119 protein-coding genes (2 of these 119 only partly in view) are annotated in these 114,667 nt (G+C 46.7%); 76 read left to right on the top strand and 43 right to left on the bottom strand.

Translation table 11 applies throughout. The annotated features are described in order from the left end of the window. The 3 genes from IRJ16_RS08325 to spt form a co-directional block, all read right to left on the bottom strand. Positions 1 to 144, bottom strand: the 5' end (the start) of a protein-coding gene (locus IRJ16_RS08325; RefSeq protein WP_194111095.1) for an NAD-dependent epimerase/dehydratase family protein. It extends 840 nt beyond the left edge of the window; only the first 144 of its 984 coding nucleotides appear in the window; its start codon is at positions 142 to 144; its stop codon lies off the left edge, out of view. Then, on the bottom strand, positions 141 to 1,259 hold the full coding sequence (locus IRJ16_RS08320) for a GNAT family N-acetyltransferase (RefSeq protein WP_194111094.1): 1,119 nt from the start codon (positions 1,257 to 1,259) through the stop codon (positions 141 to 143). The genes IRJ16_RS08325 and IRJ16_RS08320 overlap by 4 nt, the downstream gene beginning before the upstream one ends. 98 nt (positions 1,260 to 1,357) lie before the next feature. Beyond that, positions 1,358 to 2,563, bottom strand: coding sequence for a serine palmitoyltransferase (gene spt, locus IRJ16_RS08315; RefSeq protein ID WP_194111093.1), 1,206 nt, complete (start codon positions 2,561 to 2,563; stop codon positions 1,358 to 1,360). 335 nt (positions 2,564 to 2,898) lie between these two features. On the opposite strand from spt, the gene IRJ16_RS08310 reads away from it, so the two are divergent. The 5 genes from IRJ16_RS08310 (at position 2,899) to IRJ16_RS08290 (ending at position 10,297) form a co-directional block, all read left to right on the top strand. After that, entirely contained in the window at positions 2,899 to 4,251 is a 1,353-nt protein-coding gene (locus IRJ16_RS08310) for a TolC family protein (RefSeq protein ID WP_194111092.1), read from the top strand. 40 nt (positions 4,252 to 4,291) lie between these two features. Further along, positions 4,292 to 5,425, top strand: coding sequence for an efflux RND transporter periplasmic adaptor subunit (locus tag IRJ16_RS08305; protein ID WP_194111091.1), 1,134 nt, complete (start codon positions 4,292 to 4,294; stop codon positions 5,423 to 5,425). A gap of 29 nt (positions 5,426 to 5,454) precedes the next feature. Next, a complete protein-coding gene (locus IRJ16_RS08300) occupies positions 5,455 to 8,628 on the top strand; it encodes an efflux RND transporter permease subunit (RefSeq protein WP_194111090.1) in 3,174 nt (1,057 codons plus the stop codon). Between the two features lie 447 nt (positions 8,629 to 9,075). Further along, positions 9,076 to 9,594 (top strand): hypothetical protein, encoded by a 519-nt coding sequence (locus tag IRJ16_RS08295; protein ID WP_194111089.1) that lies wholly within the window; start codon positions 9,076 to 9,078, stop codon positions 9,592 to 9,594. Between the two features lie 151 nt (positions 9,595 to 9,745). Continuing rightward, positions 9,746 to 10,297, top strand: coding sequence for a hypothetical protein (locus IRJ16_RS08290; protein WP_194111088.1), 552 nt, complete (start codon positions 9,746 to 9,748; stop codon positions 10,295 to 10,297). A 140-nt stretch (positions 10,298 to 10,437) separates the two neighbouring features. Here the strand turns inward: IRJ16_RS08290 and IRJ16_RS08285 are convergent, their stop codons facing one another. Beyond that, positions 10,438 to 11,157: an RluA family pseudouridine synthase gene (locus IRJ16_RS08285; protein WP_194111087.1), complete on the bottom strand. Its 720-nt coding sequence runs from the start codon at positions 11,155 to 11,157 to the stop codon at positions 10,438 to 10,440. A 174-nt stretch (positions 11,158 to 11,331) separates the two neighbouring features. On the opposite strand from IRJ16_RS08285, the gene IRJ16_RS08280 reads away from it, so the two are divergent. Beyond that, complete coding sequence (locus tag IRJ16_RS08280; protein ID WP_194111086.1) at positions 11,332 to 11,970, top strand: hypothetical protein; 639 nt, start codon at positions 11,332 to 11,334, stop codon at positions 11,968 to 11,970. A 666-nt stretch (positions 11,971 to 12,636) separates the two neighbouring features. Beyond that, positions 12,637 to 15,357: an alanine--tRNA ligase gene (gene alaS / locus IRJ16_RS08275; RefSeq protein ID WP_194111621.1), complete on the top strand. Its 2,721-nt coding sequence runs from the start codon at positions 12,637 to 12,639 to the stop codon at positions 15,355 to 15,357. Between the two features lie 314 nt (positions 15,358 to 15,671). On the opposite strand, the gene IRJ16_RS08270 is transcribed toward alaS, so the two are convergent. The 3 genes from IRJ16_RS08270 to IRJ16_RS08260 are packed head-to-tail and all read right to left on the bottom strand — an operon-like array spanning position 15,672 to position 18,024. Further along, the gene (locus IRJ16_RS08270) at positions 15,672 to 15,929 is read right to left on the bottom strand and encodes a DUF7660 family protein (protein WP_194111085.1); all 258 of its coding nucleotides are present in this window, start codon (positions 15,927 to 15,929) and stop codon (positions 15,672 to 15,674) included. A 23-nt stretch (positions 15,930 to 15,952) separates the two neighbouring features. Next, positions 15,953 to 17,317, bottom strand: coding sequence for an MFS transporter (locus tag IRJ16_RS08265; RefSeq protein ID WP_194111084.1), 1,365 nt, complete (start codon positions 17,315 to 17,317; stop codon positions 15,953 to 15,955). 44 nt (positions 17,318 to 17,361) lie between these two features. Further along, on the bottom strand, positions 17,362 to 18,024 hold the full coding sequence (locus tag IRJ16_RS08260) for a bifunctional 4-hydroxy-2-oxoglutarate aldolase/2-dehydro-3-deoxy-phosphogluconate aldolase (protein WP_194111083.1): 663 nt from the start codon (positions 18,022 to 18,024) through the stop codon (positions 17,362 to 17,364). Between the two features lie 210 nt (positions 18,025 to 18,234). Between IRJ16_RS08260 and IRJ16_RS08255 the strand changes: the two genes are divergently transcribed. The 3 genes from IRJ16_RS08255 to IRJ16_RS08245 all read left to right on the top strand — a co-directional run bounded on the left by IRJ16_RS08255 (position 18,235) and on the right by IRJ16_RS08245 (position 20,890). Further along, a complete protein-coding gene (locus IRJ16_RS08255; RefSeq protein WP_194111082.1) occupies positions 18,235 to 19,251 on the top strand; it encodes a sugar kinase in 1,017 nt (338 codons plus the stop codon). Positions 19,252 to 19,395: 144 nt separating this feature from the next. Continuing rightward, entirely contained in the window at positions 19,396 to 19,839 is a 444-nt protein-coding gene (locus tag IRJ16_RS08250) for a YhcH/YjgK/YiaL family protein (protein WP_194111081.1), read from the top strand. A 553-nt stretch (positions 19,840 to 20,392) separates the two neighbouring features. Next, positions 20,393 to 20,890 carry a DUF3347 domain-containing protein gene (locus tag IRJ16_RS08245; RefSeq protein ID WP_194111080.1) on the top strand — a complete coding sequence of 166 codons (498 nt, stop codon included), beginning with the start codon at positions 20,393 to 20,395 and terminating at the stop codon, positions 20,888 to 20,890. 75 nt (positions 20,891 to 20,965) lie between these two features. Here IRJ16_RS08245 and IRJ16_RS08240 read toward each other — a convergent pair whose 3' ends face one another. Both IRJ16_RS08240 and IRJ16_RS08235 read right to left on the bottom strand, forming a co-directional pair. After that, complete coding sequence (locus tag IRJ16_RS08240) at positions 20,966 to 22,258, bottom strand: hypothetical protein (protein WP_194111079.1); 1,293 nt, start codon at positions 22,256 to 22,258, stop codon at positions 20,966 to 20,968. A gap of 59 nt (positions 22,259 to 22,317) precedes the next feature. Beyond that, positions 22,318 to 22,839: an NADPH-dependent FMN reductase gene (locus IRJ16_RS08235; protein ID WP_194111078.1), complete on the bottom strand. Its 522-nt coding sequence runs from the start codon at positions 22,837 to 22,839 to the stop codon at positions 22,318 to 22,320. 338 nt (positions 22,840 to 23,177) lie between these two features. Here IRJ16_RS08235 and IRJ16_RS08230 point away from each other — a divergent pair, with 338 nt between their 5' ends. From IRJ16_RS08230 to IRJ16_RS08190, 9 genes are all read left to right on the top strand, one after another. Continuing rightward, positions 23,178 to 23,981 carry a ParA family protein gene (locus IRJ16_RS08230; RefSeq protein ID WP_194111077.1) on the top strand — a complete coding sequence of 268 codons (804 nt, stop codon included), beginning with the start codon at positions 23,178 to 23,180 and terminating at the stop codon, positions 23,979 to 23,981. A gap of 5 nt (positions 23,982 to 23,986) precedes the next feature. After that, positions 23,987 to 24,919 carry a ParB/RepB/Spo0J family partition protein gene (locus IRJ16_RS08225; RefSeq protein WP_194111076.1) on the top strand — a complete coding sequence of 311 codons (933 nt, stop codon included), beginning with the start codon at positions 23,987 to 23,989 and terminating at the stop codon, positions 24,917 to 24,919. Between the two features lies 1 nt (position 24,920). Next, positions 24,921 to 25,631 (top strand): DUF5683 domain-containing protein, encoded by a 711-nt coding sequence (locus IRJ16_RS08220; protein ID WP_194111075.1) that lies wholly within the window; start codon positions 24,921 to 24,923, stop codon positions 25,629 to 25,631. A gap of 1 nt (position 25,632) precedes the next feature. After that, positions 25,633 to 26,379 (top strand): 4-hydroxy-tetrahydrodipicolinate reductase, encoded by a 747-nt coding sequence (gene dapB, locus IRJ16_RS08215; protein ID WP_194111074.1) that lies wholly within the window; start codon positions 25,633 to 25,635, stop codon positions 26,377 to 26,379. Between the two features lie 30 nt (positions 26,380 to 26,409). After that, positions 26,410 to 27,837: a signal peptidase I gene (lepB, locus tag IRJ16_RS08210; RefSeq protein WP_290246133.1), complete on the top strand. Its 1,428-nt coding sequence runs from the start codon at positions 26,410 to 26,412 to the stop codon at positions 27,835 to 27,837. 190 nt (positions 27,838 to 28,027) lie between these two features. Beyond that, positions 28,028 to 28,765, top strand: coding sequence for a tRNA pseudouridine(55) synthase TruB (gene truB / locus IRJ16_RS08205; protein WP_194111073.1), 738 nt, complete (start codon positions 28,028 to 28,030; stop codon positions 28,763 to 28,765). Between the two features lie 116 nt (positions 28,766 to 28,881). Then, the gene (locus IRJ16_RS08200) at positions 28,882 to 29,808 is read left to right on the top strand and encodes a bifunctional riboflavin kinase/FAD synthetase (protein WP_194111072.1); all 927 of its coding nucleotides are present in this window, start codon (positions 28,882 to 28,884) and stop codon (positions 29,806 to 29,808) included. Between the two features lie 33 nt (positions 29,809 to 29,841). Continuing rightward, entirely contained in the window at positions 29,842 to 31,956 is a 2,115-nt protein-coding gene (locus IRJ16_RS08195; protein ID WP_194111071.1) for a ComEC/Rec2 family competence protein, read from the top strand. Positions 31,957 to 32,016: 60 nt separating this feature from the next. After that, positions 32,017 to 32,658, top strand: a complete 642-nt coding sequence (locus IRJ16_RS08190) for a hypothetical protein (protein WP_194111070.1) — start codon at positions 32,017 to 32,019, stop codon at positions 32,656 to 32,658. Between the two features lie 175 nt (positions 32,659 to 32,833). Here IRJ16_RS08190 and IRJ16_RS08185 read toward each other — a convergent pair whose 3' ends face one another. From IRJ16_RS08185 to IRJ16_RS08170, 4 genes are all read right to left on the bottom strand, one after another. Then, entirely contained in the window at positions 32,834 to 33,451 is a 618-nt protein-coding gene (locus IRJ16_RS08185) for a hypothetical protein (protein WP_194111069.1), read from the bottom strand. 106 nt (positions 33,452 to 33,557) lie between these two features. After that, the gene (gene bioA / locus IRJ16_RS08180) at positions 33,558 to 34,829 is read right to left on the bottom strand and encodes an adenosylmethionine--8-amino-7-oxononanoate transaminase (protein WP_194111068.1); all 1,272 of its coding nucleotides are present in this window, start codon (positions 34,827 to 34,829) and stop codon (positions 33,558 to 33,560) included. A 308-nt stretch (positions 34,830 to 35,137) separates the two neighbouring features. Beyond that, positions 35,138 to 35,581: an NUDIX domain-containing protein gene (locus IRJ16_RS08175; RefSeq protein WP_194111618.1), complete on the bottom strand. Its 444-nt coding sequence runs from the start codon at positions 35,579 to 35,581 to the stop codon at positions 35,138 to 35,140. Continuing rightward, positions 35,574 to 36,599, bottom strand: coding sequence for a cation diffusion facilitator family transporter (locus IRJ16_RS08170; RefSeq protein ID WP_194111067.1), 1,026 nt, complete (start codon positions 36,597 to 36,599; stop codon positions 35,574 to 35,576). Before IRJ16_RS08170 ends, IRJ16_RS08175 begins: the two co-directional genes overlap by 8 nt. Positions 36,600 to 37,158: 559 nt before the next feature. Between IRJ16_RS08170 and IRJ16_RS08165 the strand changes: the two genes are divergently transcribed. Continuing rightward, positions 37,159 to 38,352, top strand: a complete 1,194-nt coding sequence (locus IRJ16_RS08165; RefSeq protein WP_194111066.1) for a pyridoxal phosphate-dependent aminotransferase — start codon at positions 37,159 to 37,161, stop codon at positions 38,350 to 38,352. 201 nt (positions 38,353 to 38,553) lie between these two features. Here IRJ16_RS08165 and IRJ16_RS08160 read toward each other — a convergent pair whose 3' ends face one another. The 5 genes from IRJ16_RS08160 to IRJ16_RS08140 form a co-directional block, all read right to left on the bottom strand. Continuing rightward, a complete protein-coding gene (locus IRJ16_RS08160; protein ID WP_194111065.1) occupies positions 38,554 to 38,943 on the bottom strand; it encodes a hypothetical protein in 390 nt (129 codons plus the stop codon). A gap of 26 nt (positions 38,944 to 38,969) precedes the next feature. Then, positions 38,970 to 39,917: a TlpA family protein disulfide reductase gene (locus IRJ16_RS08155; protein ID WP_194111064.1), complete on the bottom strand. Its 948-nt coding sequence runs from the start codon at positions 39,915 to 39,917 to the stop codon at positions 38,970 to 38,972. Positions 39,918 to 39,956: 39 nt separating this feature from the next. Beyond that, on the bottom strand, positions 39,957 to 40,340 hold the full coding sequence (locus IRJ16_RS08150; RefSeq protein WP_194111063.1) for a DUF1573 domain-containing protein: 384 nt from the start codon (positions 40,338 to 40,340) through the stop codon (positions 39,957 to 39,959). Between the two features lie 11 nt (positions 40,341 to 40,351). Next, a complete protein-coding gene (locus IRJ16_RS08145; protein ID WP_194111062.1) occupies positions 40,352 to 41,008 on the bottom strand; it encodes a bacteriocin fulvocin C-related protein in 657 nt (218 codons plus the stop codon). Positions 41,009 to 41,221: 213 nt separating this feature from the next. Further along, positions 41,222 to 42,082, bottom strand: a complete 861-nt coding sequence (locus IRJ16_RS08140; protein ID WP_107826388.1) for a sigma-70 family RNA polymerase sigma factor — start codon at positions 42,080 to 42,082, stop codon at positions 41,222 to 41,224. A 249-nt stretch (positions 42,083 to 42,331) separates the two neighbouring features. Here IRJ16_RS08140 and IRJ16_RS08135 point away from each other — a divergent pair, with 249 nt between their 5' ends. Genes IRJ16_RS08135 through IRJ16_RS08105 form a run of 7 tightly spaced genes read left to right on the top strand, consistent with a single transcriptional unit; the run spans position 42,332 to position 46,715 of the window. Further along, positions 42,332 to 42,946 carry a hypothetical protein gene (locus IRJ16_RS08135; protein ID WP_194111061.1) on the top strand — a complete coding sequence of 205 codons (615 nt, stop codon included), beginning with the start codon at positions 42,332 to 42,334 and terminating at the stop codon, positions 42,944 to 42,946. 18 nt (positions 42,947 to 42,964) lie between these two features. After that, a complete protein-coding gene (locus IRJ16_RS08130; RefSeq protein WP_194111060.1) occupies positions 42,965 to 43,204 on the top strand; it encodes a hypothetical protein in 240 nt (79 codons plus the stop codon). Between the two features lie 42 nt (positions 43,205 to 43,246). Beyond that, the gene (locus IRJ16_RS08125; protein ID WP_194111059.1) at positions 43,247 to 43,867 is read left to right on the top strand and encodes a hypothetical protein; all 621 of its coding nucleotides are present in this window, start codon (positions 43,247 to 43,249) and stop codon (positions 43,865 to 43,867) included. 17 nt (positions 43,868 to 43,884) lie between these two features. Next, on the top strand, positions 43,885 to 44,502 hold the full coding sequence (locus IRJ16_RS08120) for a hypothetical protein (protein WP_194111058.1): 618 nt from the start codon (positions 43,885 to 43,887) through the stop codon (positions 44,500 to 44,502). Positions 44,503 to 44,504: 2 nt separating this feature from the next. Further along, positions 44,505 to 44,729, top strand: a complete 225-nt coding sequence (locus tag IRJ16_RS08115) for a helix-turn-helix domain-containing protein (protein WP_194111057.1) — start codon at positions 44,505 to 44,507, stop codon at positions 44,727 to 44,729. Between the two features lie 38 nt (positions 44,730 to 44,767). Next, the gene (locus IRJ16_RS08110) at positions 44,768 to 45,955 is read left to right on the top strand and encodes a TlpA family protein disulfide reductase (protein ID WP_194111056.1); all 1,188 of its coding nucleotides are present in this window, start codon (positions 44,768 to 44,770) and stop codon (positions 45,953 to 45,955) included. A gap of 28 nt (positions 45,956 to 45,983) precedes the next feature. Next, a complete protein-coding gene (locus tag IRJ16_RS08105) occupies positions 45,984 to 46,715 on the top strand; it encodes a CPBP family glutamic-type intramembrane protease (protein WP_194111055.1) in 732 nt (243 codons plus the stop codon). 184 nt (positions 46,716 to 46,899) lie between these two features. On the opposite strand, the gene IRJ16_RS08100 is transcribed toward IRJ16_RS08105, so the two are convergent. After that, on the bottom strand, positions 46,900 to 47,739 hold the full coding sequence (locus tag IRJ16_RS08100; protein WP_194111054.1) for an MBL fold metallo-hydrolase: 840 nt from the start codon (positions 47,737 to 47,739) through the stop codon (positions 46,900 to 46,902). A 162-nt stretch (positions 47,740 to 47,901) separates the two neighbouring features. On the opposite strand from IRJ16_RS08100, the gene IRJ16_RS08095 reads away from it, so the two are divergent. The 11 genes from IRJ16_RS08095 to IRJ16_RS08045 all read left to right on the top strand — a co-directional run bounded on the left by IRJ16_RS08095 (position 47,902) and on the right by IRJ16_RS08045 (position 56,498). Then, a complete protein-coding gene (locus tag IRJ16_RS08095) occupies positions 47,902 to 48,612 on the top strand; it encodes a CoA transferase subunit A (protein WP_194111053.1) in 711 nt (236 codons plus the stop codon). A 129-nt stretch (positions 48,613 to 48,741) separates the two neighbouring features. Beyond that, positions 48,742 to 49,473 (top strand): bifunctional demethylmenaquinone methyltransferase/2-methoxy-6-polyprenyl-1,4-benzoquinol methylase UbiE, encoded by a 732-nt coding sequence (gene ubiE, locus IRJ16_RS08090; protein ID WP_194111052.1) that lies wholly within the window; start codon positions 48,742 to 48,744, stop codon positions 49,471 to 49,473. Next, positions 49,470 to 50,240, top strand: a complete 771-nt coding sequence (gene porT / locus IRJ16_RS08085; RefSeq protein WP_194111051.1) for a type IX secretion/gliding motility protein PorT/SprT — start codon at positions 49,470 to 49,472, stop codon at positions 50,238 to 50,240. The genes ubiE and porT overlap by 4 nt, the downstream gene beginning before the upstream one ends. A 7-nt stretch (positions 50,241 to 50,247) precedes the next feature. Beyond that, positions 50,248 to 50,427: a hypothetical protein gene (locus IRJ16_RS08080; protein ID WP_194111050.1), complete on the top strand. Its 180-nt coding sequence runs from the start codon at positions 50,248 to 50,250 to the stop codon at positions 50,425 to 50,427. 123 nt (positions 50,428 to 50,550) lie between these two features. Continuing rightward, positions 50,551 to 51,312: an SDR family NAD(P)-dependent oxidoreductase gene (locus IRJ16_RS08075; protein WP_194111049.1), complete on the top strand. Its 762-nt coding sequence runs from the start codon at positions 50,551 to 50,553 to the stop codon at positions 51,310 to 51,312. A 132-nt stretch (positions 51,313 to 51,444) separates the two neighbouring features. Further along, the gene (locus tag IRJ16_RS08070; RefSeq protein WP_194111048.1) at positions 51,445 to 51,894 is read left to right on the top strand and encodes a GatB/YqeY domain-containing protein; all 450 of its coding nucleotides are present in this window, start codon (positions 51,445 to 51,447) and stop codon (positions 51,892 to 51,894) included. 116 nt (positions 51,895 to 52,010) lie between these two features. Further along, positions 52,011 to 52,772, top strand: a complete 762-nt coding sequence (locus IRJ16_RS08065) for an alpha/beta fold hydrolase (RefSeq protein ID WP_194111047.1) — start codon at positions 52,011 to 52,013, stop codon at positions 52,770 to 52,772. 4 nt (positions 52,773 to 52,776) lie between these two features. Beyond that, positions 52,777 to 53,439 (top strand): CBS domain-containing protein, encoded by a 663-nt coding sequence (locus tag IRJ16_RS08060; RefSeq protein WP_194111046.1) that lies wholly within the window; start codon positions 52,777 to 52,779, stop codon positions 53,437 to 53,439. A gap of 8 nt (positions 53,440 to 53,447) precedes the next feature. After that, positions 53,448 to 54,326: an NAD kinase gene (locus tag IRJ16_RS08055; protein ID WP_194111045.1), complete on the top strand. Its 879-nt coding sequence runs from the start codon at positions 53,448 to 53,450 to the stop codon at positions 54,324 to 54,326. Between the two features lie 51 nt (positions 54,327 to 54,377). Beyond that, complete coding sequence (gene porG, locus IRJ16_RS08050; protein ID WP_194111044.1) at positions 54,378 to 55,211, top strand: type IX secretion system protein PorG; 834 nt, start codon at positions 54,378 to 54,380, stop codon at positions 55,209 to 55,211. Between the two features lie 765 nt (positions 55,212 to 55,976). After that, the gene (locus tag IRJ16_RS08045; RefSeq protein ID WP_194111043.1) at positions 55,977 to 56,498 is read left to right on the top strand and encodes an ExbD/TolR family protein; all 522 of its coding nucleotides are present in this window, start codon (positions 55,977 to 55,979) and stop codon (positions 56,496 to 56,498) included. A gap of 2 nt (positions 56,499 to 56,500) precedes the next feature. Here the strand turns inward: IRJ16_RS08045 and IRJ16_RS08040 are convergent, their stop codons facing one another. After that, a complete protein-coding gene (locus IRJ16_RS08040; protein WP_194111042.1) occupies positions 56,501 to 56,647 on the bottom strand; it encodes a hypothetical protein in 147 nt (48 codons plus the stop codon). Between the two features lie 261 nt (positions 56,648 to 56,908). Between IRJ16_RS08040 and IRJ16_RS08035 the strand changes: the two genes are divergently transcribed. The 7 genes from IRJ16_RS08035 to IRJ16_RS08005 all read left to right on the top strand — a co-directional run bounded on the left by IRJ16_RS08035 (position 56,909) and on the right by IRJ16_RS08005 (position 63,532). Further along, the gene (locus tag IRJ16_RS08035) at positions 56,909 to 57,649 is read left to right on the top strand and encodes an isoprenyl transferase (RefSeq protein WP_194111041.1); all 741 of its coding nucleotides are present in this window, start codon (positions 56,909 to 56,911) and stop codon (positions 57,647 to 57,649) included. A 60-nt stretch (positions 57,650 to 57,709) separates the two neighbouring features. Continuing rightward, positions 57,710 to 60,277, top strand: coding sequence for an outer membrane protein assembly factor BamA (gene bamA, locus IRJ16_RS08030; RefSeq protein WP_194111040.1), 2,568 nt, complete (start codon positions 57,710 to 57,712; stop codon positions 60,275 to 60,277). Between the two features lie 20 nt (positions 60,278 to 60,297). Next, positions 60,298 to 60,828, top strand: coding sequence for an OmpH family outer membrane protein (locus IRJ16_RS08025; RefSeq protein WP_194111039.1), 531 nt, complete (start codon positions 60,298 to 60,300; stop codon positions 60,826 to 60,828). Between the two features lie 51 nt (positions 60,829 to 60,879). After that, a complete protein-coding gene (locus IRJ16_RS08020) occupies positions 60,880 to 61,425 on the top strand; it encodes an OmpH family outer membrane protein (protein WP_194111038.1) in 546 nt (181 codons plus the stop codon). 66 nt (positions 61,426 to 61,491) lie between these two features. Then, complete coding sequence (murI, locus tag IRJ16_RS08015; protein WP_194111037.1) at positions 61,492 to 62,325, top strand: glutamate racemase; 834 nt, start codon at positions 61,492 to 61,494, stop codon at positions 62,323 to 62,325. Between the two features lie 203 nt (positions 62,326 to 62,528). After that, positions 62,529 to 62,888, top strand: a complete 360-nt coding sequence (locus IRJ16_RS08010; RefSeq protein ID WP_194111036.1) for a hypothetical protein — start codon at positions 62,529 to 62,531, stop codon at positions 62,886 to 62,888. Between the two features lie 113 nt (positions 62,889 to 63,001). Next, positions 63,002 to 63,532, top strand: coding sequence for a ferritin (locus IRJ16_RS08005; RefSeq protein WP_194111035.1), 531 nt, complete (start codon positions 63,002 to 63,004; stop codon positions 63,530 to 63,532). 4 nt (positions 63,533 to 63,536) lie between these two features. Here the strand turns inward: IRJ16_RS08005 and IRJ16_RS08000 are convergent, their stop codons facing one another. The 6 genes from IRJ16_RS08000 to IRJ16_RS07975 form a co-directional block, all read right to left on the bottom strand. Beyond that, positions 63,537 to 63,806: a (2Fe-2S) ferredoxin domain-containing protein gene (locus IRJ16_RS08000; RefSeq protein ID WP_194111034.1), complete on the bottom strand. Its 270-nt coding sequence runs from the start codon at positions 63,804 to 63,806 to the stop codon at positions 63,537 to 63,539. A gap of 49 nt (positions 63,807 to 63,855) precedes the next feature. Continuing rightward, a complete protein-coding gene (locus IRJ16_RS07995; RefSeq protein ID WP_194111033.1) occupies positions 63,856 to 64,176 on the bottom strand; it encodes a DUF6686 family protein in 321 nt (106 codons plus the stop codon). A gap of 327 nt (positions 64,177 to 64,503) precedes the next feature. Further along, complete coding sequence (locus IRJ16_RS07990; RefSeq protein ID WP_194111032.1) at positions 64,504 to 65,508, bottom strand: hypothetical protein; 1,005 nt, start codon at positions 65,506 to 65,508, stop codon at positions 64,504 to 64,506. Further along, the gene (locus tag IRJ16_RS07985; protein WP_194111031.1) at positions 65,457 to 66,431 is read right to left on the bottom strand and encodes a carboxypeptidase-like regulatory domain-containing protein; all 975 of its coding nucleotides are present in this window, start codon (positions 66,429 to 66,431) and stop codon (positions 65,457 to 65,459) included. Before IRJ16_RS07985 ends, IRJ16_RS07990 begins: the two co-directional genes overlap by 52 nt. A 41-nt stretch (positions 66,432 to 66,472) precedes the next feature. Then, entirely contained in the window at positions 66,473 to 67,366 is an 894-nt protein-coding gene (locus IRJ16_RS07980; protein ID WP_194111030.1) for a hypothetical protein, read from the bottom strand. 7 nt (positions 67,367 to 67,373) lie between these two features. Beyond that, the gene (locus tag IRJ16_RS07975) at positions 67,374 to 68,369 is read right to left on the bottom strand and encodes a carboxypeptidase-like regulatory domain-containing protein (RefSeq protein WP_194111029.1); all 996 of its coding nucleotides are present in this window, start codon (positions 68,367 to 68,369) and stop codon (positions 67,374 to 67,376) included. Positions 68,370 to 68,491: 122 nt separating this feature from the next. Between IRJ16_RS07975 and IRJ16_RS07970 the strand changes: the two genes are divergently transcribed. From IRJ16_RS07970 to IRJ16_RS07915, 12 genes are all read left to right on the top strand, one after another. Beyond that, positions 68,492 to 68,770, top strand: a complete 279-nt coding sequence (locus tag IRJ16_RS07970) for a hypothetical protein (RefSeq protein ID WP_194111028.1) — start codon at positions 68,492 to 68,494, stop codon at positions 68,768 to 68,770. Positions 68,771 to 68,831: 61 nt separating this feature from the next. Beyond that, positions 68,832 to 71,015, top strand: coding sequence for a TonB-dependent receptor (locus tag IRJ16_RS07965; RefSeq protein WP_194111027.1), 2,184 nt, complete (start codon positions 68,832 to 68,834; stop codon positions 71,013 to 71,015). A gap of 64 nt (positions 71,016 to 71,079) precedes the next feature. After that, positions 71,080 to 72,201: a thioredoxin-like domain-containing protein gene (locus tag IRJ16_RS07960; protein ID WP_194111026.1), complete on the top strand. Its 1,122-nt coding sequence runs from the start codon at positions 71,080 to 71,082 to the stop codon at positions 72,199 to 72,201. Between the two features lie 234 nt (positions 72,202 to 72,435). Then, positions 72,436 to 73,257, top strand: a complete 822-nt coding sequence (locus IRJ16_RS07955; protein WP_194111025.1) for a sterol desaturase family protein — start codon at positions 72,436 to 72,438, stop codon at positions 73,255 to 73,257. A 163-nt stretch (positions 73,258 to 73,420) separates the two neighbouring features. Then, entirely contained in the window at positions 73,421 to 74,143 is a 723-nt protein-coding gene (locus IRJ16_RS07950; protein WP_194111024.1) for an SDR family NAD(P)-dependent oxidoreductase, read from the top strand. Then, on the top strand, positions 74,143 to 74,697 hold the full coding sequence (locus IRJ16_RS07945; protein ID WP_194111023.1) for a hypothetical protein: 555 nt from the start codon (positions 74,143 to 74,145) through the stop codon (positions 74,695 to 74,697). Before IRJ16_RS07950 ends, IRJ16_RS07945 begins: the two co-directional genes overlap by 1 nt. Positions 74,698 to 74,701: 4 nt before the next feature. Next, the gene (locus IRJ16_RS07940; RefSeq protein ID WP_194111022.1) at positions 74,702 to 74,959 is read left to right on the top strand and encodes an acyl carrier protein; all 258 of its coding nucleotides are present in this window, start codon (positions 74,702 to 74,704) and stop codon (positions 74,957 to 74,959) included. Between the two features lie 10 nt (positions 74,960 to 74,969). After that, positions 74,970 to 76,316 (top strand): beta-ketoacyl-[acyl-carrier-protein] synthase family protein, encoded by a 1,347-nt coding sequence (locus IRJ16_RS07935; RefSeq protein WP_194111021.1) that lies wholly within the window; start codon positions 74,970 to 74,972, stop codon positions 76,314 to 76,316. 3 nt (positions 76,317 to 76,319) lie between these two features. After that, positions 76,320 to 77,132 carry an enoyl-ACP reductase FabI gene (locus tag IRJ16_RS07930; RefSeq protein WP_194111020.1) on the top strand — a complete coding sequence of 271 codons (813 nt, stop codon included), beginning with the start codon at positions 76,320 to 76,322 and terminating at the stop codon, positions 77,130 to 77,132. A gap of 1 nt (position 77,133) precedes the next feature. After that, positions 77,134 to 77,523 carry a holo-ACP synthase gene (locus IRJ16_RS07925; protein WP_194111019.1) on the top strand — a complete coding sequence of 130 codons (390 nt, stop codon included), beginning with the start codon at positions 77,134 to 77,136 and terminating at the stop codon, positions 77,521 to 77,523. Between the two features lie 3 nt (positions 77,524 to 77,526). Next, a complete protein-coding gene (locus IRJ16_RS07920) occupies positions 77,527 to 78,348 on the top strand; it encodes an alpha/beta fold hydrolase (protein WP_194111018.1) in 822 nt (273 codons plus the stop codon). Then, positions 78,345 to 79,001: a 1-acyl-sn-glycerol-3-phosphate acyltransferase gene (locus tag IRJ16_RS07915; protein WP_194111017.1), complete on the top strand. Its 657-nt coding sequence runs from the start codon at positions 78,345 to 78,347 to the stop codon at positions 78,999 to 79,001. The genes IRJ16_RS07920 and IRJ16_RS07915 overlap by 4 nt, the downstream gene beginning before the upstream one ends. Positions 79,002 to 79,194: 193 nt before the next feature. Here the strand turns inward: IRJ16_RS07915 and IRJ16_RS07910 are convergent, their stop codons facing one another. Further along, entirely contained in the window at positions 79,195 to 80,679 is a 1,485-nt protein-coding gene (locus tag IRJ16_RS07910) for a tetratricopeptide repeat protein (RefSeq protein WP_194111016.1), read from the bottom strand. A 215-nt stretch (positions 80,680 to 80,894) separates the two neighbouring features. On the opposite strand from IRJ16_RS07910, the gene IRJ16_RS07905 reads away from it, so the two are divergent. The 10 genes from IRJ16_RS07905 (at position 80,895) to IRJ16_RS07860 (ending at position 91,485) form a co-directional block, all read left to right on the top strand. Continuing rightward, complete coding sequence (locus IRJ16_RS07905; protein WP_194111015.1) at positions 80,895 to 81,938, top strand: NAD(P)-dependent alcohol dehydrogenase; 1,044 nt, start codon at positions 80,895 to 80,897, stop codon at positions 81,936 to 81,938. Positions 81,939 to 82,057: 119 nt separating this feature from the next. Further along, a complete protein-coding gene (locus IRJ16_RS07900) occupies positions 82,058 to 82,285 on the top strand; it encodes a hypothetical protein (protein ID WP_194111014.1) in 228 nt (75 codons plus the stop codon). A gap of 93 nt (positions 82,286 to 82,378) precedes the next feature. Continuing rightward, positions 82,379 to 83,854 (top strand): gluconokinase, encoded by a 1,476-nt coding sequence (locus IRJ16_RS07895; RefSeq protein ID WP_194111013.1) that lies wholly within the window; start codon positions 82,379 to 82,381, stop codon positions 83,852 to 83,854. Between the two features lie 15 nt (positions 83,855 to 83,869). Then, positions 83,870 to 85,165, top strand: coding sequence for a GntT/GntP/DsdX family permease (locus IRJ16_RS07890; protein ID WP_194111012.1), 1,296 nt, complete (start codon positions 83,870 to 83,872; stop codon positions 85,163 to 85,165). Next, entirely contained in the window at positions 85,165 to 86,289 is a 1,125-nt protein-coding gene (locus IRJ16_RS07885; protein ID WP_194111011.1) for a helix-turn-helix domain-containing protein, read from the top strand. The genes IRJ16_RS07890 and IRJ16_RS07885 overlap by 1 nt, the downstream gene beginning before the upstream one ends. Before the next feature lie 95 nt (positions 86,290 to 86,384). Further along, positions 86,385 to 86,897: a hypothetical protein gene (locus IRJ16_RS07880; protein WP_194111010.1), complete on the top strand. Its 513-nt coding sequence runs from the start codon at positions 86,385 to 86,387 to the stop codon at positions 86,895 to 86,897. Between the two features lie 20 nt (positions 86,898 to 86,917). Then, on the top strand, positions 86,918 to 87,466 hold the full coding sequence (locus IRJ16_RS07875) for a YceI family protein (RefSeq protein ID WP_194111009.1): 549 nt from the start codon (positions 86,918 to 86,920) through the stop codon (positions 87,464 to 87,466). 95 nt (positions 87,467 to 87,561) lie between these two features. Beyond that, on the top strand, positions 87,562 to 88,629 hold the full coding sequence (gene lpxK / locus IRJ16_RS07870) for a tetraacyldisaccharide 4'-kinase (RefSeq protein ID WP_194111008.1): 1,068 nt from the start codon (positions 87,562 to 87,564) through the stop codon (positions 88,627 to 88,629). Beyond that, the gene (locus IRJ16_RS07865; protein ID WP_194111007.1) at positions 88,592 to 89,407 is read left to right on the top strand and encodes a purine-nucleoside phosphorylase; all 816 of its coding nucleotides are present in this window, start codon (positions 88,592 to 88,594) and stop codon (positions 89,405 to 89,407) included. Before lpxK ends, IRJ16_RS07865 begins: the two co-directional genes overlap by 38 nt. 110 nt (positions 89,408 to 89,517) lie before the next feature. Continuing rightward, positions 89,518 to 91,485 carry a putative porin gene (locus tag IRJ16_RS07860; RefSeq protein WP_194111006.1) on the top strand — a complete coding sequence of 656 codons (1,968 nt, stop codon included), beginning with the start codon at positions 89,518 to 89,520 and terminating at the stop codon, positions 91,483 to 91,485. Positions 91,486 to 91,583: 98 nt separating this feature from the next. On the opposite strand, the gene IRJ16_RS07855 is transcribed toward IRJ16_RS07860, so the two are convergent. From IRJ16_RS07855 to IRJ16_RS07845, 3 genes are all read right to left on the bottom strand, one after another. Further along, the gene (locus tag IRJ16_RS07855; protein WP_194111005.1) at positions 91,584 to 92,168 is read right to left on the bottom strand and encodes a hypothetical protein; all 585 of its coding nucleotides are present in this window, start codon (positions 92,166 to 92,168) and stop codon (positions 91,584 to 91,586) included. A 147-nt stretch (positions 92,169 to 92,315) separates the two neighbouring features. Further along, on the bottom strand, positions 92,316 to 93,584 hold the full coding sequence (locus tag IRJ16_RS07850; RefSeq protein WP_194111004.1) for an asparagine synthetase B: 1,269 nt from the start codon (positions 93,582 to 93,584) through the stop codon (positions 92,316 to 92,318). A 322-nt stretch (positions 93,585 to 93,906) separates the two neighbouring features. Beyond that, entirely contained in the window at positions 93,907 to 94,902 is a 996-nt protein-coding gene (locus IRJ16_RS07845) for a fumarylacetoacetate hydrolase family protein (RefSeq protein WP_194111003.1), read from the bottom strand. 619 nt (positions 94,903 to 95,521) lie between these two features. Here IRJ16_RS07845 and IRJ16_RS07840 point away from each other — a divergent pair. Continuing rightward, entirely contained in the window at positions 95,522 to 96,679 is a 1,158-nt protein-coding gene (locus IRJ16_RS07840) for a homogentisate 1,2-dioxygenase (protein WP_194111002.1), read from the top strand. A 323-nt stretch (positions 96,680 to 97,002) separates the two neighbouring features. Then, positions 97,003 to 98,133 (top strand): 4-hydroxyphenylpyruvate dioxygenase, encoded by a 1,131-nt coding sequence (gene hppD, locus IRJ16_RS07835; protein ID WP_194111001.1) that lies wholly within the window; start codon positions 97,003 to 97,005, stop codon positions 98,131 to 98,133. 206 nt (positions 98,134 to 98,339) lie between these two features. Here the strand turns inward: hppD and IRJ16_RS07830 are convergent, their stop codons facing one another. Then, a complete protein-coding gene (locus IRJ16_RS07830; RefSeq protein ID WP_194111000.1) occupies positions 98,340 to 98,732 on the bottom strand; it encodes a VOC family protein in 393 nt (130 codons plus the stop codon). Between the two features lie 52 nt (positions 98,733 to 98,784). Continuing rightward, the gene (locus IRJ16_RS07825) at positions 98,785 to 99,231 is read right to left on the bottom strand and encodes an RrF2 family transcriptional regulator (RefSeq protein ID WP_194110999.1); all 447 of its coding nucleotides are present in this window, start codon (positions 99,229 to 99,231) and stop codon (positions 98,785 to 98,787) included. Positions 99,232 to 99,693: 462 nt separating this feature from the next. On the opposite strand from IRJ16_RS07825, the gene IRJ16_RS07820 reads away from it, so the two are divergent. Both IRJ16_RS07820 and IRJ16_RS07815 read left to right on the top strand, forming a co-directional pair. Continuing rightward, positions 99,694 to 100,191, top strand: coding sequence for a TspO/MBR family protein (locus tag IRJ16_RS07820; protein WP_194110998.1), 498 nt, complete (start codon positions 99,694 to 99,696; stop codon positions 100,189 to 100,191). 41 nt (positions 100,192 to 100,232) lie between these two features. After that, positions 100,233 to 100,766 carry a hypothetical protein gene (locus tag IRJ16_RS07815; protein WP_194110997.1) on the top strand — a complete coding sequence of 178 codons (534 nt, stop codon included), beginning with the start codon at positions 100,233 to 100,235 and terminating at the stop codon, positions 100,764 to 100,766. A gap of 49 nt (positions 100,767 to 100,815) precedes the next feature. On the opposite strand, the gene IRJ16_RS07810 is transcribed toward IRJ16_RS07815, so the two are convergent. Further along, a complete protein-coding gene (locus IRJ16_RS07810; protein ID WP_228079950.1) occupies positions 100,816 to 101,349 on the bottom strand; it encodes a DUF1304 domain-containing protein in 534 nt (177 codons plus the stop codon). Between the two features lie 93 nt (positions 101,350 to 101,442). Here IRJ16_RS07810 and IRJ16_RS07805 point away from each other — a divergent pair, with 93 nt between their 5' ends. Both IRJ16_RS07805 and IRJ16_RS07800 read left to right on the top strand, forming a co-directional pair. Beyond that, entirely contained in the window at positions 101,443 to 102,129 is a 687-nt protein-coding gene (locus IRJ16_RS07805) for a class I SAM-dependent methyltransferase (RefSeq protein WP_194110996.1), read from the top strand. Positions 102,130 to 102,146: 17 nt separating this feature from the next. Continuing rightward, the gene (locus IRJ16_RS07800) at positions 102,147 to 102,566 is read left to right on the top strand and encodes a hypothetical protein (RefSeq protein ID WP_194110995.1); all 420 of its coding nucleotides are present in this window, start codon (positions 102,147 to 102,149) and stop codon (positions 102,564 to 102,566) included. Positions 102,567 to 102,740: 174 nt separating this feature from the next. Here IRJ16_RS07800 and IRJ16_RS07795 read toward each other — a convergent pair whose 3' ends face one another. From IRJ16_RS07795 to IRJ16_RS07765, 7 genes are all read right to left on the bottom strand, one after another. Continuing rightward, positions 102,741 to 103,997 carry a sulfate adenylyltransferase subunit 1 gene (locus tag IRJ16_RS07795; RefSeq protein ID WP_194110994.1) on the bottom strand — a complete coding sequence of 419 codons (1,257 nt, stop codon included), beginning with the start codon at positions 103,995 to 103,997 and terminating at the stop codon, positions 102,741 to 102,743. Between the two features lies 1 nt (position 103,998). Beyond that, positions 103,999 to 104,901, bottom strand: coding sequence for a sulfate adenylyltransferase subunit CysD (gene cysD, locus IRJ16_RS07790; protein ID WP_194110993.1), 903 nt, complete (start codon positions 104,899 to 104,901; stop codon positions 103,999 to 104,001). A gap of 284 nt (positions 104,902 to 105,185) precedes the next feature. After that, positions 105,186 to 105,935: a phosphoadenylyl-sulfate reductase gene (locus tag IRJ16_RS07785; RefSeq protein ID WP_194110992.1), complete on the bottom strand. Its 750-nt coding sequence runs from the start codon at positions 105,933 to 105,935 to the stop codon at positions 105,186 to 105,188. A gap of 1 nt (position 105,936) precedes the next feature. Then, positions 105,937 to 107,448, bottom strand: a complete 1,512-nt coding sequence (locus IRJ16_RS07780; protein ID WP_194110991.1) for a TSUP family transporter — start codon at positions 107,446 to 107,448, stop codon at positions 105,937 to 105,939. Next, complete coding sequence (gene cobA, locus IRJ16_RS07775) at positions 107,426 to 108,199, bottom strand: uroporphyrinogen-III C-methyltransferase (RefSeq protein WP_194110990.1); 774 nt, start codon at positions 108,197 to 108,199, stop codon at positions 107,426 to 107,428. The genes IRJ16_RS07780 and cobA overlap by 23 nt, the downstream gene beginning before the upstream one ends. Next, on the bottom strand, positions 108,196 to 110,283 hold the full coding sequence (locus IRJ16_RS07770; RefSeq protein ID WP_194110989.1) for a HEPN domain-containing protein: 2,088 nt from the start codon (positions 110,281 to 110,283) through the stop codon (positions 108,196 to 108,198). Before IRJ16_RS07770 ends, cobA begins: the two co-directional genes overlap by 4 nt. Positions 110,284 to 110,629: 346 nt before the next feature. Then, the gene (locus IRJ16_RS07765) at positions 110,630 to 111,088 is read right to left on the bottom strand and encodes a GNAT family N-acetyltransferase (RefSeq protein ID WP_194110988.1); all 459 of its coding nucleotides are present in this window, start codon (positions 111,086 to 111,088) and stop codon (positions 110,630 to 110,632) included. A 69-nt stretch (positions 111,089 to 111,157) separates the two neighbouring features. On the opposite strand from IRJ16_RS07765, the gene IRJ16_RS07760 reads away from it, so the two are divergent. Together IRJ16_RS07760 and IRJ16_RS07755 are read left to right on the top strand one after the other, a co-directional pair. Then, positions 111,158 to 111,364, top strand: a complete 207-nt coding sequence (locus tag IRJ16_RS07760; RefSeq protein ID WP_194110987.1) for a hypothetical protein — start codon at positions 111,158 to 111,160, stop codon at positions 111,362 to 111,364. After that, complete coding sequence (locus IRJ16_RS07755) at positions 111,354 to 111,680, top strand: type II toxin-antitoxin system RelE/ParE family toxin (RefSeq protein WP_194110986.1); 327 nt, start codon at positions 111,354 to 111,356, stop codon at positions 111,678 to 111,680. The genes IRJ16_RS07760 and IRJ16_RS07755 overlap by 11 nt, the downstream gene beginning before the upstream one ends. Positions 111,681 to 111,696: 16 nt before the next feature. Here IRJ16_RS07755 and IRJ16_RS07750 read toward each other — a convergent pair whose 3' ends face one another. Continuing rightward, on the bottom strand, positions 111,697 to 112,572 hold the full coding sequence (locus IRJ16_RS07750; protein WP_194110985.1) for a UbiA-like polyprenyltransferase: 876 nt from the start codon (positions 112,570 to 112,572) through the stop codon (positions 111,697 to 111,699). A gap of 318 nt (positions 112,573 to 112,890) precedes the next feature. On the opposite strand from IRJ16_RS07750, the gene IRJ16_RS07745 reads away from it, so the two are divergent. Continuing rightward, positions 112,891 to 113,067: a histone H1 gene (locus IRJ16_RS07745; RefSeq protein WP_194110984.1), complete on the top strand. Its 177-nt coding sequence runs from the start codon at positions 112,891 to 112,893 to the stop codon at positions 113,065 to 113,067. Positions 113,068 to 113,184: 117 nt separating this feature from the next. Here IRJ16_RS07745 and dapA read toward each other — a convergent pair whose 3' ends face one another. Together dapA and IRJ16_RS07735 are read right to left on the bottom strand one after the other, a co-directional pair. Further along, positions 113,185 to 114,063 carry a 4-hydroxy-tetrahydrodipicolinate synthase gene (dapA, locus tag IRJ16_RS07740; RefSeq protein WP_194110983.1) on the bottom strand — a complete coding sequence of 293 codons (879 nt, stop codon included), beginning with the start codon at positions 114,061 to 114,063 and terminating at the stop codon, positions 113,185 to 113,187. Between the two features lie 313 nt (positions 114,064 to 114,376). Beyond that, positions 114,377 to 114,667, bottom strand: partial view of a hypothetical protein gene (locus IRJ16_RS07735; RefSeq protein WP_194110982.1) — the 3' end only. It continues 438 nt past the right edge of the window; 291 of the gene's 729 nt are visible here — the last part of the coding sequence; its start codon lies beyond the right edge, outside the window; its stop codon occupies positions 114,377 to 114,379.

Raw genomic sequence — 114,667 nt, 5'->3', positions numbered from 1 at the left:
ATTAACGTCCAGCCCTTTCAAATGGTCAATACTACTGCTCTTGCGTATGGCCGCGTAAACCTCCAGATCATTCTTCAGTGCCTCTTCTATCAGATGGAAACCCACAAACCCACTCGCACCGGTTATCAGAACCTTCTCCTTCATATCTTCCTTTTGTACAAACGGTACTTTTTATACGGATCGCCTTTTATGGCAATGATCGCTTCGTTGATCATGGTATTGTTCTCCAGTGTCCAACCGGCCTCCGCCCATTTAAAGCCACGGGCGGTGTAGTTTTTAATGATAGTGCCATACAGCACCGCTTCGATACCCATCTTGCGGTAACCGTCAACTACGCCCAAAGCGTAAATGCGGATACTCTTGATGCTCTTTTTACCAAACAGCAGTTTAAAGATACCAGTAGGCAACAGGCGACCTTTCTTGATGGTCTTGAATATCTCATTATAATTAGGCAGTGCCAGCCCGAAGGCTACTATTTTGCCATCCTGCTCGGCTACCAGGGCAAAGTCAGTATCCAGGATCAGTTTTAGGTCCTTAGCTAAATAATCGAACTCGTCGTCGGTCAGCGGAACAAAGCCCGTGTTCTGGTCCCAGGCTGAATTATAAACCTCGCGCAACTTGGCAGCCTCGTTCTTGAAGTCCTTTAAGTTGATCTTGCGGATGGTGATATTGCTGCGTTTTAAGCGGCCCGTCAAAGCATCAAGCAGGCGTACCGACTTATCATCATAGTTATTTCCATCCCAATGCCATGATATCAGGTCGATGTCTTTTTCAAGACCAGCGTTCTGGATCAGGTCGGCATAGTAAGGGAAGTTATAGGTGTCCATTAACACGGGCGAGCTGTCAAAGCCTTCAACCAGCAGACCGCATGGTTCGTTGGTCGAGAAGTTTACAGGACCTAATAGTTCACCGGTAACGCCTTTTTCCTTTAACCATTTTGTAACGGTCTCAAATAACAGTGCCGATACTTTCTTATCGTTCACACAATCAAAAAAACCGAAGAAACCATCGTTCTTTTTATTGTACTCGTTATGCGCGTTGTTCAGGATGGCGGCTATACGGCCTACGATCTTTTCGCCATCGTAGCAGATGAACGGCTGAACTGTGTTATGCTTATGGAAGGGGTGGATGGTGAGCAGATCCCGCTGGGCTATAAAAAGCTCGGGTACGTAGTAAGGATCATCCTTATACAGATCGTGCGGAAAATCTATAAATGCAGCCAGCTGCTTTTTTGAGCTTACAGTTACGATAGTTTTCACTTGATGATAATGTTGAAAAGGGTTGCTTAATAGGGGTAATAAAAAACGGGCATTCGGGTTAAATTCCAAATGCCCGTAAATATGGGGATTTCTTTTTGTTAGATGTTCTCTTTAACAGCCGTTACGCCAACATCTTTAAATGCTTTTGATATTTTTTCGATAGCCTCGTCTATCTGCTCGAAGGTGTGTGTAGCCATCAGCGAGAAACGTAATAAAGACGAATCTGAAGGCACGGCCGGAGAAACGACCGGGTTAACAAAGATGCCCGCTTCCTGCAAGTGCTTGGTCACCATAAAGGTCTTTTCATTATCACGTACAAATATCGGCAATATCGGGCTTTCGGTCGGGCCAAGGTCAAAGCCCTCATCCAACAAGCATTTCATGGCATAATTTGTATTCGCCCAAAGTTTTTCTATTCGTTCAGGTTCAGATTGTATAATATCTAAAGCTGCTATAACACTTGCTACTGCGGCAGGCGGCATACTTGCGCTGAACATTAATGATCTGGCGCGGTGCTTTAAGTAATCTATGGTCACTGCATCGCTGGCAACAAAACCACCAAGCGAGGCAAGTGATTTGCTGAAAGTACCACCGATCAGGTCTACCTTATCGGTAAGGTCAAAGTGCGATGCCGTTCCGGCACCCTGATGGCCTATTACACCTAAGCTATGGGCATCATCAACCATAATGTTGCAACCGTATTGGTCGGCAAGTTCTACTATTTCAGGCAATTTAACAATGTCGCCTTCCATGCTGAATATACCATCGATCACGATAACCTTTACAGAGTCCTCTGGTAAAATACTTAGCTTACGCTGCAGGTCGGCCATGTCGTTATGCGCATATTTGATAACGCGAGAGAACGAAAGACGACTCCCGTCGATCAATGACGCATGATCGTATTCATCAAGGATCAAATAGTCATTACGGCCTGTGATGCATGATAATACACCCAAATTCACCTGAAAACCGGTGCTGAATAATACAGCAGCCTCTTTACCAACATATGCTGCCAGTCTGTTCTCTAACTCGACGTGGATATCAAGTGTGCCATTTAAAAACCTCGACCCTGCACATCCTGTACCGTACTTGTCAATCGCTCTTTTTGATGCCTCCTTAATTTTAGGATGGCTTGTTAATCCTAAATAAGAATTCGAACCGAACATCAAAACTCTTTTCCCGTCAATGATAACCTCTGTGTCCTGACCGGACTCAATAGGACGGAAGTAGGGGTATAAACCCGCTTCCTTTATCACTGCCGCGTCCTTGAACTGAGCAATTTTATCATGTAGTTTTTTACCCATGTATTAACTCTGCTTAAATTTTTTGTAAAAGTACCATGAAAAAGCGAAAACTTAAACCAAGTTCATAATTTTTCTAACGTTGCCTTAACACAACAACGAATGGTTTATAACCTGCAAAGTAATTAAAAATTTTACAAAACAACTGCCATGCTAATGTATTTTTCTGTTTTATTTTTTGGTGTTACAACGGGTAAGTAGTTCGAATGTCAGAATTTTGTAACGTAAATGATATGGTGTTAATCATTTGATTAAAAAACCCATCTTTGCCATTAATACCTCCCTAATGGTAAACTTTTGATCACAGAAGTTGTTACCCGTGCACGCTATCCCGCAATATGAAAAATAGTTTTTTAGTATTAATAATCACCATTTTAACTACCCCTTTTACATCATCAGCCCAAACTGCGCCCGCTACGCAAGACTCGTTACCGCCATTGCTTAATTTAGAGCAGTGCCTGGTGTATGCCTTGCAAAACCAGCCCGCGGCAAGGCAGGCCCGCATTGATGAGGCCATTAACGAGAAGGATGTTAGGATCAATTTGGCCGCCTGGTTACCTCAGGTAAATTCGGCCAACACTGCAACCCATTATTTTAAAGGTAGCCCGGCCCAGGCGCAGGGTGCTGTTGCCAATGGCGGTACTGCCACACAGATCAGTAATATCTCTATTATCGGTATCCAAGCTACGCAGGTGATCTATAATAACGATGTTAACCTGGCATCTAAAGCGGCCAAGTTCTCTAAACAGTATTATAACGAGAACACCATTAACGCCCAGATAGCGGTAATGACAGATGTGAGCAAAGGTTATTACGATGTGTTGCTATCGCAAAAGCAATTGCAGCGTATTAAAGAGGACATCACCCGTTTGCAGCGCAGTTTAAAAGACGCTAAAGCCCGTTATGATGCCGGCGTGGTAGACAAGATAGACTACAAGCAAGCCACTATCGCGTTGAATAATTCACTCGCCAGTCGTAAACAGACCGAAGAAGCTATCAAAAGCAAATCGGCCTATTTAAGGCAGGTGATGGGTATGCCAATGGAACGACCGCTGACACTGGCGTATGACTCAGTAGGTTTTGAGCGTGAAGCTATTGCCGATACCAATCAGATAGTTAACCCCGCCGATCGGATAGAATACCGCATGCAGGAAAGCCGCCGTAGCATCACCGCTTTAAATATTAACTATTATAAGTATGGTTGGCTGCCATCATTAAATGCTAATGGCGCTTTCAACAGGGCTTATTTTAGCGGTAGTTTGCCAAATCTTTACGATCAGGGTTTCCCTAACGTTTATGCAGGCTTAAGTTTGACCATCCCGATCTTTACCGGTACGCGTAGGGTGCAAAATCTGGCCAAGGCCAAGTTGCAGGTAGAACGTGCCGATCTGGATATCATCAACGTACGTAATACCATCAACACCCAATACGCGCAAGCACTGGCAGGTTACAAAAGCAATTACAATAACTGGAAATTGCTGAAACAGAATGTTGATCTGGCTAAGGACGTATACAACGTAGTAAGCCTGCAATACCGCGAAGGGGTGAAGACCTATTTGGATCTGATCGTATCCCAATCAGACCTGCGTACGGCCGAACTTAATTACCTGAACGCACTGTTCCAATTGTTGAGCAGTAAGGTGGATCTGCAACGCTCGCTGGGTACTATCGGCAACATCAACAAACAATAAGAACAGACCTCACACTAACACACATACACAGAATAACGCTATGAAAAATATATATATCCACTTAATTGCGCCACTGGCTATCATGGCCATCACATCTTGCGGCAGCAAAGACGAAAAGAAAGCCGCCGCTGCCCCGCCGCCCACATCGGTAAATACGGTCACCGTTGCAGAGGGCAATGCTTTATATTATGATCAGTACCAAGGGCAGATCATTGCCGTAAATAGCGTTGAACTGCGCAGCCAAGTGCCGGGCTTCATTACTAACATTTATGTGAAGGATGGCGATATGGTACGCGCCGGTCAACCGCTGTATGAGATAGACCGCCGTAAATATCAAGCTACTTACGATCAGGCCGCTGCCAACGTGGCCAGCGCGCAAGCTAACCTGGTGAAAGCGCAAAAGGATATTGAGCGTTACCAAATGCTTTTAAAAGCTGATGCCGTTGCCCGCCAAACGGTGGACAATGCTACCGCAGCCTTTGAGGCGGCTAAAAGCCAGGTGGCAGCAGCAAAAGCTACCTTGTCATCAGCAGCAACAGATCTGTCTTATTCGGTGATCAAAGCGCCGTTCGGCGGTCGTATCGGTATATCGCAGGTTAAATTAGGCGCGCAGGTGGCAACAGGTACTACGCTGATCAATACCATATCTGCTGATAACCCGATGGCGGTTGATGTGGTTATAAACGAGCAGGACATCGACCGTTTTTATAAACTGCAAAACAGTACTACCGATAGCACTTTCAGGTTGAAGCTATCTAACGACTCGACCTATAACAAACAAGGCCGCATATTGGCTATTGATCGTGGCGTGAACGCGCAGACGGCATCTGTTAAAGTGCGTGTGCAATTCGATAACCCTAAAGGTATATTAAAGGATGGCATGAGCGCGGTACTGAGCGTGCTGAATAACCAGTCGGGTACGCGGGTGATCATTCCTTACAAAGCGATAACCGAGCAGATGGGCGAGTTTTTTGTGTTCACCGTACAGAACGATACTATGGCCCTGCAAAAGAAAGTGAAGCTGGGCGCCCGTATCAACGCCAATATTGTGATCATGGACGGCATTAAAGCCGGCGATAAATTGATAACCGAAGGTTTCCAGCGTTTGCGCGATAGTGGCAAAGTGGTTATCGGCGGACCTAAACAGGCACCGGCAGCAGCACAAGCAAAATAACCCATCGGCAGTTCTAAAAAACATCTATAATGATAGCAGAGACCTTTATCAAAAGACCCATTACGGCTATAGTGATATCTATAGTAATTGTTGTGGTGGGTATATTAGCTATAATGAGCCTGCCCATTGGGCAGTACCCCGAAATAACCCCGCCTACGGTACAGGTAACCGGTAACTACACCGGTGCCGATGCGCAAACCGTAGAGCAGACCGTAGCCACGCCTATTGAGGTGCAGGTGAACGGTACCCCGGGCATGACCTACCTGCAAAGTAACAGTACCGGCAACGGCCAGATGAGCATGACGGTGAACTTTGAGGTTGGTACCGATATTAACATTGCCGCCCTTGACGTACAGAACCGTGTAGGTATCGCTACGCCAACGCTCCCGCAAGAGGTGCAGCGTTTAGGTTTAACCGTACGTAAACGTAACCCAAGCATCCTGATGCTGGTGGCGATGTATTCGCCAAAAGGCAGCCACGATGTAACTTTTACAGATAACTACGCTAACATATTTATAAAGGATGCCTTACTGCGTACCAAAGGTGTAGGTGACGTTTTTACCCGTGCCGATGACTTTAGTATGCGTATTTGGCTGAATCCGAATAAACTGGCCGCCTTGAATATGACCGCAGCCGAAGTTACCGCCGCCCTGCAAGAGCAGAACGCGCAGGTAGCCGCTGGTACCATTGGGGCTACCCCGGCCCAAAAAGGGCAGACCTTTGAGTACACCGTACTGGTAAAAGGCCGTTTGGTGACTAAGGAAGAATTTGAGAACATTGTAGTAAAGACGCAGGCCGCTAATGGCTCGGTAGTGCACCTGAAGGACGTGGCACGTGTGGAATTGGGTAAATTCAACTATGCGGGTAACTCTTTTATTGACGGTAAGCGTGCATCGTACCTGTTGGTTTACCAGGCACCGGGCAGTAACGCGATCGAGACCGCTGACAACGTGGTAGCTACCATGGAGCAGTTGAAAAAGCAATTTCCGGCTGACGTTGCTTATGTAGTGCCTTTTGAGGCGGTGACCGTAGTAAAGGTATCCTTACACGAGGTGATAGAGACCTTGGTAGTGGCCCTGATATTGGTTATTGTAGTAGTATTTCTGTTCTTACAGAACTGGAGGACGACGCTGATCCCTGTACTGGCTATCCCGGTATCCATCATCGGTACGTTCATCTTCTTTATCCCGCTGCACTTTACCATTAATACTTTAACGCTATTTGGTTTTGTACTGGCGATCGGTATTGTAGTGGATGACGCCATTGTGGTGGTGGAGTCCGTTCAGCATTATATGGACGAAAAGGGCATGACCCCTAAAGAGGCTACCCTGCATGCCATGCGTGATATATCGGCACCGGTTATCGCCATTGCCTTGATCTTAGCAGCGGTATTTGTTCCGGTAGGATTTGTGCCCGGTATAGTAGGCAGGTTGTATCAACAGTTTGCGATCACCATCGCTATTTCTGTACTGATCTCAGCCTTCGTTGCCCTTTCGCTTACACCTGCCTTATGTATCCTGTTGTTGAAACCGCATAAGATAGATGAGAATTCGACTGGCTTAAATAAGTTCTTTTACAAGTTCAATACATGGTTCGACAGGGTGACCGGAAAATACCGTAACGGTGTAGACAGGGGTATCAAGAACTCCAAATTTGTTATAGTGATACTGGTCTGCATTATTGTAGGTACGGTGATGCTGTTCAAGTCTAAATCAGCAGGCTTTATCCCGCTGGAGGATGAAGGCCGGATCATTGTCACCTATGACCTTCCCGAAGGTTCATCGACCGAACGTACGGTTGCCGTGTTGAATAAGATGATGAAGATCATGGACAGCATCCCGGGCGTGAACCACTACGCCGCCCTGGGTGGTTTGAACGCGGTAAACTTCGCGACCAAATCTAACAGTGCTACCATATTCGTTCAGCTTAAACCCTGGGATGAACGTAAAACACCAGAGACCCAAAAGGACTCGCTGATCAGTATATTTAAAAAGAAACTCGGTACTATTAAAGAAGCCAATACGGTGGTGATATCGCCACCGGCTATCCCTGGTTTGGGTAACACGGGTGGTTTCTCGTTCATCTTTCAGGAGCGTGAAGCAGGCGGCGACATCAAGAACTTTGAGCGTGCGCTGAACAACTTCTTGGGTGAGTTAAGGAAACGTAAGGAAATAGCTGCACCGTTCTCGTTCTTTACCGCGCGTACACCGGCTTACCAGCTGACGATAGACCGTGAGAAAGTGAAGAAGATAGGCGTGAGGTTATCTGACGTTAACAATGCCCTGCAAACTTATCTGGGTAGTGCCTATATCAACGACTTTACGGTCTACGGGCGTAACTTCCGTGTGGTGGCGCAGGCCGATACCAACTACCGTACTAATATGGACAACCTTGGCCAATACTTCGTCCGCAATGATGCAGGAGGTATGGTGCCATTAAGCGCGGTAACATCCTACAAGATCATTGAGAACGCGCCATTGATATCCCACTACAACCTGTTCCGCTCGGCCGAGATCAACGGTAATGCGGCCCCCGGCTACAGTAGTGGTGACGCAATGAAGGCTTTAGAGGAAGTTGCAGCACAGACCTTACCTCAAGGTTACGGTTACGAGTTCTCGGGCTTGAGCCGTGAGGAAAAACTGTCAGGTTCTAAAACCGTGTACATCTTTGCGCTGTCTATCGGCTTCGTATTCCTGTTCCTGGCAGCCTTGTACGAGAGCTGGTCGGTACCGTTCTCGGTATTGTTAGCCGTACCGCTGGGCGCCTTTGGAGCGATCCTGTTCCTGACCTTTTTTAAAGGTTTGACCAATAACGTTTACGCGCAGATCGGTCTGATCACACTGATAGGTCTGGCGGCAAAGAACGCGATCCTGATCGTGGAGTTTGCCAAAGAGCGGGTGGATAAAGGTATGGATCTGGAAAAAGCAACGCTCGAAGCCGTGAAACTCCGTTTAAGGCCGATCATCATGACATCGCTGGCATTTATCTTGGGTGTCGCCCCATTGTTATGGGCGTCAGGTGCTGGTGCCGAATCACGTAAAACCATTGGTTGGACGGTATTCGGCGGTATGCTTTCGGCAACCTTGCTGGCTATATTTATTGTGCCGGTACTATATTACCTGATCACCAAATATGCTTACGGCAAAGAGAAACTGGCCGAACTGGCCAAGAATTATAAAGAGGATGACGACACCCTCCACTAAATAATACGATCTAATAAAATATCGACGGCCGTCCGCATTAGTGGACGGCCGTTTTTTATGTCATGACTGACAGTAATAGCCTATTACTGTCAGTGATAATTTCATCTAAATTTCATAATTTGCAGTATATCAATATATTATAAATTGGATATCTGCTATAGTAGACAATTTCTGCCATCGAAACTGAACACTTTTTGCACTGACAATCGTGCCATAAAGTCCGCAAGTGTAAACCTGACACTAAGATGAAGAAGGCAATATCTTATCAAATTCTAACCCTTTTTGCGCTGATTTACAACGTTTAATAGGTAACGTACCTGTTACCGTTAATTGTCATCCGAACGTTATACCGATATGGTATCCGGGTTCTGTGGCAGTTTTTGGCAAAGGCTTTGCAAAGGGTTAAGTACAACAATCTAAATAATTGTTCACTAAAGAAAACAGAAAATGAAAACATCAACTAAATTTTTGGCATCGGCTGTTGCAGCAGTAGCCATTTTATTCGGAACACAAGTTAAAGCTCAAACTACATCTGATAGCCCATGGCGCTTAGGTATTGGCGTAGAAGGTATTGCACCTGTTGGTAAATTACATGACGCTTCAAATATTGGTATTGGTGGTACCGCTCGTTTACAATATGGAGCTGACAAAGGTTTAGCTTATACTTTAACATCAGGTTATTACAATTTATTCCCTAAAGGTAATAGCGGTCTTTCATCAGCTGGTATCGTACCAGTAAAAGTTGGTATTAAAGCTTACTTTGTAGATAAGTTCTACTTTGGCGCAGAAGCTGGTGCCGGTTTTGAAACCACAGGACTTAACAAAAACACTAAATTGTTATTATCACCAGGTTTAGGTTACTCTAACCACTCTTGGGATGTCGGTGCCCGTTACGAGAATTTTTCAGGTCAGAGCAATAACTACGGTTTTGCAGCCCTGCGTGTAGCATACGGCTTCGGTTTATAATAGCTGATCAGCCGCAACCAAGAACGCCCTCCCGATGTGATATCGCGAGGGCGTTCTGCGTTTACATATTTTAACGGAAATGTTGATAATAACCAATAGTTAACCCCGTTTTCCTTGCACATATAACAACTTAGATCAATATGAAAAACAAATGCTTATCGCTCACCGCGATCTTATCAGTTCTGTTCCTCTTATCACCAAGTGCTTTAAAGGCGCAAACACATCATCAGACAGTCGCTGGCGTTTAGGTATCGGGGTAGAGGCTACGGTGCCCACAAGCAATTATTTAAAATACACCACCGGGTTTGGTATGGGTATAACCCCAAGGCTACAATACGCGATCGGCGAATGCTCAGCACTCACATTTACATCAGGCTACTACAATTTCTTCGGTAAGAGACACATCGAGTACAATTTCTCAGCCACCGGCTACACTTTCAGGGAGGTTTCCGATGCTAAAGGCATCGTACCGGTAAAATTGGGTATCAAAACATTTTTATCGTCCAAGATCTATGTTGCAGGTGAGGCTGGTGCAGCCTTCGAGACCTTTAAATACGGCAACACCAAAGCCGACCTGGCGGCTTCTGTTGGATATGCGAAAAATGCCTGGGACATAGGCGCCAAATACGAACACCTAATAGGGGAAGGCAGCGATAACTACGGCTTTGCCGGATTAAGGGTCGCTTACAGTTTTGGGTTATAACCTATCAGTCAACAAAAAGAACGGCTTTGCGATCAGTATCGCAAGGCCGTTCTTTATTATAAAGCAATGTCATGCTTCGTTCCTCACAATGACATTGTACTAATGGCATTTCGCAATTGGCATTCCGCCTTTCGCATTCATCAAGAATCAAACTTCTCCAACAACTTCAACAAAGTCTCAAAATCCTTCGGATAGGGCGCATGTATCGTCACATCCTCCCCATTCATCAATTTAAAGGTGACTTGATAGGCGTGCAGCGCGAAGCGTTTCATGATCGGAAGCTCCTCCTGATCTTTACCTAAATGATACTTACGTTTTAAGGCTGATAGGAATACCGGCTTGCCGCGATACATCTCGTCACCAGCAATAGCGGCCTGCTGGGTAGCCAGGTGGATACGGATCTGGTGCATACGACCGGTCACCGGGCGGCACTCTGTCAGCGTATAATGTTTAAAGAACTTGATCGACTTGAACCAGGTTTCGGCGCGTTTACCCTCTTGGCGACTGATAGACACGTTGCCTTTACCGCTATTCAGGATAGGCAGGTCTATAAACAGATCCTCGAACACATGCGTACCCTCGATCACTGCATGATATACCTTATTGATCTTCCGTTTCTCGAACTGCATGGATATCGTACGATAAGCCTCGGGATTTTTGGCGATAATTAACGCGCCAGAGGTCTCTTTATCTAAGCGGTGACACACCTGCGCGTCGTCAGAATATTGTTTAGCCAGGCGCAGCATATTGATCTCGCCGCCTTCTCGTTCGTCCAGCGAGCTGATGAACGGCGGTTTGTTCACTACAATGATGTCATCATCCTCGAACAAGATCAGGTCGGCAAATTTTGGAATTTTCATATCGATACATCAGCCTTAGTGTTCAGTTTATTGAACAGCTTACAGCCGTTTTTAGCCTGCAAAAATACACTTAATAAACCAAAATACGGAACATCAGGTGGGTTTGCGACCGAGCACGGCCGAATGGCACGGTTATTACTGGATATTAACAAGTTTAACCTAAAAAATACGAAGATGAGAACGAGCAAACAACAAGAAGAAAAAGGCTTTTTCGCTAAAGTAGGAGACGCCATATCAAGCCTTTGGGATGATACAACAGATAAAGCCGAAGATATAAAAGAAGCTACAGCCGATAAAGTATCGGATATTAAAAAAGCAGTAACAGCTAAAAAAGCCAGCGCAACAAAAAAAGCGACAGCTACAAAGGCAAATGTGACCGCCAAAGCGAATAAAGCAACAAGCACCACCAAAACTAAAGTGGCTGAAACCAAAGATTCCGCCAAGGCCAAAGTAGCCGACGCAAAAGACAGCGCCAAAGAAAAGGTAGCCACCGCTAAAACTAAAGCCGCCGATGTAAAAGCCAAAGCCGACAAAGCCGTAGCCCAAACCAAAGCCGACACTGCTAAAGCCACTGACAAAGCCAAAGCCGACAAAGCCGTAGCCCAAACCAAAGCCGACACTGCTAAAGCCACTGACAAAGCCAAAATTACAGCCGCAAAAGCGGTAGACAAAGCCAAGTCGACCAGCGAAAAAGCGTCAGCTAAGGTGAACAACGCAGCGTCGTCAGCTAAAAAGACAGTAGCTGCAAAAGCCGACAAGGCCGCGACCGCAGCTAAAAAGAGAACCACTGCCGCTAAAAAGTCGGCAGCGTAATATTGATTAAATAATAAACAAAGGGAAAGGCGTTGAGGGTTTGCTCAGCGCCTTTTTTGTGTGACGGACCTTTACACTTAGTCACTTTTTCTTGAAAAAAAGTAACCAAAATTCAAGACAGCGAAATGCTTCCCTTGCCGCACAGGCCCTTACCCTGCAGGGCCGACAGAACCACAGGGCGGTACCTTGACGCCCCGCTACGCACCCGCAACCCTCGCTTCTGCGCCAAGCTAATGCCCTTTGCCCACGCACAGGCCATCAGTTCTGTCGCCCCTCACCCGTAAGCCGTTCGCTGTCGGAGAAGGGAAAATAACTTGAACAAATATCTGCTGTGACGACCTAACGGCACCTTTCTTCCTCCGGCACTGGGAGTTTCCGGCAACCACTGTACCTGCCAAAGCACAGACCTTTGTAGGAAAGTCCCACCGCCGGGAGCTTTTCTTTGGTTACTTTCTTTTTGCGGAAAAAAGAAAGTGACATCCACTGACGATAATACAGCACACCGCCTGTCCTAATGAAATACAGGCCGGAAGAGCTACACTGCTCTTCAAGCGGACGAGTCTTCGACAAGCTCAGACTGACATAACTTTTGAAGTGTGGGAACAGAAACTTCCCGACTTCAGGACTTTCGGACTTCCCGACTAATAACTACATTTGCCCACTATGATGATTGCTAAAGAGATACGCCAGGCCTTTCTTGATTTTTTTGCTGAAAAAGGCCATACCATAGTGCCCTCGGCACCAATTGTTGTGAAGAACGACCCTACACTGATGTTCACGAACGCGGGTATGAACCAGTTCAAGGATATCTTTTTGGGCGAAGCACCGGCCAAGGCACCCCGCGTGGCCGATACACAACGCTGTCTGCGTGTATCGGGCAAGCATAATGACCTGGAAGAGGTGGGTATAGACACCTATCACCACACCATGTTCGAGATGCTGGGCAACTGGAGCTTTGGCGACTATTTTAAAAAAGAAGCTATCGACTGGAGCTGGGAACTGCTGACCAAAGTTTACGGACTGGATAAAGACCGCCTATACGTTACTTATTTTGAAGGTGATTCCAAAGAGGGCTTAGAAAAAGACACCGAGACCCTTAACCTTTGGAAACAATACGTAGCCGACGACCATATCCTGCCCGGCAATAAAAAAGATAACTTTTGGGAAATGGGCGAGACCGGCCCTTGCGGACCATGCTCGGAGATACACTTTGACAGCCGCCCCGATAACGAGCGTGCTGAAGTTGACGGCGCAACCTTGGTGAACGCAGACCATGACCAGGTGATCGAGATCTGGAATAACGTATTCATGCAGTTCAACCGCGTAAAGGATGGTTCACTGCACCCGTTGCCGGCTAAGCATGTGGATACCGGTATGGGCTTCGAACGTTTGGTACGTGTACTGCAAGGTAAGTCGTCTAATTATGATACTGACGTTTTCCAAGGCATGATCCAATTCATCGCCGAGAAGAGCGGTAAGAAATATAACAGCGCCGCCAAACCTGGCGATGCCGATTGGAACGATGCCGTAGCTATGCGTGTAATGGCTGATCACATCCGTGCTATCAGCTTTGCTATCGCCGATGGACAGTTACCTGCAAGTAACAAAGCAGGCTATGTGATCCGACGTATCTTGCGCAGGGCAGTTCGCTACAGCTATCAGACCTTAGGCTTTAAAGAACCGTTCTTTAACGAGTTAGTGCCGCTATTGGCCGAACAGTTTAAAGGTGTGTTTGATGAGTTGTATTCTCAGAAGGATTTTGTGCAGAAGGTTATCAAGGAAGAAGAAGTTGCTTTCTTGAGAACGTTATCAGTTGGCATACGTCGATTTGAAAATTATTTTATTGAAGATGGTGGAGTATCCGTTGCTGACTATTCCGGTGAATTAAACGACTTCATTAGCGATAGATGGGATTACTCAGTTGATAGGAGCAATAACAAAGTGGCTGGTGCATTCGCATTCGAATTATCAGATACATATGGCTTCCCGATAGATTTGACGGAGCTAATGGCTCGTGAAAAAGGTTTTTCTGTCAACATTGAAGATTATAACACTGCTCTACAGGAACAAAAGACCCGCTCCCGCGCAGCTACCGCTATTGATACCGGCGATTGGATCCAATTAAAAGATGATGACAGCGTAGAGTTCACCGGATACGATGAGACCGAGACCGTTGCTCACATTATTAAATACCGTAAAGTGACCGCTAAGGGTAAAAAACAATACCAACTGGTGTTGGATAAAACACCTTTCTACGCCGAAAGCGGTGGCCAGGTAGGTGATACCGGCGAGTTGGTTTTTCCTGACGGCGATATCGTACACATTACAGATACTAAAAAAGAGAACGGCCTGATCGTTCACTTTACAGATACTTTGCCTAAAAATCCGGAGGACGCCCTGACCGCTATCGTTGACGCTGAGCGTCGCGGAAGTATTGAGGGTAACCACAGTGCTACCCACTTGCTGCATGCCGCCATGAAGCAGGTTTTGGGCACACACGTCAACCAAAAAGGATCGTTAGTGAATGGCGAGTACCTGCGTTTTGACTTTTCGCACTTCAGCAAAGTAACAGACGAGGAGATCGCCCAGATAGAGATCATCGTGAACCAAAAGGTACGCGAGAATATCCCGCTAAAAGAAGAACGCAGCGTAGAGTACAATATCGCCATCACCAGCGGCGTAACAGCCCTGTTCGGCGAGAAATATGGCGACTACGTACGTGTGATCACTTTTGATGACGATTTTAGCAAAGAGCTTTGCGGCGGTACGCACGTAAAAGCTACCGGCCAGATCGGTTTCTTTAAGATCATTGCCGAGAGCGCCGTAGCCGCAGGTGTACGCCGTATCGAGGCCATCACGGGTATCGCCGCGCAGAACTATATTAACGATCAGAACAAGCTGGTCCATCAGCTGAAAGAGCTGTTGAAGAATCCTAAGGATATCGCCAAAAGCGTAGAGTCCCTGTTAGACGAGAACACTCGTCTTAAAAAGGAAATAGAAAAGTCGGTTTTAGAAAAAGCCTCAGGCTTAAAGACCGAGTTAGCTGCCAAAGCCGAAAACATCAACGGCATTAACTTCATCGCCCAGCGCGTGGCCCTGCCCAACGCCGATGCGGTGAAGAGCTTGGCTTATCAGATCAAAGACATCGTAGATAACCTTTACCTGGTATTAGCCACCGAGATAGACGGCAAACCCGGCCTTACGGTAATGGTATCCGAGAACCTGGTGAAAGAGAAAGGCCTAAACGCGGGCAACATCATCCGCGATCTGGCAAAAGAGATCCAGGGCGGTGGCGGCGGTCAGCCTTTCTTTGCTACTGCCGGTGGTAAGGATGCAAGTGGGTTGGATAGGGCGTTGGAGAAAGCGCGGACGGTGATCGGTGGTTAGTTAGTCGGTTGATCAGTAACAGGTAATCAGTAACCGGTGATCAGTAGGTCGTACCGGACTTGTTGCGAGGCCCCCATCATGCAAGTTTGTCATAAAAATTGCAGACATTTCATTGGGGTGCTATGCCGGCTTGTTATTTATGACAGTACCTCGCGCAAGGGTCTGAACTATAACGAAAGTTTACAAAGGTTAACAAAATTCACACATCTATAAAATTAATTTATTGATAACTAATTAGTTGTGTAATAAAGATGTAATTCTCAAGCTGGCGCACGCCTGTGGCGTGTATCTGCTTTTGGGCCTAAGTTGATACATCACTCGTATATTTTTGCTCCCATTAAGATATCGGCTATTATCTGCCACGCTACTCGAGATGGCGCTGGTAATCCGTTGTTTAAGTAGTAACCATCCATATCTTCGGTCCAGCTTTTCATTCCCTCCAAATACCCTTCTAATGTGACATTTGTCCAATTATTTGAATTGGTCTTAAGATCTTCTATTAACGCTTGTACAAAATTGATAAAGTCTTGCTTTGAACCTACATTTTGTGCGACGGTTTCCAAATTTCGCATTGTGAACAGTAATTATTTAATCCCTACAACTCTACCAACTTATACTTCGGCACCAAGGTCTTCATCACTGTCCAGGCGATCAGATAAGCTACCGCGCAAAAAGTGAACATGATGGTATAGCCTGTCTCGATATGGCCAAGGGCTTTGTAATGGTCGAACAGGTAGCCACCCACTTTGGTCACCAGTACACCGCCTAAACCGCCTGCCATGCCGCCAATACCCACTACCGAACCTACGGCCCGTTTAGGGAACATGTCCGACACGGTGGTGAATATATTGGCCGACCAAGCCTGGTGTGCTGATGCGCCCACACCGATCAGTATAACGGGTAGCCAGTAGGATATCGAACCCAAGGGCTGCGCTGCCAGTACCACCAACGGGAAGAAGGCGATCATGAGCATAGCTTTCATACGGCCGTCGTAAGCGGCATAGCCTTTTTTGATAAAGTATGCAGGGAACCAACCGCCGCCGATACTACCGAACATGGTCATACTGTACAATACCGTCAGCGGGCCTTGTACGGCCAGGCCGGTGATGTGATATTGATCTTTCAAATAAGCCGGCAGCCAGAACAGGAAGAACCACCATACGCCGTCGGTCATAAATTTGCCAAAGGTAAACGCCCATGTTTGGCGATAGGTGAGGAGTTTGCTCCACGATACCTTTTCGTCGCCACCGGCCGCTACGGGTGCTTTATGGTCTTCCTGGTCGCTGTTGATGTAATCCAGTTCGGCTTTGCTTAAACGGGGCTGCTGGTCAGGGCGTTGGTACATGATCTGCCAAAAGATGAGCCATAAAAAGCCGATGGCGCCGATCACTAAGAACGCAGCCTCCCAACCCCAGTTTGTAGCTATCCATGGTACGGATAGCGGTGCAAGGATAGCGCCCACATTAGTACCCGAATTGAATATGCCGGTAGCGAAAGAACGCTCTTTTTTAGGGAAATATTCGGCCGTGGCTTTGATGGCGGCCGGGAAGTTACCGGCTTCGCCCAAGCCCAATATCGCCCGCGAAAACATGAAGCCAAGAATGGAGACTGGCATAGCTGCGATACCTACAATACCCAAGATCATATTCAGCTTTTCGCCAATAGGGATGGCCAGCGCATGGATGATCGCACCTATCGACCATATTACGATAGCCCAGGCATAGCCTTTTTTAGTACCCAGCTTGTCAACTATGCGTCCGGCAAACAGCAGGGCAATGGCGTAGGTGAGTTGGAATACCGAGGCGATGTCGGCATAGTCGGAATTGCTCCAGCCAAATTTCTCTTCTAAGGTGGGTTTTAATAAGCTAAGTACCTGCCTGTCAAGATAATTGATGGTGGTGGCAAAGAAAATAAGGGCACAAATGGTCCAGCGGTAACTGCCGACTTTGGTTACGGTCATCTCTCTAATGGGCTATAATTGGTAAAAATTGGTATCGGGCCGTACTATCGGTTGGCGTTCACAATGGCGAGCGCTTCGATGGTAGCGGCGGTAAGTTCGTTATATTTTTTGTTTTCCATCACATCTTTAGTGATCAGTTTGCTGCCCATCCCCACGGCGCAAACCCCGGCTTTGAACCAGCCGCCAAGGTTATCGGCAGAAAGTTCCACGCCCCCCGTAGGCATAAACAACATCACAGGGAACAGTTCCTTAATGGCCGACATAAAGCCCGGGCCCAACAAATTACCGGGGAACAGTTTTACCAGTTTAGCTCCCAAATTCTCAGCTCGGATTATCTCGGTAGCGGTCATCGCACCTGGTATCCACAGTAAACCTGCTTTATCGGCAACGGGTATCACCTCCTCTACTAATCCCGGACTAATGATGTAATCGGCACCGGCATCTACAAAAGCTTGCGCTTGTGCTGCGGTTTTAATGGTGCCGACGCCGAGGTACATGCCGCCTAATTCCTTGTCGCATATCTCACGCAGTCGGGCAAAGTTTTGCAGGGCTTGTTCGCCGCGGTTGGTGTATTCAATGGTCTTGATCCCGGCGGCGTACAGCGCGTGCAAAATGCCAATGCTAATGTCCGCATCTTTATTAAAGTATAGCGGCAGCATACCCTGTTGCGGGATCAGTTTCAGTATCGTCTCTTTTTTGTCGGTCATAGCAGGAGAATGGGTTCTCTCAGGTTTACTTAGGCTTAAATGTAGAAAGAAAAAGCACAATAGCATTACCGCCATCTATATTAAAGCTAAAAGAAATCCATGCAAACGTTCCCGATATTGTTTTTTGCCGATGCTTAGGAAATTAGGTGCCGATAAATGTATTTTTGATCGGCAAGGCTATATCTTGCGCACATCAATACTGTAACCAATATGCCGTCCGTCCCTAAAAAAATAGTCACCCTTGGCGAGATCATGATGCGTTTATCGCCCCCTGGCCATCAGCGTTTCGTACAAGCCGATGCTTTTGAGGCCAATTACGGCGGTGGCGAAGCTAATGTGGCCGTGGCGTTGAGCAACTATGGGTTGCAGACCAGCTTTGTATCTAAAGTGCCTGACAACGCTTTAGGGCAGGCAGCTATCAATCATTTAAGGCAATTTGGTGTAGATACCCAACACGTAGCCCGTGGAGGCGATAGGTTGGGATTGTATTTTTTAGAGACAGGTGCAGGGGTACGCGCATCGCAAGTGATCTATGACAGAGCCGGTTCGGCCATTAGTCAGGTGCAGGTAGATGAGTTCGACTTCGACGCGATATTTGACGGTGCGGATTGGTTCCACACCAGCGGCATTACCCCCGGCATCAGCGATGAAGGGGCGGAGCTGACCTTCGCCGCATTGAAGGCCGCTAAAGCCAAAGGCATCACCATCAGCGTAGATATAAACTATCGCAAAAAATTGTGGAGTAAAGAGAAGGCATCGCAGATCATGCCCGAAGTTTGCGAGTATGCCGATGTTTGCCTTGGTGCCGATGATACCATCGGTTTCCCTGTCGCCGAGTTGAATGACGGCGAGTTTAACCCGGATGCCTACAAAAAAGCATTTGAGGATCTGAAGAACAGATACGGTTTTAAATACATCACATCCACCATCCGCAAAAGCCATAGCGCCAGCGATAACAGCATCAGCGCATTGATATACGATGGTACCGATATCCATCAAGCTAAACAATACAACGTACGCATAGTTGACCGTGTAGGTACCGGCGACTCCTACGCCAGCGGACTGATCTACGGACTGATCACCGGAATGCCGGCAGCAGATGCGAATGAGTTCGGCATAGCGGCGGCTGCTTTAAAGCATACTATCCCCGGCGATACCAACCACGCTACAGTAGCCGAAGTGCTGACCCTGATGGGAGGCGACGCGAGCGGTAAAGTGCAGCGCTGAGTTTAGCGAGTTCATGGTTCATGGATGATAGTTCATGGATATGAAATTCTGATCGAGAGATAGTTACCGCAATAATTAAAGAAATGCTAGCTGACGGACCATGTCTTCTACCATGAACGATGATCCATCAACCATGAACTAACAATGATCATAGATAAATTAAGCAACGGCGCGCAATACGCTCCATTACACCGCAATTTTGGTTTGGCTTTTGATTGGCTTCAGGCGCAGGATCTGGAAGCTTTAGAGATAGGTATACACCAGTTAAGCGACGGCGTTAAAATGATCGTTAGCGAAAACCCTGGCGTTGAAGCTACGGTACAAAAATTTGAGTGCCATAACCAAAATATCGATATACAACTACTCATTCGTGGTAACGAGACCATGGGCTGGAAACCCCGTCAGGATTGTACCCAACCCATTGGCAAATTTGATGATGAGCGCGATGTGATCTTCTTTACCGATAGACCCGACATGTACTTTAGCCTGCTACCGGGCCAGTTCGCCATATTTTACCCAGACGATGTGCATGCGCCAATGATCGGCGATGGGCTTATTAAAAAGTTGGTGGTGAAGGTGGCGATTTGAGATGAACTATTTATAGTTACCATTCGTTATATTTGTGTATGGAGGACATTAAAAATAGACATCCAAAGCGATACAGAGAAGAAAGTACTATTAGCTTTTTTGGATAGCTTAAACTATCAATACAGCTCTGAAACCGGAGAATATGTTTGAGTAACACCCAAGTGCAGGAAATGTTAAGACGCAAGGCTGATTTCCTGGCCGGAAAAACCACCTCTCGACCTTGGTCAGAAATAAAAAAACGTTACGAAAGTGTATAATTTAGAACTGTTTGCTGAAGGAGTTGGAGATGTCCGATTCCTACGATTTCTATGAAAGTAGGCAATAGGTTTAGGTTCGAGGTTTTATAAGGAGATAGACATTTATCTGGAACAGATATGCAAGTTTCCATATAACTATCAAGTAAGATATCCAGGGCAATTTAGGGCTGCTACCCTCAGAGTTTTTCCGTTTCTGATCATCTTTTGGATAGACGATCCTGCAAATACTGTATATGTTACATCGATCGTCAATACTAATCGAGATCCTTTTTATTAAAAGAAAATAATTGATCATCATGAAAACCATAAAAATACTCACCATCACCCTCCTCATCGCCATCGGCGCACAAGTTAAAGCTGCCGATAGCACTGTGCTAAGCGCCGTAACCAAAGCCTACTTTGGGATGAAAGACGCATTAGCGACCGATAATGCCAAAACGGCTACCGAGCAAGCTAAAGCTTTCACCAGCGCTGTTAAAGCTGTTGATGCAAGCAAATTCAATGCAGAGCAAAAGGCGGCTTGGACCAAGTATGCCGACAAGCTGAGCACGACCGGTACCAAGATCAATACAGCCAAAGACATGGATCAGCAACGCGAGCATTTCCTAACCTTGTCTGACGACTTTTACGCGCTGATCAAAGCTACTCAGGCTAACGACGTGACCATTTACCGTCAATATTGCCCTATGAAAAAAGCTTATTGGTTAAGCCAGACCAGCCGGATAACTAACCCATACTACGGTAAAGAGATGGACGAGTGCGGCGAGGTTAAAGAGACCATCAAGGCTAAATAGGCTTGAATATATAGTTAAACTAAAATGGCTTCCCGGTTAGCAGGAAGCCATTTTTTATTTGCAGTCAAGTCGATACTATCGTTTACCAAAATGGTAATTCACGCCTGCTTGAACGAATGATAATGTAGCGTTATAACTCAAAGCGCCCGCATTTTCTATATCTGACGGTAAAATATAACCGCCATAGATCTCCACACGTCGGTTGATCAGGACGCCCGCGCGTATGGGGATCCCAACGTACTTGTCGAAAAGATCTTGCTGACCGTTAATGACATTGTATTTAGGGTTAACGACGCTGTATTTCATATTACTGATATTTGACAAGCCAAAGATGAAACCAGAGCTGATAAAGACTTTGATAGGATCTTTGATGTAAAGATTATAGGTTAATTGGGGTCTGAGGGAGATATTGAACATATCGACGGTTTTTAACGCATTGGCCGATTCTGCTTTAAGCTGGCCCGAAAAGGCGCTTACCTCCACGCGCACTACCAGGCGGGCCACATTTGGGTCGCGGGTAAAATCGACACCGAAACCCAATTGAGGTAATAGGGTAGAGACGGCTTTAGGGTCTACGGCCAGATCATTAAAACCCGTAAAACTATAGTTGCCCACATTCATGGTGGCGCCGGCAAATAGTTCAATATCAACTTTACTGCTGCCCTCGTCTATACTTTTTACGGCTTTTCGTTTTTCGGCTTTGGCCTGGGCTTTAACCTGGTCAAAAACAGCTTCTTTGCTCGATGCTACACCGTTTATGATATTGACCATTGCTATCATATCGGCGGCCTCGTAGTTGGCTTGCTGAACTTGGGCTAAAAAGCGCTCGTTATAAACTTTGTAGGTTTGGGCATAATCTATCAGATCGTTACGGTAGCCGTTAATGCGGCTCTCTACCGCGTTGAAATAAAAGAAATGGTAAGTGAGTTCAAGCGGTCTGCCGGTCTTTTTTTCAACGGTGATAAAATGGGGGCGGTTCTTGTCAATATATTCGTACAGGTCCAGGTTTTTGCCGGTCTGCAATAGTTTCAGGAAAATGGTAGCCGGTCGTTTTACCGAATCCAGCCGGTTCTCGGCCCTGCCCGGCCTGATCACGTCGTTACTGATATTGGCCGTAAATGTGCGGTACAGGCCAGCCTGCGCTACAGAAAAGGCTTTGGTGTTGGCCGGAGTTTGATCTGATACTTTGCCCGATGCATCTTTAAACCGGATAACGGTCGGGTTGCGTTCCCAGTTCTGATAGTCGATAGCGCCGCGTGCGGTATCGCCTTTTGCGTTCACGATGTAGCCATCCCTGAAATTTCGTTGGGCCGAGGCTGTGGTAGCCAATAACAGTATCGGTAACAGGATCTTGTAAAAAGTGCTCATATGCGATAATAAGGTTGATGAGATAAAAATTAGTTAGAGCAAGTATAAATATTTATGACTTAAAACCTGATGAATTTTTCGATCTGTTCATCGGTAAATTTGATGGTGTCTGGCAGGTGTAATTTAGCTTCGGTATCCAGTTCCTGGCGGATGTTAGCGATGTGGATGCGCAATGGCATCACGTGCATGTGCAGATACCCGCAAACGCCGTTAAAATGCTCAACCCCGCGGATATTACCATACTTGCCCGACGACAGGCCAACCAGCGCCGCCTTTTTGTCGTAAAAGCTATGCGGGAAATCGCAGGCATCGATAAATAATTTCAGCACGCCGGGGAAACTGCCGTTGTACTCAGGTATCATGAACAAGAACTTATCCGACTCATTCACCTGGTCCAGTATCGGTTTAAAGGCATCGCTGCGCTTGCCGTACAGGTCGGTGCTCATCAGGTCGGCAGGCAGGTCCGTCAGCGATAGTAATTGCGCGTCCATACCTTTGTCCTTAAGTTTGTCCTGGTAATATTTTGCCAGTTTAAGTGTATTGCTGTTGGGTCTGTTAGTACCCGCTATAATGGTGACCATCTTTTTTTAAGGTGAAAGGTAAAAGGCGAAAGGTCAAAGGTTTTTAGCCGCCTTTTTGTGCGGCTTTATCCTTAGCAATGCCTTTTACAAGTGCTATATTTGTATCGGTAGCAGGTTATAAAAACGTGACCTAAAAGCAAAAAAACCTTTCGCCTTTAACCGCTCACCTTTTACCTTTCCCGACTATTTTGTTTGTAAGTAGCCCAAAACTGTGGATTACCCGATCTGTAAATTCCGTATCTTTAGCCGCTATTTAGAAAACTGATACGAAGGTAGAATTTTTTGTAAAGCTTTCCGTTTTTTAGCACGATCCATCAATTATAATATAAAGGAATATAATGGGTAAAATTATCGCCTTAGCTAATCAAAAAGGTGGTGTAGGTAAAACCACATCGTCCATCAACCTGGCCGCCAGCCTTGCTGTATTAGATTTTAAAACACTGTTGGTAGATGCCGATCCGCAGGCCAACTCTACCTCTGGTATAGGGTTTGATCCGCGCACAATCAAAAACAGTATCTACGAGTGCATTATCAACCAGATAGACCCGCACGAGGCTATCCAACATACCGATACCCCTAATCTTGATCTGTTGCCCGCCCATATCGACCTGGTGGGTGCCGAGATCGAGATGATCAACCTGACCGATCGCGAGTATAAAATGAAAGCTGTTTTGGCCCAGGTGATAGATGAGTACGATTTTATCATTATAGACTGCTCGCCGTCATTAGGTTTGATCACCATTAACGCTCTGACCGCGGCTCACTCGGTGATCGTACCGGTACAATGCGAGTACTTTGCATTGGAAGGCTTAGGTAAATTGCTGAACACGATTAAGATCGTTCAGAACCGTTTGAACACCAATTTAGATATCGAGGGTATCTTGCTGACGATGTACGATGTACGTTTGCGTTTGAGCAATCAAGTGGTAGAAGAGGTACGTTCGCACTTTGAGGACCTGGTTTTTGATACCATCATCCAGCGTAACACCCGTTTAAGCGAGGCCCCAAGTTTTGGTATATCGGTAATTATGCACGATGCTAACTGCAAAGGCGCGATCAATTATTTGAACCTTGCCCGCGAGATCATCCGTAAAAATGGTTTAGTAGCGGCCGAGCCGGAAGAAAGCACCGCAACCGTATAACATAAATGAGTGCAGAAAAAAAACGTAGTTTTGGCTTAGGTAAAGGATTAAGCGCGCTGCTTGATGATAGTACCCAGGTAAACCAAACTAAAGATCATACCCCAAAACCGGTAGCTACCGCGCCCGAAGTGAACGACGCGGGCGCTATTAACGAGATAAAGGTTGCCGAGATAGAGATAAACCCGTTCCAGCCCCGTACCGATTTTGACGAGCAGGCGCTGAACGAGTTAGCCGAGTCTATCAAATTGCAGGGCCTGATCCAGCCGATCACCGTGCGCCGTTTAAGCGCACATAAGTATCAATTGATCAGTGGCGAGCGCCGTTTGCGTGCCTCTAAACTGGCAGGTTTGGTACAGATACCGGCTTATATCCGTACCGCTAACGACCAGCAAATGCTGGAGATGGCGCTAATAGAGAACATCCAGCGTGAGAATCTGAACGCTATTGAAACGGCCTTAAGTTTTCAGCGGATGATGGACGAGCTGAACATGAAGCAGGAAGAACTGGGCGAGCGTGTAAGCAAGAACCGCTCTACTGTTAACAACTACCTGCGTTTGTTAAAACTGCCGCCTGCCATACAAGCTTCTATTCGTGATGGTGGCATCAGCATGGGCCACGCCCGCGCGCTGATCACTGTCGAAAGCCCTACTGATCAGCTGTATATTCACCAAATGATCCTGAAAGAAGGTCTTTCGGTACGTAAGGTGGAAGAAATGGTGCGTAACATTGCTAAAAATGCAGATAAACGCCCCGCGGCCAATACTAACAAAGGTATAGCCCCGTTAAGCTATCAGGCTCAAAAAATTCAGGACGACCTGGCATCTAAATTCAGCACCAAAGTAAAGCTGAAGGTCGACGCTAAGGGGGCAGGTAGTATCGAGATACCCTTCCTGTCCGACGATGATCTGGGCCGCATATTAGAAATGTTAGACTGGTAGCATGCGCTATATCTTAATTACGATATTATTGATCACCGGCATCGGGTTTTCGGCTATGGCCCAAAAGCCCGATACCGTGATGAAGAAAAACCCCATCGATAGTGCTTATCAAAAAAAGGATACCGATCCTTCAAAGCAGTTCGATATCAAACCTAAAAAAGTAAAAGTTTATATCCCGGATAGCACCCACAGCCCCCGCAAAGCCTGGACGCGTTCGGCCATTTTGCCTGGTCTGGGGCAGATATATAACGGCCACTGGTGGAAAGTGCCAGCCATTTACGCCGGTTTAGGCTTGTTGGGTAATGCGTATATCACTAACGGGCGCGATTATCGACTGTTTTTAGCCGTAGCGCAATACCGTCGGCTTGGTATCAATATTAAGGATAACCCCGAATACTATGCAAATGACTCCCAAGCTAATAAAGATGCATATGTGCTGTATGGTAACGATACGCGGTTGACGGACCAGGCCATTATTGACGCTAAGGACGGCTTTTACCGTAACTTACAGATCAGTGCTTTAAGTTTTGTGCTTGTTTGGGGCGTTAACGTGGTTGATGCATACATCTATGGTAAGCTGAAACACTCCTTTTCGATGGATGATAATTTTGAGGTGCATATCAACGGCACTTTGATGCAGCAACCGATCTACGCATCGAACTTTAATTTTAATAACTTTACCCCCGCACTAAAGTTAACAGTAACCTTCTGAAATGAAAATAGCATTATTAGGCTACGGCAAAATGGGTAAGATCATTGAGCAGATCGCCATTGAACGTAAGCACGAGATAGTATTAAAAATTGAGTTGACCAACGCAGCCGACCTGACGGTAGAGAACCTGAAAAAGGCCGATGTGGCCATCGATTTCAGTACGCCTGCTACCGTGTTGGACAATATCGCCCTTTGTTTCGAGGCTAAAGTGCCCGTGATAGTGGGTACCACCGGTTGGTACGGTCACTTGCAACGTATTAAGGATGAGTGCGAAAACAATGGTCGCACGCTGCTTTACGGGTCTAACTTCAGTGTTGGCGTGAACGTTTTCTTCCATGTGAACAAAGTTTTAGCCAAGCTGATGAACAACTACCCATACTACGATGTACAGGTAGAAGAGATACATCACACCCAAAAGCTGGATGCCCCAAGTGGCACCGCCATCACCATTGCCGAAGGTATTGTTGACGGACTGGACACCAAGAACGAGTGGGTGAACGTACTGACCGCCGAAGGCGCGCCTGCCGAAGTGGTTAAGCCCGAGCAGGTACTGATAGAGTCCTTACGTATCGAGAACGTGCCGGGCACCCATACCGTGGTGTACGATAGCGAGATAGATAGCATCGAGTTTAAACATACCGCCCATAACCGTAATGGTTTTGCCCTTGGTGCCGTGTTGGCGGCCGAGTGGGTGCAAGGCAAAAAAGGATTTTACTCGGTTAAAGATATGTTTAACTTTAGCCTGTAAACCATCACCGTTATTTAAACCCCATTTAAAGTGAATATTGTTGAAATTATAGTACTCGTTGCCATCTTTTACATTGTGCCTTGCGTGGGCCTTGGTAAGATGTTCGGGAAAGCCGGCGAGGACACCTGGAAAGCCTACATCCCTTTCCTGAATGTATATGTGATGATACAGTTGAGCGGCAAACCCACCTGGTGGATAGCCCTTATGCTGATCCCCGGCATTAACATTCTGGTGCTGTGGGGTATCCATATCGATTTTGTAAAATCGTACGGTAAATTTGGCCTGGCCGAGCAAATGCTTAGCATCCTGCTGCCTTTTGTTTTCTTCCCGATGTGGGGATTTGATGATAAGACCAAATATTTGGGCAAGTCTAACTCGCCCGATTTTAAGGAAACACGTAAAAAAGAGTTAAAGAAAACCCCGACACGCGAGTGGACCGAGGCCATCATTTTCGCTGTGGTTGCCGCTACTCTGATCCGTACCTTCTTTATCGAGGCTTATACCATCCCTACGCCATCGATGGAGCGTTCGCTGCTTGTAGGCGATTTCCTTTTTGTGAGTAAGCTGAATTATGGCCCGCGTACGCCGGGTACACCTATTGCGTTCCCGTTCGCGCACCATACCATGCCCATCACCGGCACTAAAGCTTATTGGGAAGGCCTGCAATTGCCTTATTACCGAATGCCGGGATTACAAAAGATCCAAAAAGGCGATGTTGTGGTATTTAACTACCCGATGGATGCCGATGCGCCATACTATCGCCCTGTTGATAAGCGCGAAAATTATATTAAACGTTGCCAGGGTACCCCGGGCGACACCCTAAGTGTAGTAGACGGCCAGGTTTACGTGAACGGCAAACCAAACCCTAACCCGCCGGGCGGGCAATTAGATTACAAATTGCAAACCAGCGCCGACCTTAACCCCGAGGTAGAGAAAGAGTTGAACATCAGTTACTATGATGGTCACCAATTCCCTTTCATGACCAAGGAGTCGGCTGATAAATTGAAGACATACAGCAATGTTACCATGCTCGAGCCAAATATTTCCCCTAAAGGCGAAGTAGCCCAAACCTGGCCGGGTGATGCCAACCACCAATGGAATGCCGATAATTACGGCCCGGTGATCATCCCTAAAAAAGGCTGGACCGTGAAATTGGATAGCCTGAACATCCCGCTCTACATCCGCGCCATAGAGGTTTACGAAGGCAATAAAGTAGAGCAAGACGGCCCGAACAGTTTACTGATCAACGGCGTAAAAACCGATAGTTACACCTTTAAAATGGATTACTACTGGATGATGGGCGACAACCGTCACGACTCCGCCGATTCACGCTTTTGGGGATTTGTTCCTGAGGACCATATCGTTGGCAAGGCCCTGTTCATTTGGATGAGCTGGGACGATGCCGGTTCCTTCCTCGGCAAGATCCGCTGGAGCAGATTGTTCAGAGGGATAAATTAAAAGGAATTTTTAGAGACACATATTTGTGTCTCTTTTTAGTTTACAATAACAACAAAAGGGGTGTCACCCTGAGCCTGTCGAAGGGTGGAGCGCAGAGGCCTTACCCGCCATGCTTCGACAGGCTCAGCATGACACCCTCTAAGATATATCTTCCGGACTTTCGGTCTTCCCGACTTCCGGACCTATCAATATGACACTACAAGACTACGCCGACGGACAAATGCTCCTCGTCAACAAGCCCTACAAATGGACCAGTTTTGACGTGGTAGGCAAGATCCGTAATGCCTTTAAACCGCTGAAACTGAAGGTTGGCCACGCCGGCACCTTAGATCCGCTGGCTACCGGCCTGCTGGTGATCTGCACCGGCAAAATGACCAAGCAGATAGACACCTTTCAAGCGCAGGAAAAGGAATACACCGGCACCTTTTTAATGGGCGCCACCACGCCAACCTACGATCTGGAAAGTGAACCAGAACAAAAGTTCAGTACCGAAAGCCTGACCGAAGCGCAGTTACGTGCGGCCTGTCAGCAATTTATAGGCGATATTCAGCAATATCCGCCTGCCCACTCGGCTATTAAAGTGGACGGCGAACGCCTGTACGAAAAAGCCCGCCGCGGCGAGGAAGTAGAGCTAAAAGCCCGAAACGTCACCATCACCGAGTTCGAGCTGACCCGTATAGAACTGCCCGAAGTGGATTTTAGAGTAGTATGCAGCAAAGGCACCTACATACGTTCCTTAGCTAACGACTTCGGAATAGCAGTAAACAATGCCGCTTATCTATCCCGCCTGCGCCGCACCCGCAGCGGCGACTTTAAGGTCGACGACGCGCACGAGGTGATGGAATTAGTAGGCAGTATCAGGGCACTCAAAGAAGCTCCCCAGCCCCCTGAAGGGGGAGCACAAGTACAAAGTGGCAACACTTTGTAAAAAATGCCGCCGGTTGTGCGATATCCATATCGTCAGCTATCTTTGTACATTAAGAATAACACAAACATCCCGCAAGGGAATTACATTTTAACTCCCCCTTTAGGGGGCCGGGGGGAATGAAGATATACCATCACATTAACGATTTTAAGGCCGTAAACGGCGCGGTTGTCACTATTGGCACCTTTGATGGTGTGCACCAGGGGCACCGTAAGATCATATCCAAACTGACCGACCTGGTCAAGGCATCGGGAGGGGAGAGCGTGATCCTGACCTTCTTCCCGCACCCGCGCATGATCTTGCACCCCGAGGACCAGTCGCTTAAGCTGATCACCACGATGCAGGAGAAGGCCGAATTGCTGGAACAATTAGGAGTAGACCATCTGATCATCACCCCATTCTCCCGCGATTTCTCTAATCAAACACCCGACGAATATATTGAGCATGTGCTGGTTAATCAGGTCGGTATGAAAAAGATCGTGATCGGTTATGATCACCGTTTTGGTAAAGACCGCACCGGCGGATTGGCTGATCTACAACGCCTTGCACCTGTGCACGGTTTTGAAGTGCTGGAGATCCCCGAGCAGGATATTGCCGACGTAGCAGTAAGCTCTACCCGTATCCGAACCGCGCTGTTAGATAGCAATATCGCTATAGCCAACGAGTGTTTAGGCTACCCCTTCTTCCTGACCGGGACCGTCATCCGTGGCGACCAGATCGGGCGTACCATTGGTTATCCTACGGCCAATATCCGCCCTATCGAGACCTATAAACTCATCCCCGGTGATGGCATTTTTGCTGTTACGCTGGATATTGATGGTGCAGAATATAAGGGCATGGCCTACATCGGTCAACGGCCCACCATTAATGGTGTAACCCGCAATATCGAGGTGAATATCTTTGATTTTGACCGCGAGATCTATAACCAGCAGATCCGTATGCGCTTTGAACATTATATCCGCGGCGATGTCAAATTTAATTCATTAGACGAATTGAAGGCCCAATTGGCGCAGGATAAGATAGATGTGTTGGCGGTTCTGCTATAGATCTGCTACATTTAGGGCTTAACCTGTCTCATCATGTTAGCCGATCATAAAGGCGAGGTCCCGTTCATTGTCTATATCTTACCATTCTTAGCGGGGATATGGTTGGCTATGTCGTTCGGCTTGGCGGACCATATGATAGCCGTTTCCATCGCTTTTGGCATACTGCTTGGCACATTCATCGCCCTTAATTTATTGTACGAGCGCACCAAACTGTATCGTCTACCTTGGGTAGGCGGTACAATGATGCACACCCTGCTGTTACTCGCAGGTACGCTGATCACCCTTAACCATGATGACCGCAACCATTCCAACTTCTTTGCTAAACACCCAGCAGATCAGCTGCTGGTACGCATCAACAGCGAGCCGCAATTGAAGGGACAGTTCCTTCGGTTCACCGCGGTGGTCGATGAAGCTATCACACCAAAACATCGCCGACACACCACCGGAAATTTGTTGGTGACCATGACGGTCGACAGTGCCCGGGCCCGAAAATTTGCTTACGGCGATGTGCTACTGATCCCTGCAAAATACGATATTCCGGATGCGCCTTTTAACCCGGCTGAGTTCAACTACCGGAAATATTTGTCTCAAAAAAACGTGTTTTTTCAATCTTTTACCGACTTAAAACACGTTTTTGTCGTCGATCGCAAAGCTGGCAACCAATTGGTTGCATATTCGCTGGGTTTGCGGCAGCGACTGGTCGGGCAATTTAAAAAATACATGCAGGATCCCGAGGCCATCGCGGTAGCGTCGACACTGATCTTGGGTTACAAGGCCGAGCTGGATAACGACATCCTGCAAGCCTACTCAAAAACAGGGACCATCCACGTCCTGTCGGTATCGGGTGCGCACGTGGCTATCATATTTATGATGATCGCCTGGTTGCTGAAACCATTGGACAGGTGGCGGTGGGGCAAGTATCTCAAAGCGACCCTTAGCATCGGGCTGATCTGGTATTACTCGCTACTCACTGGCCTGTCGCCGGCGGTATGCCGTGCCGCGGTGATGATCACCATGGTGATCTTGGGGACAAGCTTTACCCGACGGATCAGTATGGTAAATATTTTGGCGGCATCAGCCATGGCGATCTTACTGTACGATCCTTTTCTGATCATGGATGTTGGTTTCCAACTTTCTTACCTGGCACTGGTCGGTCTGCTGGTCTTTCAGCCGATCGTTTATGGTTGGTGGGATGTGGAGAACAAGTGGCTGGATAGGTTGTGGATCATCTGCTCGGCAAGCATCGCTATACAAGCTATCACGTTCCCGCTCAGTGCGTATTATTTTCATCAGTTCCCGGTCTATTTTCTGATCAGCAATTTGCTCATCATTATCCCGGTCGAGGTGGTCATGTATGCCGGTATCGGCTGTTTGATCGCGTCCCAAGCAGGATGGGTGACGATCGCCGAATGGACAGGCCAGCTATTACAAAAAAGCATCCTGCTGATGGATGCAGGGTTGAGGTATATCGAGCGATCACCATACTCATCCGTCACCAAGATCTGGCTGAACGGTTGGGAGCTATGGCTGATGGTTGCGTTCATTGTATTGCTGTTCGCTGTGTTTTATTATCAGCGGGCGGTGTTGTTAAAAGTTTCGCTGGTGTGTTTGTTCTTGCTTTGTATCAGCAGCAGTTTCCGTAAAATACGGTCGGTGCGAACCGATAGTATCAGCTACCTGAATTTGAAAAAGCATAGCGGTATCGTTTTTAAACAAGGTACCCGCGCCGTAGTACTGACCGATCTTGCCGATACGGACAAAACCTTCAAGTACTCCATCCGTCTCGGACTGGATAGCAGCAGGGTAGAGGATGTGGTGATCTTGCCATTCAGCAAGGATACCTCTACCATGTTCTTTAAAAAGCAGGCCAATTGGGTAAGGTTCGTTAATAAGGATATGGTCATTATCGATAAATACTTATGGCTGCCTAAACGAGGCGTTAAGTCAAAGGCCGATCAGCTTTTTGTGACGGGTAGTCCCCATATCGCTCCCGGTAGTATCGATGCAAATTTTAGCTACGGCAAACTGATCGTGGATGCTGGTAACTCCGATAAGGCAACGAACGCCATCAAAGCCGGCCTAAAAGATGACAAAAAAATGTATGCGCTGAAACGTAACAGAGCGTTGGTAATACAGTCTAACCAATAACAGGCGTTAAATAAATTAATTATATTTGTTACAGACACTAATTAAACTGTACCCCATTTTATGAAAATTAAACTATTAACAGTGGCGGCAGGTATTGCCCTGTCGGCCATATCTTTCGGCGCTAAAGCACAAAAAACTTATAAAGAAGGTGTGATCACTTACAGCATCAACGCGGGCGCGGTAACAGCCGAGTCGAAAACCTACTTTAAGGCCGATTCTAACGTTACCGTATCAAATAGTGGCCCTGCAAAGATCAGTATCCTTACCTATGGGCAAGGTGATTACTTGGCCGTTTTGGTTGATGTACCCGTTGCCGGCTGGAAAAAAGCGGCTATCGCTACCCCTGCCGAAATTGAGGACGGCCAGGCCAAAATGCCCGAGTTAACATTTACGCCAGGCACCGAGACCAAGCAGATAGCCGGTTTCAATTGCAAAAAAGTTGTAGCTAAAGATGCCAAAGGCTCGGCATTTGATGTTTGGATCACCAATGATATCGTTGTTCCTACAAACGGTGTGAGCGTTTTATTTAGCAAAGTAGGCGGTGTGCCGGTGCAATTTAAAACCTTTCAGATGGGGCAGATGGTAGATGTGACCTTGAAATCTATTGCTGAAGAAAAAGCTCCTGCCAATGCCTTTAAAGTACCTGCCGATTACGAAAAGATAAGTCTTGCCGAATTGCAGGCTTTGGGTGGTAAGAGATAAATAATTGGGTTGATGACCTAACGAAAACGCCCGTCTGATGAGAACATCAGGCGGGCGTTTTTTTTTAACCACAAAGAACACAAAGAAGGAGGGCACAAAGGACACAAAGACTTGCTACGGCATTAAATGCCTTTGTGTTCTTTGTGAAAACTTTGTGCGCTTTGTGGTTAAATAGCTACGCCGCCAACTCCTCGCTCAAGCCCTTGACCCAGTCGTTAAACAACTCGGTCTCTATAGCCACCGCCACATCCGCATGCTTTTGCCAATCGGGCGAGAAGTTTTGCAACTGGTTGATCATTTCTTCCAAATGGCCCTCTTCTTCAAGGATGATCGACTTAACGTTCACCTTGCTTTTGGTGGCGTCCAGCACTTCCTGATAGATTGGGTAAAGTTCATCGGCGCGTACTTCGATGGCGTAAGTCACCAACAGATAGGCGGCAAAGCGTAGTTCGGAACCGCTCAAGCCCAGTTCTTTTTTAAGATAACGGCAGGCCTGAACATCCAGCTGATTCAAATAATACTTGCTGTAATTTGGCGCTAACAGGTATTCAGCAGCATAGGTAGGGCAGTCCAATCCCGGTACTTTTTCGATCTGTTTTTTTAGATAGAAGGCGTGGCGATGCTCCTCGGCCGCGTGTTTAAGGATGATGTAGGTAACCGTTGTCGGGTCCTCGCTTGCCGATATTTTGCGGGCGCCGGTGTTCTCCATCAGCGATAGTGTATTCAACCAGCGGGCATGCAGGGTGTTATCTTTAACTATAGTATCTAAAAGGGTAGTTAGTGGTGCACTCATTTTTTTGAGTCCGGAAGTCCGGGTAAGTCGGAAAGTCCGGAAGTTTTTTTAGGTGAATGATATTTTGTCTTTCGGACTTTCGGTCTTCCCGACTTTCGGACTATTCCTACTTTCCAACTTCTTGTAAAGCAAGCTCAATTTTGCCGTAAATATAGGCCAGCTGATCATCAGTTATGCAATACGGCGGTAAAATATAGATCACATTACCCAGCGGGCGAAGGATGATACCCGCATCCAAAAAATACTGATACAGCTTATCGCGCAGGTTACTGAAGTAGTTGGTATCCTCGCCCGTTTGCCATTCTATCGCCAGAATAGTCCCCGTCTGGCGGATGGTTTTGATCTTAGGATGATTACGGATCTTAGCAGCAAATGCCTGGTGCGACATTTCGATGCGGGCAATATTAGCCTCCGTCTCCGGAGCAACAAAAAGATCCATACTCGCCAGCGATGCAGCGCAGGCGACCGGGTTGGCAGTGTAAGAATGACCGTGGAAAAGCGTCTTTAGTTTATCTGTAGATAAAAAGGCATTATAGATCTTATCCGTGCAGGTAGTGATGCCAAAGGCCATGGTGCCGCCGGTTAGCCCCTTGCTAAAACACATGATATCCGGCTGCTCGGTCACATGGTCCATCGCGAAGCGTTTACCTGTGCGGCCAAAACCTGTGAATACCTCATCGGCAATGGTAAAAATGCCCTCGGCTTTGCAATGCGACATCAACTCGTTCAGGTGTTCGGCCTCGTACATGATCATCCCTGCTGATCCCTGCACCAATGGCTCAAAAATAAAACAAGCCAGTTCGCTGCGCAGATAAGATATGCGCGACTTTAGCTGTTTGATATTATCAGCAGTAGGCAGATCAATAAACTCCACCTCGAACAATAAACTGTCAAAAGCCTTAGTGAAAGCGCTGCGCCCGCTCACTGCCATTGCTCCAAAAGTATCGCCATGGTAAGCGTTCTTAAAGGCCAGGATCTTGGTACGTTGAGCGCCTTGGTTATTCCAGTATTGCAGGCACATTTTAATGGCAACCTCTACTGCGGTAGATCCATTATCCGAATAAAACACTTTAGACTGATCAGTCGGTAGTATAGCTAATAACCTTTCCGCCAATTCAATAGCTGGTTCGTGCGTAAAGCCGGCAAATATCACATGCTCTAATTGTAGTAATTGCTTAGCAACCCGCTCAGCAATGTATTTATTGGCATGTCCGTGGATGTTCACCCACCATGATGATACGGCATCGATGTATTGCTTACCGTTCTCGTCAAACAATAGCGCGCCATCGCCTCGTACTATCGGGATCGGCGGCAATGCGGTTTGCATTTGAGTGTATGGGTGCCAGATAACGGCAAGGTCTCGTTGGGTTAAATTCATAGTTTTTGTATCTATCAGCACATCACGCTGTTTAAATCGCGCTTCCCCTCTTGAGAGGGGTCAGGGGTGTGTTCTCCGTTTGCAAACTCGGCGAAAGGACACACCCCTATGAAAGTTTATACTTAATGTCCGTTCTGTGCGTCCCCTCTCAAGAGGGGAAACAAAGGTTTCCGCTGACTACATCGTCTTCTCGACGGGTGTCATGCTGAGCTTGTCGAAGCATGGTGCGAAGGAGGAGATTTACAAGTGTTGGCCATGCAAACGGAGATCCCCCGCACGCCCTTCGACAAGCTCAGGGTGACACCTTTTTATTTTCGTTCCTCCATCAACATCCTCACCACACGCTTATCCGTCGGGAAGGTCACATCATCCTCGGTCAGCTCGCTCAACTTTACCCAACGAAAAGCCTGCATAATATCGCTCAGCTCATCAAAATCGTAAGGGATCACCTTGAAGGATAGGTCCAACGGTTCTATGTTCTTAACGATATAGTACACGCTCAGTATCTGCGAATCATTAAAAGCCGACTTTACAAAGAAGTCCGTCGTATAAAAATGGCTCAGCACTTCAACCTCGGCAAAGCACTCTTCTACAAATTCACGTTTAAGGCCGTCTATCAGGCCTTCACCGTATTCCAGGCCACCGCCGGGGAACTTGATAAAGCGATGGCCGTATTCCTGCTCGTCGCTTAGCAAGATCTCGTTGTTATCGTTGATCAGCAGGCCATAAACACGTACGTTAAAATTATACATCTTGCTCAAAGTGTTTTTTGTTGCGGGTAAGGTTCACCATGGTCCAGGGGATGTCGATCCGCTTTTCCTCGGTGCGGATAGGGCAGTCGGGCATGCTGCAGTAATGACAGCAATAGGGCAGGCATGGATCCGTATGGATAAAGAACTCGGTTTTGATGCGGGCCTCTTTATTGATCAGCTCATCCACCTGTTTTACCTCGTCGTGCACGCGGATCAGGTCAAAATAGTTGGGCAACGTCAGGTGGCAGTCGATGTGCAATTCAGCACCATATTTCTGCGCCCGTAGGTTGTGGATGTCTATCCACTCGGGTTTGCGCTGCTTGTCCAGTATCTCTATCACATTATTCACCACCTCAAAGTCTGCCTCGTCCATCAAACCGCCTACCGATCGGCGGATCAGTTGGTAACCGTTAAAAACAATGTACATACCAACGCCTATCGATAAAGCGCTATCCAGCCAAAGCAAGCCTGTAAAATGGATAAGTGTTAAACCGATCACCAAACCCACACTGGTTACCATATCCGTGATCAGGTGTTTACCGTCAGCCTCTAAAGTAAGTGAGCGTAGTTCTTTGCCCTTGCTGATCATAAAATAACCTAAGCCACCATTCACCACGCCGGTAATGCCAATAATGATGGCGCCGGTCAGTAACTCATGTATCGCATTGGGATAAAAAATGCTGTACGTAGATTTGATCAGGATGCCGATACCCGCCACGCTGATGAGCGCCCCCTCAATAAAGGCAGAGAAAAATTCCACCTTACCATGTCCGTAAGGGTGATTACTATCGCGCGGGAGCGAGGTTAAATAAATGCTGTAAAACGCAAAAGCGCTTGCTACTACGTTCACAATGCTCTCGGCAGCGTCGGTCAGCACAAAGTTTGATGCCGTGATAAGATACGCCACAAACTTGGCGCCCATGAGCAACACGCTGACAATGAGCGCAACAAGGATGATGTTCTTTTTATTATTCAAAATAGCTGCCGATGGCCCCAAATTTAGGAATAACACGGGCATTTAGTGTAACATTTAAATGGGGGAATGTTTTGAGGAGGATATGACATGATGACGAAATACTTCCCACCCTCTTTGCGCTTTAGCGCAGAGAGGGTCGCGCACGGAGTGCCGCGGGGTGAGTCAACCGGTGAGCAGAGCGGTAATGCACGGCCGCCGATTTTACTCACCCGCCCATCGCTGCGCTGGGGCGCCTTCTCTTTGCCTTCGGCAGAAAGAGGGGCTAAACAGTTTCATGTCATCTCACTTTCAAAGTCCCATCGGGAATTTATAAACTCGCAATGACGTGTCTGTTATTAATGCATTTGAAAACGAACGGTCCCGTTCTTTCGGCGGCCGATGGTCCTGCTATCCGTTCCAAGTCCTCGCCCGTCCAACGCTCAATGTCCCCACAAGCTCCGGGCTTTCAACTGCTATCAGGTCTGCCTTGAACGTAGCTGCAGTTTCTCAACCGAAAACCTTTAACCTTTCGCCTTTTACCTTTCACCTATTCTCCCGTATTTCCTTTCGCCTTTACCCTCCTTTTCCTATCTTTGCGCCTCAATAACATACAATTAAACTTATGAGCGTTTTAAGTGACCGGATAAATAACCTGGCAGAATCGGCAACCATTAAAATGGCCAAAATGGGTCGTGAGTTGGCTGCTAAAGGTGTTGATGTAATTAGTTTAAGCTTCGGCGAGCCCGACTTCCATACTCCTGAGCATGTGAAGGAAGCTGCCAAGAAAGCGATGGACGATAACTTTACTTATTACACGCCGGTTGCCGGTTACCCGCAACTGCGTGCCGCCATCACTAAAAAACTGAAAGACGAGAACGGTTTGGATTACGACCCGAGTCAGATCGTGGTATCTACCGGCGCTAAACAAGCCATCGCTAACGCGGTATTATGTTTAGTTAACCCGGGCGACGAGGTGATCATACCTACACCATACTGGGTATCATACTCAGAGGTTGTTAAATTAGCCGAGGGCGAAAGCGTTTTCATCGACACTACTGTTGAGAGCAGCTTTAAGATCACGCCTGAGCAATTAGAGGCGGCTATTACGCCTAAATCTAAATTGTTCATGTTCTCGTCACCTTGTAACCCTACCGGCAGCGTGTATAGCAAAGCCGAGTTAGAAGGTTTGGCTAAAGTATTTGAGAAACACCCGCACGTTTACATCCTGAGCGACGAGATCTACGAGCATATCAACTTCATCGGCGGTCACGAGTCTATCGCGCAATTTGATAGCATTAAAGACCGTGTGGTGATCATCAATGGTTTCAGTAAAGCTTACGCGATGACAGGTTGGAGGATCGGTTATACCGCGTCTAACAAAGAGATAGCAGCCGCTTGCGATAAAATGCAAGGTCAGGTTACATCAGGTACTTGCTCGATCACCCAACGTGCCGGTACGGCCGCCTACGAAGGTGGTTTGGAGAGCGTGCTGCAAATGCGCGAGCAATTCCAAAAACGTCGCGACATTGTTTACAAATTATTAAGCGATATCCCGGGTCTGACCGTGAACTTGCCTGAAGGCGCGTTCTATTTCTTCCCTAACGTTACCTCGTTCTTTGGTAAAAGCTACAATGGCAAAACCATTAAAGATAGTGATGACCTGAGTATTTTCTTATTAGAAGAAGGCCACGTAGCGACCGTAGGCGGCGACTCGTTCGGCGATCCTAAGTCTATCCGCTTATCATACGCAGCTGCCGAAGATAAACTGATCGAGGCTTGCCGTAGAGTGAAAGAGGCACTGGGTAAGTTGGTTTAAGTCTTAAGTTCGAAGTCAAAAGTCAAAATTGCGGATCCCGATAGCTATAGGGATGGGAAAACCGAAGATAGAATTATATAATTGCGGGCGATGGGGGATGACCTCATCGCCCGTTCTATTTTAACAAAAACAGGGGGTGGCAGGCATAAAAAAAAGCGATGGGGTTTTCCATCGCTTTTTTTTATTGTTGACCTTTGGGAATCAGTCGTCTATTTTATCTAAGCCAAGGTACTCGAACTCGGTGTTGTTTACCAGGGCCAGTTTTAAGCCTTCTAATCCTGCGCCGCGGTAACCCATACCTTTGGTGCGCCTGATGCCTTCTATTTTATCCCACTTTGTTACCGCAACGGCAAGGGTGGTTTTAAAGTCGGCACGACTAACATCTACTTTAAGATATTCTTTACCGTCTTTTGCTTCGTAAGCGGCAAGGGAATAATCAAAGCTGCCCGGGCGTTCGGCCATTTCGGCTGCCAAAGCTTGTCTAAACTCTTTGGTGTTGGGTGTGTGCTTGGTTAACGCGCTGTTATCGGCACTTGTGCAATTAGTTAACGCTACTGCCGCAAGGCAAATGGTGGTGATAAAATTTCTCATGACGTTGGTTTTAGATAAATAATGATCTAAAATAACGCTTTTAATTTTTTATCCGCACCTTTTAAGTCGCCTTTATAAACCACGGTACCAGCCTCGTTCAAAATAACGATGGTAGGGTAGCTGATAATACCCAACGTGGCTGGCAAACTCTTATCTGTAGATACCGCCATCGGGAAGTTATAATTAAGGTTAGACAGAAATTGGAACTTATCTAACCCACCATCCTTTGGTGTCGGTACGTTAACCGAATAGAATTGCACTTTTGAGTTGCTCTTGTAATCGTGATAAGCTTGCTGAAACTCAGGGAACTCTTCCATACAAGCACCGCAGCCAACAAACCAAAAATCTAACACGGTAACTTTACCTTTTTTAATGTTGATGGTACCTTGCTCTTTAGTAAGCAGGGCTATCTCTTTAGTGGTAGGCTCGTTAACGTTACTGGTGAAAGTACCGTAATTGATCTTGTTGAGCCACATATCGTAGCCGTAAAAGAAAGTAAAAGCTACGATCATAACAGACAGGCCTAAGTTTACCAGGTTAACTACCCTTTTGCGATCAAAAAAGAAATAACCGGCAAATATCCCCAATGCCCTTACCACGTAATCGGGTAACGAAATTAGTGTACTGTCAAAATTCATTGCCCTTATCGGTGCTTGCAGTATCAGCGATCCTCCAAAAAGCAGGGCTGCAACATGTATAGGTTTTATCTTGTTGTTAAAGCGCCTCAAGAAGTAATGGGTCAGGATCATGTACACAAAAAATCCCACCGCAGAGCATATGGCTATACTCGCATAGCCGCGTAACGGCGAAACGATCATTTCGGTCACTATTCCCGAACCTATCAAAAGGGCCGCCCTTTGAGGGTTGGTCAGTACGTTCTCGCTGTCGTTATCGAACAGAAAGAAAACGATTATAGCCAATAACGTAAGCGTTAATATGGCAATAACGACCACTAAGAAATTTAATTCGAACATCTTGTGTCTATGTTAATATCTAAATATCAATATCTCTTGTTAACCGTTCTTTTTATAGATCACGGTCAAGGCATTTAATTGCTTTTTACCATTGGTCTTTATCAACAGGTATGTTGAAGCCTCGCCCCTAAAACTTGCCTGGGGTTTCACTGTCACCTTCACAAAAGCAGAGTCGCCTGTCTTTATCGGCCCTTTTTGCCATGTTACGTTCGTGCAATCGCATGATGACGAAACGGTATCAATGATGAGGTCAGCACCACCTGTGCTTTTAATATAAAAAGTATGGTCAAAGCTGTCGCCCGTAAAAGCCCCTGCTTGGTAAACAGAGTCAGTTATTTGGCTATCCGGTTTCCTGGGAGTGGTTTTGCAGCTAAAAAAAATACACATTACGGACAGGCCGCAAAGTAAAGTCAGTTTTCTCACCTACTCAGTTATTACTCAGCATTTTCTTTTTGAGAAAAGCACAGGCCATTACATCTGTAAGCCCAGCCTAATCCACAGCCATCTGTTGATGAGCATGCTGCTGTTAATTGTGGCTCGCAACCTTCTTTTGGATCCCAACCTCGAGCGCAAAAAGGTGACGATTGGCTACAGTCACAAGTTCCCGAGCCGCCGGCATCTACACCATTTACTTGCAGATCGCTGCTGGTGGCAACATCATAGATAAGATATTGCAACTGTTGTGTGCTTAAAACTTTAGTTGCTTTTTCTTCCCATTTGATAGAAAAGATCAGTAGTTCACTTTTGTAGTCGTCGGTGAAGTGTTTAGGGCGTAAAAAAGCAACAAACTCGTTAACTACCGCTTTTTGTTCAGGAGTGTATTTTGCGGATGCTTTACGTATGTTCTCTATCCAGAAAAGGTATTTTTCTACCGACTCCAGAGTTTTAAAACCTAACTTAATAAGTTTTTTGTTAGGCAGGCTAAAAACGCTTTGTACAGCAAGTTGATTTTCTTGTGTTACGGTAACGGTCTCCGAACCTGCTTTGATAGTTTCGGTAGCAGCAGGTGCTTCGGTAACGGCGGCATCCTTCTTACACTGCGCAAAAAGCAGGGTGCCTAATAGTAATGATAAAGTAATGATTTTTTTCATGATCGCATTTTAATTATTGGCTAAAAATTAGCCATTTTATTTTCTGTTAGTAAAATATTTTTATATTTAATTAATATGTGTAATTGTAGGTTCTAATATAAGTTTCGTAATGTATTTATACGTAACGCTACAACAAAAGGTTTTAGGAATAATAAAAAAATATAAAAAAACCCCGCGATCATATTCGCGAGGTTTTTTTAGGGTAATAATATATTAGCCTAAGTACGATTTTAAGATCTTACTGCGGCTGGTATGTCTTAGGCGTTGTAAAGCTTTATCCTTGATCTGGCGAACACGTTCGCGGGTAAGGTTAAATTTTTCGCCTATCTCTTCTAACGATAGCGGGTGGTTGGTACCCAGTCCAAAGAATAATACAATGATCTCGCGCTCGCGCTCGGTCAGGGTAGATAAAGAACGCTTGATCTCTTCTGATAACGACTCGTTGATCAGGATAGAGTCGGTATTCGGTTCTTTGTTCTCCAGTACGTCCAATAGCGTATTTTCTTCACCTTGAACAAATGGGGCATCCATAGATACGTGACGGCCCGAGTTGCTCAGCGTGTCGGATATCTTATCTACGGTGGTCTCTAAAATATCGGCCAATTCCTCAGGCGATGGTTCACGCTCGTACTCTTGCTCTAATTTAGAGAATGCCTTGCTGATCTTGCTCAATGATCCTACCTGGTTCAGGGGTAAACGTACGATACGCGATTGCTCGGCAATAGCCTGCAGGATAGACTGACGGATCCACCAAACTGCGTATGAGATAAATTTAAAACCTTTGGTCTCGTCAAAACGCTTGGCTGCTTTGATCAAACCCAAGTTGCCTTCGTTAATAAGGTCGCCAAGGGTCAATCCTTGATTTTGATATTGCTTAGCAACCGAAACAACGAAACGTAAGTTGGTTTTGGTCAGGCGTTCCAGCGCGGCCTGATCACCTTCGCGGATCTTTTGAGCAAGTATTACTTCCTCTTCGGCCGTGATCAGGTCAACCTTACCTATCTCGTGAAGATACTTGTCTAACGACTGCGATTCACGGTTGGTGATGGATTGGGTTATCTTGAGTTGTCTCATCTATTAAAATTACCTCTATTCTTTTATGATTTAGAATAGAACGTGCAAAGGTAGAAAATTGTTACGAAAAATAACAACTGCGTATTACTTATACAAGTGATTTTACAATATGTTAATAATGAATTTAGTATAGAGGGTATAAATTTATTGTAAATCAATAAATTTATTTTGATTTGTAATAAATATCTTTTACATTTGTATCGTTAATTTATTCCTTTTCCTATAAACCTCTTAACCTAAGTACGTATCATGGACCCTTACACTTTCACGGCCTGGAGGCAGCGGTCATTCATCATTTTAGCCATTTTTTTATTCATCGCCTGTGTTACACCTATAGTTTCGGCAGCTTTTATTGCGGGTGAACAAATGGCGATACCCGTACATGGCATCAACAATAATTTCATCGACCGCAAAGAGTGGGCTGTACCCGGTGGTGATCAGTATTTTACCGGTTTCGACGGCGAACTTTGGCATCGTCCTAAAAACTTTGGCGAAGTAATGTTGCTGCAAACTTATAGCAACCCCGGCATCGATGTGCTGACATCGTTGCAACTGATCATGGTGATCGGGATGACGTATTGGATCTTCCGCAAGCAAACCACCGGTCTCGTTCTTAACAAAAGTATGTTAGCCGGCCTGTTTTTTTTAGGTACAGGTTTGATCTTTACCAATATGATTATCGACTTTTCTCGTAGCCTTATCGCCACGCACTATGTGCCTTACATTACTAACGGGCACTTTAAGGGTATTTATAAAGGCAGTAATGTATCTACAGGCATGTTTATGTTCATCATTATGCTTTTGCTGTTAGAGATACCCAAACGGGGATTGGAGTTACAGAAGGAAGCCGACCTTACTATCTAAACTTATCACTATATCATTATGACAACGTCATCACTGCAAGCAAAAAAGCCTTCGTTTATTAAACTTATCCTCATTTATTTAGGGATACTGTCAGCGATCTTTCTTTTCAGGTCTTACGCTTGGGCAGATCATGGGATCAGGTTGCAGGTAGAAGCCACCAGCTACGAACTGGTAAAACCTAACGACCAATTACTTGAAGACGGGAACAAGTTCTCGTCGGGTACAACAGGCCGGCTCGACTGGAAACCTAAGGGGTAGATTTGCAGAAAGAAGCAGAATTAACCATTTAAACTTATCATAATGACGAAGGACCTTTCTATCGAGACCAGGAAGAAGCTATTTGTACTGTTGTCTATCTTTTATTTGTTTTTTACAGGCTGGCAATGCTACCGCAATGCCCAACGCAGCCTGGAGCGCGGGGTGTACCTGAATGTAAACTTGCGTGCTAACACCGGGTTGGGTACCTATAATAACCATGTTTTGGCCGACGGGCGCGGTACTTACACCACAGGTACCCAAGGCGAACTTTATTGGCGTCCGCGATCGCTTACCGAAGCTGCTATGCTGAATGTTATTGGCGGGCATGTTGCGGATCTTGTAGATGTGTTTACGGTGTTGGTCTTGTCCGGCGCTATCCTATATACCTTCAAAGGCTCGCGGGACGGTGCTGTGTTTACCAAAAGGATGGTTACCGGGTTTGCCATCGTAATTAGCCTGGTTGTGTTAATAGAGGTGGTGGCCGAACTTGTAAGGCTTAAGGTAGGGCACAATTATATAGCATACATCACCCATAACCGCTTTAGCGCTATTGTTGGTGGTAAATTAACGCCCGGCGGTATCTTGCTGCCTTTGTTGGGTTTCCTGTCCATTATTCCAACCAAGGCTCTCGAGCAACAAAAAGAAGCAGAGTTAACCATCTGATCAATAAAACTAAAAATATGATGTTTTTTAAAGATGAATTGAAAGAAGCTAAGTTTATACTTATGGCCGTTGCGGTCTTGGCTTTTGTCTTTTCTGTTATAATTTTGATAGCGAGTTTTAAACCGGGCAGGCAAGTATCAATAAAGACCCCGACGGCCAAATATGGCGTTGTTGTGGTAGGCGGGATCAAATACCACACTTCCGAACGGTGGCAAAGTGCTGTGCTGCAAACAAAAGCAAGCACTTGTATGGAGTATTTCCTTTTGTCAATTGGATCGGGTGTAAGCATAGCTACTATTTTGATCTTTGCTATCGGCGCGTTATTGGTTACGGTGTTACTCTATAGAATAGACCTTCATGATCCTTTTAAGCATGATCATTCAAAGCTGCTTCATAGCATATTTTTGGTGTCGGTGCTGTTTGTTGCGGCCGATAAGGGAAGTAGATGGTACACTACCCGCTGGGTAGTGGATCACTTTCATGGTAACACCGAATATGGCTACGCTTACCCTATACAGGACTTGTTTTTTTCGGATTGGTTACGATACCTGTTTTACTTCGCCATCTTTACAGCGGTGTTAGCGTTGTACAAAAACGCCATTAAAAACAAGCAAGAGATAGATCTTACCGTATAGCCATGCCCATAATTATCAATTTAGACGTAATGATGGCTAAACGCAAAATGTCCCTCAACGAGTTGAGCGCCCGCGTAGGGATAACACTGTCAAACCTGTCCATCCTTAAAACGGGCAAGGCCAAAGCCATACGGCTGGAAACCTTAGAGGCCATTTGCCTGGCGCTGGATTGCCAGCCGGGTGACATTTTGGAGTTTAAGGTAAGTGGTGATGAACAATTTGGTTAGTTTTACTGTTGCCTAAGCAATTAACCTGACCCGATCTTATGCGACACCTGAAGATCTTATTTTCTCTCATCTTCTTATCATCATCCATTAATACTTTCGGCCAACAAGCGATCACATCGCGGGCGGCCACCATGGAGCTTAATATTAAAAATTCGCCCCAGCAAGCCTTAGCTATCAGCGCTTTCACAACCGACGGCAGGTCTCGGGTGATCTCGTCCACTGCACTTGGTCTAAAGCCCGACGAACAGGTCATGGTTACCGTAGATGTGCCAGAAGAAATTGGTGAACAGCGATTGAACATCCAATTCTTCAAAAAAGGATTTGGATTTATTATTCCGGTACTAAAAGCGGGCGACCATTTGGTCATTAACAGCGATCTTGGTCCCGAAGGTGTTATCAATTATACTACTTTCAGTGGATCCGAACGTACTAAGGAGGTTTTTGATGGTAGCAAAAAGGTGAGCGATCTTTATAAGTTGCGTATCCAAAAAAGTGATCAACGTTTGTCGGCGATCATTTCGGGTAAAGGGGATACCATTGCTTTACAGCACCAAATAGATTCTATCACCGCTGTACTGATCAGTACCGTTAAAAAACAAGTGCTTACCTCTGAAAGTCCAACTATGGTGGGGCTTGCATTGGCAAGTGCTCGCTTGTTAAAAGTTCAATTTTCGCCGGAGGATCATGCGGGTTTAAGAAACAAGTTCGCCGCGGATAGCGTAATGCTGAAAGGTATCGACGCTTACGATAAGTCGAATACCAGCGCCCCGGCTGTAGAAAAAGTAAGTTACAGTGCCCCACTTGTAGGTAGCCGGTTAACTAATTTTACGCTACCCGACCTGGAAGGAAAACTTACCGGCCTGTCCAAATTTAAAGGTAAATATGTATTGGTAGACTTTTGGGCAAGCTGGTGCGCACCATGCCGAGAAGAAATGCCTAACCTGAAAGAGGCTTTGAAACTTTATGGCAAAGACAATTTTATGATCCTAAGCGTATCGATAGACGAGAGCGATGCCGGCTGGCGCAAAGCGATAGCGCAGGACGGTACCATCAACTTTGTACACCTGATAGCCGACAAAGGGTGGGCTTCACCAATAGTTAAGGATATGAAGATCACCGGTCTGCCAACTAATTTTTTGCTTGACCCTACAGGTAAGATCATTGGCAAGGATCTGAGAGGTAAGGAAATGATCCTATTTGTAAAGGACAAACTAAAGAAGAAATAGCGCTGCCGTAAAGCGCATAAACAGACCGATGTTTCAAGAACTATTCACCGTAAGCCAATACCCCTCCCTGCAACCCGATCAGACTTTCGGGGCAAAATTGCTGCGGGTATTTAAAACCTACGGACTGGTGTTTTTAGGGTTGATCGCTGTTGGCCCTATACTTGTACTTGCGGATAAGTTTGTTAAGGAGGTGCTGCATCACAAAAGCTTGCTGGATATTAATCAAAAGCAATTCAGTCAGCTTTATAAATATTTAGGCAAGCCACTGGCGGTGACTTTTATTTGTGTGATCGGTCCGCTGATGGAGGAGCTGATCTTTAGGTTATGGCTGAATTTTAAAAAGCGGTACATCGCGGTATCGGCCTTGATCGCGATGGTTTATTTTGGCATGGCGATATTAAAGCGTGTCACGCCCCAATTGTGGCTGCCGATAACTATTGGTCTGGCAACAGGCGCATTGTTTACCTTGCTTTTTCGTTACCGCAACATCCCGTCAGGGGCTACTGCACAGGTCAGTGATATTGTAAAGCATCGCTTGATCATCTTATCTATGGTCGCCTTCGCGCTGATGCATGTGAGCAATTACCGACCGGAGTTGTCGTTGTTTTGGATCTATCCCATTTATGTGATCCCGCAACTGATCATGGGGTGGGGGATAACCTATGTGAGGTTTAAGAATGGCTTTGCGTGGGGAGTGGTGTTGCACATGCTGATGAATACGGTGGCCACGTTAGCGGGGTTGTGGATGAAGAAATTTTGAGGGGTTCTGAAGTTTAGTTGATGCTAGAACCTCAGCGAGGTTCAAGCTTTGTAGCTATCATATAAACCAATACACAGCTCCGTAGGTGCTGAACTCAGGTTGTGCACCTACGGAGCACGGCGAAACGGTCGGTATATCCTACAAAGCTTTTGCACCTCACGGTGCAGGGTGAGCAGCCCGATATTTACAACTCACACAACCTAAACGTCTCTTTCACCCTGATACCCTTCTCGGTCATTTGCAAAGTGCAGCATTCGTTGATCGGGTCATGTTCCAGATAAAGGATATAGTCGCCGGCCAGGGCTTCTGCCCAATAATTCTTGCGTTCCTCCATCGTCTTAAGCGGGAACATATCATAAGCCATTACATACGGTATAGGCAAATGCCCGACGGAGGGCAGCAGGTCGGCCATGTACAATATCTGCCTGCCTTTGTAACTGATCTGCGGCAACATCATCGCATCCGTATGGCCGAATGCAAAGCGTATCTTAATCTCGTTGGTGAATTGTACACCATCCTGCACGTCGACGAACTTTAGTTGACCGCTCTCCTGTATCGGCATAATATTCTCGGTCAGGAACGAAGCCTTCTCGCGCTCGTTAGGGTACACGGCCCAGTCCCAGTGTTGCGGGTTGCTCCAATAAGTGGCGTTTTTAAAAGCAGGGGCAAGGGTCTCGCCGATACGCTCGACCGCGCCGCCTACATGGTCGAAATGTAAGTGGGTGAGGAATACATCTGTAATATCATCGCGATGAAAGCCTAAGTTTTTAAGAGAGCTATCCAACGTAGCATCACCATGCAGATAATAGTGGCTGTAGAATTTTTCGCTTTGTTTATTGCCTATGCCGGTATCTATTAGGATGAGTCGGTCTCCATCCTCGATAAGCAGGCAGCGCATGGCCCAGGTGCACAGGTTATTGCTATCAGCCGGATTGGTCTTTTGCCAAATAGCCTTAGGCACCACGCCGAACATGGCGCCGCCATCTAATTTAAAAAAACCGGTATCGATGGTGTGGAGTTTCATTTTTTAGTTCATGGTTGATGGTCAATAGACCATGGTAGCGCATCGAAAGTAGAAAATATAAACGTGAACCCAAATCAAGATCACCACAAACCTGTTAACTTTGATATACCAATTATAAAATTCGGAACTGATCACCATTCACCGATCACTAATAACCGACCAATGAACAAAGTAGTTAACAACGCCGACGAGGCCATCCACGATATTACCGACGGCGCCACCCTGATGCTGGGCGGCTTCGGCCTTTGCGGCCTGCCCGAAAATTGCATTACCGCGCTGGTAAAAAAGAAAGTGACCGACCTTACCTGCATATCCAACAATGCCGGGGTAGATGACTTTGGCATCGGCCTAATGCTGAAACAACGCCAGGTGAAAAAGATGATTGCCAGCTACGTGGGCGAAAACGCCGAGTTTGAGCGCCAACTATTAAGCGGCGAATTGGAAGTGGAGCTGATCCCGCAAGGTACCTTAGCCACACGCTGCATGGCCGCAGGTTACGGTATGCCTGCCATATTCACCCCGGCCGGCATAGGTACCGAAATAGCCGAAGGCAAAGAAGTACGCAACTTTAACGGTAAAGATTACCTGATGGAAATGGCCTTCGATGCCGATTTCGCCATTGTTAAAGCATGGAAAGGCGATACGGCGGGCAACCTTATTTACCGTTCTACCGCCCGCAATTTTAACCCCGTAATGGCCATGGCCGGCAAAGTGACCATTGCCGAGGTAGAAGAATTAGTAGAAGCAGGCGAACTGGATCCCGACCATATCCATACACCGGGTATTTATGTGCACCGGATATTTCAGGGTAGCGATTATGAGAAAAGGATAGAGCAGCGGACGGTGCGTTCGAGGTTAAAGGCAAAAGGTTAAAGGTAAAAGGTGTGGGGTGAAGATTTTTAGCCTTTAACCTTTTCTAAAGAGTCAAAAGTGTGGAGTGAAAGCCTTTCGCCTTTAACCTTTCACCTTTCGCCTTTTCTAAACTATCTTTGCAGTCATTATATGAGCAAAACTGTAACTCCCTATCAGGATACCGATACTACCAAGAAAGAACAAGTGGCGGATATGTTTAACAACATTGCCAAAACTTATGATTTTCTGAACCACTTTATGTCTTTAGGGATCGATGTGATCTGGCGCAAGCTGGCCATTAACGAACTGAAGAAGGATAAGCCCGCTACTATTTTGGACGTAGCCACCGGTACGGGCGACTTCGCCTTTGAGGCCTTATCTATCCTGAAACCAGAGAAGATCGTTGGTGTAGATATATCGCAAGGTATGCTTGATGTCGCGAAGCAAAAGATCGCTAAGCGCGGATTGTCGGATAAGTTCGAAGTAAAATTGGGCGACTCGGAAGGTTTGCCTTTTGATGATAGCCAATTTGATGCGCTGACGGTTGCTTATGGTGTACGTAACTTCGAGAACTTGGAAAAAGGCCTGGCCGATATGTTGCGGGTGATCAAACCCGGCGGCAAAGCGGTGATATTGGAGTTCAGTAAGCCAAAGGTATTCCCGGTGAAGCAGATGTATAGCTTTTATTTTAATTACATTACGCCGGGTATAGGCAAGCTGTTCTCTAAAGATTCGCGGGCTTACAGTTACCTGCCTGAGTCGGTAGCCGCTTTCCCCGATGGAAAAGATTTTGTGGCCCTGATGGATAAAGTTGGCTTTAAGCATACCAAAAACAGGCCTTTGGCGTTTGGTATCTGTTCTATTTACACAGGCGTTAAATGATCAAATACCGCTACCTGCTTGCATTTGTATTGCTACTAACGGGCAAAACCTTGTTTGCTCAAGGTGTGGTGCAATTATGGGCGCAGGGAGCGGATCAGCGCGACTGGAGTGCCGGCTTCACCTTTCAATACCTCAACACCAGTTTAAAGATCGATAAAAAGCCCGATTGGCGTGCGCCTTTCTACGACCCCCAAACGGGCGATCTGCTGACCGACTCGCTCAACGGTATCCGTTCGCCGCGCTCTAATGGATTTGGTGTCGGTTTTATTGGCCGTTATCGCCTTAACGAACATTTAGAAGGCCGCATAACCCCAACCCTGGTATTTATAGACCGCTTGATCGATTACGAATACAAAAGCGCAAGCGGCAACCCGCTGTTAGGTAACCTTAACGGTTCCACCATCCTGCAACAACAGATACAGACCACCATGATGGACATACCGCTGTCGCTCAAGATCAAATCCGACCGTATGGGCAACTTTAGGGCATACATGCTGGGTGGCGTAAAATATTCGATGCTGATCGGCAAGCCGAAGGATGATTCCAAATCCTCACCGATAGATAAGCTCATTAAAAACTCCCGCGGCTTTGCATCTTACGAGGCGGGGCTGGGTTTCGACTTTTATTTCGAGTTCTTCAAACTCTCGCCCGAATTCAAGATATCCAACTCCTTTAAAAATGTGCTTGTAGCGGATAACACGCCGTACTCAAGACCTATCGACAGGATGTTCTTGAATACCTTCATGTTCAGTTTGTATTTTGAGTAGGTAACGGATGGTCAAGTTAACGATAGACATACCTGATGCTATTGCCGACGATGTTATTAAATATCTTACGGAAAACAATGTGATCATCAAATACGAAGATAAAAAGACGTTGGATGATCTTACGGTAGAAGACTATCGTAGAAATTTGGCGGACCGGGTTAAAAGAATGCGTGCGCGTCGTTATTAGCTTATTTAGTCCTCCTGGTGCCATCCTATGTTACCTAATTGTTAAATTGACCGATGTTCGTACTATTATTTACATCTCAATTTAAAAAAGCCTAATTTCGCTGCTCGGTTTTCATCTACATTTATGGCAAAAATTGCATTGATAACTGGTGCTACTTCGGGCATCGGCGAAGCTTGCGCTAAGGTATTCGCACGCGAACGTTACGATCTTATCCTCACCGGCAGGCGCATAGAGCGTTTGGAGGCTTTGGCCGCGCACTTGAAAGAGGAATACAACGTAGCTGTAATCGTTCTGCAATTTGATGTACGCGACCGCGACGAGTTAGTTAAACAACTGGAAGCATTGCCCGATGATTGCAAAAAAGTAAATGTATTGGTGAACAACGCAGGCCTTAGTCAGGGCCTTGACCCGATACAGGACGGCAGCTACGACGATTGGGATCGCATGATAGACACCAATGTGAAGGGCCTCTTGTATGTTAGCAAGGTAGTATCTAACTGGATGATAACGAATGGTTTCGGTCACATCATCAATATAGGCTCCATAGCCGGGAAAGAGGTTTATGCCAACGGTAACGTATATTGCGCCACCAAACATGCCGTCGATGCGCTGAACAAAGCCATGCGTATCGATTTGCTGTCGCACGGTATAAAAGTAACGGCCGTACATCCGGGCGCGGTAGAGACCGAATTCTCTGAAGTGCGTTTTAAAGGCGATAAAGCCCGCGCCAAAAAAGTGTACGAAGGTTTTGAACCATTGGTAGCCGACGACGTAGCCGAGACCATCTGGTTCGCGGCATCGCGCCCGGCGCACGTAAATATTAACGAATTGATTGTAATGCCCACCGCGCAGTCGGGAGGGAGTAATATATTTAGGAGGAGCTAATGAGTGATGGAGTGAATGATTGAATGTTGGATCTCGTTTTATAAATATTCGCTCATCCACTCCGTCACTCATTCAAAATTAAATTCATTTACTCAATCACTCATTCCATCCATCACTCATTAAAAAAGAGACATGTCACTAATAACAACTATAGATCAGGATATCAAGCAGGCCATGCTGGCCAAAAATGATGTTAAACTGCGCGGACTGCGTGCCATTAAATCGGCTTTGCTGTTGGCTAAGACCGAAAAGGGCGCGAGTGAAGAGATCAGCGACGAGACCGAGATCAAGGTTTTGCAACGATTGATCAAGCAACGTAACGAATCGGCCGAGATCTACAAAAGCCAGAACCGCGAGGACCTTTATCAGGTAGAAGCTGAAGAGATCGAGGTGATATCGGCCTACTTGCCAAAGCAAATGGAGCGGGCCGAAGTAGAGGCTTTCCTGACAAACCTGATCGCCCGTGTTGGCGCTACATCTGTAAAAGATATGGGTAAGGTAATGGGCGCTGCTAACAAGGAATTGGCCGGTAAAGCCGACGGCAGAACAATATCAGAAGTGGTGAAACAATTGTTGGCATAAATTTGCTTAATTACTTGTTACTAACTGGCAATAACCTATTTTTATAGGCAAATAGTTTGTTTTTGAACCAAGATCCCAAATAGAATTGGGTTTGCGGTTAGATTTAAAGAAAGAAAATGGATCTCGTACTTAAAGAGAAACACGGTTTTAGTTACGTTGACGAAGGCGAAGGCGAGGTGCTATTGTTGCTGCACGGTTTAATGGGAGCATTAAGTAACTGGCAGGACGTGGTCAATGAATTTAAAGGCGAATACCGGGTCATCATCCCAATGCTGCCTATTTATGATCTGCCGCTGCTAACTACAGGCGTTAAAACGCTGTCGAAATTTGTACACAAGTTTGTAAAGAAGCTCGAGCTTCAGGATGTGATCCTATTGGGTAATTCGCTGGGTGGGCACGTAGGCTTGATCTATACTTTATCCCATCAGGAATATGTGAAAGCGCTGGTATTGACCGGTAGTTCGGGCCTGTATGAGAACGCTTTCGGCGGATCTTTCCCAAGGCGGGAGAGCTATGACTTTGTGAAGGAGAAAGTAGCTTTCACTTTTTATGATCCAGAAGTGGCAACTAAAGATCTGGTTGACGACGTATATGCTACTATAAATGATCGTAATAAGGTGATCCGGATCTTAGCTATGGCTAAGTCGGCCATTAGGCATAACATGTCTAAAGATGTGCACAAGATAACCGTACCTACCGCGTTAATATGGGGTAGGGATGATAAGATCACGCCGCCGGATGTTGCGGTAGAATTTAACCAGCTGATCCCTAATTCGGAGTTGCACTGGATAGATAAATGTGGGCACGCTGCCATGATGGAACGCCCTAAAGAATTCAACGCGCTGTTGAGACCTTTTTTAGAGAAACTTAAAAAATAACGATATGCTTGCTATCGACCTGGTAACCGACTCTATTTTACCCCTGCACACATCTGATACCATCAGGAAAGCGCAGGACCGTATGGCAGAGTTCCGTGTCCGCCATTTGCCGATAGTGAACGAGCAGCAATTTTTAGGTCTACTGGCAGATACCGATCTGATCAGCGAACCCGATGACCAAACGCACATCGGCGCTTTGGGCCTCTCCCTCATCAATCCATATGTGTTAGAGCATCAGCATATTTATGATGTGATGCGCTTGTTTTACGAGCAGCAGCTGACCGTGGTGCCGGTGCTGAATGCAACGCGCGACTATCTGGGGATGATATCCGTGAACACCATGACGGAGTATTTCGCTACGCTCGTTTCGTCTACCGATCCAGGCGGCATTATTGTGTTGGAGATAGCTAACCGCGATAATTCGCTGGCGCACATGGCCCAGATCGTAGAATCGGATAACGCGCAAGTGTTGAGTTCGTACATCCGCAGCTTCCCCGATTCCACCCGTTTAGAAGTTACGCTGAAGGTGAACAAGCTGGATATATCAAGCATTGTGGCTACGTTCTTACGTTACGGATACGATGTAAAGGCTACCTTTAATCATACTGATCCTGATGACGGTACGCGCGACCGTTACGACTCTTTAATGAATTACCTTAATATTTAATACCGCTGATGAGGATAGCGATATACGGCAGGCAGTTCAACGATTCGGCATTGCCGTTCATACAGCAGGTTTTTGATAGTCTGTCACAACATGGGGTGGATATCTATGTCCATCATCTGTTAGAGGGCCATTTAGAAGGGCGGATAGTAACCGCTCATTATAACGTACTACAAGAAACGACCCCGCTTAAAGGTTTTATCGACCTATTTGTTACCATTGGCGGCGACGGTACTTTGCTGGACATGGTGACGCTGATCCGCGATAGCGGTGTGCCGGTCATCGGTATCAACTTTGGTCGTTTGGGCTTTTTGGCCAGTGTAAATAAAAATGATATAGCCGCGGCTATTTATGCAGTGGTGAACAAGCAGTATACGCTCGATAGTCGTGCCTTGCTCAGGATAGAATCGGACGGAAAGATATTTGGCGACGATAATTTTGCTGTTAACGATATCACCATCCACAAGCGCGACGACGCGGCCATGATCACCATCCATGCCTATTTAAATGGCGAGATCTTGAACTCATACTGGGGCGATGGTATCATCATATCTACCCCGACGGGATCAACGGCTTACTCATTAAGTTGCGGCGGACCGATCATGTTCCCGCAAGCCAATAGTTTTTCCATTACTCCTATCGCCCCACATAACCTGAACGTGCGGCCGGTGGTACTGCCCGACGATAGCGTGCTGACCTTTAAAGTTGAACTGCGCAGTTCTAACTATCTCGTAAGCTGCGATTCGCGCACGGCGGTTATTAACGATACCATCGAGTTTAAGATCTACAAGGCAGATTTTGAGTTGAATTTGGTGCGCCTGAACAATGAAAGCTATTTAACTACGTTAAGGAACAAGCTATTGTGGGGCATCGATGTCCGCAATTACTAAGTGAGGTTAAAGGGAGAAGGTCAGAGGCGAAAGGTTAAAGGTAAAAGGTGCATGGGAGCAAAAGGTCTACTCATTAATGTCGTATCTAAAACGAAGTCGTCGACGGCTTGTCGTTACCTGCTTTTTACTTTTTACTTATTAATTTTCACTTCAAGCGTAAACGCCCAAACCTGGGAGGGAGGCTTTTCGGCAGGCGGGGCGGGGTACATTGGCGAAATGAACCAGACCCATCCGCTAAAACCAAGCGGCTTAGCGGGTGGCATTTTTGTACAGCGTAACTTCACGCCACATTTATCAGCCAAGTTGAATTTTGCCCTGGCCGAGATCAGTGGGGCGGATAGTTTATCCAACAACGAGCAATCGCGCCAACGTAACCTGAGTTTCCGCACGCCTTTAAATGAGCTGACCTTGCAACTGGACGTGAACTTTATGAGATATACCCCGGGCGCAGCTTTTAACCATTTTTCGCCCTACATCTTTTTTGGTGCCGGTATAGCCAACTTTAAACCGACCACAACTTATCAAGGCGCTGAATACAACTTGCGCGACTATACCACCGAAGGTGTCGCCTACAAAGCATCCACGCTGGTGATCCCCTACGGTGTGGGTCTAAAATATAACTTCTCCAGTTCGTGGAATATCATGGCCAATCTGGGCTATCGCTACGTAAAGTCCGACTATTTGGACGACGTAAGCACGGTTTACCGTAACCGTATTGGCCTATCGCCGTTAGAGTCGGCCTTGTCAGATCGCTCGGGCGAGCGTACCGGCAGCTACATTGGCGTGCCCGGCAGCATGCGTGGGGATAATACCCGCAACGATATCTATATGTTCGTCGGGTTTTCGGTATCCTTTACTTTTTTGACTGCTAATTGTTATTATTAGGCATAGTTGCCAAATAGAACAGTGTCATCCTAAGGAACGAAGGACCTTCACCATTACGCATATCGGCATGTATGGCCCGCATTGCATTGTAGCGAAGGCTCTTCGTTGATACCCTAAATATGTTATCGAAATGCATTAAATTTTCGCTTCCCCGCTCGAGCGGGGTCAGGGGTGTGTCCTTTAGTTGCAAGGTTTGCGAAAGGACACACCCCTATGAAAGGTCTTGCTCAATGTTCGTTCAGTGCTTCCCCGCTCAAGCGCTATCGTGTGGACACATCTTTTTTTGCCCTGTAAGGGCTATCTGTTTGTAGAAAAAATTGACAAAAGGTAATGCGCCGGACGTGCTACCCTTCTAAAATATGCATATGGGACGTGCAATTGGAATAAGGGTAGCCTCTACGAGGCATTTTCAAACTGGTTTTACACTGCTACAAACAGGTAGTCCCGCTGGGACAAGGAAATTTTCTCATCTAAAATGATGTGTCCACACGATAGGCTCAAGCGGGGAAACGTAGGCTTGTCATTTCACCTTCAAGGTTTCTGAGAGCGGAAAACTCTGTATGACAGGTTAATTGGTCCTGCTTTCCTATATGCTCAATTATTGGTGAAAGCAATTATATCAGTTGTTTAATTAAATAATTAGTTTATTCACTAATTATTTAGTTTGATCATAATAAGCCGTATATTAGTATCGTTAAGTAGATAATTAACCGGGGTGATGATCAACCCATCGCCAACCATTATTGACCTTTAAACTTCACTGTCATGGCCGAATTGAACCAAGCCCCCGCTAACAGCGCCGGCAGCAACCGCAAAAAACACAGTACTCGTGCAGATCTTACCGCTATGGTGGATCTGGCTTTCCTATTGGTCACTTTCTTTATGCTGACCACTACGCTGAGCAAACCAAGATCAATGGACATGACCATGCCCGACGATGGACCGGACCGTATGAGTTTGCGGGCATCGCAAACGGTGACGCTTTGTCTGGGTAAAGATGATCAGCTGGTCTTCTATCGCGGCGAAGTTGATAAGCCGATAGATGCGCCATCTGTTGTTGGGTACGATAGGGAAGGCCTGCGCCGCACCTTGCTGACCACTGCCGCCAAGATCAAACAAGAGACCGGTAAAGACATGATCGTAGTGATCAAACCGAGCGAAAAATCGCTATACCATAACCTGGTCAACACCATTGATGAATTAAATATCACCCGCACCAACCGCTACGCCGTAGTCGATATATCGCCGCAGGATATCGACCTGCTTAAGGCCAAAAACCTTTTCTAAGTTCAGTTCAGTTTGATCAAAACGCCGTCCGCCGCCCGGCACAGGCGCGGATGGCAATTGGTCTTAGCTTCTAAAACGTTGTCACCCTGAGCATAGTCGAAGGGTGGAGCGCAGAGGCCTGCCCACCACGGTTCGACTATGCTCACCATGACACCCCGTTAGGTTTAAATACCGCCCTGAACATCTTTCCCACACCTTGTTAATTAATGTTAATTTTCTTTTAGGCCATATAATAAATAAATTGAAACTTAGTTTTACCTTTGTCCCCTGAAATTTTGGGCCGCATTGGCCTAAATATCAGTTAAAACCCCTGATATTGCTTAAACGAGTTACGGGGACAACATTAACAAAAGTGTCATTAAAATTAGTTGGTCCGGCAAATATGATCCCGGCATGGAGTCGTCAGTAGCATGGGATACAAAGATCAGATAGACTTATCAAGATTACCTAAGCACGTTGCCATAATTATGGATGGTAACGGCCGCTGGGCAAAAAGCAAAGGCAAATTACGGGTATTCGGTCATCACAATGGTGTGGTATCGGTTAGCGATGTGGTAGAAGGTGCCGGCGAATTGGGTGTTAAATACCTTACGTTATACACTTTCAGCGCCGAGAACTGGAACCGCCCTACCTTAGAGGTGAACGCCATTATGGAACTGTTGGTAAGCACCATTAATAAAGAGATCAAAAAGCTGATGAACAATAACGTTCGGTTAAAAGCCATTGGCGATCTGGAGATGCTGCCCAAAAAGTGCTACAAAGAACTTACCGGCGCTATCGAAAAAACATCGGGTAATACCGGCCTGACGTTGGTGCTGGCCCTGAGCTATGGTTCGCGCCGCGAGATCGTGCACGCTACCAAAAGCATTGCCGCCAAAGTATTGGCCGGCGAGTTGAAAGTAGAGGACATTAACGACGACGTTTTTGGCAATAACTTATACACCGCTGATATACCCGATCCCGAACTATTGATCCGCACCAGTGGCGAATACCGCATCAGCAACTATTTGCTTTGGCAGATCGCTTATGCCGAACTATACTTTACTTCAAAATTGTGGCCCGATTTCCGCCGCGAGGATCTCTACGAAGCGATCTTAGATTACCAGCAACGCGAACGCCGTTTCGGCAAAACCAGCGAGCAGGTTAACTAATTTTACTTTTAACACTTTTTAACAACTGTAAAAACTATTTTTAGCCATCAAAATATTCGGATGAATAAATACATTTTCGCAATTCTTTTTTCGGTGCTAAGCGCAGCTGCCATGGCTCAGATACCGGGTGCAACCACCCGCTTTAACAATGGCATGCAGCAGCAGCAGCAGCTTCCTTCAGATAGTTTAAGTTACCTTAATCCAAAGCAATACATTATTGGCGATGTTACCGTTAGCGGCGCTAAGTATCTTGATAAAGAAGTACTCATCCAGATATCAAAATTAATTAAAGGCGATATGATCATGCTGCCGGGCGAGGCATCGGGCAAGGTGATCAAGGATCTTTGGGATCAGGGCCTTTTTGAGGATGTTAAACTTAATGTCACCAAGATCAGCTTAGATACCGTTTATCTGGAGATAGCCATACAAGAGCGCCCGCGCCTTTCGCGCCTGCATCTTGTTGGCATTAAAAAAGGGGAGATAGAGGATATCCAGAAAAAGCTGAACGATAAAACAGGTAAGATCGTTAACCAGAACTTATACAACACGGTAACCGCCATCATTAAAAAGCACTTTGCCGAAAAAGGTTTCCTGAACACCACGGTAACCATCACCCAAAAGCCGGATCCCGGAGACGCCAATAACATGATATTGGATGTAGCTGTTGATAAAAAGCAAAAGGTGAAGATCAATAGCGTTATTTTTGAGGGTAACCAGGTATTTAGTAACGCCAAGTTGAAAAAGTATCTGAAAGATACCCGTGAGCGTAAGTTCTACAACGTGTTCGGTTCTAAAAAATTCAAGCAGGATAAGTTTGAAGAAGATAAGCAGAACCTGCTGGATAAAATGCAGGCAGCCGGTTATCGCGATGCGCAGATCCTGTCCGACTCGGTTTGGGCGCACGACGAAAAGACCGTAAACGTAAAGATCAAATTATTCGAAGGCCGTAAATACTACTTCGGCGATATCAAATTCTCGGGTAACGCGCGTTATACCAGCGCCGATCTGGCCAAGATCCTGCGTATAAAAAAAGGCAGCGTATTTAGCGAAGAGGAGTTGAACAAACGCCTGAGCGGCCCGACCCAAAACAGCGACGACGTTAGCTCGCTTTACCTTGACGATGGATACCTGACCTACACCGCCGACCCGGTACAGACCCGAATCTATAACGATACCATCGATATCGATATCCGGATGTATGAGGGCCCGCAATACACCATCAACCGCGTGATATTAAAAGGTAATGATGTTACTAATGATAAGGTAGTACGTCGCGAACTTTCGACCAAACCTGGACAGAAATTCTCTAAATCGGCCATTGTGAGGAGTACCCGCGAGATATCGCAATTGGGCAACTTCGACGAGACCAAGATAGAGCCAAAACCGATCAACATCAATCAACAGGATGGTACAGTAGATATCCTTTACAGCGTGGTTGAGAAACCATCTGACCAGATCGAGCTTTCGGGTGGTTTTGGTGGTAACCAATTGGTGGGTACCTTGGGTTTAACGTTCAATAATTTCTCGTTAAAAAATATATTTAATCCCAAGGCTTACAAGCCACTGCCAAAAGGCGATGGTCAGAAGTTAAGCTTGCGTGGACAGGCCAACGGTAAGAACTACCAAAACTACTCGTTCACTTTCTCTGAGCCATGGTTGGGCGGTAAAAAGCCGATCTACTTTGCTTTGAGCGCATACACACAGTTAAGTTCGACAGGGTATTTTTATGATAAGAGCAGCCCGTACTACAACTACCTGCGTATTAACGGTGTGGGTGTAACTTTGGGTAAGCGTTTACGTTTCCCGGATAACTATTTCCAACTGAACTACTCATTGAACTTCGACCACTACAAACTGGATAACTTTAGCGGTTACCTGTTCAGCAACGGTACATCTTATAACATCAAATTAACGCAGGAGTTAAGCCGTAACTCGTTAGACCAGCCTATCTTCCCTACACAGGGGTCTAACTTAAGGTTCGCGGTACAGGTTACACCGCCATACTCGTTATTTAATAATACCAACTATAAAATAGCTACCCCTGCCGAGCGTTATAAGTTTGTGGAGTACCACAAATGGAAATTTGATGCGCAATGGTTCACCCGTATAGCGGGCAAGCTGGTGCTGATGTCGCAAACCCGTTTTGGTTTCCTGGGTTCATATAACAACGCGGTAGGCCAATCACCATTCGAGCGCTTTAAGCTGGGTGGCGACGGTATGCAAAGCTTCCAGTTCCTGCAAGGGTCAGAGATAATTGGTATGCGTGGTTACCGCAACTTCTCTATCGTACCGGTAGGGTCTAATTACGATGCTAACACCAACCCGGGTAGCCCGGTGTACAGCAAATACACCATGGAGTTGCGTTACCCGGTAATGACAGGCCAATCGGCAACGATATTTTTACTGAGCTTTGCCGAGGGTGGTAACACCTGGAATAGCTTTAACCAGTACAATCCGTTCCAGGTTAGGCGTTCGGTAGGTGCGGGTGTACGTATCTTTTTACCTATATTTGGCTTGCTTGGTTTGGATTATGGTTACGGTTTCGACAAGATCCCGGGTATACCTGACGCGAGTGGTGGCCAGTTCCACTTCTCGATATCGCAAAGCATGACCGGCGGATTTAATTAATAATTTTGATGACAGGTGATATGAAAAAGGTAATTTTAACTCTCGCTTTAACGTTAAGCGCTTTTGGTGCGGCCATGGCACAGCGTATAGCTTTTGCCGATTCGGAATATATCCTGAAACATATACCCGAATATGCTTCAGCACAAAAGCAATTAAGCGTGCAGTCTGAGCAATGGCAAAAAGAGGTGGATGGCAAGTTTGCCGAGATAGACCGCTTGTACAAAGCCTACCAGGCCGACCAGGTGCTGATGACCGCCGAAATGAAAAAACGCCGCGAGGCCGAGATCGTTGATAAAGAGAAGGCAGCTAAAGACTTTCAGCGCCAAAAATTTGGCCCCGATGGCGAGTTGGCCCAGCGCAGCACTATTTTGGTTAAGCCGATACAGGAGCGCGTTGCCAAAGCGATACAGCGTGTAGCCGAAACAGAGAGCTACGACTTTATTTTTGATAAGAACAGCGAACTGATAATGTTATACGCTAATCCACGTTATGATAAAAGTGGTTTAGTGATAACGCAACTGGGCCTTAAACCCGGCGTATTTGCCAAGTAATTACGATAATAACAGCATATATTTAAAACAAAGAACAAGTAGAACACCAAAATGAAAAAACTATTGAAAAGCGCTTTAGCAGCTGCATTTGTATTGATGATGACGGGCTTTGCTAACGCACAAACTAAAATTGGTCATGTCAACTTCCAGCAGTTGGTTATGGGCGACCCTCAATTTAAAGGTATACAGGCCAATATTGATGCTTACCAAAAAGACTTTATCACCAAGCAGCAAGAGATGCAAACAGAGTTGCAGACCAAAGGCACGGATTACGAAGCAAAAAGGAAAGATATGACCGATGCTGCTCGTCTGAAAGCCGAAACCGAATTAAACCAGATCAATAACAACCTGCAAGCATTTACTAAAGACGCGCAAGAAAGAGTTACTGCAAAGTCTAACGAGTTGTACAAACCACTTGTTGATAAAATGAGGGCAGCTATTGCTCAGATCGCTAAAGAAAAAGGTTACGCTTACGTGATCGACTCTTCACAGACCGAACTTTTGGTGTCCCCGGAAGCAGATGACCTGATGGCATCAGTTAAAGCTAAAGTTGCCGGTGGTGTTGCTCCTGCGGCTGTTGCAGCTCCAAAGAAATAAGTCAGGGTATCTTAAAATATCTAACCAAAAGCGCCCTATATCGGGCGCTTTTTTTAGTTTTACAGCATGTCGGCAAAGCATCCTATAGGTATATTCGATTCGGGCTACGGCGGGTTGACCGTCTTCCGTTCTATATTAGAGCGCTTGCCCGGTTATGACTATATCTACTTTGGCGACAACGCCCGTGCCCCTTACGGCAACCGGTCGTTCCAAACCATTCATCAATACACCTGGGAGTGCGTGCAGTGGATGTTTGCCCGTGGATGTCCGCTGGTGATATTAGCCTGCAACACCGCATCGGCCAAGGCTCTGCGCACCATCCAGCAACGAGACCTGCTGAACGACCCCGACCAAACCAAGCGCGTTTTAGGCGTTATACGCCCCACTGCCGAGGTAATAGGCAACTACAGCCAAACCGGAGAGATAGGCGTGTTAGGCACCGTTGGAACGGTCAGATCAGGCTCGTACCCGATAGAGATCGAACATTTCTTCCCCGACCTTAAAGTTCATCAACAAGCCTGCCCACTATGGGTGCCATTGATCGAGAACGGTGAGTACGATAAACCCGGCGCAGAGTATTTTGTAAAGCTATATTTGGATCAGGTAATGGCCAACTCGGCTGATATTGATACGTTGTTGCTGGCCTGTACGCATTACCCGTTGCTGCAGGATCAGATCGTATCTCAATTATCACCCAACATTAAGGTGGTTGCCCAAGGCGATATTGTGGCCGATAGTTTGGTGGATTATCTTAACCGTCACCCCGAGATGGAGACTAAGTTAAGTAAAGGCGATACCCAACGCTTTTATACCACTACAGATGATACTGACGATTTTGATCATCATGCGTCGTTGTTCTTTAGAGCGGAGGTAAGGTCGGAATATGTGTCGATGAAGTAATCTCTTTATCATTAAACCACTAAAGGACACAAAGAATTCCCTGCCGAGTAGCACAAACTACACAAAGGCTTTATTGAGTTATAAGAGCGTTGTTTCCTTTGTGAAAACCTTTGTGGCTAATAAAGACCAGTCCTATTTAGATTAATTCAAAATACTATTTGGATTAATTATAAACAAATTCGATATTTGTATCGATAATAGTGATGACCGTAACAGCAACTCTCCCACAAGTTTCAGAAGTATTTGCAACCAAACATGGTTGTGTACAACAGGACGATGCACAGCGCCGTTGGCTGGTTGAATTTGCAGGTCGTACGGCCAGCTTTGATCACCGCAACTTGATGAAGCTGCGCAAGGCTGTTTACGCTATCGATATTGAACAACGCCTGTTAGAAGGTGCCCACGGCCCCGATGTCGAGATCATTTTTATCTGCGCTTCAGAACACTGCTATGTACTTAGTTTGCTACAGGTGATCGCCATAAAGGACTTGCTGGAAGGCGCATTTGTGATGTTGGAACTTAACCAGATCATTCACAACCGCCTGTATCGCGCTTACGCTTAGTATATTTAGACTCATTTCATATTGTACTTACTTTCTTGTTTATTGATTCTTTGCATCACTTTTGCATAAGAAATAGTGAGACATTACGCTCGACTATATAATTCAATAATAATATGAAAGATCTTCTTCGTATCAAGTCACTTATATCGACCGAAATTGAGAGCCTTTTAAACCAACAGGTTAAAAAAGAAGCACACTCATCTTCTATATATTTATCAATGGCATCGTGGTGTAACCGTAATGGTTATGATTATTCTTCCGAATACTTTTTTAAACAAGCTGAAGAGGAAAGACAACACCAACTGAAGTTTTACAAATACATCCTCGATATGGGCGGCAACGCTATCTCGCCGGATGTGACCGACATTAAACAAGAGTACAACTCTTTCCGCGAGGTCTTTGAGGAGGCTTTGGATCAGGAGATCAGCGTGACCCGCTCGATCAGCAATATCTACGCGCGTTGTTTGTCAACTCAAGATTTTGTTACCATGGAATTCCTGAACTGGTTCTTGAAAGAGCAACGCGAAGAGGAATACAAAGCACGTCGCGCTTTGGAATTGTTCGAGGTGATCGGCGAAGAAGGTACTGGCCGCTGGCAGATAGACAAGCACGTAGGCGGTATCAAATACGACTCGGAAGCTTAAGCCACTATTCTTTAGCGGTCAATTTTTCTAAAGCCCCTAACAGGTCTTTAGTTCGATATTCTTTCAGCCAGGCATTGCCTGGCTGAATTGTACATACCGGGGCATAGTCGCAGCGGTCGGTACATTCTGTCCTGATCAATTCAATATCCTTGCCGCCCGGCAAGTGTTTAACAAAGGACTTAGCCATTTTATACGCGTCTTTCCCGCCGCGTTTAGCGCATTTGCTGCCGGTACATAGGTAAACGGTATAGTCTGGTATAGTGAATTTGCCCATGGCGTTTTTATCTGGATATCAAAGGTAGATAAAAAACGCAAGCAAGGCTTTACTGTTTTATCAGTTGATAAACTTCCTGCATGTACAGTGCCTCGTCCATGGCGTCGTTAAAATTCACCCATTCGTCCATCGTGAAGGCAAAGTTGATATCTCGGTTTGGCGTACACAAGATCAGGCGTTCCTCGCCGTCGGGGAATGAGTAGGAGCGTTCGGCTTGGTCCAACTCGGCAGTGAAATCTTTAAAGGCTTTAAATTGCGGGGGCGAGAAACAAAGCAGCAGGTTATCGTGCCAGATATTGATGATGTTACATTCCTTACACTGACTAATGATGGTCTTTCCTTTAAAACTTAAGGTGTGGGTATCGCACATAGGGCCGAGGTATTAAGCGGTTCTGTTGGTGCCTGCGCCGCCCGTGTGGATAACCAAACCACACGAGCAAGCAGATCTTGGGGTATATCATGCCGTCAAAAAAATGGAACAAACAACTAAAGAGGCAGATGCATGATATGCTGACAAAGAACGTTCTTATTTAGAATAAATCCAAATAAAAATAAGGAAATTTTATTTTGCACTTGATAAGGGTGATGTTGGCGGGAGATTAACCACAAATGGCACAGAGAAAGAAACACAAAGAACACAAAGCTTTGCTAACGGTGTAAGAGTTTGTGCGCTTTGTGAGTAATAGTTAGCTATGAATCACCACTTCACGGTTGCCGATATGGCCAGATCTGTCCAATCGGGTGAATAATAAGTGTAGGGTTGCCATTTATGCCCGTAGGTCAATCCCCATATCTTTAATTTGCCGGTAGCGTAGGGGAGCATGCCAAGGGTAGGTTTATAGATCAGGTTCTGTTCGGATCGGTATTCGGCATATCCCGCGTTGTCAAAAGTGCGTAGCCACTCTACCGCCACAAAAAACTTTTTGCCGGGGATGATGATGCTGTATTCTTTAAGGTTGATCTTGAGGTTCCGGTCATCTTTATTGCTTACCTCTACCACCTTGGTGTAGATATCCCTTCCCGGTCCGCCGGTGCGCGGGTCTACGTCGTAAAACCTGAGTCTGAATTTAGTGAGTTCCAGTTGCACGTATTTTTCCTGGTTCATGATGATGACATCGCCGTCTGCCGACATACGGACAAGCCCCATGTGTGCTAAACGGCAAATGGATATTTGTTTTAAGGTAGCACCTTGTACGGGTACATCAAACTCCTGTGCCATTTGCAGATAGCTAAAGCGGGCGTTCTCGGTATGTACGCCGGCGAAAAAGCATACATCGCGCCAGTTAAATTTGTTCAGTACCGTGTCGGTGCCGGTGTTGCTTGGTGTGATCAGGGGCGGCCGGTAAGCCGACTTCCTTAGTCGTATCGTATCAAGTCCGTTCAGGCTACGTATCGGCGCTTTGATGATCAGGTAGTTTTGCGCGGCAATAAATACGGTATCCCTAAAGGTGGCCAGGTCGCCGGGGATGGAGAGCAGACCGTCTTGTTCGGTATTCATGGCCACATTGGCGCGTGATAGGGATATCGACACGTAGGGGATGGGTAGCTTGGTCTCCGCATCTACAATGCGGAAGTTATTCATTTTGATTTGAGCTAATGAGGTTAGGCCCCAACCCATCAATGCAAAAAAGGTAAGGTATTTGATCATCATTAGTCCATTATAGTTGCTGATATCGCTAAAGGGGAAGTAATATACTGCCATATCCCGGGTTCGTTCATCTTATAACCTTCGTACTTTACTTTGGTATCCATAATGGTGATGGCTGGTTGATACAAAATGTGATAAGTGGGTGCTTCGCCAAGCTTTTGCTCGCCTGATCGGGTGGTTTTGCTTACGGTAAGATCGGCATCTAATTGTAATACTTGATTTATAGGTATCCTTAACCACTCTACCGCCACAAAAAATGTATCGCCCGCCACGGTCCAATTATCCTGGCTTACATCTATGATCACCATTTGCGAGTTATCGCTCAGGCGTATGTCTTTGGTATATATTTTTTGATCAGGCAGGCCGGTTAGCTCATCTCTCGACATGATATGCACCAGGAATCGCGTATGCGGGACGGGCAAGGCTAGCTGTCCGTCGGGGTAGTAGTTTTCGTCAAATTCGCGTCGCCCAATGTTTATGGAAGATATTCTGACGTTCTTGTGTTTAGCTTTCATCTTCATAGCCACCATTATTCTTGCGCGGAATGGCCAGGTACGGTTCGCATATTTCCCATATGCACTTTTGAAACGGTATTCCTTAATATTAGCCAGCGAGAATTTATTCAACACGGGTTTGCGTGGGGCTTTTTTAGTGATGGTCACACCCTTCAGTTCTGTTGTAGATGCTTCCAGCTCTATAAACATACCCTGCTGATAGGCCGTAACCGGCACGCGCAAAGTTTTATAGCCAATAGAAGTGAAATGTAACGAATCGTTAGCAATGGTATCGGCGGATATTAACTTATAATAGCCGCGATTATTAGTTTGTGTGCCCTTGCCCTCTTTTAACAACTTTACGGTAACGCCGGGGACAGTAGCCTCGGTCTCTTTATCAACCACCTGCCCTTCAAATATCTTTTGTGCCGATGCTATGCCGGGGCCGATGATCAGGAGAAAGCAATATATCAGGTGTCGCATAAAAATGTTAAGGTTGGTTAACTTTGTAAATAATTTCTTCCTCACCACTTCACCGTTGCCGACAGGGCCAGATCCGTGTAATAAGGCGAGAAATAAGTGAACGGTTTCCACTGATGCGCATAGTTAAGTACCCAGATATTTAGCTTATCGGTTTTATAAGGCAGGATGCCTATGGTTGGCTTATACACCAGGTTCCGTTCAGCCCGGTTTGGCGCGTAACCGGCATTCTCAAAAGTCCGTAACCACTCTATTGCCACAAAAAACTTTTTACCGGGGATGATGATGTTATACTTCTGTAGATTAACGGTCAGTCTTGGGTCGTCTTTATTGGTCTCTTCTATAATTTCATGGCAAAGATCTTTTCCCGGTGTGCCATAAACGGGATCTATGTCATAAAATCTTAATCTGAAACGGGTTCTCTCGGTGTATGTACCCCATGTTGCAAAACGACGAAAGAATATCTGGCTGAGTTTAGCGCCGGGCGCAGGCGAATCAAATTGCTGGGCTATTTGCAAATACTCAAAACGCGCGTGTTGCGAGTGCACGCCGGCAAAGTAAGTTACATCTTGCCAGGTGAATTTATTAAGGACGGAGTCTTTCCCTGTCGAACTTACCGGGATATTCACAGGGCGATAAGGGTACTTTTTAAGCTGGATGGTATCCATACCGCTTAATTTATTTAAGGGACTGACCGATGGGGTATAATTTTGCGCGGTGATCACTAACACATCATTCATCTTACTCAGATCGCCGGGGATGGATAGCAAGCCATCCGCTTCGGTATTCATCGCTAAACTCGCACGCGGTAACGATACCGAAGCGTAGGGGATGGGGCGCTTAGTATCAGCATCTACTATGCGGAAATTGTTGGTGACCGTTTGCGCTTTTAGCCCAGGAATGTTAAAAAGCAGAATGATGAAGTATAAATATTTCATGCCGGTTTTAATAAGTTAGTGTTGCAGACAGCGCGATATGAGTATCATACGGCACTGGTGTACCCATCACCATATACGAGATCTTTAAATTATACCGCTGCCAATTTCCGGGCGTGTTCATGTAGTAGGCAGTATATTTTTTTCCGTTAATAAAAGCGATCAGCGAGGGTTGGTACACCATGCGGTAGGTCGGCGCATCCTGTAAGCGCTGCGTACCTTTAGCGGTGGTCTTCCAAACGATCTCGTCTATACCCGTAACAAGCCGCTCATTGATGGGGGTGCGTTGCCATTCTACCCCTATGTAAAAGTTATCGGTATCCATTACCCAGTTGTCGGCACTAACGTCAATATCCAGTATCATCGAGTTGTCTTCAACGATTACCTGTTTGGTGTATATCTTTTGGCCGGGTTTGCCGGTAGTGGCATCTACCGATAGGATGTGTAATAAAAATTGGGCATAACCGGTAGGCCTGTTCGGGTCATTAAACCCCCGCCGGCCTACTTTTAAGGATGTGATACGGCTATGCTTTTTTTCTGCTTTGGCCAACACGGCGAACATATATTGAGCATCGAAAGGTAACGTAGGATTATTATGGTCATTGGTCTTGATGTTGGCCATCCTAAAATAATGTATCTGCGGGATCTTCTTCTTTGAATTGGTAATGGTAACGCCCTTCAGTTGGGTAACATCAACCTCGAGCGTCACGAACATGTTAGGCTCATAAGCCGATACTGCTATTTTAAGCGTTTTATAACCGACCGAGGTGAACTGCAAAGTGTCGGTAGCAATAGTATCGGTTGATAACAGTTTGTAGTAACCGCGGTTATTGGTTTGCGTACCCTTTTTTTCTTTCAATAATATTACGGTAACGCCGGGGATGGTGGCCTCGGTCTCTTTATCCAGCACCTGCCCTTCAAATATTTTTTGTGCCGATGATACGCAAGGCAATAACAGCAACGCAAAAATGCAGGCAATAAGATGCTTATGGATCAAGGCAGGCATACGAGGTTTAAATTGATATTATAAAGAGAGGAAAAAAAACTGAAAGTTAAGCCAACGTTAATGTCTGTTTTTATAATTTTACCGGCGTGAAAGCCCTTTGCCTTTTCCTCATTTGTTGTATCATGCTGCTTTCGGTAAAGCCCTGCTGTACCGATACGAATTGTGATGCCGATGTACGGATAGGCAAAGTAGAGAACTCCGCACCGACCGATCAGGATGATCGCGCCGGATGCCCGCCATTTTTCGCTTGCAATGGTTGTGTTGGGTTTGTCCCGGGTAAGCCCTTGGCTTATGCGCTGTTCTTCTTTCCCGAGCCTATTCTTAAACACAATTCCGTTTACGTGCAACCCTTGGCCGAGGATGTAACGTTGGCCATTTGGCAACCACCGCAGATAGGGTGATATTATTTTATCAGCGGACGTAAACGTCCCGGTTCACTGTATCATTTTATACCAATTTTTCATGAAGCATTTACTCGTGCTGCTGTCAGCACTACTATATACCTGTACCGTGTACGGGCAAAATACACTGAAACTAATTATTAAAGATGCCAAGACCAACGAGCCATTGATCGGCGCTACGGCTATTATCATCGGCACCACCAAAGGTGGCGCAGCTGATACCGCCGGACGTTTGCAGATCGGCAATATCCCTAACGGAACGCATGTGTTACAAGCCCGTTACGTAGGTTACGAAACCCGGCTGGATACACTGACCTTCCCGTTAACCGACGCTAAACCATTGACCATCCTATTGGAGCCGGAAGAGGACGGCGAAGAATTAGATAACGTCACCGTATCATCAACCCGAAGCAGCCGTACTATCGCCAATATCCCTACGCGCGTAGAGGCTATATCGGGCGAGGAACTGGATGAGAAAGGCAATATGAAACCCAGCGATATCCGCATGTTACTGGCCGAGAGCACTGGTATACAGACCCAGCAAACATCGGCTACCAGTAATAACTCCAGCATCAGGATACAAGGTTTGGATGGTAAGTACACCCAGATCATCCGCGATGGCTTCCCGCTGTATTCGGGCTTTTCGGGCGGGTTAGGGCTGCTGCAAATAGCCCCGTTGGATCTTAAACAGGTAGAGGTGATCAAAGGTTCATCGTCAACCCTATACGGTGGTGGGGCGATAGCGGGCCTGGTCAACTTGATATCTAAAACACCCGGCGATAAACCGGAGCTAAACTTTTTGCTCAACGGAACATCGGCCCGTGGGTTGGATGTTAGTGGTTTTTACTCCGAGAAAGGCAAGAAAGTGGGCGCGACGGTTTATGCCGCCTTCGATCACGGTTCGGCTTATGATCCGGCTGGTATCGATCTTACGGCGATACCTAATTTTGATAGATATACACTTAATCCGAAGCTATTCTTTTATTTGAATGATAAGACCACACTGATAGCCGGCATCAACAGCACAATTGAGGATCGCATTGGTGGCGACCTGCATTACATACAAGGTAACGGCGATGCTACCCACAGCTATTTTGAGCGCAACAAGACCGGTCGCTACAGCAGCCAGGTACAATTAGATCGCAACCTGACCGAGCATCAAAAACTGACCTTTAAAAATAGCTTTAGCTATTACGACAGGACGATCACTTTACCTGCCTACCAATTTGCAGGTGAGCAGCTTTCAAGTTTCTCTGAAGCGGCTTACACCGTCAACCTTGAAAAAAGTGATTGGGTATTAGGCCTGAATTACCTTACTGAACGCTTTAGCGAGAGCCGTCAGTCTACATTTCCGCTACGTAGTTACAACTACAATACCATCGGCGGCTTTGTGCAGAATACCTGGGACGCGGGTGAGAAATTCACCTTGGAGAGTGGCATACGCGGTGACTATCATGATCAGTTCGGGTTCTTCGCCTTGCCAAGGGTGTCAGCTTTGTATAAAACTAACGCGCATTGGTCGCTTAGGTTAGGTGGCGGTATGGGTTACAAAGCGCCCAACGTATTTACCGAGGATGCTGAGCGTATCCAGTTTCGCGATGTGTGGCCGATAGATATGGCCAATACTAAGGCCGAACGATCTTATGGCGGTAACTTTGATGTAAATTATAAGACGGGTTTGTTTGATGATCAGGTTAGTTTCAGTATCAACCAATTGTTGTTCTATACCCGTGTAGATAACCCGATCCTGCTCAGCCAGATCGCTGGTGGCAATTATCAATATCAACAACCCCGAGGCGACCTGAACACCAAGGGCGGCGAGACCAATATCAAACTTACCTATGCCGACTTTAAACTATTTGTCGGCTATACTTATGCCGATGTAAGCCAGCATATTTTGGATAATATTTCGGCTTACCCGCTGGTATCAAAACACAGATTGAATAACGTGCTGATGTACGAAGTAGAGGATAATTGGAAACTGGGTTTAGAGGCTTACTACTTTAGTCCGCAACGCTTGAACGATGGCAGCACCGGTCGCGCTTATTGGACCACCGGCTTTATGGCCGAAAAGATCTGGGAGCGCCTGTCGGTGTTCATCAACTTCGAGAATTTTACCGATACGCGGCAAACGCGCTTTGGCAGCATCTTCAACGGCAGCGTAACAGCGCCGGTGTTCAGGGATATTTATGCCCCGCTGGATGGCTTTGTAATGAACGGCGGTATCAAACTAAGGTTAAAATAATGAGCAGGCGTGTGCAACTAATAGTGATGCCTTGCGTCAATTAAGTAAACCTCAAAACTTATAAATGAAAAAACTACTTACCGCGTTACTCATCGTAGCTGCACATACTGCTTTTGCACAAGGTTATACTGTTAAGACCCAATTGACAGGTTTCCCGGATGGGACAAAGTTCTATCTGCAAGATCTGGACGCGCAATATATTATTGATAGTGCCGCTCTGAAAAGCGGGGAGCTACAACTAAAAGGCAAATTGGATGCACCCGTTAAGGGTCTGTGGTTATACGCCCGTCACGACAATAAGTTCTATTACTGCAACCTGCTGATGGGTAACGAGGCGGTGACCGTAAAAGGCGACATGAAAGATTTTCCTTTCGATGTATCCATCACCGGGTCTAAGATCCAGGATGCTAATAACCGTTTGGTGGCCCTAACCAGTGCCGGAAACAAAAAGCGCAACGAATTGATAGATCAGTACTTTGCTCTTAAAGGCGATAGCGCCGAGATAAAAGGTAAGCAAATATGGAAAGTGATCGGCAAGATAGATAGCGTAAACGATGTTGCAACAGCCGGTTTCATTAAGCGCGAGCCAAATACCTTTGCAGCTTTGCGTGCCCTCTTTTATGCTCGTGGTAAATACGCTAAGGATAGTTTGCAGCATATTTACAATACTTTACAGCCCGACATTAAAAAGAGCGCCTTTGCGCAAAGGATAGCATCATACCTAAAAATTGGCGATGTACTAAAGAAAGGCGACATGGCTACCGATTTTGAGGCCATGGACGAGAAAGGCGCCAAGCATAAACTATCGGATGCGAAGGGCAAGTACGTGCTGCTCGATTTTTCTACCACTTATTGCGGCCCTTGCATGGCATCTATTACCGACCTAAAAGAGATCAACACTAAGTATGCCGATAAAGTGGCCATCATGACCGTATCCGGCGATGGCGGCAGAGATATGTGGATGCAAAGCATCAAACGGGATAAACCCGAATGGCTGAGCGTTTGGGATGGAAAAGGTATCTACGGCGAGACCCTGTTAAAATACGGTGTAAGCGGTTTCCCTACATTTGTTGTTGTGGATCCGCAGGGTAAGATCGTATCGCACTTTTCGGGTTACGGTAAAAATGCGGACGGCAAAGGTTCGCTCATCACTGCTGTAGATAAAGTACTGGCCCCGGCAAAATAATCGGGTCGCGCCAAACTTAATATCGGCCCGGTTGTTACCAAACAGCCGGGCTTTTTAAATAGATATTGATCTACAATACAATATAGTGGGTGGGATCTACGTTGTTTTATTTGATAGTGTATCGAATACACAGAAAAACTTGCCCTGCGTCTTAATTATTAGTAAATTGGCATCGTAATGCAATTGTCTGACCTTTTAAATTTGTTTTATAAATGGCTCAGCTCATCAGTAGTTATGATGTTGCAGTACTTCGCCTTTACAGGTATCGTTTTCCTTATATTCTACGTTTGGAAACGCAAAGCTACCTGGGCCGCCAAGATCCAAAAAAAGTATCCTGACAATAAACACATCTTTCGCGAGATCAGGTATTCCATTTATACCCTAATGATCTTGGGCGGGATCATCCTATGTATTGTTTGGGCTAATAAGCATCATTTAACGCTGGCTTACAGTCCTATCGATAAATATGGTTGGGGTTACTACTTCTTCAGCTTTGTGTTGATGATCATTGTACACGACACTTATTTTTACTGGACACACCGCCTGCTGCACTGGAAACTGTTGTTCAAGCATGCGCACAAGGTCCATCATCAATCCATGAACCCGACGGCCTTTGCGGCTTATTCGTTCCACCCGATAGAGGCAGTGGTGCAAATGGGCATCGTGCCGGTGCTGGTGTTCACCATCCCGCATCATATATCGGTAGTGACGGTATTTGCTACTTATTCGCTTATTTTAAATGTGAGCGGGCATGTAGGGTATGATTATATGCCTAAATGGTTCGTCAGGAGTAAATGGTTCAACTGGCATAATACGCCAACACACCACAATTTGCACCATACCAATTTTAAGACTAACTACGGTCTGTATTTTAACTTTTGGGACGCGATCATGAAGACCAATCACCCGCATTACGAGGCTATATACGATAAGGTGATGGAAGCGCGGGAGCAAGGGACCACAGGGCATCCCGATGATCTTGCTACTAAACGCGACTCCGTTATGGTAAAGCCTGTGGCAGGACAACCGATGTCAGGCGAACGCATATCTGCCTGATCTGCGCTGCTTTTAGCCGCTGTATCCAGTTTTGATAAATCGCTAACCTAAAAGTTCACTCACTTTCGGGTAGAAACAAAAAAAATCCCGAACTTTATTGCTGAAAATATGTAGTGCTGATGTTGCTGCATGATCATTGGCAACAGAACTGTATCACACACCATTGAAAGACAAAAAGATATTGATAACCGGCGCAAGCAGGGGCCTGGGTTTGGCGATAGCAAAAAAACTATCGGCCGAATATAGCCTTATCCTGCATGCATCCAAGCCCGAAAGTTTTACCGAAGAGATACCCAACAGCGAGTTACTTTGCGCCGACCTTTCGGATCCGGAACAAACGACCGCGTTTTGTAAGCAGCTGAAAAAGGAGCATGGCGATACGCTTTATGGCGTGATCAACAACGCCGGGCTTACCTTTGATAATTCGCTCATCTACCAGCCCGAAAAGCATATCGATACCATGCTTAACGTGAACTTGAAAGCGCCTATTCTTATCTGCAAAACAGCTTTAAAGATATTTAGCGCAAGTAACAGGGGTGTGATCATCAACATCAGTTCGGTAGTTGCCGAAACAGGCAACGCTTTTCAGGCGGTGTACACGGCTACAAAGGCCGGTTTGGTGGCGCTGTCAAAGTCGCTGGCGCATGAAGTGGCCGCTTTGAACCAGGAGCATAATATCCGCGTGTTGAGTGTATCGCCGGGTTTTATAGAGACCGCCATGACCGATAAATTATCACAAGAACATAAAGACAAGTTTTTTAGTATGATACCTTCGCGCCGTTTCGGTAAGGCTGAGGATGTGGCAGAGACGATCAGTTTCTTACTGTCAGACAAGGCATCGTACATTAACGGTACCAATATCCACGTGAACGGAGGGATGGTATAATGGAGCATTTACCAAGCCTGATAGGCACCCCGCCAGATGTGGTAATGACCCACGGGCCTAAGAAGTTATACATTGATAAGTACCACTGGCATATGCCTAAAGTGGGTATTGTGGCCAGTTACACGCCTACCGCGTTTGACGTGGAGGACCACTACGGCGTTTTCCGCGGGGTGGATATGATCGAGGCCTTCGGGCAGGCCAGCAACGGGTCGTGCAGTGCCTACATCGAATCCATCAAACAAAATTGTACCTTTGATCATTTAAAGAAAACACTTACGCCCTTGTTTATCAGCGTAGGGCAGGTTAACTTTAGGGGGTATCTGCAACAGGGCGAGACCTTTATCAGCATTGGCCATATCCTGTTCTATAAATTTAGGCAGATGACCTGCGAAGGGCGGATATACAAAGTGCCCCAAGGTTTAGACCTTGACGAATATTTTAAAGAATTTACCGAACAACGCCTGCTTAGTTACGATATCGACGAGCGTTTTGAGCTGGTTGCCGAACTATCCGAGATAGTAGGGAAGGGCGTTAAGAAAGACAAATATATTTAGCTTAATGGAAAGACAAGAAATTATTGCCGGACTGGTAGAGATCCTGAAAACAGTAAGGACCATTGACCAGTCGCGCCTGGACAACGTTACCGAAGAGACCGACTTTATAAAAGACCTGAAGACCCCATCTACCGAGATGATCAACATAGCTGCCAAGGCCGAGCAAAAGTTCGACGTGGAGTTTGATGACGATGATATTGACGATCTGGGATCTAAAGTGAAGGATATCGTTGATCTGATCATTAAGTCTAAAGAAGCTTAATTAAGATACCATGGCAGGCGATAGGAGGGTAGCGATAGTTGGTATGGGCGGTTCTTTTCCGGGTGGTAATTACCTGGATCAGTTCAGGCAGAAACTGTTTGCGGGCGAGAGTTTGATCCGTGATTGGGACGAGGCTAAAGCACATGGCAAGAACATCCGATCGCAGATATGCGGTTTTATTACCGAGGCCGAGATGGATATCGAAGCCATTTATTCTACCATATCACCCAACTATCCCGAAACTTTTATCGACCACCTTGGCCGTATCCCTGACGCCAATCTTTCTACTGCCGATGTAGGCAGTATCTGGGCCATGCTGGGTACACAAGAGGCTATTAAACAAGCCGGCTGGAGCAAAGAAGAAACCGAAAGCGAACAGACCGGTGTGGTGATGGGGTCGGGTAGTGCGGGGCACAGCATTTTACGCAATGCCTGGCATAATTTTTTTGAACTGAAACAAAAGACCCGCCTGGCGGGATCGCATACGGTAGACCGTACCATGGTCTATCGCGAAGCTGCTAACGTGGCCTGTTTTATCAAAAATAAAGGCGTGGTCGAGGCCATTGGCTCGGCTTGCGCTACGGGTTTGGGTAACGTGGGTTACGCATATAGACTGATCAAATTCGGTATCCAGGACCGCATCGTTGCCGGTGGCGTAGAGCCTACATCGTTGGAGACCTTCATTGGTTTCGACGCGATGCAAGTGTTGAGCAAAGGCTTCAGCGCCGGAGAAAGTTCAAGGCCATTTGACGAAGACCGTAATGGTTTTGTATGCTCTTTCGGCTGCGGTATAGTAGCTTTAGAAGAGTACGAGAGCGCCAAAGCCCGCGGTGCCAAGATCCTGGCCGTTATCGACGATTATTACAACAACTCCGATGGCGACGGCAATATGTTCTTCCCATCTTTTGACGGGCAAAAACGTTTGTGGAAAGGGCTGTTCGGCGATAAGCCATTTAAGGCTGATGTGGTGAAGGTACACGGCACCTCTACCCCTGTTGGCGACGCGGTAGAACTGCTGAGCGTGGTAGATATTATGGGCGAGGAAGGTTATCATATCTCGGCGCCAAAATCACAATTCGGCCATACCCTTGGTGCGGCCGGAGCGGTTGAACTGATCAGCGCTGTTATGATGCTGGAAGAGCAAAAGGTATTGCCATGCTTAAACTCTGTTAATCTGGATACGGAGCTGGCCGATTATCAGCAGGAGCAGGATTGGACCGGCCCTAAAAAGTCTTTGGCGGCCTATCGACATTTGATATCTCCGGACGTGATCAGTAAAGAGATCAATACCATTGTATGTTTAAATTATGGCTTCGGCGGCACTAACAGCGCCATGACCATATCGCGCGATATTTAACAGATGATAGATAATAAAGGTAAGGTAGCGGTAATTTTTGGCATACGGAACGACAGTTCTATAGCCTGGGATGTCGCCCTTAAACTGCATACCTCGGGCTGTAAACTGGCCCTGACCTATGTAGACGATACGAAGGAGAACGTACTGCACCTGATGGATCAGCTCGGCATCCCGCATCAGTATGCCATGCAGGTTGATGTGCGTAACGAGGAAGAAGTATCGGCCGTTGTGAAAATGGCGCACGATGAACTTGGTCCGATCGACTATCTGCTGCACGGCGTTGCCTTTGGCGATCAGCATGTGATGTGCTACAGCCTGCCCGGTGGCGATGCACCGGCTCCCGAATACATCGATATCCCTTTTGAGAGTTTGATGGATTCGTTCAATATCAGTGCTTACTCGTTATTGCGGGTAGCACGAGCAGTCAAACCATATCTGGCCACGAACGCGTCTATCCTGACCTTGACCTACAATGCATCGCAAAGGGTGTTCCCTAATTATGCGGGCATGTCTATCAATAAGGCGGCTTTAGAGAACATTATGCTTTACCTGGCAGATCATTTCCGCTCGCAACAGGTAAGGGTCAATGCCATATCTGCCGGCTTGGTCATGACCACATCGGCAGGAGGGGTGAACGGTGTGCGTAAGCTACGTAAGATAGGCAAAGTGACCGCTCCGCTGGGCAATATCACCGCTGGCGATGTGGGCGATTCGGCCCTTTACTACTTCTCAGATCTGTCAAAAAAAGTGACCGGCAACATCCACTTTGTGGATGGCGGTTTTAATATTATGGGCATAGCGGTTGATGGAGAGTAAAATGGAAGCATCGGTAAATGAATTGGTTGGCGGTTACCGCTTTGCTGTAGGTAACGATGTGGTTTACCTGCCCGATTTTGCGCACTCCTGCACCGACCTGTTCAAGAAGAAAGTTTTTACCGCTTCCGAGATAGCTTATTGCGATCAGTTTGAAGATGCTATGTTACGTTATGCATCAACCTGGGCTGCTAAAGAGGCGGTTTACAAAGCCGTAAAACAATTAGACGAAGCGCCATTGCCTTTTATGGCGATAGAGATAACCCGCAACAAAATAGCCGGCAAACCTACCGCCACCATCCACCGACCGATCGGTGAACGCGTAAACATCAGCCTGACCATATCTCACGACGGCGACCTGGCCTGGGCCGTGGCCCTTGCCCAAACAATATGATCTATGGAGGGCCAATACTTTGAGAACGACTTTGTAAAACTCCATTATTATAAATTCGGTAAGGGGCCTAAACATATGCTGTGTTTCCACGGTTTTGGGATGCACGGCAAACAATTTATTAGCCTCGAGCCATCGTTAGGTTCAAAATATACTTTTTGGGGATTCGACCTATTCTTTCATAAAGGCACGCAACTGAAAGATGTTAGTTTAGCGACCGTGAAGGCAGGCTTGCAGAAGCAACAGTTGGTTAATTTGATCGCCGCCTTTTGTAGGGAACATGGTATTGACCGCTTTTCTGTCTTAGGCTACTCCATGGGGACGCATTTTGCTACCACGGTCTTGGAGGGCCTGCCCGAAAGGATAGACGAGTATATTGCCGCCGCGCCGTCATCTATAGAGCCGGGTACGCTGATCCGTTTTTTTGGCAAGCATAAAATGGGCAACAAGATCTTAGAGAAGATCATGCTCAGCAGGCGCACTACGCTCAACATCATCAGGCTTTGCCGTTCGTTAAGATTTATTGACGATGCCGGGCGCGATATCCTGATGAAAGAGATCGGTACGCCGGAGTTACGGTTCGCGTTGTACGCGTCGTTCACTTACTTCCGTTTGTTAGAGACCCACGAGGCGCATTTTATACACGTGGTAAAAGCCCACAACATCCGCACAATATTTATATTTGGCAAACGCGACAAAATGTATCTGCCCAAGATCGGCGATGTGTTCCTGCCCAAACTGCCTAATGCCGAGGTAGTGATCCTGGACGCTGACCACGAGATGATCAAAGCCGACTTTGCCGAATCGTTAGCCCGTTTGCTGTTATGATCATTAAAGCCAAGCCCTTAAGTCCTTTCTTTTTTAAGCTGATCAACGCAATTATCAGCTTTGGCTTTAACCGTTTCCTTAACAAAAAGATCATTCACGATGTGCCTATCAAACCCGGGCATTCTTATATCCTAATGTGTAACCATTTCAGTTTTACAGACGGGATGTATGCCTATTACCTCAGCAACAAGGTTTTTTGGGGAAAGGATAAAATGCAACGCCTGTACGCCATGTCGTTAAAAAAACAGATGCAGAAGAATAGCTGGCTGCAACACACCGGCAGTTTCTCTATCGACCCGGGCAAGCGTTCTATCAAAGAGAGCTTTGCCTACGCGGGCGAAGTATTGTCGACACCTGGCAACCTGTTACTTTATTATCCGCAAGGAAACCTGGAAAGCCAGCACATCACCCATATCCACTTTGAGAGCGGCCTGGCCGAGATCGTCCCGCTGATCCAGGGCAAATGCCAGATCATTTGGTGCAGTGTGGTTTTGGAATTTTTCGAGAGTATTAAACCATCGGCCCATTTTAATATGCTGGATCTAGGTACGAATGAAGACTTCGACTTTGAGGCTGTAAAGTTAAAGGTGAATGAGTTTCACCGGGAGTGTTTAAATAAGAATGTCAGGTTCACGAATAAGCCAATAGGGTAAACCATTGGGTGGAGGTTGCGCACCTACGGAGCGCTATCGGTTAGGTCTCATTATTCGCTACCGATATATCACTCCCATGGAGTGAGAAACGGTTCTAATTTGCTTAACCGTCCCTTTTAGGACGAGATATCGATAGCAAAAAATAACAATATCATTTAGCGCTCCGTAGGTGCGCAATCCTCTTTACAACAATTCAATCCCCCTTCACCCTTGCCAAACCCTCTTTTGCCTGCGTATCTATGCTGTTTTGATATTCGTGGTTCTTCATTTGCAAGGCCGCGTTAAAATACTCCGCCGCCTTTTTGCTGTCCTTTTTTTGCTCGTACAATACGCCGGAATTTACCGCCGCATTAGCCGCATAATAGTAGGTAGATGTGCGGCCAATGGCGATCGCTTTATCGTAATTGGCCAATGCTTCGGCAACATTGTTGGTCCTGTCGTACGTGCGACCCAAGCGATAATAATATTCTATCTTATCGCGTATCAGCTTTAATTCGGTCACCTGCTGGTCTTTTAGCAGATCCAGTGCTTTGCTGTAATAGCCGCCATCAAAATAAAAGCGGGCTTTCAGCAGAGCGATATCGGGTCGCGAGTCATTAGCTTCTTTCAATGCCTGCTTATCCTTCTCATCATTAGCGGCACCTTTGGAGCGGACCAGTTTAATGTAATTGTTGTACCCGTTCACATCGTTCTGAAGGAGGGAGTGATATGCAAGTTTAAGATAGGTTTCCTTGATATAGCTGCTGCCCTTGTTCTCGGTTAGGAATTTTTGAAAGTGGTCATCGGCATCCTTATCCATCCGACAAAGTTTGGCGTTACCTAACCAATAGCTAATAATAGGTAGCTGCATATAAGCCGCCGTTTGCGGTGCTGCCGAAAAATAATTGATCGCCTCGGTAGCATGCCCCATCTTGAAGGAGATATATCCCTGCAAATATTTTTTGAGCAAACTTTTGTCGTTCATCTCATTACTCATGGCCATCAGGCGGTCATAGTTATTTTTGCTTTTCAATACGTCCACGTTGATCAGTCCGATCAAAAAGATCAGTTCGTCATTATAAAAACTGTACTTGCTACCGACTATTTCACTTTTAAAAGCTTCCAGTTTACGATAGCCCGAGTCGATATTGCCTTTCAACCCGAACATGCTTGCTACGCCGCGTACGTTGGATGGTATCGCCCCGAAGAGCAGCTCCGTCCAGGCCAAACTTTTTTTATTGGGAGTGAAATCTTTGAACTTTTGGTTGTTCTCGGTCAGTAGCTTCCGCGCCTTGTTCAGGTCGCGCATGGATGATATATAGTCGCCGTATTGGCTTTTCAGCACGCCCCAATGCATATACACCTCGGCTTGCGAAAAAAGGTACCAGGGCGAGTTTTTGTCGTTGTCCTCTAAGGCATCCAGTCGGTCACTTCGACGATCCAGCAATTTATCGTAATCCGCTTTGTTATTGTTAAGGGTTAAGTGCAGGTAGTCCATATAGTCCTCCAGCAAAATGGTGATACCGTTGTTAGGCTCTTTGGTCCTCTCGTCCTGTATCAGCTTACGTGCATCGGCAAAACGGAGGTCCATGATGGCGTTGTAGGCATTGATGGAGTTGGGGTCCATCACAAAATTAGCATGGACGGACGATGAAAGGAACCAGAAAAAAAACGTTGTCAGGAGGGTTTTTGACCACATATCTCAAAAATATAAATTCGGCAGCTAAACGATGGGGTATCTGCTATTATATCTCACAAACACAGTTTTGGATGCGATGTTTTTGCAGGTGATCAGGTAAGTATGACTTGTAATAAAAAAGTCATACTTCGAATTCACTCTTTCACCATCGCCTTGCGCCAAACTTATCGCCTTATATTTGTTATAACACGTACCACTAACAAACATCTATTATTATGATCCAAGCAAAAGCTTATGCTGCACAAACACCCGAGACCGACCTTGCCCCATGGGACTTTGAGCGCCGCGAGATAGGGCCGCACGATGTGCAATTTGACATTTTATACTGTGGCGTTTGCCACTCCGATCTGCACCAGATCAAGAACGATTGGTTCCCGGGTATTTTCCCGATGGTGCCGGGGCACGAGATCGTTGGCCGTATTGTCGCCGTTGGCGAACATGTTAAGAACTTCAAGGTAGGTCAATTGGCCGGTACCGGTTGTATGGTAGACTCGTGTCAGGTATGCGAGAACTGCAAACAAGACCTGGAGCAATACTGCCTTGAAGGTAACACACAGACCTACAACAGCATGGAGCGCGACGGCAGCCGCCCAACTTACGGTGGCTACTCTAACACCATCGTTGTGCGCGAGGAATTCGTGTTGCACATCTCTGAGGATGTTGACCTTGCTGCAACCGCGCCTTTGCTGTGTGCAGGTATCACCACTTACTCGCCATTGCGTCATTGGGGTGTGGGCAAAGGCCATAAATTAGCCGTATTGGGCTTAGGTGGTTTAGGCCACATGGCCGTTAAATTTGGCGTAGCTTTTGGTGCCGAGGTTACTGTTTTGAGTACGTCACCAAAGAAAGAAGAAGATGCTAAGAAATTAGGCGCTCATCACTTTGTAGTGACCTCAGATCCAGAGCAGATCAAAGCTGCTACCGGTACATTCGATTTTATTTTGGATACCGTATCTGCCCCGCACGATTTTAATATGTATCTGTCGCTGTTGCGTACCAATGGCGTGCATATCTGCGTTGGCGTTCCACCGGAGCCTGCTCAGATCGCAGCCTTCAGCTTATTGGGCGGACGTAAGAGCCTGGCCGGATCAGGTATCGGCGGTATCAAAGAAACTCAGGAAATGCTTGATTTCTGTGCCGAGCACAACATCGTGTCGGACATCGAACTGATCGACATTAAAGATATCACCGCATCTTACGACCGTATGGTTAAAGGCGACGTGCGTTATCGCTTTGTAATAGATATGGCTACTTTGTAACAGCCGCATTAGTAAATTCAGAAGAGCCTGCGGCGCAAAGTCGCGGGCTTTTTTGTACCTAAGGTTGTTAAAACAAGGATGCCCCCCTTGTGTTATACCTCTACATAAATTCAAATATCATGATCACACCAGAGAACGAAATTCCGTTGGACGATACTAACGATAACGAAGCTGACGACCAACAAAGTCAAAAAGATATTCACTCTAATGGTTTCGACGATACCAACGAGGTGCTTAATAATGATGATAACTCTGCCGATGTAGACCGTCTGCAGCAAGCCGACAGGGCATCCGAGTCAGCCTACACGCTGAACCTGGATGACGAGGTACCATCTGACGACAAGTAGTTGGGGAATAATTTAAAACAGAGCCGGATCTTATGGTCCGGCTTTTTTTATGCGGAGGTTTTTCTAACTTCATCTTAATAGTCATCAACAAGTATGCAATATATTTTAGGTATCGACATCGGCACAGGTAGCACCAAAGTGGTGACTATTGATCAAAACGGGGAGGTGCTGGCCACTGCAAGCCGCAAATACCCTATCCTGCAACCGCAACCCGGCCACAGCGAGCAGGAGCCGGATAAGATATTTAACGCCTTTTGCGATTGCGTTGCCGATGTGTTTACGCAATTAGGCCACCCGCCACAAACTATCAGCATGAGTGCCGCGATGCATAGCGTGATACCTGTGGATGCCAAAGGCAATGCCTTAGCCAACATGATCACCTGGGCCGATACCCGCGCGGAGAGCATTGCTACTGCCATCCGCTCATCCGAAGAAGGGGAGATGATCTACCGCACGTCAGGCACGCCGATACACCCCATGTCGCCGCTTTGTAAGCTGATCTGGTTAAAGGATAACCAGCCGGATCTGTTCGCATCTGTGCATAAGTTCATATCTATTAAAGAATATATCTGGTTCAAGCTGTTCAGCGTGTTCGAGATAGATCACGGCATGGCATCGGCCACGGGCATGTTCGATATTATCCACCTGCAATGGAGTAGCAAAATAAGCGACCATGCGGGCATACCGTTAGCGAAATTGAGCGAGCCTGTCGGTACCACTACGCAACGCTCAGGCGTTGCTCCGGATGTCGCGTCAAAAATGAAAATCCCGGTCGAAACGAATTTTATCATCGGCACTACCGACGGTTGCAGCGCCAACCTGGGCAGTATGGCCATTGCCCCGGGAACAGCGGCCCTCACCATCGGCACCAGTGGAGCAGTAAGGGTGACGGGCAATAAGCCGATCTATGATTATAGCTCTATGACCTTCAATTACCTGCTGACCGATAAAATATTCGTCAGCGGCGGGGCGGTTAACAACGGTGGCATCGCTATCAATTGGTTGTTGAGCAATTTTTTAGATATCACCGGCATCAGCACCAAAGATCACGAGGAGTTGTTCGACCGCATAGCTGCCGTTCCGGCCGGTAGTGATGGGTTGATCTTTTTACCCTATTTGTACGGCGACCGTGCGCCGATATGGGATGCCAAAGCCAGCGGCGCTTACTTCAATATCAAACCTGTACACGGTCAGGCTCACTTTTTACGAGCGGCGGTAGAAGGCGTTTGCTTTGCACTGAACGATGTACTAAAGACGCTGGAAGGGTCGGCCAAAATAAACCAATTGAACGTAAGCGGCGGCTTTACCCATTCCGACGAATGGATGCAGATACTGGCCGACATCACCGGCAAACGTTTGGTATTGCTGCAGCAGGAGGATGCTTCGGCGGTAGGCGCGGCCTATCTGGCCATGCAGGCCACCGATTCCAATGCCGATTTGCCTACGCCGCAGGATGTGCACATTGTGGAACCGCGAAAGGCAAGCACCTGGGTTTATAGCAAAACGTTCCCTATATTTAGGCAGCTATATAGCGCAACCAAAGCCGCTATGCACCAATTGAACCAATAAAGTCGCCACGCGCCTATGAGTTTGCTGTACGTTTTGCTGGCTATCCAGATATTGCTGGTCCTGATCATTAAAAAAATGAACCCGATGCTGGCCCTCCTCATCGTGTCCATTATCACAGGTCTGCTGCTTAAAATGCCTGCCGATAAGGTGATGGCGAGTATCAGCGCAGGCATAGGCAATACGCTGGGCAGCCTGATCATGGTATTGGCCTTGGGCGCCATGATAGGCAAACTGGCCGAAGACTACGGCGCGGCCGAACGCATTGTGTACGTCCTCATCAAATGGTTCGGCATCAAAAATATCCAATGGGCGGCCTTGCTCACGGGTATCCTGGTCGGCATTCCACTCTTCTACAACGCAGGCTTTATTGTGCTGTTACCGCTGGCTTTCAGTATTGCCACAGCAACAGGGCTGCCTAAATTGTACGTGGGCATGCCTATGATAGCAGCGCTATCCATCACCCACGGTTTCCTGCCGCCGCATCCCGGTCCGGTAGCTTTGGCATCGATATTCCATGCTGATGTGGGGAAGGTATTACTATATGGATTGGCCATTAGTTTACCGGTCGCCGCGGTGGCAGGTGTATTGTTCCCGAGGCTGATGATCAGTGTTAAACACATCGACTTTAAACATCATGTGATCAATTTTAACCCTGATAAAGTACTGCCATCGGCCACCAAAAGCTTTGCAATAGCCTTGATGCCGGTATTCCTGATCATTGCCGGTAACCTGGGCGGCTTGTTCTTTACAGGCCAAACCGCCTACTACTTTAAAGTATTGGCCGACCCTACATTTGCGTTGCTATTATCTGTACTGATCATTCTGCTGATCCTGCAAATACCCCTCGCTAAAGCTATGGACAGCTGCGTAGAAGGCGCCAAAGGCATCACAATGATCATGCTGATCATTGCCGCAGGTGGTGCATTTAAACAGGTACTGATCGATAGCGGTATCGGCGAAGAAGTGAAAGTACTTGCCGCCGGCTGGCACGCATCGCCCTATATCATTGGCTGGGGATTAGCGGCGTTTTTACGCATCACCTTAGGTTCGTCCACGGTGGCATCCTTAACGGCCGCAGGCATCGTATTGCCGCTTATCCAACCCGGCATCTCGCCCGAATTAATGGTACTTGCAGTAGGCGCGGGTAGCTTGATGCTGAGCCACTTTAATGACACCGGCTTTTGGATGTTCAAAGAATATTTCGGTTTGACGCTTGGCGAGACGTTCAGAAGCTGGACGGTGATGGAGTGTATTATCTCTGTGTCGGGATTGGTGGGGGTGTTGGTGATAAATGGTCTTGTACAACCATAATGGAAATCTTAACTTCATCCGTGCTTATTAATTTTAATATCGTGGTGGCTATCTTGGTGGTGGTTATCTCGCAGTCACTCTTTACATCTGGTATACTTTGGTTCTCATCACAAAATAAGCTTTCCAATCGGCTATTAGCAGTGCTGCTATTTGCTATTGCCCTTTGGCTGGTGGATGACTTTATGCGGGCAAGCGGCATTTACAGGCAGCATCCACAGCTTTATTTTATGCCCCTTTTTTACTCGCTGGGCTTTGGGCCACTCATTTACTTTTATCTGCTTAGCCTCACCAATCACAAGTTTAAACTGCAACCCAAATATTTGCTGCATTTTATCCCGGTCATGCTTCAGGCCGGGCTTTACTTTTTTTTATGTTTCACAAGTTACCCGTTCAAAAACTGGTATTGGACCAACATTCATGGCCCCTACACTTACCGATTGGAATTTGACGGTACCTGGGTCTCGCTGATCGTTTACCTGGTCTTATCGTTCCGCCTGTTGCAAAAGTATCAGGATTGGGTGGTCAATAACTTTTCAGAGGTGTCGCGTATCCGCCTGCAGTGGTTGAAAATAATTCTGGCCATTTTATTAGTATTAAGCGTGCAGTGGATGATCGAAGTAGTTTTACGCGACGGTGCCAATAGTTACTTTGACTATAATTACTCGGTAGAGATATTAGGTGTAGTGGCATTGGTGCTGGGTGTGTTTGGCTGGCGGCAAGCTAATTTATCGGATATCAGTTATGAACAGACCAGAGATGAAACGCCATCCCCGGCGTTGCCACTTTTTGAGGCCGACCCTTTGGTGTTAAAACAGATACAACAGGTAATAACAGATCAAAAATTATATCTGGACCCGACGCTTACGCTGGTGCAATTAGCCGGTGCTGTAAAACTTAACCCTAAAGTAGTATCGCGTAACATCAATGCAGGTCTAAATAAGTCGTTCAACGATCTTATCAATCAATACCGGGTTGATGAAGTTAAACAACGGTTGCGATCGGCCGATGTAGAAAAGCTGACCATTATGGGCATTGCCTACGAGTCGGGCTTTAACTCTAAAACTACATTCAATCGTATATTTAAGCAATTCACCGGCAGTGCCCCTTCCGATTTCATGAATTAATCCCGTTTAAGGCATCGGGACGTCCCATATCCGGATATGGCACCTCTGCCATGCGGATATACTTCACTTTTGTATCGTTCAAAAACAATAAACATATGAAACGATACACATTCACCATCATCTTTTTTATCTGCGCTTTAACAGCTTCAGCCCAGCAGGGTTGGACAGAAAGATCCCGGCTGTTGCCCGACCAGTTACGCAATATCGCCACAGGCATATTGGTTTATCATTCACCAAGTCCGGTTTATCCGGAACCTAACCTGGATGCCACTACGCCTTATGGCAAGTACGTTTGGAAACACAGCACGTATGCCATGGCACAAACAGAAGACCTGGAGGTAGTGGCCGCCGGCAGTTACATTTGGATAAAAGATAAAGGCTGGATGCCTAACATGAAATTATCGAAAGATGAGTTTGCCGACGAATTTGATTGTAAAGACGCCATGCTTAAAAAGGGCCGGATATTTACATTTAAGAAAAACTACCGCTTTGGCGATGCCATCTACGGCGGCGATGCGCTTTGGTTTGTAATAGCTAAAGATAAGCAAGGTAAATTATACAAGGGCTATGGCCTTGTAGAGACCGAAGGAGAATTAAGATCTAAATAACGCCAAACCAGATCGATATTATGAAAACCATTTACATACTGGCCCTGGTATTGCTTTGCGCTGCCTTTAAGCCCGCTGATGATCAACAAGTAAATTTAGCTAAAAGTAAAGTGACGTGGACCGGCCATGCCGAGACCGGAGCTTATGACCCAACAGGCAGCATTGACATGAAGACGGCTAAAGTAAGCATGAATGGCGACCAGCTCACCGGTGCAACGATAGTAATGGATATGAACACTGTCCGGCATGAAAACAACGATCTGCAAGAGCACTTAAAAAAGGCCGACTTTTTTGATACCCGTAAATACCCTGAAGCGGTCTTTAAATTGACTGCGGTGAACGGAAACCAGGCAACCGGTAAATTGACCATTAAAGGTATAAGCCAAGGGTTGAGCTTTCCATTTACCCTACAGAAGGAGGCTGGGCGGATAACCATCCAAGCAAAAATTAAAGTGGACAGGACCAAGTTCGGCATTAAGTACAATTCATCGTCCTTTTTTCAGGATCTGGGCAGCTACGCCATTAAGAATGACTTTGATCTGGTGGTGACCATCGTAATAGGTGGCTAAGCGCGTTCACAGGACGCCTATGGAAGATGTACCGATGAATTAACATTTTTCGGCCTTTAAGGGGTCAGGGGGTTTCGTATCTTTGCCTTTTAATAATGCAAAAACTCCGCTTGCTTTTATTGCCTATATCGCTCATTTATGGGCTGGTGGTCATCATCCGTAACTGGTGTTATGATGTGGGGTTGTTCAAAAGCACATCATTCAACCTGCCTGTCATCTCGGTAGGTAATTTGGATGTGGGCGGATCGGGCAAAACACCTATGACGGAGTATCTTATCCGTTTACTAAAACAAGACCATCAACTGGCTACCCTAAGCCGTGGTTACGGCCGCGAGACTAAGGGTTTCCGCATCGCGACGGTAAACTCGGCCGCGAGTGAGGTAGGAGATGAGCCGCTGCAACTAAAACGTAAATTCCCGGATGTGAACGTGACCGTTTGCGAGGATAGGGTAGCAGGAGCGGAACGTTTACTGGCTGATAATGATGTGATCATATTGGACGATGCCTTTCAGCACCGCGCTATTAAACCAGGCTTTAGCATCTTGTTGTTTGATTACAAGCAGATACAAAATTTCAATACGTTTTTATTACCGGCAGGTAACCGTCGCGAACCCGCACGGGGGCGCAAACGTGCCGATATTATTGTGGTGACTAAGACCCCGCGCGAAGCTGATCTTGGTGAGTTAAAGCACGTGCGCGAAAAGATCGCGCCTTATCCGCATCAGCAATTGTTCTTTGCCGGTATTCAATATCAGCCTTTGCAATTGAATGGCACCGCTACGGATATGGTCATCGATAAGGATACTACCGTTTTCTTACTGACGGGTATCGCTAATCCCTTGCTGACCATCCATCATTATCTGTCCCGTTACACGCCGCGCATCATTCATCATAAATACCCTGATCATCATCGCTTCAGCACAAAAAATATTGCTAAACTTGCCGATGAATTTGCGGTGTGCACAGCAGATAAAAAGATCATTGTGACAACAGAAAAGGATATGCAGCGTTTAGGTGAGCAGGACCTGCAAAGCCTGGTAGCAAAACTCACGATCTACACCCTGCCCATCGGTGTGGAATTTTTGAATGATGAGGGGCAACATTTTAACCAACTGATACAAAACTATGTTAGACAATATACAGCACACCGCGGCCTACATTAAGAACCGCATTGGCGATTTTAAACCCGAAGTGGGCATTATTTTAGGTACCGGCCTTGGCGGTTTGGTGACCGAAATACAAGTCGAGAAACAACTGATGTATTCTAACATCCCCGACTTTCCGATATCGACCTTAGAGTTCCACTCGGGCAAGCTGATCTTTGGTACGCTGGCCGGTAAAAAGGTAGTGGCGATGCAGGGTCGCCTGCACTATTACGAGGGTTACAATATGCAGCAGATCACCTTCCCGGTGAGGGTGATGAAGATGTTAGGCATCAAAACCTTGCTGGTATCTAACGCCAGCGGCGCGCTGAATCCCGACTTCCGCAAAGGTGACCTGATGGTGATATCAGACCACATTAACCTGCAACCTGCTAACCCGCTGATCGGCCGTAATGAGGAAGAATTAGGTCCGCGTTTCCCTGATATGAGCGAGCCTTATCAACTTGCGTTGATAGATAAAGCCTTAGATATTGCCGCGGCCAATAATATTAACTGCCATAAAGGCGTTTACGTGGCGGTTACCGGTCCTAATCTGGAAACTCGTGCCGAATATCGTTACCTGCGCATCATTGGCGGCGACGCTGTTGGGATGAGCACCGTTCCCGAAGTTATTGTGGCTAACCACATGGGTTTGCCGGTATTTGCGATATCGGTTTTGACCGATGAAGGTTTCCCCGAGACGCTGCAAAAGGTATCGATAGACGAGATCATTAAGATAGCCCAGGACGCCGAACCAAAATTGACACTGATCTTAAAAGAACTGATCGCAGGCCTTTAATGCTTAAAAAGTTTAAACACCTTGTTTTTTTATTGTTGTGCCTTAGCGGGTACGGTGCTGTTGCGCAAATAACCCCAATTATTCAGCAACAAAATCCCACCAATCCATTTGTGACAGATACGGCGCGAAGGCCTAACCCAGCGCTGAACCAAACGTCTGAACAGCAGATGGATAGCTTGCGTAAGCGCGAGGAGAATAAGCGAGATTCGATCGTGTTCAGCTCCAAATTTATCCGCGTCACCAACGAGCGCTTGCTGCGCGACGGCACAACACTGCTGCCGTTGGATACGACTCTGACCAACTTCGAGAATTACAGTCCGCTATTTCAGCCGCGCAAGCCTAAGATCGGCCTGGGCAGCTTGGGCCTGGCCCAGCGCGACCTGCTTTTTGACCCCGAAAAGCGCCTTGGATTTGATGTCGGCGTACATTTTTTGGATGCCTATATGCTTACGCCGCAGGATATCCAGTACTACGCCGCCCGCGTGGCCTATACCAACCTGCAATTGTACACGGGCGGTACCAAGGAGCAGGTTTTTAAAGCCACATTGGCACAGAACGTTAACCCCAACCTGAATATCGGCTTTAACTTTAATCTGATCGGGTCGCGGGGTTTTTATAACCGGCAGAACGTGAGCGATCTGAATGCAGCGATATTCAGTTGGTACCAGTCGCCGGGTAAGCGGTATAATTTGCTTACCAACTTCTTTTTCAATAACTTAAAAACTCCCGAGAGCGGTGGTATCCTAAATGACAGGGTGTTTATCGACGGTTCTTTTGATAAGGAACGTGAGCAGGTCCGCTTGCTTAATGCCAAGTATCAGATACTGAATAACGGCTTCTATATGAAGCAGATGTATTACATTGGCCGGATAGATAGTACCGTAACCACCACCGGCAAAAGCGAGGTGTTGCCCACCCAACGGATCACTCATAACCTGATGGTGAATACGCAACGGTATGTGTTCTCGCGCAATGGTCTCGATACGTACAGGGTGTTCCCCGACTTTTACTTTAACTCCATTAACTCGCGCGACTCGCTGGCCATGCAGGATATCCGTAACGATTTTGGCTACAGCTTCTACCTCAGGCCAAAGTCGGGAGGCTTGTTAAAGAACGAGTTAAAGCTTGATCTGGGCTTAATGCACGATCTGTACAACTACAAGCAATTTGTGAACGATTCGGTGCTGACCGCCGTCGGTAAGATCAATATGCAAAGTCAAAAACAGGCAGCAACTTTCCAGAACATCACACTGAAAGCCCGCTTGGGTTACCGCTTTAGCGACAGGCTGATCTTGGATGCCGACTTGCAACAAATAGCCCAGGGCCGTAATATAGGCGACTTTCTGTACGATTTTAAGCTAAGCCTTGCCGGCGGCCGCAAGGCGGGAAAGATCGTATTTGGGTTGTATGCACAGAATAATGCCCCGGCACTGATCGATCAAAGCTGGATATCGAACCACTTTGTGTTCAACAATACGTTCCGTAACCAAAAGATCATCAACGCTTCGTTCAACTACATTAACGATGCGTTGGAACTGGATATGAAGGCGGAGTACTTCATGATCAACGATTACCTGTACTTTGAAGCCCAACCCAACGGTATAGATGCCAAACCGGCGCAGCTTGCTGCGCCGATCAATTTGCTAAAAGTCAGCGTTGGCAAAAACCTCACCTGGAGGCGTTTCCACTTTGATAATTTTGTGGTTTACCAAAAGACCGATTATCAAAATACCCTCCGTACGCCCGAGGTTTATACTTATAGCAATCTGTACTACGGTAAAAAGTTCTTTAATGCTATAGATCTTGTTTTAGGAGGATCGGTGCGGTACAATACGCCTTACGTAGCACCGTCATACGCTGTCGGTATCGGTAAGTTCTACAACGGTGCCGATGTTACTTACAACTCTTACCCATATGTTCAGCTGTACGCTAAGGGCACGCTGCAACGCACCAACCTGTTCATTATGTATGATTATGCCAATCAGGGTTTCCAAAGCAATGGTTTCTACACGGTGAACCGTTACCCTATGCAGGACAAGATATTAAAGTTCGGTGTATCGTGGACGTTCTATAATTGATGGGAGTTGGGTCGGTGACTTGTGAATAGTGACCGGTGATCAGTGAATAGTGATCGGTATGGTTTGATGCTATTAATAACCTGTGATCAATAACCGAGTTACCTCGTCATTACCTTGATAGCGCAAGAATCACCGGTGCTTTTTACTACGCGGGTATCCATTTTACCTTTAATTCCGTTACTATAGCGGTTTTTTAGCGCTTCTACAATGCAATCGCAATAGCCTGCTTTGGCAGGTTCGGGAAGGGTTGATGAGCCGATCCTGGCATATAATTGCTGCCTTAAAGCTTTCTGTTGATAGGGTGTCCAGATGCGTATCGCCGTGTCGGACAGGCTGGTCATGCAAGATCCGTAGGCGCGTTTGGCCAACAGTTGAAGGCTATCGTTCGATATGGCTTTCAGTCCTTTAGGGAATAATCTTGTAAAACGGTTAACGATGCAGCCTGTAAATTCGCGGCGTTGTTCGGGGAGAGCTAATAAGGTGTCGGCTTGTTCTGATAGCACGTTAGTGACCTGCTGTTTGTAGGCTGGGGTCCACACAGTATCGCGAACGAACCAGCTCGAATCGGGTACAACGATGGTAGGTACCAACTGACCCGCGTTGCGATGCACCACGCCAAATATCTTCACCACCACCAAAGTGAAGGCGACGCAACCGAGCAAGATCTTAGCCGTTTGGTTCATCGGGGACAGCTGTCAATTAATAGCGAACCAATGTGCAAAAAAAACATCAAAAAAGCATCATATTTTGCAGTTTGTAACGCGTTTTTGCTGCTTTTTTTTGAGTTTGAAATTAAATTGTTCAGTGACCGGGTCATCAGTGACCAGTGATCAGGTCTTCTGTTTCTTTTTCTTCGCGGCGGGGAAAAGCACATTATTTAATATCAACCGGTAGCCGGTAGAATTTGGGTGCAGTTTAAGATCCGTCGGCGGGTCGCCGATCTGGTGCTGGTAATCTTCGGGGTCGTGGCCGCCGTAGAAGGTCCACTGGCCTTTACCATACTCGCCGTGAATGTAGCGGGCCTCGTTAGCGCTCTTCATTTCGCCCATGATCGTGACGCCCGGTTTCAGGATGCTCTTATTATAAGCGGTGGTGAGCCCCATAAAACCTTTGATCACCTTATCATGGTTTTGCGTCAGCATGCTCGGTACCACATCCCACTTGGCCGAAAAATCGAACAGAGTGAAAAAGTCTCGTGTGCGGTCCATCGTCATCATATTTCGGGTGACGTTGATATTACTGAAACGGTTACTCATGGGGTTACGATCCAGCGTAAAGTTCTGGAAGGCGAAGGTCTGACTAAAATCCAGCTTGGACTGCGCGTCAGGGTCGGCTGCATCGCCGTCGAACATGTTTTCGCAGATATCGGTATTCGCGGCCGCCAAAGCGATGTCGAAGGTATCCGTCCCCGAACACATGGCGAAAAGGAAGCCGCCGTTAGTGCAAAAATCGCGGATATGTTGGGCCACCGCCAGTTTCATTTTAGATACCTTGCTGAAACCCATTTTGGTAGCCAGGGTCTCATTGGTCTTCACATCCTCCGTGTACCATTGGGTATGCGAAAAGCCGTTGTAGAATTTGCTATACTGGCCGGTAAAATCCTCGTGGTGCAGGTGTAGCCAGTCATATTTGGTTAGGCCGCCTTTTAGCACTTCTTCATCATAAACCATATCGTAGGGGATCTCGGCGTATTTCAGTACCATGGTTACAGCATCATCCCAAGGGAGGATACTTTTTGGGGCGTACACAGCCATTTTAGGTGCTTTCTCTAACTTCACCACATCCATATTTACCGACGGGTCGGCAACTTCGGTCATGATCTGGTTCACCTGGGCATCGGCAATAACCTCGTAACTGATGCCGCGGATCTTGCACTCATCCTCAAAAGCCTTACTATATTTCAGCAGAAAACTGCCGCCCCGATAGTTCAGCAGCCAGTTCACCTCTTCGGTACGCTGCAAACTCCAAAAGGCGATGCCGTAAGCTTTCAGGTGGTCCTTTTGCGATTCGTCCATCGGCAACAGGATGCCGGTAGCTTTGGCCATAGCCGAGGTAAGTATGATGATGAGCGTTAGTAGTATCCGTTTATAAAGCGTCATTCTCAAAAATAGCGAATTTAGAGGTTAGATAATTAGAGGTTAGCGATTAGTTACAATTAACGGTTGAAGAGGCAGTGGTATTGTCCCGGCTCAGTATGGTCAATTCGGCCACATCCCTCCTTGGGGAGGGGGGCGTAAGGTTGTGTTGAAAAGGCAGGGAGGGGTTCGTCGGCTTTGCATCGCCGCTAACCCCTCCCTGCATTCGCGCACTTTCCCGACACAGCCCTCCCCAAGGAGGGAAATGGAAAACGTCTTTGGTTCCGATGCTGGCTTCGGTTTGAAACTGAAGCCAGCGAGGGGAAGGCAAGGTTTTTCCTAACCTCTATTTCTTCAACCCCAACAAACTCAACTCACTCTTGGCAGCCTTAATAACATTGCTTAATACCCCAAGGCCGGTGATATCCATCTCTACAAGGTCGCCCGGCTGTAGCCATTGGGTAGGGTAGTTAGGGTCGTTCAACAGGCCGGTGCCGTTCAGTTCTAAGAAGCAGCCGGTGCCTACCGTGCCTGAACCGATCACGTCGCCGGGCAGCACATCGCAGCCGTAGGCGCAGCGCTCAATGATCTCGGCAAAGGTCCAGTCCATGTCGGCCATATTGCCTGCTGATACCTGCTTGCCATTCACCGAGCAATTCATTTGCAAGTTGTAGGCGTTGCCCACGTGTCCCGGTTTCGGCGCGACCTTGTATCGCTCCAACTCATCAGGCGTAACCAACCATGGACCGATCACCGTACTGAAATCCTTGCCCTTGGCCGGACCAAGGTTCAGCAGCATTTCTTCCATTTGCAAGGTGCGGGCGCTCATATCGTTCATGATCATGTAACCGGCAATGTAGTCGTCAGCCTCGGCGGCGGTGAAGTTACGGCCCTTTTTGCCGATCACCACTGCTACTTCCAATTCAAAATCCAGCTTTTGGAAATGATCTGGCATACACTCGATCTCGCCCACGCCTTGTATCGCGTTATGGTTAGTGAAATAAAATATCGGGAACTGATCAAACTCGGCTATCATATCTACCTTGCGGTTGCGCCTTGCAGCCGCCACATGCTGGCGGAAGGCATAACCATCCCTGCACGATGTAGGGTGCGGAACAGGGGCCATCAACTCAAAAAACACTTCCTCCCGTGCCTGTAGCTTGCCCGACAATATATTGCCATTGATATTTTTGGCCCGTTCCATCAACTCATCGCCACCCTCTAAAAAGGCTTTCATGTTATCGGGGATCAGCTTATCGCACGAGTGGACGTTGTAGATATGCCCGTTGGCATGGATACCCAAATGCTCGCGGTCTTCGGTTTTGTAGGATACTAATTTCATGGCAGGAAATAATTGGTTGATCAAAGCTAAGTTGTTTTAACCACAAAGGGCACAAAGATTTTAACAAAGGTCACAAAGATAAAACCCAACGTTATGGTGAGCGCAGCGTGGCCATCCTCGATAGGCAGGTCGGTTTTGCATGGCGGCTCTGCTTACCGGGGATCGTCACGTCGCTGATAGAAGCTTCTCACGATGACGGTGGCCAAAAAACCTTTCTCCTTTAACTCTCACCTTTTACCTAAATTCTATGCTTGCATACTAAATAAAAATTCCGTATATTTGGATATGATCATCAGCATCAAGCGCGGATTTTATTGCTCTATGGGGTTAACCTCCATGAGTGGTTCGTCGTCATTCCGCCATGCTGTACTTTCTAAGATCATCTTGGCACAATACTAATTCTTTTGTTGTAAGGTTTTAAAGTTTGAATGTTGTAAGGTTTGAGACGCCGTAATGGTCGGAGTTGCCTTTGTTACATTGTTCTGCTATCGAAACTAATGCACATTCCGCTTGTTCAGTTTTTACCAATTAGAACTTTACAACGTTCCAACAATAAGCCAATTTATAATCCCGGAACCTTACAACGTTCCAACTTTACAACATTCTAATCCCAATTGCCATGCCTATTTACCACAAATTAGGGCAGATCCCGCATAAACGGCACACGGTTTTCCGTAAGCCCGACGGGGGATTGTATGCCGAGGAGCTAATGTCGACCGAGGGTTTTTCGAGCCTTTACTCGCTGGTGTATCACGTTTATCCTCCCACCATCGTCAAGACGCTGGGCGAGCCGTATTCGGTCGAACCCAAGATCGCCCGGGCCAAATATTTGAAGCATACCAGCCTGATCGGGTTCAATATTAAACCTGCCGACGATTACCTGGAAAGCCGTAAAGCTGTGTTGGTGAACAACGACCTGCATATCTCGCTCGCCGCCCCGCGCCACAGCATGACGGACTATTTTTTTAAGAACGCGCAAGCCGATGAGGTGATCTTTATTCACGTTGGTACGGGAACATTAAAGACTGGTTTTGGCGACATCAGATTTGGTTACGGCGATTACCTGGTCATCCCCCGCGGAACGATCTATCAGATGCAATTTGATACCGAGGATAACCGCCTGTTCATTGTAGAAAGTTTTGGGCCGGTACGCACACCGAAGCGTTATCGCAACCAATTTGGACAGTTGGCAGAACATTCTCCCTATTGCGAGCGCGATATCCGCCGCCCCGAGAACCTGCAAACGCACGATGAGAAAGGCGACTTTAAGATCCTGATCAAAAAGCAAGGCCTCATCTATCCGTACACCTACGGCACCCATCCGTTCGACTTTATCGGTTGGGACGGCTTTCATTACCCATGGGCGTTCTCCATACACGATTTTGAACCCATCACCGGGCGACTGCACCAACCACCGCCGGTACATCAAACTTTCGACGGGCATAATTTTGTGCTGTGCAGCTTTGTTCCGCGCAAGTTCGACTATCATCCTGACAGCATCCCCGCGCCGTATAATCACAGCAATGTAGACAGCGACGAGGTGCTTTACTACGTAGACGGCGATTTTATGAGCCGAAAGAACGTAGTGAAAGGACAGATCACTCTGCACCCGGCCGGCATCCCGCATGGTCCACACCCGGGTTCGGTAGAAAAGTCGATAGGGAAGGAAAAGACCGAGGAGTTGGCGGTGATGATAGATCCTTTCCACCCGCTGATGCTGACCGAGGATGCGGTAGGGATAGAGGATGAGAGGTATTATCATAGTTGGGCGGAGTGACCCCTCCTAACCTCCCCGAAGGGGAAGAACAGAAATTCCGATCCCTCCTTGAGGAGGGGCGCGAGAGGACTGAGCGTGAGGAGGGAGGGGTTAGCCATTATGCAAAGCGACGAAACCCCTCCCTGCCTTTTCAACACCGGCAGCCGCACCCCTCCCCAGGGAGGGATCGGGAATTAAAATATAAACGAACACCTTGTCATTGCGAGGAGCGAAGGCAATGTGCGCTGGGGCGACGCGGCAATCTCAGAGGACATTCAATGAGGACCTGCCTATGGGATTGCCACGCTATCGCTCGCAATGACAAAATTTAAAACACAAAAACAATGGACACCTTAATAGCAGAAAATAAAAGAACCCAAACCACCAACGATTTCCTTCCATTGAACGGCACCGACCACGTGGAGTTTTACGTGGGTAACGCCAAGCAAGCGGCGCATTTTTATAAAACGGCCTTCGGCTTCCAGAGCCTGGCCTATGCCGGTCCAGAGACGGGCGTAAGGGACAGGGCATCGTACGTGTTACAACAGGATAAGATCCGCCTGGTGCTGACCACGCCGTTGCATTCGGATCATCTGATATCCGAGCATATTAAAAAACATGGCGACGGCGTAAAGGTATTGGCCATTTGGGTGGACGATGCTTACGATGCTTTTGAGCAGACCACCAAGCGCGGCGCCGAGCCTTACCAACAACCACAGACTTTAAAAGACGAGTTTGGCGAGGTGCGTACAAGCGGTATCAAATTGTATGGCGATACGGTGCATTTATTCGTCGAAAGGAAAAATTACAATGGTGTTTTTTTGCCGGGCTACCAAAAGTGGGAGAGTAACTATAATCCAACGGATACCGGCTTGCTGTACATTGACCATTGCGTGGGCAATGTAGGCTGGCACAAGATGAATGATTGGGTGAATTTTTATGAAGAGGTGATGGGCTTTAAGAACATCCTCACGTTCGATGATAAGATGATATCGACCGAATATTCGGCCCTGATGAGTAAGGTGATGAGCAATGGCAACGGCTATGTGAAATTCCCGATCAACGAGCCGGCCGAGGGTAAAAAGAAAAGCCAGATAGAAGAGTACCTGGAGTTTTACGAGGGCGAAGGCGTACAGCACCTTGCCTTAGCCACCCACGACATCGTTAAAACCGTGACCGCCTTAAAAGAACGTGGCATCGATTTCCTGACCGTACCGACCACCTATTACGACGAACTAACCGACCGCGTAGGCCACATAGACGAGGACCTGGGGCCACTAAAAGAATTGGGCATTTTGGTGGATCGCGATGAGGAGGGCTATCTGCTACAGATCTTCACCAAACCGGTAGAGGACAGGCCGACGGTATTTTTCGAGATCATCCAGCGTAAAGGCGCAAGATCTTTTGGGGCCGGGAATTTTAAAGCGCTTTTTGAGGCGATAGAAAGGGAGCAGGAGTTGAGGGGGAATCTTTAATAAGGAATGCGAAAGGCGATCCCGATAGCTATCGGGAGCCAATTGCGAAATGATCTTCTAAGATCCCTCCTTGGGGAGGGGAGCAGTGGCTTGTGCTGAAAAGGCAGGGAGGGGTTAACCATTATGCATCGTGGCTAGCCCCTCCCTGCTACCGCTCATTCCTTACCCGCCCCTCCCCAAGGAGGGATTTTGAAGAACGCAGAAGCTTACTCCTCCAACACCGACAATATATTCCCGGCCGGATCGGTGAACCAGGCGATGGCCGGGCCTTGTTCGCCGCGGGAGATGCCTTTGGCGTCGGTCTTGATGTATTCGGTGTTATATTGCTCGAATTTAACGCCTTTGGCGATGAGCGCGTCGACGGCTTTTTCGATATCGTCGACAGGGAAATTGAGGATGGTGAACGTGGCCGGCTGATGATCTGGCTTGGGGTAGACCATAATGTCGCTGTCATTACCCGAAATTTTGATACCAAGTATGGGCATACCCATTTCATCGTTACGACTAACGGTCAGGCCAAGGGTTTCGCTATAAAATTTCTGAGCGGCCTCGGGATCATTGACCGAAAATCCGCTGAATGCTTTGGTGTCTTTGAACATATTCTGTAGGTTTATATAGATATATAACCTGCAGATGATGAGATGGTTTGCCTTATATTAAACTGACACCACCAATAAGGTTGGTCTCGCGGGCAATAATGTCGGCAACACTGGTCTCGCTTAATATCTTCAGCGTCGCGTCGCGAACTTCAACAAACACATCGCGTATGCCGCAGGTGGTCTCCTGGTGGCATTCATCGCAACGGTGGTAAAAGTTCAAGCTGGCGCAAGGCACCATGGCAATCGGGCCGTCGGTAATGCGAAGTATGTTAACCAGGAATATCTCTTTGGGGTCTTTATTAAGGCTGTAACCGCCGCCTGCACCTTTTTTGCTGTACAAGTAACCGGCATTGCGAAGATCAAGCAGTATCTGCTCCAGGAATTTTTTTGGTATTTTTTCCTGTTCGGCTATCCATGAGATCTGTAGTGGCGGTTTGTCCCTATGTTTGCCCAGTATCACTAATGCCTTAATGGCATATTTGGTTTTTTTGGAAAGCATTTGCGCGTTTAAACAGCAAAGTTATAGATAAAATGCCAAGTGCGACCCAAATATTCTGAAAAAATTAGTTTGTCGATGGTTTTAATGTGATAAGTGGGTTTTGGCAGGTTTTTGTTGGGTTGGAGACACTAAGGGGTATGGTGAAGTAATTATGGCTCGGCGTGACCCCTTATCAAAAGTTATAGCAATTTGCACGACCATTGTTCTCCCCTAATTTAGGGAAATACCACGGACCCTGCTTTAGCAGTACCTTTGATAACGGGTAATACGTAGCAGGTCTTATCGCTCGGCTTGACCCCTTATCAAAAGTTATAGCAATTTGCACTACTATTGGTTTCCCCTAAATTAGTGGAAGACCACGGACCCTGCTTTAGAAGTACCTTTGATAAAGGGTAAAATAGATCATACAGACCTTTAAACATCGCCCCAAAACACAAACCACGCCCAACTGTTGAACCATTTATGAAAGCGACATTACAACAAAGCAAATTTCAATTCGTGCCATTTATATTGAGCATATTGATCACGTTGGCTATCGGTTTTGTGGCCTCTAAGTTCACCACGCCCGAGATACCGACCTGGTACACCACCATCCAAAAGCCATCGTTCAACCCGCCTAATTGGCTGTTCGGCCCGGTGTGGACGCTGTTGTATATCATGATCGCCATATCGGCCTACCTGGTTTGGAAACGCCGCGACGGATCGGAATTGTACAGTACAGCGCGCTCGGTCTACATCATTCAGCTGGCTCTGAATTTCAGTTGGTCAATCGTTTTCTTCGGGATGCACCAGATCCTTGGCGCATTGGTAGTGATCGTGCTGTTATGGGTGAGCATTGTGGCGACGATGTATTATTTTAACAAGTTCAGTAAGGTAGCCTGTTGGATGCTGCTGCCGTATTTGCTGTGGGTGAGCTTTGCCACGGCCTTAAATACGGCCATCTATTTACTGAACCGTTAAAATGTTTAAATTAGGGGCAGGTTATCAACCGCACATCAACCATGGGTAAACGTACGTTTCTGATCTTATCGCTGCTCGCTTTAGGCTTTTTGGCCAAGGCCGATACCATCACTATTAAGCATTTTATCATCAAGGATAATCCATTCGGAAAGAACCAGATGGCGATCGTAGCAACCGACACGCTCAACAACACCTTAGAGAACGTGAACGGCGATTTCAGCTTCACCGTCAATGGTTTTGATCAGCTGCTGGCTTTCCACAACGGCGTAGCGTTTTATCCGCCTAAGATCGAGAAATCGATATTCCTGTACATCCGTCACCATAACGATGCGGGGACGGTATCTAAACTTTACTACGTTTACAAGAACAACGATAAACTGCTGCCCTTCCACATCAGCTGGGGCTGGCTGGTGGTGATCCCGTTAGGGCTGATCCTGATCGGTTACCTGTTCAAACGGTTGATCATCATCGCGGCGATCGTATTTGTGATCTTCTTCTTCTTTAACCATTACAACGGATTGGATATCGGGACCTTCTTCCAGAGTATTGTGGATGGGTTGAAGAGTTTGTTTTAGACCGCTGAGGTTTTATCTTCTCGCTGATGCCGCTGATGATGGGGTAGTGTTATAATGATACCACCAGCCCCAACGCCACAATAGCCGGCAAAGCCTGCGTATAAAATATCTTTTTACTGGCCGAGAAAGCCCCATACAATCCCGCTACAACAACACAACTTAAAAAAAAGATAGCTACATTTTTTTGCCATGCCGGATCGCTGATCATAAAACTCCAGATCAAACCCGCAGCAAGGAAGCCGTTGTAGAGACCTTGATTAGCAGCCAAACCTTTGGTCGGTTTAAACAACTCATCGGGGAGGGCATTTTTAAAGGTCTTTTTGCCGACGGTCTCCCAGGCGAACATTTCCATCCAAAGGATATAGATGTGTTCGATAGCCACAAGGGCGGTAAATATTTTGGCTAAGAGGGTGATAGTGCTTTGCATAGATGCGTAATTGGTTAGGCTAAGATAGGATCTTTTCTTTCTCCTTCTCTTTTTTTCCGACAGCGGTTTGGCTTCGGGTGAGGCGGCCAATGCATTTGGTATGTGCGGTACGGGCAATTGGCCGCTTGCAGGGGAATGCCCTGTGTGTAGAAGCATTAGCGCTGTCTTGATTTTGGTTCTTTCTATCAAGAGAAAGAACGACGCATGCAAAGTCGTCGGCTTAACTAAACAACCCCTATCTTTACCTCCATGAACGACGTCATCGGACAAGCCATCTACGACTACCACCACAAAGTAGGCAAACACAAACTTTGGATCCTGAACCAATACGGTCCCAAAGAAGAGATGCCGGTAGAGGCCTATTTTCGTACCGAAGACGATATGCCCGACATGGAATGGCACGCCCTGAACGAATGCCGGGGCCGCGTGCTGGACATTGGTGCCGCCGCGGGTTGCCATAGTCTGCTTTTGCAGGAGCGTAATTACGACGTTACCGCGATGGATATTTCCCCGTTAGCCGTACAGGTGATGAGCGAGCGCGGCATCGTCAAAACCATAGCGGCTGATATCTACCGCTATCAGCATGAGCAATTTGATACCTTATTTCTGCTAATGAACGGCATCGGTCTGGCCGGCACCATCGAGGGTTTGAAACTACTCTTAGAACACTTCAAGCTCCTGCTAAAACCAGGAGGGCAGATCCTATTCGATTCATCCGACATTACCTACCTATATGAGGGCGCCGAAAAACCCACCGTCCGCTACTACGGCGAGGTCAGCTACCAATATCAATACAAAGGCAAAAAGACCGACTGGTTCAACTGGCTTTACGTAGATGAACACACCATGCAACAAATAGCCACCGAATGCGGGTATAAAATGGAGGTTTTGCTGGAAGATGAGTATGGGCAGTATTTGGGGAGGTTGACCTTTTAATTATTAGATTTGAGTAAATGAAAGTCGACCTGAATTATCCTATTGTCTTATTTCGCAAGAATGACAACATGATCTATGTGTTTTTCAATGACAAAGATTTTAAGTCGACCAACGAAGAATTATTAAAAAAGATCGATCATAAAGATCTGGAAGTTATAGATAGTTCGGGGCTCAAATACAAGATCGATAGAGCGTATAAGGTCAAATATCTTGGGTTATGGGGATTTAGCCTTCTTCTAAAAGGAAGGCAGATATTGATCGACTATGATTTCAACACTATCGTAGAGCAACTGTCATTGGAGAATTTCAAGGCAGAGATCATTAAACGACTCGAGAAGAAGAAGGGCTTTTGGAGTTCGGCTTGGAGCCTGAAAGAGTTAAAACAAGTTATAGCTAATTGTTCAAGTTTTGCAGAAATAATGAGTCTTTTAAAGTAAGGTCTGCTACCCGGAGTCTCTGACTCTCCCTCCAAAAACAAGGGGCGCACTGATCGGTAACGCCCCTCTCTCTCAAAATTAGGAATTAACTATTAGCAAAGACGCAGTCCTATGCCTCCCTGCTCATAAACTCTTTATATGCTGGCGTACGCGTATCGCGTGTGCCCCGCTTGCTTAGTCCGCATTAGCCCTGAACATCAGCGCACCCACCGTCAAATTGGTGCGGCTGTCAATAATGATAGCGCGGCCGTTAGCTTTATTCTGTTGATAAAGGTCAAAAGCCAAAGGCTCGGCGGTTTTCACTATAATGCGGCCAATGTCGTTCAGTTTAAAATCTTCGTCGCTGTAGATCTTCTCTAAGGTATTGATCTGCACTTTGTACAATATCTCGCTGATCTTGCAGCGGGTTACCTTGCTGTTATGTTGGATCAGGTAGGTCAGCGTGGTATCCATCGGTTTGGTATCCATCCAGCACAGGTCGGCCTCGATCAGTTGCGACACCAACGGCGGCTGATCGCTCTTCACCAAAATATCCCCGCGACTAATATCGATCTCGTCCTTCAAATGCAGTGTAACCGACATACCGGCAATGGCCTCCTCTGGCTGTGTATCGAACAATTCGATACGCTCCAACGTAGATGTAAAGCCTGACGGCAATACTGTCACCGCGTCATTCACCGCAAAGGAACCACTCAATACCTTACCGGCATAACCGCGGTAGTCATGCAGTTCTTCGGTTTGCGGGCGTACTACCCATTGTACGGGCATGCGGGTGTAGTTGCTATCCTCGCCCGGGTGAGGTTCCACGGTCTCCAAATGCTCCAGCACAGCCGGGCCTTGGTACCAGGTCATCCTTACGGAAGGGTATTTAATATTATCACCTTTCAACGCGCTCACCGGGATGTATTGCACATCGCTCAGTTGCAGTTTCTCAGTTATCTGCGTTTTATAATCGGCTACGATCTTGTCAAAGATCGACTCGTCATAGTCCACCATATCCATCTTGTTTACCGCAACGATCACATGCGGTATCGCCAATAACGACACCAGGAATGAGTGGCGGATGGTCTGCTCGATCACACCTTTACGGGCATCGATCAAAATGATGGCTAAGCCCGCGTTCGATGCACCGGTCACCATGTTGCGGGTGTATTGGATATGGCCGGGCGTATCGGCAATAATGAACTTGCGTTTCTCCGTCTGGAAGTATTTATAGGCCACATCAATGGTGATGCCCTGCTCGCGTTCGGCTTTCAGTCCATCGGTCAGGATGGCCAGGTCGATAGTGCCGTCGTCGTTCTTGCGGTTGCTCTTTTGCAGGGCCTCTAACTGGTCCTCTAATATAGAATCTGTATCGTACAGCAAACGGCCGATCAGCGTGCTTTTGCCATCGTCTACACTGCCGGCGGTTAAAAATTTTAAAATGTTCATGTTAAAAATAGCCCCCTTTCTTGCGGTCTTCCATGGCGGCTTCGCTCACCTTATCGTCCATACGCGCGCCACGCTCGCTGATCTTGCTGGCGCTTATCTCGTTAATAATATCGTCTATCTCAAAAGCGTACGATTCTACCGCCGCCGTGCAGCTCATATCGCCCACGGTACGGAAACGCACATTTTTGCGGTAAACCGTATCTTCATCATCCATATTTAAAAATGGCGATGCGGCCATCAGCTGGCCGTTCCGTACGATCACATCGCGCTCATGGGCAAAGTAAATGCTTGGCAACGGGATATTCTCTCGGCGGATATAGTTCCACACGTCCAGCTCCGTCCAGTTACTGATCGGGAACACACGCACGTTCTCGCCCTTTTGGATCTTACCGTTGTACAGATCCCACAATTCAGGTCGCTGACTTTTAGGGTTCCACTGACCAAATTCGTCACGCACACTAAATACACGCTCCTTAGCGCGGGCTTTCTCCTCGTCGCGGCGGGCACCACCTATACAAGAATCAAATTCATGCTTAGCGATGGTGTTCAGCAAGGTCACGGTTTGCAGTTGGTTGCGGCTGGCGTTCTTGCCCTTCTGCTCTACCACGCGACCTTTGTCAATATCATCCTGCACATAACCAACGATCAGCTTTTCCCCAATGCGGGCTATCATATCGTCCCGGTATTGGATCGTCTCCTCAAAATTATGCCCCGTATCTATATGCACAAGCGGGAACGGGAACTTACCCGGCCGAAAAGCCTTCTCGGCCAAACGCACCAACGTGATCGAATCCTTCCCACCCGAGAACAGCAGCGCAGGCTTCTCGAACTGCCCGGCCACCTCCCGCAATATATGGATGGCCTCCGCCTCCAACTCGTCCAAATGATCCAATTGTCTACTCATTTATATTTTGTTTGTCCCTTTTCTTATCCTCTAATTCTATCAATGACAGCGCAGCGAATGACTCAATGACGCCGAAGGCATAATGCCCCAATTAGGGCGATGCCTTTGGCCCAGGCTATCCGCTCATACGCCTGCAGGCATTACGCTCAGGGCCGGTATCCGCTACTATCCCTATCGCGGAGAAACCTTTTTTGTACCCCGCACGTCATTGCTTCGTTCCTCGCAATGACGTGCGGGGTTATCACCAATGACCCAATGACAGCGTAGCGAATGACCTAATGACATTAACTCACACCCTTCGTCACCAACGGTTCCACCTCCTCATGAGCCGCATCCGTACTATGCAAGCCACATTCCTTTTTACTCTGGTCTTCCCACCACCATCTTCCTGCTCTAAAATCCTCTCCCGGCTGTACAGCGCGAGTACAAGGCGCGCAGCCGATGCTTGGGAAACCACGGTCATGCAGTGTATTGTATGGTACATTATTCTCCCTGATATATTGCTTTACCTGATCAAGATCCCAATCAAATATCGGGTGGAATTTTACCAGGTTATTGCCCTCGTCCCATTCCACATTTTCCATATCATGCCTATTGGCCGACTGCTCGGCACGGATACCCGTGATCCAGCATTGGTTGCCTGCCAAGGCACGTTTCAATGGCTCTATCTTACGGATGTTACAGCACTCCTTACGGTTATCTACCGACTCGTAAAAACTATTCGGCCCTTTGGCACTCACCATTTGCTGAACTTTATCCGCATTTGGAAAGTAAGCCTCGATGCCTTTGCCGTACATCTCCAGGGTGCGGTTCCAAACGTAATAGGTCTCAGGGAACAATCGCCCGGTCTCTAACGTGAACACCTTGATAGGGATATTATTAGCAAAAATCATATGTGTGATCACCTGATCCTCCCAGCCAAAACTGGTCGAAAAGACAATCTGTCCTGCAAATGCATCCGCCAATACTTTCAGCGCCTCAACGGGCGAAAGTCCGGCAGTTAGTTGTTTAATATGTTCTGTTCTGATGTTCATATCAGATCACTTTCATTATAAATAAAACAATACTACGTAAGCTGGTCAGCATTACGATGATGCCTACCGCTACCATAATGGTTTTGGTAGATATTTGGTTAGATACCCTCGCCGCTATCGGCGATGCCAACGCGCTACCAATGATCAGTCCGGCTACGGCGTCCCAATGGGCACCGTTAAGCATGGTAATGAACATCAGTGATCCCATCAGCGCGATAAAGAACCTTGACAGTTTCACGGTACCTAAAGAGAACCTTGGGTTACGGCCACCGGCTATCAAACTCGATAACACGATCGATCCCCAACCACCGCCGCCAACAGCATCGATAAAGCCACCGCCTAAACCCAGTAGCGATATCTTTTTGATCTTATCTGCCGAGCGTTTACGCTTGGTCACAAAAGCTTTCCGTAAGATCACACCACCCAATATCAAGGTATATAATGATACCACAGGTTTGGTATAAGTGCTGTAATGCTCTAATGATGATAACATAAATGCCCCTGTCAACGCTCCAATGATACCGGGGATCAGCAGCAGTTTAAATAATTTCCAGTTGACGTTGTTCATCCGATAGTGCATCCAGCCGGCAATACCATTACTCATGATCTCGCTCAAATGCACACCCATACTCGCCGAGGCGGGTGGGATACCCATTGCCAAAGAAAAACTGGTCGACGTTACACCGTATGACATACCGATCGCACCGTCTATCATCGCCAGCACAAAGCCTGCGCCTAAAAAGTAATAGAAGGTGACCGGGATGTCGCGCAAAAACTGTTGCGCCGCCGGATCCTTGATCCAGAACGCGGTCACTACTACGACTACCGCTAATATAATTGACCCCCAAATGAGCCACTTAAAGTTCTTTTTAGCTTGCTCGGGTTTCTTGGTCTCAATGAGGACCGCCGTCAATTTATTTAACTGACGCACTTTTTCACTAAAGTCGCCCTTAAGAGAATTGCGTAGCTGGTGTACTTGGGTCAACGTATCATCTATCTCGTCGGGGATGCCATCGTTCAGCACTTCCTTGATGCGTTTAGCTACCGTTGGCGATTTGCCGTTGGTTGAGATAGCTATTTTAAGATTGCCTTTTTGTACGATAGATCCCAGGTAAAAATCGCAAAGCGCCGGTTTATCGGCAATGTTCACCAACAGTTTACGGTCGCGGGCTGATTGTCGGATATAGTCGTTCAATACTGGTTCTCCGGTGGCGGCTATCACCAGATCGGCGTTGTCCAGGTCGGTATCGGCAAAGGTCTTTTGCACTATGGTCAGTTGTTTATTGGCTGCGGCCAACTCGTGTATCTGCGGCAGAATGGCATTGGCAATAACGGTCACCCTTGCCTGCGGACTATTGTTCAGCACGGCCGTCAGTTTTTCCAAACCGATGGTCCCCGCGCCGATCAGCACCGTATGCAAATCGTTCAGCTTTAAAAACACCGGGAACAATTCGTTAGTATCCGGCTTTGTTAAAACCTCGGGCGTGATGTTATTCTTTGTCAGCGATGGCATAAAAATCTTTAATAGGCTGGTAATCCTTGTGCAGCGATACCACATCGCCCAGCACGATCAGCGCCGGGGCTTTTACCTGTTTCTCTTCAACAACCTCTATAATCGTATCAACCACACCAATGGCCACACGCTCGTTCTCGGTAGATCCGCTTTGGATAACCGCTACCGGCAGTTTACCGCGCCCCTCGTTCTGGTATAGTTTCACGATCTCTTTCAGCTTATGCACGCCCATCAGCACCACTACCGTAGCGCGACTGCGTACCGCATCATACAGATCGTTGGATAACAGACCGCTTGCTGTAGTGCCGGTCACCACCCAAAAGCTTTCGCTTAAACCGCGATGCGTAACCGGGATCCCCGCCAATCCGGGAACACCGATAGAGCTTGATATACCCGGAACGACCTGCGTAGGGATGCTGTAATCAGCCGCAAAATCCAATTCCTCGTATCCGCGACCGAATACAAATGGGTCGCCGCCTTTTAGACGCACCACATGACCGTAGTTCAATGCGTAATCAACCATTAGCTGATTGATGGCACTTTGCTCATAGTAATGCTCACCGCTGCGTTTGCCTACATAAACTTTTACCGCATGCTCAGGGGCAAGGTTCAATAATTCGTCGTTCACTAAAGCATCATACAAAACCACGTCAGCGGTTTGCAGAGCTTTTACACCTTTTATCGTGATCAAGTCGGCATCACCGGGACCGGCACCTACCAGCGTGATGCGGGGTTCTTTTATCTCGTTCATCCTTTTACCGCTTCCTCTCTCTTTGCTTTTACCTGTGTTAAAAATGCTTCGGCGGCCTGCAGGTATTCGGTCGCGAAAGCTTCGGTAGGTTCATTTTTGTTGATCTGCAATACCAACTCATCAAAAGTGGTATCCAACGCAAACTCATCTGTCGATACAAATAATTCATCAAATGCCTTGATAATGCCGGTCTGCGTGCTGCTGTTGCTGCCTTTATCTAACAACAAAGCTTTAGCCGCGCTGATGTAGACCGTGTAAGCGTGATAGATACTATCGGCAAAACGTTTTTCTTCATACGCCGCTTTTGTCCAGGCAAGTTTTTCATCGCTCTCGTATAACAAAGTCGCAACCAGGTCAATGATCACGCTTGCGCACTCGCCCACACCAATAGCTTGTTTAAAGGTCTCCTCGTGGCCCCAGTCTACAAATTCCTCTTCGGTCAGCGTGCTCAGATCAGCCAAAGGTTTTAATAACTGATAGAAATAGTCTTTACCGAATCGGTCGTAATAATCGTGGAAGGTCTCATCCTCTATCGAATTAGCCTTAAAGTCATTCAACACCCAGCGTAATACGCTGTCAGCACGTTTAGCGGGAACTTTGATAACACGATCAGCCGCGCGACCAACGCCATTGCCTACTGTACCGCCGCCCAGCATTACCTGCATAGATGGCAACACCTTAGTACCCGCTTTTAGCGAACTACCATGGAAACCGATGTGCGCTAAACCATGCTGTCCGCAGCTATTCATACAGCCGCTGATCTTGATCTTGATATCGCGGTTATTGACAAACTCTTCGTACTCGTTATATACCAGATCTTCCAGCACACGTGCGAAGGTCATGCTGTTGCTGATACCCAAATTACAAGTATCCGTGCCCGGGCAGGTGGTTACGTCGGCCAAACTATCAAAACCCGGTTCGGCTAAATGCACTTCCTTTAGGGCTGTATAAACATTTGGCAAAGCTTCCTTGCGTATGTACTTCAACATCAAGCCCTGGTTAGCCGTGATACGTATCTCGTCGGCCACCCAAGGGCGCAAACCTTCAACCAATTTACGAGCCTCGTCGGTCTTAACATCACCCACAGGCACTTTCACCCATACGCCATAAAAGCCGCTTTGCTTTTGTTCAAAAACGTTGGTAGCTAACCATTGTTCGTAGTGGATGCTATCCGGAGCAGCAAGCAATTCGCCGTTATGATCTGCCAATGAGGGGGCGGGTATGGTGTCGCGGTCTATCTTATAAGTCTTCACTTTATTGGCGACCTTTTCTAAGGCCACCAGTTTCAACAACTCCTCAATGCCGATCTTAGCTACCAGGAATTTCATCCTGGCCTTATTACGGTTATTACGCTCGCCATGACGATCGAACACGCGAATAACCGACTCGATGAACGGGATCAGTTCATCCTCGGGTAAAAAATCGTGAACGATGTGCGCGATACTTGGCTGTGCACCTAAGCCGCCGCCCAGCATCACTTTAAAACCACGCTCATCGCCACGTAATTTGGGGATGAAACCAAGATCGTGGATATAAGAGAAAGCGGTATCCTTATCATTAGATGAAAAGCTCATCTTAAATTTACGGCCCATATCCTGACAGATAGGGTTACGCAAAAAGTACTCGAAAGTAGCCTGCGCGTACGGTGAAACATCAAATGGCTCCAACGGATCCACACCCGCATTTGCAGATGCCGTTACGTTGCGTACAGTATTGCCACAAGCCTCGCGCAGGGTGATGTCATCCTGTTCCAGCTTAGCCCAAAGCTCGGGCGTGCGATCAAGACTTACATAGTGTATCTGTATATCCTGACGAGTGGTGAGGTGCAGGTTGCCGCTGCCGTATTCGTCGGCTATATCGGCAATGCGCAGCAGTTGTTTAAAGGTCACCTTACCAAAAGGAAGCTTGATACGCACCATTTGCACACCCGGTTGGCGCTGACCATAAACGCCACGCGCTAAACGCAAACTGCGAAATTTCTCCTCGTGTATCTTACCCTCACGGAACTCACGGATCTTGCGTTCAAGGTCGATGATATCCTTCTCGACTATCGGGTTCTCCAGTTCTGTTCTGAAGCTTTGCATGTTTTTCTTGTATAAAGGTGATATGAAAAAGCCCCTTAGGCATATGCTTTAGAGGCTGTTAATTAACGTGTTATAAGCGCTAACAATGCCCCCGGTCACTACACATGCAGCACCAAAAACCACCAGCCATAAATACGTTAATTACTTTCACGATGTAAATATATATACTCTACGGGAAAGGTAGTGTATTTTTTGAAAAAAAAGTGAGATAGGAATGCGAGTGCTGAATGTCAAATGCGAAATATTTTTTGAGTTTGTCATTGCAAGGAACGAAGCGATCGCGAACTATGCAAAACCACTCTGCTTATCCGCGATCGCTTCGTTCCTCGCAATGATAAGTTGGGGCTTAGCGATTCAGACACTTCCTCATACAAACACTATCCGGCAGATCCACATAAGGCCCATAAGAAGGCGTCACCCCATACCCAGACTTACGATACAATGCTTGTGCTTCGATATTTTTGCTACCTGTTTCCAAAACGGTGTAGCGATAACCCAATTCAGCTGCCCAGTTCTCCAGTTCTGCAAGGACGAGTTTGCTGATGCCTTTCCCGCGAGCGTCACGTGCAACGAACATCCTCTTTAACTCTACCGACTCGCTATCGAATGCTTTAAAGCAGCCACAGCCGACCGGGGCGTCATCATGATAGGCGATCACTACGGTATCTATTTGCTCGATGATGTTATGCTGATCGTAGCTGTCCATCAGATCGGCGTACATTTCGCGCAGGTCGGCATCCAGTTGGGTGATCAGTAGGCGGAAATCGGGGTTAGCAGAGGTGATGCGGTGGAGGGTGATGAGCATGGTGTAAAAATAATCATCACAAATAAAGTTTGATGCGTTATTGGTATATTTGTGTAACAAGAGAACGCGATGAAAGTGTTATTAGATATCAAGGATGCAAAGGCAGCTTCACTTATGGAGGTGCTTAACGGCTTGTCATACGTTAAAGTCAAAACTATCTCAGAGGAAAAAGCCCAGCTGATAGCTGAGATAAAGGAGGCTGTTGATAACTTGAAACAAGTTAAAGAGGGGCGTTTGAAAACGAGATCAGCCAGAGCCCTGTTGGATGAACTATAATATTGAGGTCATCCCACCGTTCGACAGACAGTTGAAACGGCTGGTCAAGAAGTACCCATCCATTAAACAAGAGTTCTCTGCGCTGATCGATAGTTTAGAGGTAGAACCTCATCAAGGCACCCCACTTGGCGACGGTTGTTACAAGATCCGTATTGCTATCCGGTCGAAAGGTAAAGGGAAAAGTGGGGGCGCAAGGGTAGTGACCAACGTGATGGTTACCGAGCAAACCGTTTACCTTTTGTCTATTTACGATAAATCAGAAAAAGCTAATCTTACCGATAAGGAACTTGAAGAGTTGTTGAAGTATGTGCCTTAAAAAGGCTTTCTCTCTCTTACAACCTTCCCAAAACATACTCCACCAAATGAGCTCGATCTAATAAAAACAGCGACGCAAATACCACACTCGCGATACCATTGGTGGTCATAAAAGCGAAATTCACGCGGCTTAGGTCGTTAGGTTTTACTAACAGGTGCTGGTAGATCAGCATAGCGCAGAAGAACGCGATACCGACATAATATAACACGCCAACCTGAGTAAAGAATATCGGCACTACGATGAACGCCGCCGAGAATACATGCAACAAAGTAGATAGGCGCAGTGCATTCACTTTACCTAAATAAGATGGGATAGAATGCAGGTTTTGGCTGCGGTCGAACTCTTCATCCTGTAAAGCGTAGATAATATCGAAACCACTTACCCAGCATAGTACCGAGAACGAGAAGAATAAAGGCAACCATTGGAACTCGCCGGTCACTACTAAGTAGGCACCGATAGGGGCGAGAGATAAGCCCAACCCTAATACCATGTGGCATAATGCTGTAAAACGTTTGGTTGCGCTGTAACCCAACACTACCAGTAAAGCTATCGGTGATAAGTAAAAACACAATGGGTTGATGAACCAGGTGGTCCCTATAAATAACAGGCAGTTAACGATAGTGAAAGTTAAACCCGCTTTGGCGCTGATACGACCGGCGGGGATGTCGCGCTGTTTGGTGCGGGGGTTTTTGGCGTCGATGTCGCGATCCAAGTAGCGGTTGAAGGCCATGGCCGAGTTACGGGCAAAGATCATGCACAATACCATCAGCACTAATTGCTGCCATTTAAAGGTATGGTCGGTAGTTGTCACCGCCAAAAAGAAGCCTATAAAGGCAAATGGCATGGCAAATATGGTGTGCGAGAACGTTACGAGCGAAAAATATTTTTTCATACGACCAAAATAGGGGTGCACAAAGGTAATAATTTATTGTATGCTGTATGACCCCTAGCATGAGGTGTGACATGGCGGCGACAAGTATATACAAGCATTCATCTTCTGCACTCCTATCAGGAATACCACCGTTAATTTGCACTATAATATTCGGGATATAACGCCTATTTCCGTAGTTTATTAGGCTCGACGTTTCGAAATAGTCTAAATTGTTGTTTCAAGAGATTTTTTTAAGTTTCAAATTTCTTTTTAATAAAAAAACAATTTAGATTAGCTTCAACAAAACAATAAACCTCAATTATTAAAGGAGTAACTAAAATGAAAAAATTTACTGAAGTAAAAGAGCTGATCGCATCTTTAGAAGCTGATGCTGACAAATTCTACACCAAAGGCAACAGCGCCGCCGGTACACGTGTGCGTAAAGGCATGCAGGACCTTAAAAATTTAGCCCAGGCTATCCGCTTGGAGATCCAGGATGCTAAAAACAAGGAGTAGTTATTGATAGCATTTTTACTCTTTACCCCATAAAAAAACCGCCGTCAGATCAACGGCGGTTTTTTTATTTTATATGTTTTGCGTTCGGGCGTTCAATAAGACCTTTCAGCTTTCACCTTACTTCAACTTCTCCGTCTCAGCCACTATCGCTTCAGCAGTTTTGTTGCTCACTTGTACTAATGGCAAGCGTAAAGTATCGCCGCAAACGCCCAAGTGTTTCAACGAGGTTTTTACACCGGCCGGGCTGCCTTCTACAAACATCAAGCGGGTGAATTCGATCAGCGAGTTGTGTAATTCGGTGGCTGCTTTAAAGTTGCCGTTAAGTGCGTGGCGGACCATGTCTGACGTGCGTTTTGGCAGAGCGTTGCCCGTAACCGAGATCAAGCCCACGGCACCGATGGCCATCATAGGCACGGTAACGGGATCATCGCCTGATATCAGCATAAAATCGGCAGGTTTATCGCGCAGGATCTGGTTGAAGATATCAAAACTGCCTGATGCTTCTTTGATCCCAATAATATTCTTAAACTCGTTGGCCAAACGGATGGTGGTCTCGGCGCTCATAGTGCTGCCTGTACGGCTTGGTACGTTATACAGGATGATCGGCAGGGGAGATACCTCGGCTAATGCTTTGTAATGCTGATAAATACCCTCCTGAGTTGGCTTGTTATAATGCGGACTTGCCGATAGGATAGCATCGTAACCCTCCACATCGAACGTGCGGAACTGCTCCACCACTTCCATGGTGTTGTTACCGGCGATACCGGCGACCAGGGCAACACGTTTATTCACGGTCTTGGCAGTAAATTCAAGAACCTTATGCTTCTCTTCCTTACTTAAAGTGGCGCTCTCGCCTGTAGTACCTAAGCTAATTAAGTACTCCACGCCGCCGTCGATCAAATGGTCGATCAGGTTTTTTAAACCCGGATAGTCGACTTGTCCGTCTGCCAAAAAAGGGGTTACCATGGCTACCCCTGTGCCGTAAAATCTATTCATTTTTAAATTAAAGTGTGCTAAGATAGCAAATAGGATACGATCTTAATAACCGGATGCCGTATTTAGTGGCGTGTTGGCACTACGATATCTGTTAGGCACAACCAGATCGTTCACGCGTGAACAAGTGCTATACGAAATGTGTAAATTATTGATAATCAGTATAGATTTTTTATGCCGTGAACACGGTGTAGTGAACGATGTTTGTAATGTGTTGATATTTAGTCACTTTCATTGGCGTTGAGAATTTTGGCCATGAACGATCATGAACGGTATAATTGCGGTCGCTTGGGGGGGCGACAGGTTGTACCGTTTTCTATTTCACCTTCTTAAAATCCATATCCTGCCAATGCAAACCGTCCGCTGTTAAAACCACATAGTCGTTATCTACTGCAGCCCGTTCTACAAAGCACCCGGTAAAGTTGGTTAGGGTGATGGTATAGTAGTTGAAGTTTTTATCAAGTTTGATATCGTTGGCGATATCGAAATAGACCCGTTGGTAGCATTTGCCCAAATATTCGGCATTCATCGGGGACATATCCAGTGCCGAGAATGTTGCCAGATAACCATTATCGGCGCTGTGTTTAAAAACGTCTTTTTTGCTGAT

Origin of the sequence: Mucilaginibacter myungsuensis, from assembly GCF_015222005.1 — a bacterium.
In the GTDB taxonomy this organism is placed as follows: domain Bacteria; phylum Bacteroidota; class Bacteroidia; order Sphingobacteriales; family Sphingobacteriaceae; genus Mucilaginibacter; species Mucilaginibacter myungsuensis.
The sequence above is the reverse complement of the archived record's forward strand: the minus strand, read 5'-3'. Positions and strand labels throughout refer to the sequence as shown.

Bases quoted from the DNA above. Each gene is read 5' to 3' on its own strand.
- IRJ16_RS07945 (WP_194111023.1), top strand. From the start codon at position 74,143: ATGGAGCATTTACCAAGCCTGATAGGCACCCCGCCAGATGTGGTAATG.
- IRJ16_RS08235 (WP_194111078.1), bottom strand. From the start codon at position 22,839: ATGGTCACCATTATAGCGGGTACTAACAGACCCAACAGCAATACACTT.
- IRJ16_RS08260 (WP_194111083.1), bottom strand. From the start codon at position 18,024: ATGACCGACAAAAAAGAGACGATACTGAAACTGATCCCGCAACAGGGT.
- bioA (WP_194111068.1), bottom strand. From the start codon at position 34,829: ATGAATTTAACCCAACGAGACCTTGCCGTTATCTGGCACCCATACACT.
- IRJ16_RS08020 (WP_194111038.1), top strand. From the start codon at position 60,880: ATGAAAAAACTATTGAAAAGCGCTTTAGCAGCTGCATTTGTATTGATG.
- IRJ16_RS07770 (WP_194110989.1), bottom strand. From the start codon at position 110,283: ATGCAAAGCTTCAGAACAGAACTGGAGAACCCGATAGTCGAGAAGGAT.
- IRJ16_RS07900 (WP_194111014.1), top strand. From the start codon at position 82,058: ATGATCACACCAGAGAACGAAATTCCGTTGGACGATACTAACGATAAC.
- IRJ16_RS08155 (WP_194111064.1), bottom strand. From the start codon at position 39,917: ATGTTCGAATTAAATTTCTTAGTGGTCGTTATTGCCATATTAACGCTT.
- IRJ16_RS07755 (WP_194110986.1), top strand. From the start codon at position 111,354: ATGAACTATAATATTGAGGTCATCCCACCGTTCGACAGACAGTTGAAA.
- IRJ16_RS07970 (WP_194111028.1), top strand. From the start codon at position 68,492: ATGCTGCTTTCGGTAAAGCCCTGCTGTACCGATACGAATTGTGATGCC.
- IRJ16_RS08270 (WP_194111085.1), bottom strand. From the start codon at position 15,929: ATGCGAAATTTGGAAACCGTCGCACAAAATGTAGGTTCAAAGCAAGAC.
- IRJ16_RS07905 (WP_194111015.1), top strand. From the start codon at position 80,895: ATGATCCAAGCAAAAGCTTATGCTGCACAAACACCCGAGACCGACCTT.
- IRJ16_RS07925 (WP_194111019.1), top strand. From the start codon at position 77,134: ATGGAAGCATCGGTAAATGAATTGGTTGGCGGTTACCGCTTTGCTGTA.
- IRJ16_RS07940 (WP_194111022.1), top strand. From the start codon at position 74,702: ATGGAAAGACAAGAAATTATTGCCGGACTGGTAGAGATCCTGAAAACA.
- dapA (WP_194110983.1), bottom strand. From the start codon at position 114,063: ATGAATAGATTTTACGGCACAGGGGTAGCCATGGTAACCCCTTTTTTG.
- IRJ16_RS08075 (WP_194111049.1), top strand. From the start codon at position 50,551: ATGGCAAAAATTGCATTGATAACTGGTGCTACTTCGGGCATCGGCGAA.
- porG (WP_194111044.1), top strand. From the start codon at position 54,378: ATGGGAGCAAAAGGTCTACTCATTAATGTCGTATCTAAAACGAAGTCG.
- IRJ16_RS07920 (WP_194111018.1), top strand. From the start codon at position 77,527: ATGGAGGGCCAATACTTTGAGAACGACTTTGTAAAACTCCATTATTAT.
- IRJ16_RS07885 (WP_194111011.1), top strand. From the start codon at position 85,165: ATGGAAATCTTAACTTCATCCGTGCTTATTAATTTTAATATCGTGGTG.
- IRJ16_RS08100 (WP_194111054.1), bottom strand. From the start codon at position 47,739: ATGAAACTCCACACCATCGATACCGGTTTTTTTAAATTAGATGGCGGC.
- IRJ16_RS07930 (WP_194111020.1), top strand. From the start codon at position 76,320: ATGATAGATAATAAAGGTAAGGTAGCGGTAATTTTTGGCATACGGAAC.
- IRJ16_RS07795 (WP_194110994.1), bottom strand. From the start codon at position 103,997: ATGAACATTTTAAAATTTTTAACCGCCGGCAGTGTAGACGATGGCAAA.
- IRJ16_RS07965 (WP_194111027.1), top strand. From the start codon at position 68,832: ATGAAGCATTTACTCGTGCTGCTGTCAGCACTACTATATACCTGTACC.
- IRJ16_RS07960 (WP_194111026.1), top strand. From the start codon at position 71,080: ATGAAAAAACTACTTACCGCGTTACTCATCGTAGCTGCACATACTGCT.
- IRJ16_RS07815 (WP_194110997.1), top strand. From the start codon at position 100,233: ATGGGTAAACGTACGTTTCTGATCTTATCGCTGCTCGCTTTAGGCTTT.
- IRJ16_RS07935 (WP_194111021.1), top strand. From the start codon at position 74,970: ATGGCAGGCGATAGGAGGGTAGCGATAGTTGGTATGGGCGGTTCTTTT.
- IRJ16_RS07880 (WP_194111010.1), top strand. From the start codon at position 86,385: ATGAAACGATACACATTCACCATCATCTTTTTTATCTGCGCTTTAACA.
- IRJ16_RS07985 (WP_194111031.1), bottom strand. From the start codon at position 66,431: ATGCGACACCTGATATATTGCTTTCTCCTGATCATCGGCCCCGGCATA.
- IRJ16_RS07850 (WP_194111004.1), bottom strand. From the start codon at position 93,584: ATGACGCTTTATAAACGGATACTACTAACGCTCATCATCATACTTACC.
- IRJ16_RS08305 (WP_194111091.1), top strand. From the start codon at position 4,292: ATGAAAAATATATATATCCACTTAATTGCGCCACTGGCTATCATGGCC.
- IRJ16_RS08095 (WP_194111053.1), top strand. From the start codon at position 47,902: ATGAACAAAGTAGTTAACAACGCCGACGAGGCCATCCACGATATTACC.
- IRJ16_RS07780 (WP_194110991.1), bottom strand. From the start codon at position 107,448: ATGCCATCGCTGACAAAGAATAACATCACGCCCGAGGTTTTAACAAAG.
- cobA (WP_194110990.1), bottom strand. From the start codon at position 108,199: ATGAACGAGATAAAAGAACCCCGCATCACGCTGGTAGGTGCCGGTCCC.
- IRJ16_RS08225 (WP_194111076.1), top strand. From the start codon at position 23,987: ATGAGTGCAGAAAAAAAACGTAGTTTTGGCTTAGGTAAAGGATTAAGC.
- IRJ16_RS08280 (WP_194111086.1), top strand. From the start codon at position 11,332: ATGAGAACGAGCAAACAACAAGAAGAAAAAGGCTTTTTCGCTAAAGTA.
- IRJ16_RS08240 (WP_194111079.1), bottom strand. From the start codon at position 22,258: ATGAGCACTTTTTACAAGATCCTGTTACCGATACTGTTATTGGCTACC.
- IRJ16_RS07865 (WP_194111007.1), top strand. From the start codon at position 88,592: ATGTTAGACAATATACAGCACACCGCGGCCTACATTAAGAACCGCATT.
- IRJ16_RS08290 (WP_194111088.1), top strand. From the start codon at position 9,746: ATGCTTATCGCTCACCGCGATCTTATCAGTTCTGTTCCTCTTATCACC.
- IRJ16_RS08255 (WP_194111082.1), top strand. From the start codon at position 18,235: ATGCCGTCCGTCCCTAAAAAAATAGTCACCCTTGGCGAGATCATGATG.
- lpxK (WP_194111008.1), top strand. From the start codon at position 87,562: ATGCAAAAACTCCGCTTGCTTTTATTGCCTATATCGCTCATTTATGGG.
- IRJ16_RS07825 (WP_194110999.1), bottom strand. From the start codon at position 99,231: ATGCTTTCCAAAAAAACCAAATATGCCATTAAGGCATTAGTGATACTG.
- hppD (WP_194111001.1), top strand. From the start codon at position 97,003: ATGGACACCTTAATAGCAGAAAATAAAAGAACCCAAACCACCAACGAT.
- IRJ16_RS07830 (WP_194111000.1), bottom strand. From the start codon at position 98,732: ATGTTCAAAGACACCAAAGCATTCAGCGGATTTTCGGTCAATGATCCC.
- IRJ16_RS07915 (WP_194111017.1), top strand. From the start codon at position 78,345: ATGATCATTAAAGCCAAGCCCTTAAGTCCTTTCTTTTTTAAGCTGATC.
- IRJ16_RS08040 (WP_194111042.1), bottom strand. From the start codon at position 56,647: ATGGTGAGCATAGTCGAACCGTGGTGGGCAGGCCTCTGCGCTCCACCC.
- IRJ16_RS07750 (WP_194110985.1), bottom strand. From the start codon at position 112,572: ATGAAAAAATATTTTTCGCTCGTAACGTTCTCGCACACCATATTTGCC.
- truB (WP_194111073.1), top strand. From the start codon at position 28,028: ATGACACTACAAGACTACGCCGACGGACAAATGCTCCTCGTCAACAAG.
- IRJ16_RS08295 (WP_194111089.1), top strand. From the start codon at position 9,076: ATGAAAACATCAACTAAATTTTTGGCATCGGCTGTTGCAGCAGTAGCC.
- IRJ16_RS07955 (WP_194111025.1), top strand. From the start codon at position 72,436: ATGATGTTGCAGTACTTCGCCTTTACAGGTATCGTTTTCCTTATATTC.
- IRJ16_RS08230 (WP_194111077.1), top strand. From the start codon at position 23,178: ATGGGTAAAATTATCGCCTTAGCTAATCAAAAAGGTGGTGTAGGTAAA.
- IRJ16_RS08115 (WP_194111057.1), top strand. From the start codon at position 44,505: ATGCCCATAATTATCAATTTAGACGTAATGATGGCTAAACGCAAAATG.
- bamA (WP_194111040.1), top strand. From the start codon at position 57,710: ATGAATAAATACATTTTCGCAATTCTTTTTTCGGTGCTAAGCGCAGCT.
- IRJ16_RS07785 (WP_194110992.1), bottom strand. From the start codon at position 105,935: ATGAACATCAGAACAGAACATATTAAACAACTAACTGCCGGACTTTCG.
- porT (WP_194111051.1), top strand. From the start codon at position 49,470: ATGATCAAATACCGCTACCTGCTTGCATTTGTATTGCTACTAACGGGC.
- IRJ16_RS08065 (WP_194111047.1), top strand. From the start codon at position 52,011: ATGGATCTCGTACTTAAAGAGAAACACGGTTTTAGTTACGTTGACGAA.
- IRJ16_RS07765 (WP_194110988.1), bottom strand. From the start codon at position 111,088: ATGCTCATCACCCTCCACCGCATCACCTCTGCTAACCCCGATTTCCGC.
- spt (WP_194111093.1), bottom strand. From the start codon at position 2,563: ATGGGTAAAAAACTACATGATAAAATTGCTCAGTTCAAGGACGCGGCA.
- IRJ16_RS08060 (WP_194111046.1), top strand. From the start codon at position 52,777: ATGCTTGCTATCGACCTGGTAACCGACTCTATTTTACCCCTGCACACA.
- IRJ16_RS07845 (WP_194111003.1), bottom strand. From the start codon at position 94,902: ATGAAATTAGTATCCTACAAAACCGAAGACCGCGAGCATTTGGGTATC.
- murI (WP_194111037.1), top strand. From the start codon at position 61,492: ATGTCGGCAAAGCATCCTATAGGTATATTCGATTCGGGCTACGGCGGG.
- IRJ16_RS08200 (WP_194111072.1), top strand. From the start codon at position 28,882: ATGAAGATATACCATCACATTAACGATTTTAAGGCCGTAAACGGCGCG.
- IRJ16_RS07975 (WP_194111029.1), bottom strand. From the start codon at position 68,369: ATGCCTGCCTTGATCCATAAGCATCTTATTGCCTGCATTTTTGCGTTG.
- IRJ16_RS08135 (WP_194111061.1), top strand. From the start codon at position 42,332: ATGGACCCTTACACTTTCACGGCCTGGAGGCAGCGGTCATTCATCATT.
- IRJ16_RS07990 (WP_194111032.1), bottom strand. From the start codon at position 65,508: ATGGCAGTATATTACTTCCCCTTTAGCGATATCAGCAACTATAATGGA.
- IRJ16_RS08080 (WP_194111050.1), top strand. From the start codon at position 50,248: ATGGTCAAGTTAACGATAGACATACCTGATGCTATTGCCGACGATGTT.
- IRJ16_RS07745 (WP_194110984.1), top strand. From the start codon at position 112,891: ATGAAAAAATTTACTGAAGTAAAAGAGCTGATCGCATCTTTAGAAGCT.
- dapB (WP_194111074.1), top strand. From the start codon at position 25,633: ATGAAAATAGCATTATTAGGCTACGGCAAAATGGGTAAGATCATTGAG.
- IRJ16_RS07840 (WP_194111002.1), top strand. From the start codon at position 95,522: ATGCCTATTTACCACAAATTAGGGCAGATCCCGCATAAACGGCACACG.
- IRJ16_RS07890 (WP_194111012.1), top strand. From the start codon at position 83,870: ATGAGTTTGCTGTACGTTTTGCTGGCTATCCAGATATTGCTGGTCCTG.
- IRJ16_RS08070 (WP_194111048.1), top strand. From the start codon at position 51,445: ATGTCACTAATAACAACTATAGATCAGGATATCAAGCAGGCCATGCTG.
- IRJ16_RS08220 (WP_194111075.1), top strand. From the start codon at position 24,921: ATGCGCTATATCTTAATTACGATATTATTGATCACCGGCATCGGGTTT.
- IRJ16_RS07910 (WP_194111016.1), bottom strand. From the start codon at position 80,679: ATGTGGTCAAAAACCCTCCTGACAACGTTTTTTTTCTGGTTCCTTTCA.
- IRJ16_RS08025 (WP_194111039.1), top strand. From the start codon at position 60,298: ATGAAAAAGGTAATTTTAACTCTCGCTTTAACGTTAAGCGCTTTTGGT.
- IRJ16_RS07805 (WP_194110996.1), top strand. From the start codon at position 101,443: ATGAACGACGTCATCGGACAAGCCATCTACGACTACCACCACAAAGTA.
- IRJ16_RS08035 (WP_194111041.1), top strand. From the start codon at position 56,909: ATGGGATACAAAGATCAGATAGACTTATCAAGATTACCTAAGCACGTT.
- IRJ16_RS08170 (WP_194111067.1), bottom strand. From the start codon at position 36,599: ATGCCCGTGTTATTCCTAAATTTGGGGCCATCGGCAGCTATTTTGAAT.
- IRJ16_RS08250 (WP_194111081.1), top strand. From the start codon at position 19,396: ATGATCATAGATAAATTAAGCAACGGCGCGCAATACGCTCCATTACAC.
- IRJ16_RS08175 (WP_194111618.1), bottom strand. From the start codon at position 35,581: ATGTATAATTTTAACGTACGTGTTTATGGCCTGCTGATCAACGATAAC.
- IRJ16_RS08120 (WP_194111058.1), top strand. From the start codon at position 43,885: ATGATGTTTTTTAAAGATGAATTGAAAGAAGCTAAGTTTATACTTATG.
- IRJ16_RS08145 (WP_194111062.1), bottom strand. From the start codon at position 41,008: ATGAAAAAAATCATTACTTTATCATTACTATTAGGCACCCTGCTTTTT.
- IRJ16_RS08110 (WP_194111056.1), top strand. From the start codon at position 44,768: ATGCGACACCTGAAGATCTTATTTTCTCTCATCTTCTTATCATCATCC.
- IRJ16_RS08185 (WP_194111069.1), bottom strand. From the start codon at position 33,451: ATGAGTGCACCACTAACTACCCTTTTAGATACTATAGTTAAAGATAAC.
- IRJ16_RS08010 (WP_194111036.1), top strand. From the start codon at position 62,529: ATGACCGTAACAGCAACTCTCCCACAAGTTTCAGAAGTATTTGCAACC.
- IRJ16_RS07895 (WP_194111013.1), top strand. From the start codon at position 82,379: ATGCAATATATTTTAGGTATCGACATCGGCACAGGTAGCACCAAAGTG.
- IRJ16_RS08105 (WP_194111055.1), top strand. From the start codon at position 45,984: ATGTTTCAAGAACTATTCACCGTAAGCCAATACCCCTCCCTGCAACCC.
- IRJ16_RS07760 (WP_194110987.1), top strand. From the start codon at position 111,158: ATGAAAGTGTTATTAGATATCAAGGATGCAAAGGCAGCTTCACTTATG.
- IRJ16_RS08310 (WP_194111092.1), top strand. From the start codon at position 2,899: ATGAAAAATAGTTTTTTAGTATTAATAATCACCATTTTAACTACCCCT.
- IRJ16_RS08125 (WP_194111059.1), top strand. From the start codon at position 43,247: ATGACGAAGGACCTTTCTATCGAGACCAGGAAGAAGCTATTTGTACTG.
- IRJ16_RS08055 (WP_194111045.1), top strand. From the start codon at position 53,448: ATGAGGATAGCGATATACGGCAGGCAGTTCAACGATTCGGCATTGCCG.
- IRJ16_RS07980 (WP_194111030.1), bottom strand. From the start codon at position 67,366: ATGAAATATTTATACTTCATCATTCTGCTTTTTAACATTCCTGGGCTA.
- IRJ16_RS08045 (WP_194111043.1), top strand. From the start codon at position 55,977: ATGGCCGAATTGAACCAAGCCCCCGCTAACAGCGCCGGCAGCAACCGC.
- ubiE (WP_194111052.1), top strand. From the start codon at position 48,742: ATGAGCAAAACTGTAACTCCCTATCAGGATACCGATACTACCAAGAAA.
- IRJ16_RS07875 (WP_194111009.1), top strand. From the start codon at position 86,918: ATGAAAACCATTTACATACTGGCCCTGGTATTGCTTTGCGCTGCCTTT.
- alaS (WP_194111621.1), top strand. From the start codon at position 12,637: ATGATTGCTAAAGAGATACGCCAGGCCTTTCTTGATTTTTTTGCTGAA.
- IRJ16_RS08285 (WP_194111087.1), bottom strand. From the start codon at position 11,157: ATGAAAATTCCAAAATTTGCCGACCTGATCTTGTTCGAGGATGATGAC.
- cysD (WP_194110993.1), bottom strand. From the start codon at position 104,901: ATGAGTAGACAATTGGATCATTTGGACGAGTTGGAGGCGGAGGCCATC.
- IRJ16_RS08190 (WP_194111070.1), top strand. From the start codon at position 32,017: ATGAAAATTAAACTATTAACAGTGGCGGCAGGTATTGCCCTGTCGGCC.
- IRJ16_RS08165 (WP_194111066.1), top strand. From the start codon at position 37,159: ATGAGCGTTTTAAGTGACCGGATAAATAACCTGGCAGAATCGGCAACC.
- IRJ16_RS08140 (WP_107826388.1), bottom strand. From the start codon at position 42,082: ATGAGACAACTCAAGATAACCCAATCCATCACCAACCGTGAATCGCAG.
- IRJ16_RS07995 (WP_194111033.1), bottom strand. From the start codon at position 64,176: ATGTGCGATACCCACACCTTAAGTTTTAAAGGAAAGACCATCATTAGT.
- IRJ16_RS08160 (WP_194111065.1), bottom strand. From the start codon at position 38,943: ATGAGAAATTTTATCACCACCATTTGCCTTGCGGCAGTAGCGTTAACT.
- IRJ16_RS07855 (WP_194111005.1), bottom strand. From the start codon at position 92,168: ATGAACCAAACGGCTAAGATCTTGCTCGGTTGCGTCGCCTTCACTTTG.
- IRJ16_RS07800 (WP_194110995.1), top strand. From the start codon at position 102,147: ATGAAAGTCGACCTGAATTATCCTATTGTCTTATTTCGCAAGAATGAC.
- IRJ16_RS08000 (WP_194111034.1), bottom strand. From the start codon at position 63,806: ATGGGCAAATTCACTATACCAGACTATACCGTTTACCTATGTACCGGC.
- IRJ16_RS07810 (WP_228079950.1), bottom strand. From the start codon at position 101,349: ATGCTTCTACACACAGGGCATTCCCCTGCAAGCGGCCAATTGCCCGTA.
- IRJ16_RS08245 (WP_194111080.1), top strand. From the start codon at position 20,393: ATGAAAACCATAAAAATACTCACCATCACCCTCCTCATCGCCATCGGC.
- IRJ16_RS08265 (WP_194111084.1), bottom strand. From the start codon at position 17,317: ATGACCGTAACCAAAGTCGGCAGTTACCGCTGGACCATTTGTGCCCTT.
- IRJ16_RS07820 (WP_194110998.1), top strand. From the start codon at position 99,694: ATGAAAGCGACATTACAACAAAGCAAATTTCAATTCGTGCCATTTATA.
- IRJ16_RS08300 (WP_194111090.1), top strand. From the start codon at position 5,455: ATGATAGCAGAGACCTTTATCAAAAGACCCATTACGGCTATAGTGATA.
- IRJ16_RS08005 (WP_194111035.1), top strand. From the start codon at position 63,002: ATGAAAGATCTTCTTCGTATCAAGTCACTTATATCGACCGAAATTGAG.
- IRJ16_RS08195 (WP_194111071.1), top strand. From the start codon at position 29,842: ATGTTAGCCGATCATAAAGGCGAGGTCCCGTTCATTGTCTATATCTTA.
- IRJ16_RS08130 (WP_194111060.1), top strand. From the start codon at position 42,965: ATGACAACGTCATCACTGCAAGCAAAAAAGCCTTCGTTTATTAAACTT.